Below are 115,343 nucleotides of genomic sequence, written 5' to 3' on the forward strand. Positions count from 1 at the left end.
CAGTGAGGTCTTGGCCTTCACGCAAGGCTTTGAGGGCGGCTTCTATATCGAAGGTTGGTTTGGTCATAGGTCATTCCTTTTGGTCTAATGATAAAGAAATGACACAGAATTCTGAACACTACCATACCAATCCTAAACCGGCTTTGGCAAATATATCAACACGATTATTCAATGGGTGAGCAAACTTTCCAATGCCGGTAAGCGCTCGATACTTATCGCTATAGATATACAAATACGTGCCTGGCAAAACGTTATGATTATAGACTCCCAAATCAGAATAATTCAGCTCTATACTGACTGTTGGAGTTAGCTGGTAACCTGCATATATTGACCACTGAGAATCTGATTTATCAACCAGGCCACCCGGATACAGACCATCATCGCTGAAATGCGTCCCGCCCCCGTTCACGCCAATATAAAATGGGCTTCCTGATCCAATAGACTCAGATTGCGCCTGACACAACGTAGTCACACCTAAAAAAACCAATAATAAAAACTTGTAATCCATCCTTACCTCTCATGCACACCCTGCTGTCTACAGGTATTGAGCAACTTGCCAGAGCAACCAAAAATCCATCGAGCACAAAGCCAGCCACCTGACCAATATTACTACATCAGATCGATTCCGCTCCATAAAAGGTGTATGACTGATCCTCATTAAGCCCTCCAACAGTCATGAAGCGATACTGCATATGAATTCAGTACTTAGTCGAACAAACCCGATGTCACAATTGGACGAAGATATTTCTGAATCCGGTGAGTTGGCTCAGTCGAGAAAAAAGCGATTACAAGATCACGATCGGGCGATACATAGAGACCTTGTGCGTTCAAGCCAGATTTGAAGAAATCTCCGTCCTCAAAAATTGCATCCCACTGCCGCGCAGCCGTTCTGACCGTCTTGTCACCTAGCCGAGTCATAAAGCGCTGCCCTGAACCCGCGTTTCCTCCCAGGTAAAACTCACGCGTGCGTGGGCTGTTCTGTATTCTGTTAAGCATTTCAGGTGATACGATTTGCTCAGTAGAAGCCTTACTCCAACTGGGTGTATAAAGCATTCCCACACGAGCGAGGTCGCGCAGGTTGGACGATGCCGGTCCATGAACGATGGCAATCCCGTCGGGTGAGAGGTGCATTTGGAGGGGGCCCTCTACACCCATCTTCGACCAAACTCGCGCGTCGAAGAAATCCGACCAGCTCTTTCCCGACACGGCCTCCACTAAAAACACCAACGATTGCGTGGTGGCAGATGAATAGATGTAGCTCTGGCCGGGCTTTTCGACCGACTTGGCATCCAACATTACGTTGAGCATGTATTCAACTTCACCATTGGTCTCTTCGCCAAGTTCTGCCCTGAACATGCGGGAAGTCACCGAGGTTGGGTCGGCGAATTGATCGGCAGAGTCACGAGCATCTAAGCCAGCAGCCATATCCATGGCATCGCCAACCTTAACGTGTTCCCAGGCAGACCCCTTGAACTCGGGAACATAAACGCCCAACGTTTTGGACTCATCGATTAAGCCATCATCTATCAACAGACCCACAGCCATAGAGGCAAGCACTTTCGTTGTGGAGGCCCAGAAATGCGCATCGAGCTCGTGCATCCCTGGATAGGATTCGTAGGCAATCTTGCCTTTGTGAACCACAATAAAGCCTTGAGCGAAACTCCGTGGGTGCGTTAGATAGGCATCAAGGGTCAAAACGCCAAGGTCCGTCTCAACCGGTATTTTTCCAATTTCTGGTACTCGTGCCGTTGGTAGTTGCATGATGGGCTGACGGCGTAGGAGTATCGCAGTCTTATTGGTCTGCGAGGCATGACTATGATACCAAAGTGCAGCTGGTTTAGCTGTGGTTAGGTCAGTCACGGTAAACGTACGGATGTAATTCAGCGTCTCCTTGGCCGACCATCCATCAAAAACTTTCTGAACAGGATCTGGCTGCTGTGCCTGGCAGAGAGAAGACGAAAAAATTAGTGTGACTGAAGTAAGTAGCGAAGTGATTGTTCTCATATGTTTTATCCTGAAACTAGTAAGCTCTCATAACCTTGGTATGAACTTGAGCATGTTAAAGCAATTAACAACCAAATAGATATGAATGTTCGTTCAGTCAATTGAGCTAGTATGCACTCCGTGAGCCGAGCGTGTTTGGCCAAATCAGTTGCATCACTTGCTAAGCATCACGATGGTACATAACATCCGTTCTAATAACATACTTTATACCAGAAAGTACTTCACAGCCTTCATGTGTAATATCGTGTTGGAACACAAGAACCGAACCAGATTTAGGACTGATTTTGATTTCGGGATCAACAAAGAATGCCGTCTCACCTCCCGCGTCTACCTCGTTCAAATATATCAACAACGTATAGTAGCTGCGCTCACTACCATTTCTTATATAGCACCCGTCTGAATGAGGAAGAAATTTCATACCAGGCTTATATCTATAACACCGGAATAACTCGTTCAGACCTATCAATGCTGATCCAAATATAGATCTTGGCAGCTTATCCTCAAGCCTTTCAAATAGGCTAAGTGCATATTCTGGCGAATTGATCATTACCCTTTCATTATTACGGTATTCTGATTTGAAGACCTCGCCTTTAACCGTGGAAATTGGAGCCAGTTTTGGGTTAAGTGAATCGATTTTCTCTATCCACTCGGTACATTCACCAGGGGAAATGACATTATCTAGGGTGAATATGTAAGGTGCTTCAGAATCGAGTTTCATACTTGCTTTTCTTGCATAACACTGAGTTAAGTGACGCCGTGAAGCGGAGCTGGTTAATATGATAATGCTTATTCAGGCCAAACTGCCAGATCTGGTTGTCACATCACTCAAGCGGGTGGTGAAGTTGTTTCGATAAGTCCGATCTGCAGTAAAGATGTGTTGCCCTGGGTATTTCTAATCTCACAAAAGAGAAGGAGAAGTCCAAACATTCAGGTCATACCCGTCAGCAACGGAGCTTCAGTCAAAGATGTAGGTTTCGAATAATGAGTTCACCCTCCCCGTCCTCCCTCAAAAAAGCAAAGCAAACCTACTTAGCCTAATTTTCCACCCGCCCTATATCCAAACCCCCACTTATACCGATAGAATCTATGAATTCCGAAACGCAAGCTGCCCATAACGTATACTTCAATAACAATAAAATTCGGGAAGAGGCCGGCCATGTTCGATCTGGAAGTTTTGCATCGAAGCAAGATTCTGCTGGTGGACGACGATGCCACTAACCTGCGGATTTTGCAGGCGATGCTGAAGAAAGATGGATACCACAACGTCATCACCCTGGATGACCCCACCCGGGTATCCCTGTTGTATAACCAGCAAGCCTATGACCTGATTGCGCTGGACATTCACATGCCGGTGATGAACGGGTTTGATGTGATGGCGGCGCTGGCCGATTCCTATCCCGGTGAATTCATTCCGATCATTGTGCTCACAGCGGATGAAGACAATTACACCCGCGATCTGGCCCTGGCCAGTGGGGCGCGGGATTTTATCCGCAAGCCGTTCAACAATCGCGAGGTGTTGTTGCGCTTTCGCAATCTGCTGGAAACGGTGCATCTGCAGAAGGCCCTCAAACAACAGAACGAGCTGCTGGAAGAGAAAGTCGAGGAGCGCACCCGGCAATTGCATTATTCCCAGGTGAAGTTGATCGAGTGCCTGGGGCGGGCGGCGGAGTTCAAGGATAACGAAACCGGCGCCCATGTTATGCGCATCAGCAAAATGACCGGGGTGGTGGCGCGGGCGCTGGGGTTGCGGCCCCAGGATGTGGAAATGATTGAACAGGCCAGCCCCATGCACGACATCGGCAAGATCGGCATTCCGGATCGGGTGTTGTTGAAGCCGGGCAAGTTGGAAGGGGATGAATGGACCACCATGCAGACCCACGTGTCCCTGGGGGCGCATATTCTGCAAGGGGACGACAACGACTCGGAGTTGCTGAAAGTGGCGGCGGAGATTGCCTTGAATCACCACGAGCGTTGGGACGGCACCGGCTACCCGCGGGGATTGAAAGGGGAGGAGATCCCCCTGTTCACCCGCATCACCAGCGTGTGTGATGTGTTTGACGCGCTGACGTCACGCCGCCCCTATAAAGAGCCCTGGTCGGTGGAGGAGGCGGTGCGCTTTATCGACGATCAGAGCGGGCGCGCTTTTGATCCGACCATTGTGGCCTGTTTCAAATCCCAGTTGCATAAACTGCTGGCAGTGAAGGAGGCCTATCCGGACCAGGAATTCACTGACTCTGCCCCCGTGCAACCCAAGCCGATGCCGGGGGCCTCCCGCAGTCGCAAACACCACTAGCGCTGGTTGATCCAGCTGCCCAGTTGCGCCCGTTCTGCATCCGTCATGGCGGTTTTGTTCATAAACGGCATGTCGTGACTGGTCACTGAGCGGGCCAGGATTCGCGGCGCCCATTGTTCCATTTGTGGCACTGAATCCAGCACGACGCCGCTGGGGGCCACCTTGAAAACGTCATCGCTGGGGGTGGCGCTGTGGCAGGTGCTGCAACGCTGTTGCACGATGGCGAATGCCTGTTCTGTGGTGACGTTGACCCCGCCTGCTGACCCGGCTGCCGGAGTGGCCAGCGGGGGAGCGATGGTCCAGGCCAGGGCGATGGTGGCCAATGCGGCGCTCACCAGAATGCCGGGCTTGATAACCCCTTTGTGTTTGAGATTGAAGAAGTGCCGGGTCCAGGCGCCGATGAGCAGGATGGCCATGAGCACGGCCCAGGACTGGGCGTGCCCGTAGGTCATGGGGTAGTGGTTGCTGATCATCAGGAACAGCACCGGCAGGGTCAGGTAGTTGTTGTGGACCGAACGGATCTTGCTGGCGATGGCGTATTTGGGGTCCGGCGCCTGCCCCTGTTCCACCGCAGATACCAGGGCCCGCTGCCCCGGCATGATGACGAAGAACACATTGGCGGCCATGCAGGTGCCGATCAGGGCCCCCACGTGCAGATAGGCGGCACGGGCACTGAAGATCTGGTTCAGGCCCCAGGCCACCGCCGCCACAAAGATCAACAGCAACACCGCGAGCGCCACGGGTTGCTTGGCCAAGGGGCTCTTGCACAGCAGATCATAGACAATCCAGCCACCGCCCAGGGTGCCCAGGCTGATGGCCACCGCCGCCCACGGACTCAATGCCAGTTTGGTGGGGTCGATCAGGTAGCTTTCCGCCCCCACGTAGAACATCAGCGATAGCAGCAGAAAACCGCTGATCCAGGTGCTGTAGGCCTCCCATTTGAACCAGTGCAGATGGGCGGGCATGAACGGGGGCGCCAATTTGTATTTGGCCACTTCATAAAATCCCCCCGCATGAATGGAGGAGAGTTGGCCGCCGAAGCCTTTCTGTTTGTTGTCGTCGCTGGGTTCCTCCAGGGAGTTATCCAGCCAGACAAAATAAAACGACGCGCCGATCCAGGCGATGCCGGTAATCAGGTGCACCCATCGTAATACCAGATTCAACCAATCGATGATGTACGCAGTCATGGGGTCTCCTTTTGATGGACACAGCGGCCCAGGGCGTAGGTGCGTTCCACGCAGCGGTCGTCACCCAGGGTGTTCAGCACGAACAGGGTTTCCTGCAGGGTACGGCAATGAGGCATGCGGAACGCCATCAGTGGGGTGGCGTGCAGATCCAGAATCGAAAAGTCCGCTTCAAAACCCGCCTGCAGGCTGCCGATGCTGTGGTCCAGATCCAGTGCCCGGGCGCCGCCCAGGGTGGCCAGGTACAGGGCCTGGAACGGGTCCAGGGTGTGCCCGCGCAGTTGTTGAATTTTGTAGGCCTCGTCCAGGGTGCGCAGCATGGAAAAACTGGTGCCGCCCCCCACGTCGGTGCCGAGGCCCACGGTCACCCCATGCTGTTGCAGCCGGTCCAGGGGGAACAGCCCGGAACCCAGAAATAGATTGGAGGTGGGGCAATGGGCGATGGCGGAGCCGGTGGCCGCCAGGCGGGCGCACTCGGCGTCACACAGGTGAATGCCGTGGGCGAAGACGCTGCGCCGACTGAGCAGACCGGCCCGGTCGTAGACGTCCAGGTAATTGGCCGCTTCGGGAAACAACGCCTGCACCCAGGCCACTTCATTGGTGTTTTCAGACAGGTGGGTATGCAGGTAGACGCCGGGATATTCCTGCAATAATTGCCCGGCTTTTTCCAGTTGCTGCGGTGTGCTGGTGGGCGCAAAGCGGGGAGTGACGGCGTACTGCAGGCGATCCACGCCGTGCCAGCGTTCGATCAGCACTTTGCTGTCGTGATAACTTTGTTCGGCGTTGTCGCACAGCGCGTCCGGTGCATGACGATCCATCATCACCTTGCCGGCGATCATGCGCAGGCCCCGCTGCTGCGCCGCCTGAAAAAACGCATCCACCGACTGCGGGTGCACCGTGCCGAACACCAGGGCGGTGGTGGTGCCGTTGCGCAGCAATTCATCCAGGAACACATTGGCCACTTTGCTGGCGTGGCTGGCGTCAGCGAACTGCAGTTCAGTGGGAAAGGTGTAGGTGTTGAGCCAGCTCAGCAGTTGCTCGCCGTAGGCCGCGATCATTTCCGTTTGCGGATAATGGATGTGGGTGTCGACAAAGCCGGGCAGAATCAGGTGATGGGCAAAGGTTTCCAATGGAATCCGCTGAGGCAGTTGGTTCAGTATTGTTTCCGCCGGACCGACAGCTTTGATGTACCCGTCTTCCACCCACAGGATGCCGTCTTCGTGGTAACAACAGGCCTGTGGTCCCATTTCATGGGGGTCGCCCACACAATACAGAATGGCGGCCCGATAGGCGCAGCCGTGACTGTGCACGTTCATCCCATGCTCCTGCTGTTCATGGCTTACTCCTTGGGGATGCTGGTTCATTCAGGTCAATGCGAAACGGTTGCTGCAGTCGTTGTTCGTCGCAGTTGCTCAGCACTTCCCCCTCCAGGCCGCCGCGGTCGATCACCAGAAAATCGCTGTCCGCATGCAACGCCAGGCTGAAGTGATGCCAGGTGCCGGCGTGATAGTTCACCCCCTGCCCCGGCTGCGCCAGAAACACCTGGATGGCGGCTTCGTCCAGGGGGCCCGGTGGCGCCACCACCACCAGGTAAGGCTGGTTGCCCAGGGGCATAAACGCCTGGCTGGAATGGGGGTGACGCTCCAGAATTTCGATGGTTATGGGGGTGGGCAGGGGGCGGCTGCGGAACAGGCTGACAATGGGCCGGCCCCCTTGGGCGCTGACATCAATCTGGGCCAGGTCATGGTAGCGCTCGGTCTGGCCATAGTTGATGGCAAAGTGCCGGGCCTCATCGTGGGCCTCGATCACATCGCCGAAGGCCATAAAGTCCTGCCGGCGTAAGGGTTGCGGCGCGCGCAGTGGAAGCGTCATCAACTGCCTCGATAGGTGGAATAGCCAAAGGGGCTGAGCAGCAGGGGAATGTGGTAGTGCTCTCCACGGCCATCAATACTGAACACCACATCGGCGTACGGGTAGAACACCGCCTGGCCGGTGGCATTCAGATAGGGTGCGATGGAAAAGCGCATGCGATAGGTGCCTGCCTCAAGTTGGTCCGGCCCGAATTCCGGCACCCGCCCATCTTCATTGGTGATGCCTTCTGCCACTTTATGCCATTGCTCCGGTTGCTCAGGGTTGACCTGGCTCAGCAGCACCGGCACCCCGGCGGCGGGTTTACCCAGGGCGGTGTCCAGAATGTGCGTGGTGATCTGACTCATGGTGTTACTCCTGGAAGGGGTTCACTGCGGAAACAATTTCTGCAGGCGCAGCGCGGTAATTTTGCGTTGTTCTTCGGCGGCGTTGACCAGTTCCTGCGGCCGTGAGTTGGGCAGGCGTGCCTGTAACAGGCTCAGCATTTCTGCCGCGGATTTGCCGGTGGCGCAGACGATAAAAATAAAGCCGAATGTGTCCAGGTATTGCTGATTACCCTGGGCCAGGGCCTGCAGGGTGGCCTCGTCGGCGGCGCTCACCGCGGACTGCTCGCCAGAGGCCAGGGCTTTGGTGCTGGCATACTTGGCGCGCAGGGTTGCCACATTGCCGATCTGCGGGTGGGCGCTGAACGCTTCCAGAAGATTGGCTTCATCCATGTTGGCCCAGTGTTGGTCAGCCTGGTGCAACAGGTGGTTCAGGTCGGTGTAAGGGCGGGAGGCCACCATCGCCTGAATCCAGTCCTGTGCCGCACAGCATTGTCGCAGTGCCTCGGCCGCGTCGGTGGCACTGGCCGCATTGAATTGTTCCAGGCTCAGTGGCGGGGTGGTGGTCGCGCTCATTCGGTCGTCTCCGTCTCGGCGGGATAGCCGAAGATGCGCAACCGGCTGACGCCGCCATCGGGAAATATATTCAATCGCACATGGGTGAAGTGGGTGTGCGTATCCAGCAGGTCATCCTGGTAGACATGCTCAGTGTGGGCCTGCAGTTTGGTTTGGGCGATGAGGGGTTGCCAGTGCAGGTCCTCTGCGGTGATGTCCTCCCGCTCGGTGTGGATGGCTTCCAGGGTGAAGCTGTCCGGGTAATTGCCTTTGAAATGGCAGGTGTCCACCAGCACGCGCTTGACCTGCCCGGCACAGGCCAGCTTCACGATCAGCCAGTCATAACCGGGGCCGCGGCGGCGTCGGGTTTCCCAGCCATCCCCCATGTTCACTCCGCGTCCGGGGGCGACAATGTTGTTCATGGGGCTGAAAAACATATCGGAGCAGGCCAGGGCACGACCCCCGTTGGTGCTGGCGGCCAGATCCACCAGCTCGTTGGGCAAGGTGCGGGACCAGTCCACTTTGGGTTCCCCGTACACCCGCAGGCGGGCCACGCCGCCATCGGGATAAATGTGCAGGCGCAGGTGGCTCCAACTGTGCGCGTTGTCCAGCTCGAACAGGTTGTGGCTGTGGGGGTTCACCGGCGTTTGTTCCAGCAACGGGGTCCAGGCCTGATCGTCGCTGGGATCGCCGGTGCAGGCGCAGGCTTCGATCATCACCGACTGCGGCGCGTTGCCACGGAAGAAGGTGGTGTTCACGTCAATGGCGCGGATGCGGCCTTGCAACCCCAAGCGCAACACACACCAGTCGTGTCCGGGGGTGCGCCGGCGGCGGGTTTCCCAGCCGTCCATCCATTTGCCGCGGTCGGTGTACTTGTCCTCGATGAAAACCGGTTCGGCCCGTTTCATCAGATTGCTGGCTTCTGCAAAAAATTCGTCGTTGCAGAGCAGCGCCTGTCCGCCGTAGCGTTCGCTCAGCAGGTCCACATGGGTGAGTGCCCAGGGGGAAGTGTTGGTGTCCAGTTGGCTCATAAAAATTCGTGTTCCTGTATTAATTCCCGTATTAACAAGCTAAAGGCTTGATTCGCGGCCCCGCAACAGACTGCGTCCGCGGGCTGATCCGATGTATTGATCCTGCTGAAAAACCGGGCGCCCCCGCAGCCAGGTTTCGGTTACCACACCGGTCAGGGTTTTGCCCAGGTATGGGCTGATTTTGTGTTTGTGTTTGATGGTGTCGGCGGTGACGGTTTGCTGGGCCTGGGTATCGAACACCAGAAAGTCGGCATCGTAGCCGGGGGCAATGCGGCCTTTGCACTGGCCCAGCCCGGCGATGTCCGCCGGCGTCTGCGCCATCAAGCGGGCCAGGTCCACCAGGGTGAAGCCGCGCTGCTGGCCTTCGGTCCAGATCAGTGACAGGCCGAACTGCAATGCGGAGATGCCACCCCAGGCGTCGCCGATGTCGCCGCTGTCCATGGCTTTCAGCTGCGGTGTGCAGGGGCTGTGGTCGGAGACGATAAAGTCGATGTGGCCGTCTTTTAATGCCTGCCATAACTGATCCCGATTGGCGTCTTCCCGGATCGGTGGGCAACATTTGTAGAGCGTGCCGCCGTCGGGAATAGCCTCGGCCCACAGGGTGAGATAGTGAGGGCAGGTTTCCACCGTCAAGTGCAAGCCCTCGGCGCGGGCGGCGATGATCATGGGCAGGGCATCGCTGGAGGACAGGTGCACAATGTGGGCCCGGGGTTGCAGGCCTTCCGCGGTCAGATCCCGCATCACCCGGATCACCATGGCGATGGCGTCGTTCTCCCAGGCGCGGGGGCGGGATGCCAGAAAGCGGGCGTAACTGCGCCCGATGGTGGTGGCTGCAGGGGTGGCAGGCGAAGTGCCGGGATCATGCTCGTGCCGATCCAGTTCTGCGTGCACCAGGTGGGGCAGTCCGGCCCGGGCCAGGTGGCCCATGGCGGCTTTCAGTTGGGCTTCATCCACCGACTGGAATTCCTCGATGCCGGAGTGGATGGTGAAGGATTTGACGCCCAGTACGCCGGCGTCCAACAGTTCCGGCAGGTCTTCCAGGTTGTCCGCGGTGGCGCCGCCCCAGTAGCCGGTGTCCACCCAGAGTTTGCCTTGTACGGAATCCAGTTTGGCCGCCAGGGCGGCGGCGGTGATGGTGACGGGGATGCAGTTCAACGGCATGTCCACCAGCGTGGCGATACCGCCGGCGGCCGCCGCATGGGTGGCGGTGTCGAAGCCTTCCCAGTCGGTGCGTCCAGGCTCGTTGACGTGCACGTGACTGTCCACCAGGGCCGGCATCAGCACCTGTTCGATATTGACCACCGTGCAGTGCGGGTGGGCATCAAACGGCAGCACGGCTTCGATCTTTTCACCGTTGACCACCACTGTGGCCGCTTGCTCACCGTCGGGTGTAATCACCTGGCGGGCGCGGAGGGCAAACCGTTCGGGCAAATCCAGTAACGTCATGGTTCTTCAGTGCTCCCGTGCTGGGCGATGGCTTGTTCTGCTCCTGGTGTTTCCATTCCGGGCATCTCAACTATAGGCTTGGCATTGAGGTCGGGCTGGATGCCCAGGGCCGCCCGTTGCTGGTACAGGCCGATCACTTCGGCGGCCACAGACACAGCCACTTCCATGGGTTGCTTGCCGGGCACGCTGCTCAGCCCCAGCGGGCAGCGCATATGTTCGATCACCTCTGCCGGAAACCCCCAGTATTGCAAGCGCATGCGAAAACGCGCGGCTTTGGTGTTGGAGCCGATGACCCCCACATACGCGGTATCATTGCGCTTCAGCGCAGCCTCTGCAATGGCGTAATCCAGGGGGTGGTTGTGGGTCATCACAATCACATAGGCCCCCGGGTTCAACTGTGCAATTTCCGCTTCCGGATCGTCGCTGACGATGCTCTGCACAGAGCTGGGCATTGTGGAGCTGTGTAATGGCGGGAAGGCCTCCGCGCGGCTGTCGATCCAGCGCAGGCGCACCGGCAACTGCGACAGGATACTCATCAGGGCCTGACCCACATGACCGGCGCCGAACAGGGCGATTTCCACTGCGCTGGGGGCAAAGCACTCGTACAGTAAATGCACCCGCCCGCCACAGCATTGTCCCAGTTTCGGCCCCAGGGGGTAATCCTCCAGGTGTTGTTGATCACGGCCTTGCAGCAATAAATTGCGCGCGGTTTGAATGGCATCGTATTCCAGCTGTCCGCCGCCGATGGTATTCACGATGCGGTCGGCACACACCAGCATTTTGGTGCCGGCGTCCCGCGGGGCCGAGCCTTTCACGGTGAGCACGGTCACCAGCACATAGCCCTCACCCTGTGCCCGCAGGGCAGCGGCGGCTTCGGTCCAGTGTTGTCTTCCAGGCGCCGAAGCAAACTGTGATCCCGGCGAGTACGAAAACGGGTTCATGGCGTATTGGCTCCGTTGCGGTGAGTGGCAGCGGCCTGCTGTGCCGCCTGAATCGCCCAGAACACCCGCTCCGGCGTGGCCGGGGTGTCCAGGGGCGGATTGATGTTGTAATCGGCTACGCTGCTGATGGCATCCCGCAGTGCCGACCATACGGAGATGGCCAGCATGAACGGCGGCTCCCCCACGGCTTTGGAGTGGTAGATGGTGGCTTCCTCGTTGGGCTGGTCTTCCATCAGTGCCACATTAAACACGGGGGGAATGTCTGCTGCTGTGGGAATTTTGTAGGTGGCGGCCCCGGTGGTCAGCAACCGGCCCTGTTCATCCCAACGCAGTTCTTCGGTGGTGAGCCAGCCCATGCCCTGAATGAAGCCCCCTTCCACCTGGCCTTTATCCAGTGCCGGGTTCAGGCTGCGTCCCACATCGTGCAGGATGTCCACCCGCAGCACCCGGTATTCGCCGGTCAGGGTGTCCACCAGCACTTCGGACACGGCGGCCCCGGTGGCGTAGTAAAAAAACGGGCGCCCGCTGGCGGTGTTGCGATCGTAGTGAATTTTGGGCGTGCGGTAGTAGCCGGTGGCCGAGAGCGACACCCGCGCCATGTAGGCCGCCTCTGCCAGCTTGGCAAAGCTCATGCAGTGGGCGCCACTGCTGTTCTCGAACTGCACCTGGTTATTGGCAAAGCGGATGCTGTCGCGGAGGGCTCCCTGCTGTTCCACCAGGTACTCGGCCAGCCGCAGGCGGATGGTGCGCGCGGCATCCCTGGCGGCCTGTCCATTTAAATCGGCGCCACTGGAGGCCGCAGTGGGGGAGGTGTTGGGTACTTTGTCGGTGCGGGTGGCGGTGATGTGAATGTGTTGCAGGTCCACCTGCAGTTCTTCGGCCACCACCTGGGCCACTTTGGTGTTCAGCCCCTGGCCCATCTCGGTGCCGCCGTGATTCAGGTGAATGCTGCCGTCGGTGTAGACGTGGATCAGCGCGCCGGCCTGGTTCAGGTGCTGCACGGTGAAGGAAATACCGAACTTTACCGGCGTCAGGGCCAGGCCTTTTTTCAACAGCGGACTGCCGGCGTTGTAGTCGCTGATCTGTTGGCGCCGCGCCCAGTAATCACTGCTGATTTCCAGCTCCTGAATCACCTTGGTCAGGGTTTCGCTGGAGACGGTCTGGTGATAGGGGGTCAGGTTGCGGTCCGGCCCTTGATACAGATTGCGCTTGCGGACTTCCAGTGGATCTTTGCCCAGGGCGCGGGCCATGTCATCCATGGCTTTCTCAATGATCAGCATGCCCTGGGGGCCGCCAAAGCCACGAAAGGCCGTGGCGGACACCATATTAGTAAAGGCGCGATGCCCGGTGATGGTGGCGGCCGGCAGAAAATAGGCGTTGTCCGCATGGAACATGGCGCGGTCCACAATGGCATCAGAAAGATCCGGTGAACAGCCGCAGTTGCCGATCACCGTAATATCGGCCCCCAGCAGCAGGCCGCTGTCATCGAATCCAACCCGGTACCGGTTTTCAAATGCATGGCGCTTGCCGGTCAGCATCATGTCCATCGCCCGGGGCAAGCGCATCTTCACCGGGCGCCGGGTTTTGTTGGCCAGCAATGCGGCCAGGCAGGCCCATTGTGCGGCGTGGGTTTCCTTGCCGCCGAATGCACCGCCCATGCGCCGGGTTTCCACTGTGACGGCGCCGATGGGCAGGTGCAGCACTTCTGCCACCAGCTTTTGTACCTCGCTGGGATGCTGGGTGGAACACCACACCTGCATGCCGCCGTCTTCGGTCGGTGCCACCATGGAGACCTGACCTTCCAGATAATAGTGTTCCTGGCCGCCCACGCTCAGGCTGGCTTCCAGTACGTGGGGAGCCTTGGCGATGGCCGCAGCGGCGTCACCCCGTTGCATGGTGTGCACCGGACGCACGGTCTGATTGCGGGCGATGGCCTCCTGCGGGTCCAGCAGCGGCGGAGCCTCCTCAATTTCCACGTGGGCCAGCAGGGCGGCGCGGCGGGCGTTATCCAGCGTGTCCGCCGCCACCGCAAACAATGGCTGCCCATGAAATTTCACGGCCCCGTCGGCCAGAATGGGATCACCGGGGAACACCGGGCCGATGTCGATGTGGCCGGGAATGTCCGCCAGCGTCAACACCGCCGCCACCCCGGGGGCAGCCAACACCGCCGACAGATCCAGTGTTCGAATGATGCCGCAGGCCACCGGGCTTTGGCCCACCGCGGCGTGCAACAGCTGGCGCGGCTCGGCCAGGTCGTCCACATACAGGGCTGCGCCGGTCACATGCTTGACGGCACTTTCGTGCTGCATGCTCTGGCCGGTGGCGCCTTTTAATGTGTCGGTCTTGAGAGCAGCGTCGGACTTGAACCGGGTATCAGTCATGAGCCACTGCCCCCACGGCGCTGAACAGGCTGAGCTTTTCCGGGGCCAGCGCCTGATCCAGTTCCAGTTGCGCTCGCGACAGCAGGTTGCCGGCCACCGCCAGGCGATAGGCGGCACTGGCACGCACATCATCAATGGGCTGGAAATCCTGCGACAGCGTTGCTTTGGCACGCTCCACGTCAGCCGTGGAAAACAGGGTGCCCTGCAGGACCTGCTCGGTGGCCCGGGCCCGCTTGGGAATCGCCGCCATGCCACCGCAAGCGATGCGAATCGCCTGCACTCGACGGCTTTCGGTGTCACTCCCACCAGCATCTGGTTCCCGCTGTATCCAAATGGCCAGGCACAGGGCGGAAATGTCGTCTTCAAAACGCTTGGAAATTTTGTAGACCTGGAGCGTGGTGTTGGCGCTTAACTTGGGAATGATGATGGACTCAATGCATTCCCCGGCCCGCAACGCGGTTTGCCGATAGCCGTTGAAAAAATCCTCGATGGCGATTTCCCGGCTGCCTTGCGTGCCGGTGAGTTTGAGTTTTGCAGCCAGCACCAGCAGCACCGGTGGCGTGTCGCCGATGGGGGAGGCGTTGGCCACGTTCCCGCCGAGGGTGCCCTGGTTGCGAATCTGCAGGGAGCCCAACCGATTCAATAAATCGGCAAAGGCGGGAAAGTATTTGCGCAGAAAGGGCTGTGCGTTGCTGTAAGTGACGGCGGCGCCGATGATCAACTGTTCCGGGGTGTCGATAACCTGGGTCAGCTCCTGCACCCGGCCGGTATAGATCAGGGTATCCGGTTGCGCCAGTTGTTGGGTGAACTCCAGACCGAGGTCCGTGGCACCGGCTACCAGTCGCGCCTGGGGGTGCGCTTCCAGTAGCCGGGCCAATGCGGACACCGATCCCGGCAGGAAGAATTGCACGTTCTGCTGCATGCCCTCACTGCCGGTGTCACCCTGGTCATCCATCGGGTCACTCTGTAATGCTTGCAACTGTTGCACCACATCAGCCTGCTGCTGCCGGAAATGATCGTCAGTGCTCGCCAGTGTCTGCTGCGCTGCCTCAATAATGGGTTGGTATCCGGTGCAGCGGCAAAGGTTGCCGGACAGGGCCAACTCAATGTCGTGGCGATCGGCGCTGGCGGTGCCCTGGCCCACACTCAACCACCAGGCCAGCAGCGACATCACGATACCTGGCGTGCAAAAGCCGCATTGGGAGCCGTGGCAGTCCACCATGGCCTGTTGTACCGGGTGCAGGCTGCCCCCTTGCTGCAGGTGCTCAATGGTGATCAGTTGTTTGCCGTGCAGGCTGGCCAGGGGCGTGATGCAGGCGTTCACGGCCTTGTAGTGCAGGGGGCTGGAATGCAGAGCACTTTGCTGGCCCTGGGGATGCAACTCATCCCACACCTCACCCAGCACCTCACCCAACACCACCGTGCAGGCGCCACAGTCCCCGGCGGCACAACCTTCTTTGGTCCCCACTTGCACGAGCACAGTGCGCAGGTACTGCAATACGCTCATTGATGGAGCCACCGCATGCAGCGTCACTGTCTGATCGTTAAGCAGAAATTGAATCACAGCTGCGTTCCCTCGGCAGAGTTCAGGCCCGGTTCAGGACGGTTGCGGCGCCAGTACAGCATAAAGAGTCACCCTTTAATATATTGATAGTAATGCAGTTTTTGGATTCGGCAAGGTTGCTGTCCGGATTCGCCCGTGGCCTGTTCAGGGTGGCCGGGGGATTCGGAAAAACCTGTCCAACTGGACAGGTTCTTGCATATTGTTTGCCAACGCTGGCCCTCTCGTCAATAAAAACCTAACCAAGTGGTCAGAATATTCAAACCCCAGATAAGCCTGTTCACGGGATGGAAAGAGCATGAATTCAGACTCAAAACTTGAAGATTTGCCGGTGGCGTCGGCGCAGGGCGGCCTGCCCATGCCCTCCCGCCTGGCATTGCGGGGCATCACCAAACAGTATCCCGGTTGCCTGGCCAACGATCGGGTGGACCTGGATATCAAACCGGGGCAGATCCATGCTCTGTTGGGGGAAAACGGTGCCGGCAAGAGCACGCTGATGAAGATCATCTATGGCCTGGTGAAACCGGATCGGGGGCAGCTGTACTGGCGCGGCAATCCCATGCAGATTGCCGACCCCAGCCACGCCCGCAGCCTGGGCATTGGCATGGTGTTCCAGCATTTCTCCCTGTTCGAAACCCTGAGCGTCACCGAAAACATCGCCCTGGCCCTGGGGACCCCGGCCCGGGAAATGAAAACGCTGAGCCGCAAAATTGCAGACGTGTCGAGGAAATACGGCATGACGCTGAATCCGGAACGTCTGGTGCACACCCTTTCCATCGGCGAGCGGCAGCGGGTGGAGATCGTGCGCTGCCTGGTGCAGGACATCAAGCTGCTGATTCTGGATGAGCCCACGTCGGTGTTGACCCCGCAGGAGGTGGACACCCTGTTTGTGACGTTACGGCAACTGGCGGAGGAAGGCTGCAGCATTCTGTTCATCAGTCACAAGCTCAATGAAGTGCAGGCCCTGTGCGATGGGGCCACAGTGCTGCGCGGAGGCCGGGTGTCCGGCAGCTGTAATCCACAGGCGGAAACCCCCAGCAGCATGGCCCGCATGATGGTGGGGGATGACACACCCATCGCCACGGAATACGTCAAAGTGGAAGGCGGGGCGCCGTTCCTGACCATCCATGGCCTGAACAAGTCCACCCACGATCCGTTCGGTACGCATCTGAAAAACCTGCAACTGCAGGTGCGCAGCGGTGAGATTGTGGGAGTGGCCGGGGTGGCCGGCAATGGCCAGGAGGAGTTGCTGGCGGCCCTGAGCGGTGAGGAACCGGTGCGGGAGGGGGATTGTATCCGTCTGGGGGATCAGGCCATCGGACACCTGCCGCCGGATCAACGACGGCGCCTGGGAGTGGCCTTTGTGCCGGAGGAACGCCTGGGCCGCGGCGCGGTGCCTACCATGAGCCTGCGGGATAACGGCCTGCTGACCGGCTTTCTGCAGGGCCTGGTGCAAAACGGCATGGTGCAGACCCAGAAGACCGAGGCCTTTGCCCGCAGCATCATTGATCGCTTCAAGGTGAAAGCCGGCGGCACCCACAGTCAGGCCAAAAGCCTGTCCGGTGGCAACCTGCAAAAATTCATCATCGGCCGGGAGATTCTGCAGAATCCGAAGTTGCTGATCGCCGCTCACCCCACCTGGGGAGTGGACATCGGCGCGGCGGTGGCCATTCATGAGGCGCTGATTCAGTTGCGGGATCAGGGTGCAGCGATCCTGGTGGTGTCCGAAGACATCGACGAGCTGTTCCAGATTTCCGACCGCATCTGTGCGATCTGTCATGGCGAGCTGTCGCCGTTACGGGCTACAGCGCACACCACCATTGAACAGGTGGGGCGCTGGATGGCCGGGGATTTTGTGGAGGACGCCGCATGATCAAGATGGAACCGCGGCAGGAATCCTCGCCCTGGATGCCCTATGTGTCGCCGTTGCTGGCCGGTGTGCTGACCCTGGTGACCGGCGCCATTCTGTTTGCCGCCCTGGGGCAGGACCCGCTGTTTGCGTTGAAGACGGTGTTGATCACGCCCATCTCCGATGCCTATGGCGTGGGTGAGTTGTTTGTGAAGGCCGGCCCGATTTTGCTGTGTGCGCTGGGGCTGTCGGTGGCCTATCGGGCCAACGTCTGGAACATCGGCGCCGAAGGTCAACTATTGATGGGAGGACTGGCCGGCAGTGCCCTGGCGGTGCAGTTTACCGACAGTGAGGGCTTATGGCTGCTGCCGGCGGTACTGCTGTGCGGCATGGTGGCGGGCATGTTGTGGGCAGCCCTGGCGGCCCTGTTGAAGACCCGCTTCAACACCAATGAAATCCTCACCACCATCATGCTCAACTACATTGCGTTCAACCTGTTGCAGTACTGCGTGCACGGCCCGTTAAAAGATCCCCACGGCTTTAACTTTCCCGAGTCGGCCATGTTTGCCGACGCCGCCCGCCTGCCGTTGTTGATGGAGGATGCGCGGGTGCATCTGGGCATCATTCTGGCGCTGGCCGCCGCGGCCGCGGTGTGGGTGCTGTTGGGGAAAAGTTTTCTGGGCTACCAGATCCAGGTGCTGGGCCGGGACAGTCGGGCCGCCAAGATGGCCGGTTTCAAAGAAAAACGGCTGGTGTGGCTGGTGTTGTTGCTCTCCGGCGGCCTGGCAGGCCTGGCCGGCGTGGGGGAGGTGGCCGGCCCCATCGGTCAGTTGGTGCCGCAGATTTCACCGGGTTATGGCTACGCCGCCATCATCGTGGCGTTCCTGGGGCGTTTGCATCCGGTGGGCGTGACCCTCGCCAGTATCCTGATGGCACTGTTGTTCATGGGGGGCGAAATGGTGCAGATCGAATTGAATCTGCCGCTGGCGCTGGTGGGGATGTTCCAGGGCATGCTGCTGTTTTATCTGCTGGCCTGTGACGTGTTGATTTTGTATCGCATTCGCTGGGTGAGTCCGCCCGCAACACAAACGCTGTGAGGTTGTGATGATGGATATTGAATTGGTGAACAATGTTTTGCAGGCAGCGGTGCGCACCGGTACGCCGTTGTTGTTGGTGGCGCTGGGGGAAACCGTGGCGGAAAAAAGCGGCGTGTTGAACCTGGGCCAGGAAGGCATGTTGCTGGTGGGGGCAGTGGTGGGTTTTATCACGACCCTCACCACCGGCAGCCTGTTCTTGGGATTTATGGCGGCCCTGGTGGCCGGGGTATTGATGTCCATGCTGTTCGGGGTGCTGGTGCTCAAACTCAATGCCAACCAGTATGCCACCGGCCTGGCGCTGACCATCTTCGGCACCGGCCTGTCCGCCTTTGTGGGGGCCGGTTATGTGGGACAGCCGGTGACCGGGCTGGAGCCCATCGCCATTCCCTGGCTCAGCGACATTCCCGTGATTGGTAATGCCCTGTTTAACCAGGATCTGATGGTGTATCTGTCGTTCCTGGCCACGGCGGCGTTGTTCTGGTTTTTCAAAAGCACCCGTGGTGGCTTGATTGTGAAAGCGGTGGGGGAAAGCCCGGATTCCGCCAATGCCATCGGCCTGCCGGTGTTGCCCACCCGCTACCTGGCGGTGGCCTTTGGTGGCGCCATGGCGGGGGTGGCCGGTGGTTATCTGTCACTGGCTTATACGCCCCTGTGGGCCGAGAACATGAGCGCCGGGCGGGGCTGGATTGCACTGGCGCTGGTGGTGTTTGCCAGCTGGCGCATTGAGCGGGTAATGCTTGGGGCTTATTTGTTCGGTCTGGCCAGCATACTGCACCTGGTGGCGCAGGGCCTGGGCTTTTCTTTTCCGCCCAACTTGCTGGCCATGCTGCCCTACGTGGCCACGATTCTGGTGTTGGTGATGTTGTCCAGCAACCCGGCCCGCAACAAACTGTACGCGCCGGTGTCCCTGGGGCAGCCGTTCTTCAAATCAACCTGATGGGTAATACGACGTTGGAACCAACATGAGCAGACTCTGGATCAAAAACCCGCTGGCGTTGCTGGCACCCGCAGAGGCCGCCGGTGGGCTGGTGGTCGAGCAGAACCGGATTGTGGAGTGGGTGCCCCGGGGGGCCGAGCCTGCCACCCCCTGTGAGCGCGTGTTTGACGCCCGCGAGCACGTGGTGACGCCGGGCCTGGTGAACTGCCACCATCATTTCTATCAGACCCTGACCCGTGCCCTGCCGGCGGCGCTGAACCAGGAACTGTTCCCCTGGTTGCAGAGCCTGTATCCGGTGTGGGCGGGGTTGACGCCAATGATGATTTCACTCTCCAGTCGTTTGGCCCTGGCGGAGTTGATGTTGTCCGGCTGCACCACCGCTTCGGATCATCACTATCTGTTCCCCCAGGGGCTGGAGCAGGCCATTGATCTGCAGGTGGAAGCAGCCACTGAGTTGGGTATCCGGGTGGTGCTGACGCGGGGTTCCATGAGCCTGGGCCAGGACGACGGTGGTTTGCCGCCACAATCGGTGGTGCAAAGCGAAGCAGAGATTCTGAACGACAGCGAACGCCTGATCAAAACCCATCACCAGAGCGGAGCCGGGGCCATGGTGCAGATTGCCCTGGCCCCCTGTTCACCGTTTTCCGTGACGCCGGACATCATGCGGGCCAGCGCGGAACTGGCCCGGCGCCATGGGGTGTGCCTGCATACCCATCTGGCGGAAACCCTGGATGAGGAAGACTTCTGCGAGCGCCAGTTTGGCCTGCGCACGGTGGACTATCTGGCGTCCGTGGGCTGGCTGCAGGCCGGCACCTGGCTGGCCCACGGCATTCATTTTAACGATGAGGAGATCCAGCGCCTGGGGGCGGCCGGTGTCGGCATCAGCCACTGCCCCTGTTCCAATATGGTGTTGGCGTCGGGCATCTGTCGCACCCTGGAACTGGAAGCCGCCGGTTGCCCCGTGGGCCTGGGGGTGGATGGCTCCGCCTCCAACGACGGCTCGAATATGATCGGCGAAGTGCGCCAGGCTATGCTGCTGCAGCGCTTGCGATATGGTGCTGCGCAGGTCAGTCACCTGGATGCCTGGCGCTGGGCCACGGTGGGGGGCGCTCGGGTGTTGGGCCGCACCGACATCGGTACGCTGGACATCGGGCAGCAGGCGGACCTGGCCCTGTTCAAGCTGGACGAACCGCGTTTTTCCGGCAGCCATGAACCCCTGGCGGCGCTGTTGCTGTGTGGTGCCCATAAAGCGGATCGGGTGATGGTGAACGGGCACTGGACCGTGGAGGACGGTTGCATCACCGGACTGGATCTGGCGCAGTTGATGGCGGATCATGGGCAGGCGGCGCGGCAGTTGGCTGCCCGCTGACAGGCCATCAACAAATACCTGCAATACGAGTAACCCCATGCCCCCACGTACACCCGATCCGTTTGCGTTTTTGACCCGTGATACCTTACTGCACATGGGGTTGAATCCGGTCACCGACCGGGATTGGGTGGCGCCGTTTTCGGCAGCGGAATTTGCACGCTTTCAGCAGCACAAACTGCGTCTGCTGGCCGCGCGCGAACAGGCACCGGATTCGGCCCAGCCCGTGTTGGTGGCGGCGCGGGCTGCGGCTGCCGTGGGGGAGTGTCGGCAGGCGTTGCAACAGCATCTGCAGCGGGATCATGGCGCAGTGATGGATGCCTGTGGCATTGCCTTCAAGCAGACGCCGGCATCGGACGCGATGGCGGATCTGCAGGACATGAGCCTGTGGCTGCCCGATGACCTTTGTATTTTGCAGCCCAATACAGCCGGGGATTACGTGCTCACCGCGGCGGCGGTGTTCTGCCCCAGTCTGTGGCTACCGGCTGATAAAATGAATAAAACCCTGGCGGACATTCATCATCCCATTCCGGAATTTGGCCAGCGTTTGTTGCCGTCAGTGAATCGGTTTTTTCATCATCTGAAAGTGGGGCGGCCGGTGGTGCGGTTTAATTGGGCCATTCAGGTGGGGGATGCACTGGCGCGTGTGCCGGGGCAGGTTGCCCGCAAGGAAGGCCCGTTATTCTATCGCAGTGAGCGGCAGTCGTTGTTGCGTTTGCCCGGCAGTGGTGCTGTGGTGTTTTTGATTCGTACGCAGCTGTGGCCGTTGGCGGAATTGGATGAGATCAGTGGAGAGGTGAATCTGTTGCAACGGTTGCTGCGGCATATTGACCGCCTGTCGCAACCCGAGCGTGATTACAAAGGAATATCAAACAGCCTTCTGACCACGCTCGAGCAATTCCGGACCGGATAAGTGTGCCGGAGTGAGAGCAGAGCGTTAGCCCGCTGCCAGTTGTTTCTGTTGCCATTGGGCACAGTAGTGCGCCCGTTCTACTCCAATTTGAACCAGCTCGTCCAACAGCCGACGATACTGTCTCATGTGGCGGGGAACCAGCCCCCGTTGTTCAATGTCACTGAGCTGCCGTTGCACGCGTGCATGCCTGTCTGAAAACACAGCCAGACCGGTTTGGAAGTTTAATGTGTCCATGTGCTTCACCCTTTATTGAACGGCCTATTGATCATTACTGTGGTGCCGCCGTACGTTGTACTCCTAACCCGGGTGCCAAACAATGCGACAGGTCAGGGTATTCCGGCCAAAATCCGTGATTGGATGTGTGGCGGTTTTACCAAAACGGATTTATCGGAAACAAGATGCAGGAAAAACAGGATGTTATTTGCCGCAGGCTAAAATGCGACCGGAGCGCACTCGGTTTATTACACTTTGTTGATGAAATGTTGCAAAAGGTAATGTGACATTTGTGTTTCGTTTGTGTGTCGGTTTGGTGGAATGCAGCTTTCAGTTTAAGGTCAGCTTGAAGTTAAGGTCAGCTTAAGGTCATCTGTTAATCAGGTAAGAGTTCACTCAATATCCAGCAGCCACTGGATCAGCAGTTTCGCCACGAACCCGATCATGCCCAGGGTCAGCACCAGAAACAGAACAAAGGTGCCAAAGCGACCGGCTTTGGATTCCCTGGCCAGTTGCGCCACGATGAACACCATGTACAGCATGAACGCCGCCAGGCCGATGGTGAGACCGAAGCTGGCGATCTCCTGTTCACTGAAACCCATTACCGTGTTCATGTCATGTCCTTGGCCCGGGGGGGCAGGTGGTCGGCATTGACCGCATCCCGGTAGGCGTGCCAACTGGCGTGACCCAGCACCGGAACCACAATGATGCTGCCCGCCATGGCCAGCAGCCCCAGCATGGAGCTGGCCATGATCAGTATCGCCCACAGGGCCATGGGCAGGGGGTTCTGCATCACCACCTTCCAGCTCACCAGCACCGCAGCCAGGATCGGAATTTTGCGATCCAGCAGCAGGGGCAGGGTCACCACGGTGGAAGCAAACACCGGAGCCGCCAGGGCGACGCCCATGATCCACCAGGCTTCAAACAGATGGCTGTCGGCGGCCAGCACCACATGGCGCAGAAAATCCTCCGGCCGGTTAACGGGGCGCTCGGCAAACAGGGTAATGAAGGCGGCGGAGGTGAGTACCCAGCCGGTACCGGACAGACACAGCAGTAAGCCGAATCGCACCAGGCGCCAATCGTGATGGGGCCGGCCGCGCCAGCTCCACCAGGTGCGGAACACCAGACCCAGGGTGGCCGGTCGCCCCTGCTCCAGGGCCTGGCTCACCGCGTACAGCCCCACCGCCACCACCGGTGCCACGGCAAGAAACCCGGTGAAGGCGCCTGCCAGCAACCAGAACTGGTCGTAGGCCAGCAACAACAGCAGGAAGCCGAAGGCGGCTACGCCGGCGCCGTGTAATACGCCGATCACGGGGGCCTGTTTGAAGTCCTGCCAGCCGGCCTGCAGCCAACGCCAGGGTGCCTCCAGCGTCAGTGTTTGTATTTTCACCTCAGAAACCGCAGTTGTTTTCATTGGAATGGTTCCGTTCCCCAGGTACTGGTCGTCATAGGCAGCGTTTAGTCTACTGCAATCCGTCAAATGCGCACCAAGTTAATGCCTGGCGCGGGTCCGTGCTCCGCTAACGCACGGTTTACATCATGACTCAGGGGCGCAAGTTGTTGCAAATCAAGCTCTTGTCCAATTGGTCAGATTCTTGCTTTGCTGAAACCTGTCCAAATAGACAGGTTTTCCGTCAACTCATACTACTGGAGCATTCTCAGCATGAATTTCAAGGGGATAACACGTCACTTCGTGGGGCTGCTGGCCATCCTGGCCGCGGTTGCAGGCATCAGCACTCAAGCCCACGGGGAGGAACCGTTCAAAGTGGGGTTCGTTTATGTGGGCCCTATTGGTGACCACGGCTGGAGTTATCAGCACGACCAAAGCCGCATCGCGCTGGAAAAACATTTCGGCGACAAAGTGAAAACCACCTATGTGGAAAACGTACCGGAAGGGGCCGACGCGGAGCGGGTGATTCGCAACCTGGCCAAGTCCGGCAATCAGGTGATCTTCACCACTTCGTTCGGTTTTATGAATCCCACGGCCAAAGTGGCCAAGCAGTTTCCCAAGGTCACCTTCCTGCATGCCACCGGTTACAAGCGCAGCAAGAACCTGGGAACCTATATTTCCAAAACCTACGAAGGCCGCTATGTGGCCGGTTATGTGGCGGCCAAGATGACCAAGAGCAACAAGGTGGGATACATTGCCTCGTTCCCGATACCGGAGGTGATCCGCGACATCAATGCCGTGCAGCTGGCGTTGAACAAGTACAACCCGGACGCCGAGCTGAAAGTGGTGTGGGTGAACACCTGGTTTGATCCGGGCAAAGAGGCGGACGCCGCCAATGCCATGATGGATCAGGGGGTGGACGTGATTCTGCAGCACACCGACAGTCCGGCCGCCATGCAGGCAGCCGAGCGCCGGGGCAAATACGCGGTGGGCCAGGCGTCCGATATGTCGCGCTTCGGTCCCAATGCCCACCTGATGTCTGTGGTGGACGACTGGGCCTGGTACACCATCCACACCGTGCAGTCGGTCATGGACGGCACCTTCAAGTCCGAGGATTTCTGGGGTGGCATGAAAGAGGACATGATTCAGGTTCCGGGATTTGGCCCGGCGGTACCGGATGACGTCAAACAGCACGCGCAAGGTCTGATTGCCGGCATCATCGACGGATCTTTCCACCCGTTCACCGGACCCATCAAGGATCAGTCCGGCAAGCTCACCGTACCGGAAGGCAAAGTGATGACTGACCAGGAGCTGGCAGGCATGAACTACTACGTGGAGGGAGTCGAAGGCTCCATTCCCAAATGACCCGTATTCCGGCTGATGGTATTCCCGTCATATCCCTGGCGGGATTGCGCAGCGGCGATGACGCAGAACGGCGGGCCGTGGCCGCTGCCCTGGGTCAGGCCTGCCGGGAGATCGGCTTTTTCTATGCGGTGGATCACGGGGTGGAGGCGGCGCTCTGTGATCGTGTCTTTGAGCAGTCACGGCGCTTTTTCCAGTTGCCGGTGGCGCGCAAAGAGATCCTGTCCATCCGCCAGTCGCGGCACAATCGTGGCTATATCGCCCTGGCGGATGAACGCCTGAATCCGGAGCAGGGCGCGGATCAGAAGGAAGCCTTTAACATCGGGGTGGACCTGCCACTGGATCACCCGGATGTGGTGTCCGGCAAGCCGTTTCGCGGGGTCAACTACTGGCCGGATCTGAGCCACTGGAAAGCCGATATGCTGGCCTATTTTGACGCCTGCCTGCAGGTGGGCCGGCTGCTGCATCGGGGCTTCAGTCTGGATCTGGGTTTGCCGGAGACGTATTTTGACCGCCACCTGGTGGAACCCATCGCCACCCTGCGCCTGTTGCGGTATCCCCCGCTGCCGCCGGGGGCCAGCGCCCCGCGTCTGGACGCCGGTGCCGGAACCCATACGGACTATGGCAACATCACCTTGCTGGCCACCGACACCGTGGCGGGGCTGCAGGTGGCCAATCGGCAGGGGCAGTGGATCGATGCCCCCTATGTGGAGGGGGCCCTGGTCTGCAACATCGGCGATTGCCTGATGCGCTGGACCAATGATCTCTACGTGTCCACGCCGCACCGGGTAAAGGCGCCTGCCCAGGAACGCTATTCCGTTGCCTTCTTCCTGGAAGTGGACCCGGATGCGGTGGTGGACAGCCGGGACCTGTTTCCGCAGCAGGCTCCCAAATACCCTCCCATCACCTGCGCCGACTATCTGGCCCAGCAACTGAACGCCACCTACGGCTACCGCAAACCTGCACCCTAATCACCCATGGAGCACCGCCGGGGCGCCAAATGTAGGCGCCCTTTTTCGTTCTGGTCTGTCCTGATCGCGGGTGGTTTTCCCCAATCCGCCAAACGGGTCTAGATTGTTAATAGGGGACAGGATCGTAAATGCTTAATTTTAAACTGGTTATGCAAACGAGGCAGGACGTCCCGGGTATTGAGAGGTAAAACCTGTCCAACTGGCCAACTTTTTGCTTTCAGCATTGCAACCTGACCATTTGGACAACTTTTAACTTTCATACAACTGACACATCAAGGGGATACTTAGCATGTTAAAGCAGTCTTTGGCCGCCGCTGGCGGAGCACTGGTTCTGGCTTCCGGTTTGATTTCCGCTAATGCACAGGCCGAAATGATTTGGAGCACCTTCAGTCTCAGCTACCTGAAAGGGGACCACTACAAAGTGGGTGATAATGAGCGCGAGGTACTCACCGTGGAGCACGCCAGTGGCCACGACTGGGGTGATAACTTCTTCTTCATCGATCACTCCACCTTTGCCGATGGTGTGGTCACCAACTACGGGGAGCTTTCCCCCCGTCTGAGCTTTTCCTACCTCACCCGCCAGGATCTCAGTTTCAGTTTCGTCAAGGATGTCTTCATCGCCTCCACCTGGGAGATGGGCGACGTCTTCAACAACTATCTCTACGGTATTGGCTTCGCTCTGGATGTGCCCGGGTTCCAGTATTTCGGGGTGAATTTCTACAAAGCCAACAACGATCTGTGGGATGACGATGAGCAGGTGACCTTAACCTGGGGGCTGCCCTTCAGCCTGGGTGGTGCTGAATTCCTCTACGACGGCTTCCTGGATTACTCCACAGAATCCGACACCAACGCCAAGGAAATGAACTTCACGTCGCAACTGAAATGGAACGTGGGCAAACTGGTGAACAGCAAGGCGCCGTTCTACCTTGGTATCGAATATGCTTACTGGAACAATAAATACGGTATCGATGGTGTCGACGAAAGGAATCCGAACCTGCTCGTGAAATGGCATTTCTAACCAGGAGGACAATCCCATGAGTTCGTCTCAATCGGATCTGATTTATCCGCTGGATGCGAGGCCTCCTGCCCTGGAGGCCACCTTCGCGGCCATACAGCATGTGCTGGCCAGTTTTGTGGGCATCATCACGCCCACCCTGATCATCGGCGGCGTGTTGGGGCTGGGGGAACACATTCCCTACCTGATCAGCATGGCCTTGATGGTGTCCGGGGTGGGCACGTTCATCCAGGCGCGGCGCCCCCTCAAGGTGGGGGCGGGCATGATCTGTGTGCAGGGCACCAGTTTTGCGTTCCTGGGCTCAATACTCGCGGCAGGGTTCATCGCCAAGGGCAAAGGGGGTGGGCCGGATGAAATTCTGTCGCTGATTTTCTGCATCTGTTTTCTCGGTGCGTTTATCGAGATTTTCCTGAGCCAGGTGATGCACAAACTGAAGCGGGTGATCACGCCGCTGGTCACCGGCATTGTCATCACCATCATCGGGGTGAGCCTGATCAAGGTGGGCATGACGGATCTGGCCGGGGGCTTTAAGGCCAAGGACTTTGGTTCGTTGGAAAATCTGGGGCTGGGGTTGTTCGTGCTTACCCTGATCATCATCCTCAATCGCTCCCGCAATCAGTGGTTACGCCTGACCTCCATCGTCATCGGCCTGGCCGCCGGGTTTGTGGTGGCCGGCTTAATGGGGAAACTGAATTTTTCCCACCTGGGGAACCTGCCACTGGTGAGCATTCCGGTGCCGTTTAAATACGGTTTCAGTTTTGATCTGTCGGCGTTTATTCCCATCGCCCTGATCTATGTGATCACCACCATTGAAACCACCGGTGACATCACCGCCAATTGCCTTATCTCCAAGCAGCCCATTGAAGGGGAAACCTACCTGCAGCGCATCAAGGGTGGCGTGTTGGGGGATGGCGTGAACTCGGCCCTGGCGGCCGTGTTCAACACCTTTCCCAACACCACCTTCAGCCAGAACAATGGCGTGATCCAGCTCACCGGCATTGCCAGCCGTTATGTGGGCATGTACATCGCTGCATTGCTGGTACTGCTGGGGGTGTTTCCCATCATCGGCGGTGTGCTGCAACAGATTCCCAAGCCGGTGTTGGGGGGCGCGACGCTGGTGATGTTCGGTACTGTGGCCGCCGCCGGCGTGAAGATTCTCGCCGGGGAGGAACTGGATCGGCGCAAAATGCTGATCATGGCGGTGTCATTCGGGGTGGGGCTGGGGGTTTCCATGGTGCCCAATCTGTTGGAGGTGACCCCCAAACTGGTACAGAACGTGTTTGGTTCCCCCATCACCACCGGTGGTTTGACCGCCATCGTGTTGAACCTGATCCTGCCGGAGGAAGCAGGGAAAGAGGAAGTGGGGAAAGCGGAAGCGCCGCTCGAGGTGAAAAAAGCTGAAACCGCGGAGGCCTAGAACGCCTCCAGCAAACAGAAGCGATCCACATCCACCAGTCCCTGGTCGGTGATCTTCAGGTGGGGAATCACCGGCAGAGGCAGGAACGCCAGCTGCAGAAACGGCTCCGGCAACACACAGCCCAGGTTGCGCACGGCATCCCGCAGCCTGGTCAATTGAGCGCGCACCTGTTCGTAGGGCTGCAGGCTCATCAAGCCCGCCAGGGGTAAGGGTAATTCGGCAACGATGTGGCCGTCGACGCAGATGGCGAATCCGCCACCGATGCCAATGAGGTGATTGACCGCCTGCGCCATATCCTCATCGTTAGTACCCAGTACACACAGGTTGTGGCTGTCGTGACCCACGGAGGAGGCCAGGGCGCCGCCCTTGAGGCCGAACCCCTGGACGAAACCACGGCCGATATCACCGCTGTGACCGTGGCGTTCCAGTACGCAGATTTTGAGGATATCTGCCGTCGGGTCCGCTTGATACTCCGATTGCCGCACCGGTACCGGCAGGGTGCGGTGTTCGGTGATGATACTGCCGGCACTGACACCGATTACCGGTACCGTCACCGTGCCGTCCCTGTGCTGTGCGGGTATCTTCAGATCCACAGCCTGGACCGGTGCCCGTTGCACGCTGTTCAGGCCCACCGCCGGTACCGGGGTGCGCTGTGCAAACAGTTCCTGGGTCACCGGGCGGCCGGCGCTGATGACGCTGTGCACCTGGCAGGTTTCGTAATCGGACAGCAACACCAGGTCGGCCCGTTTGCCCGGCGCCACCAGGCCCCGGTCGCGTAAACCGAAGGCGCGGGCTGCTGACCAGGTGGCGGCACGGTAGGCATCGTCCGGGGCAATGCCCAGTTCAATGGCGCGACGGATCAGAAAATCCAGATGGCCCTGCTCGGCAATGTCCAACGGGTTGCGGTCGTCAGTACAGAAGCCCATGGCGTTGGAGGTGTTGGCGTTCAACAGCGGGGCCAGGGCCTGCAGGTCTTTCGACACCGTGCCCTCGCGGATCAGCACATGCATGCCTTTGCGTAACTTTTCCCGGGCCTCGTCGGCGCTGGTGGTTTCGTGGCAGGTGCAGATACCGCAGGCCAGATAGGCGTTCAGATCTTTGCCCCGCACCAGGGGTGCGTGGCCGTCGATGTGCCAGCCCTGAAACGCCGCCAGTTTCTCCACTACTTCCGGTGCCTTGGCCAGCAGCCCGGGATAGTTCATGAATTCCGCCAGGCCGATCACACTGGGGTGATCCCGCAGGGCCACCAGATCATCCGCCTCCAGGCGGGCCCCGGCGGTTTCCAGATGCGTGGCCGGCACGCAGGAAGACAGTTGCACCCGCAGATCCAGGCAGGTCTGTTCGGCACAGCGCATGAAATAGCGAATGCCATCGGCCCCCAGCACGTTGGCAATTTCGTGCGGGTCGCAGATGGCGGTGGTGGTGCCCCGGGGCAACACGCAGCGATCGAATTCCAGTGGCGTTACCAGGCTGGATTCGCAATGCACATGGGTATCTATGAAACCCGGTACCACCACCAGGTTGCGGCCGTCGATTTCGGTTTGGCCCTGGTAGGATTCGCAGGTGCCGACGATGCGGTCGCCGCAGATGGCGATGTCACCGGAGATCAGCTCGCCGCTGATGACGTCCAGAAAGCGGGTGTTGCGAATCACCAGGTCGGCGGCAACGCGCCCCAGGGCCTGATCGATATAGCGCCCCACATCCTGGCGTTGACGGGCACGGTCATTGGCTTGGGACATGGGGCCACCTCATCACTATTCCGGCATCAGTTTATGTATAATGCCGTAAAGTATACCCAGTGCCAGTGGATCTGCCCACTGGCCGAGCGGCAACACCGCACAAGAAGCAGAAAGAACCAGCAAGGCAATGCACAGGAAGTTTGGACACAGATGATGTTGATGGAAATCGGGTCACACCGCGCCGACAAGCCCGGCGGCAGAATCCGCCAGAAGAATGAACAGATTATCATTGCTGCGGCGGAGGCAGAATTTGCGGCCAATGGTTTCAAGGGTGCCACCATGAACAACATTGCCTTGAAGGCCGGCCTGCCTAAATCCAATATCCACTACTATTTCAAGAACAAACTGCAGCTCTATATTGAAGTGTTGATTAACATCATCGACCTGTGGGACAACGCGCTGAATGAGCTGGATGCGGATTCAGAGCCGGCTGCAGCGTTGCGGGAATACATCGCGGCCAAGATGCGTTTCTCCCGCGAGTACCCGCTGGCATCCCGGGTCTTCGCCAAAGAGATCCTGTCCGGTGCCCCCCGCATCAAGCAATATTTCAGTAGTGAATACCGCGAATGGTTTTTGCGGAAAACAGACGTCTTCAGCAAGTGGGCGCAACAAGGCAAGATTGATCCCATCGACCCTGCCCACATTGTGTTTCTGTTGTGGAGTTCCACCCAGCATTATGCGGATTTTGAAGTGCAGATTGCTGCAGCCCTGGGCAAAAAGTCCCTCAGTAAAAAAGACTTTGATGAAGCCACCGATGCGTTGACCAAAATCATCATTCGCGGCATCGGCTACCAGGGCTGAAGCCGCCGGGTCAGCGTTTGCCTCCACTGTACAGGTAGTAACTGGCGTTCTCTTTGCCTTTGGCGGCGTACATGGCGATGTCCGCGGCGCGGGTCAGGTCCACTTCGTTGTCACCGTCCTGGGGGTACACGGCGATGCCGATGCTGCAACCAATGTGGACACTGTGATCCGCCACCACAAAAGGTTCCTGCATGCGTTTAGCCACTTGATCGGCAATGCTGACGGCATAATCGGCGTTGCTGAGTTCCTCCACTATCATGACAAACTCATCGCCACCCAGGCGCCCCACCGTGTCGTTTTTGCGGCGGGCTTCCAGCAGGCGTTGCGCCACCCGTTGCAGCAGTTCGTCCCCCACCGCGTGGCCGTACTGGTCGTTGACGGGCTTGAACTTGTCCAGGTCGATGAAGAGCAGTGCGCAATGGCTGTGGTGTCGTTGTGCCCGCAGAATGGCGGTATTGAGGCGGTCTGAAAACAGGCTGCGATTGGCCAGGCCGGTGAGGTTGTCGTAGTGGGCCATGCTCAGTAATTTCTGCTCCATGGCCTTGCGCGCACTGATGTCGGAAAACACCGAAACGTACTGGGCAATCTGGCCGGCATCGTTGGTGACGGTGCCGATGCTGGCCCGCACCGGGAGCAGGGTGCCGTCCTGGCAGGGCAGTTCTGTGTCCCCCTGCCAGTGATGCTGTTGGTTCAGCGCCTGTTCAATGAGGGTTTGTTCCGCCGGGTTGGTGGTGTGATAGAAGCAGGCTTCCTGTCCCAGCAGCTGCGCCTTGCTGAATCCGGTCATGGCCAGGTAGGAACCGTTGGCGGTGAGCACCCGACGTTGTGCATCGCAAATGATGATGCCGTCGCGACTGGCCTCCAGTACCGTGGCGGACAATCGTAATTGTGCTTCCATTTTCTTTTCGTTGGAACGGTCCACCACAAAAGCAATGCCCTGGTGGGTGCTGCCATCCATCATGGTACCCCCCACCAGAACCGGAATCGCATGGCCGTCGCGATGGAAAAATTCCTTGGCGAAAGGCAGGCAGTAACCCTGCTCATTGATCTGGGCCAGGGCTCGTTCGTCATCCGCCAGGTCGCCGGGGGTGAGCTGGCGCCAGTTCAGTTGGCCGTCGATCAGTTCCTGGCGGCTGTAGCCGAGGATGCTGAGGAAATAGTCGTTGCCATCGAAGATTTCACCATCCTGGCCCCAGATGATGATGCCGATGACGTTGGCCTCGTAGAGCGATTTGAACCGCAGCTGGCTGTCCCGCAGTTGGCTTTCGGTGTTGTCGATTTGTTGCAGCACGCGGCGGGAGACCAGCCCCACGAACAGCAGGATGATGCTGATGGAGCCCAGGTTCACCCACAGCAGTACCTGCCTGATCCAGCGGGCGCCACGGCTGAGTTCGCTGGAAAATTCAGTTTCGAACTGGTTCAGTGTGCGGTCCAGCGCGTTCAGTTGCCGCTCGTAAACGCCCAGGTCCGCCGCTGGATTTTGCCGATGCTGCGCGGCGATCTGGTTGGCCAGTTGCAGCAACTGATCAATCTGGGCGTCCGCCTGTCTCCAGATGTTGATCGCGTTGCGCATGTGTTCAACATTGCCGAAATAGAGGAACAGGTCGATCATGTTGCGCACGTCATTGGGGTGATTGCCGCCCGCCAGAAAGCCCTCCCGCGCCGCTTCCCGGTCTGGCTCTTCCTGCTGCAGCGCCAGTCTCGCCCTGCGGTCCGCCAGGTTGACCCTGAGGGCCTGGTGGAACTTGTGCATCAATTCATCCGATGGGTGTTCCAGGTAGCGGTAGAGGAGCAAAACGGCGTCTTTCTGGGATTTGGCCCACAGGCCTTCGCCGCGCACGTAGGCACGAATGCCGCTCATCAATTGGATCTGCAGGGTGCCCAGCGTGAACACAATCAGGCACACCACCAGCAGCATCCAGATGATGCGTTTGACGCGGCGTTTAATGGAGGGGAGGGCTGCCTGTCTGTCCCTGGTCTGCAAACCTCAGTACCTGTGTAACGCGTGGGTGTCCAACAGCAGTAACTATGACGCAATTTGCTCTGAAAGCAAGCGTCCATGTCATGCTGAGCTGCGATCAATGCCAGATGGACTGATAGATGGATATCATCTCACCAATGGTGGGGATGCGGGGGTTGTTGCCCGGCGAACCGGAGGCCATTGCCTGTTCTGCCATCAACTCCAGTTTGGCAAAGTAAGCGTCCTTTTTGATGCCGAATCCAGCCGGTGTGGGTACCTGGAGTTCGGTGTTCAGGTCCCGCAGTTCCTGCAGCAGTTTCCGGTTGGCAATCAGGACGTTCTCACCCGGGGCGGCGATGCCCATGGCGCGGGCGCACTCCGCATAGCGCTCTGCCGCGGAGGCAATGGAGAACTCGGTGACACTGGGCAGCAGCATGGCATTGGACAAGCCGTGGGGTACATGGAAGTGAGCACCGATGGGGCGACTCATGCCGTGCACCAGTGCCACTGACGCGGCGGAAAATGCAGCGCCGGCCAGGGTTGCGCCCATCATCATGGCCTCGCGCGCGGGCTCATCACGGCCGTCATGGAACACCCGGCGCAGGTTGGGGCCCAGTAATCTCATGGCCGCCAGGGCCTGACTGTCACTGTAAGCGTTGGCTTTGCGGCTGACATAGGCCTCGATGGCGTGGGTCAGGGCGTCGATGCCGGTATCGGCGGTGATGCGGGGCGGAGCGCTCAGGGACAGGGTGTAATCCACCAGCGCCGCCACCGGCAGGAATCCCATGCCCACACAGAGCATTTTCTCATCCACGGTGTCGTCGGTGATGATGGTGAAACGGGTCATTTCAGAGCCGGTGCCGGCGGTGGTGGGAATGGCAATCACCGGCAACCCGGCCTCGCCGACATTGCGGGGAAACTTGTAATCCCGCATGGCGCCACCGTGACGGGCCAGGATGGCGATGGCTTTGGCGCTGTCGATGGGGCTGCCGCCCCCCAGGGCCAGCAGGCAGTCAAAATCGTCTGCCCGGGCCGCCACCACCCCGGCATCGATGGAGCTTACCGTGGGCTCCGGCACGGTGTCGGCAAATACACTGCTGCGCAGACCGGCCTTCTCCAGTACCGCCTGCACCCGGGTCACATAGCCCAGTTGTACCATCATTGTGTCGGTGATGATCAGGGGCCGCGAACAGCCCAGTTGATTCATGACAGACGCAACTGCTTCACAGGCGTTGCGCCCCACCTGCAGGATGCGGGGCAGAATGATGGTGGCGGACATAGGGGCCGGCTCCTTGGTTGTTGTGCGTTCTTGTTATGAAGTCTGATCCATCTGTAATGCTCCCATTAAAATGGCGCCGTGGCCATGCAGAACAGCGCTGCCCATGATCAGGGAGGTAATCATTTTTTCCGCTTTGATGCAGATCTGCTCCTGGCGTTCCGGTTGTTCGATGTATTCCATGGACAACTGGAACATTTCCCGGGTAATGGTTTCCGAAATGTCGTAGAGGCTGTCCTGGCTCAGCTCCGGCATCAGCTTCAGTTCATTGATGTCGTCCGCCATATCCCGGGCAAAGTCGTCCATCACCTTGCGCAGGGCCCGTCGCAGAATGGGCGAGGCGCCGTGCAGTTCCCGAATCCCCAGAATAAACGCGTTGGGGTTTTCGGCCACATAATCAAAGAACAGTTTTACGGTTTCCCGGTTGACCTGGGTGGCCCGGGCCAGATTGAGGCGTGGGTTTTCCTGCCAGGAGGCGATGGGGGTGTGCGCCGGCACCACCGACTCGGCTGCCTTGCGTCGCAGTTCCCGCAGGGGCTGCCGGATCTGGCCGGTCATTTCTTCAATAATGGCCAGGCCCAGCTCGTCGAAGTCCTTGAAATGCCGATAAAAAGTGTTGGGGTTCAGGCCGGCCTCCCGGGCCAGCTCCCGCAGGCTTAACGCGTTCAGGCTGCGGGTGCTGGCGTTGAGCTTGAGGGCGGCCTCCATCAACAGGCGCTTGCCCTGGGCCAGAACAGATTTGGGAAGGCTCATGAGTTGTCTATTCTTTATCCAATTGTATACAGCAATATGAAGAATTGTACCGGCTATTGACCGCGAAGTATACGATTGTATACTCTTGGCTCTGAGGTAGACGCTTGTCTACCTGGATTGAGTTTATCCGGGATTTGGCCGGCGCCCCCAATGGCGTCGGCGGCAACCAAACCATCATCACCAGGACTACAGCATGAGCAAGCAGTCAAAACAACACTATAAAGTAGCGATCATCGGCACCGGTTTCTCTGGCCTCGGCATGGCCATTCGTCTCAAGCAACAGGGCGAAAACGATTTCATTGTGTTCGAAAAAGAAGCCGGAGTGGGCGGCACCTGGCGCGTCAATCACTACCCTGGCTGCGCCTGCGATGTGCCCTCCCATTTGTATTCGTTCTCGTTTGCGCCCAACCCCAACTGGAGCCGTATGTTTGCGCCCCAGCCGGAGATCAAGAAGTACCTGGAATACTGTGCCGATCACTATGGTGTGATGCCCCACGTCAAACTGAATAACGCCGTTGAGTCGGCCCGTTGGGATGAGAAACAGCAGTGCTGGCAGGTGACTGACCAGCAGGGCAAACACTACAGTGCCGATATACTGGTGGCCGGTGCCGGCGGCTTGTCGGTGCCGGCCTATCCGAAAATTCCCGGCCTCGACAAGTTCGAAGGCAAGGCCTTCCACTCCCAGGATTGGGATCATGGTTATGACCTGAAGGGCAAACGGGTGGCGGTGATCGGCACCGGCGCCTCCGCCATTCAGTTTGTACCGGAAGTGCAAAAGCAGGCGGCGCAACTGGATCTGTATCAACGCACGCCACCCTGGATTCTGAGCAAGCCGGACCGGGCCATGAACTTTGCTGAAAAAGCCCTGTTCAAACGTTTCCCCAAAGCCCAACAGGCCTTGCGCGAAAAAATTTACTGGACCCTGGAAAGCCGGGTGTTGGGCATGCTGGTCAACCCGCGCCTGATGGCCATCGCCAAACGCTGGGCGCTGAATCACATCCGCAACCAGATCCGCGATCCGGAGCTGCGCAAAAAAGTCACGCCGGATTACACCATCGGCTGCAAGCGCATCCTCATGTCCGATAACTATTACCCGGCCCTGGATCAGCCCAATGTGGACGTGATCACCACCGGCATTCGCGAAGTCACCGCCAACAGCATCATCACTGTGGACGGGGCAGAGCGCACAGTGGATGCCATCATTTACGGCACCGGTTTCAGGGCCACTGATCCCATTCCGGCGGGCCTGTTCTTTGGTCGTGACGGGGTGGATATTGTGGACACCTGGCCACAGGGGCCGGAGGCGTACAAGGGCACCACCGTGTCCGGCTTCCCCAACTTTTTTATGCTGATGGGGCCTAACACCGGGCTGGGTCATAACTCGATGGTGTATATGATCGAATCCCAGGTGAACTACGTGATGAGCGCGATGCAGTACATGGATAAAAAACGCATTCGCCAGATCGATGTGGCACCCTCGGCCCAGGCGGCGTACAACCACCGTATCCAGAATAAACTGCAGGGCTCGGTTTGGAACAGTGGGGGTTGCCAAAGCTGGTACCTGCATCCGGTCAGCGGTAAAAACGTCACCCTGTGGCCCGGGTTCACCTGGCAGTTCCGCCAGCAAACGCGACGCTTCGATGCCGGGGCCTATCTGTTCAATGGCGCCCGGGAAGCATCCGCTGCATCCGTACCCAGCGCCGGCACCGCAACCGCTCAATAGGGCACGCTAATTAAGCACTTATAAAAAAGGGCATCAACATGAAAACATTCAAGAACAAAGTAGCGGCCATCACCGGAGCCGCTTCCGGCATCGGGCAGGCATTGGCCCTGGAACTGGCCAGGGCGCAATGTGATTTGGCCCTGAGCGACGTGGATGACAAGGGATTGGCAGAAACAGCCAAGCAAGCCTCCGCGCTGGGTGTTAAAGTGACGACTGCCAAGGTGAATGTGGCGGATCGTGCGGCGGTTCACGCCTGGGCGGACCAGGTGGTGCAGGATCACGGCAAAGTGAATATGGTATTCAACAATGCCGGCGTGGCCCTGGGTGGCACCGTGGAAGACACCGATTATGCGGACTATGAGTGGATTGTCGGCATCAACATGTGGGGCGTGGTCTACGGCACCAAAGCCTTTTTGCCGTATATCAAGCAGGCGGGCGAAGAAGGGCATATCATTAACATTTCCAGCGTCTTCGGCCTGTTTGCCCAGCCCACCCAGAGCGGGTATAACATGTCCAAGTTCGCGGTGCGGGGCTTTACTGAATCCCTGCGCCAGGAGCTGGATATCGAAGGTGGCAAGGTGTCCTGCACCTGTGTTCATCCCGGCGGCATCAAAACCAACATTGCCCGCAACGCCCGTATGAGCAACAGTATGGAAAAGCTCACCGGTGGCGCCAGTGCAGAGAACATGCGGGATCAGTTCGAGGCCCTGTTCATGACCACTTCCCAGAAAGCCGCCGCCGTGATTCTGGCGGGGGTCAAGGCGAACAAACGCCGGGTGCTGATCGGGCCGGATGCCCGGGTGCTGGACCTGATGCAACGGACGTTGCCGGTGGTGTACCAGCGTCTGGTGACCACTTCCTTCAAGTGGGCCGGACGTTAACCCCATACCGCCAAAACGCCCGGGCTCAGCCCGGGTTTTTTACATTGGCTAAAGCCGTTACAAAAAAGCAAGAAAAGCACGTTAACCACTGACTGGAAACCCAAACGCGAGGAGAACACCATGCACGGATTGATGATGGATTCACAACTTTCCATTTCATCCATTCTGCGTCACGCAGAAAAAGTGCATCAGCACTGTGAGATCGTCAGCCGTAAACCGGAGGGCGGAATTTTCCGATACACCTACAAAGACGCCGGCAAACGGGCCCGGCGAGCTGCCAATGCCCTGGTCACGCTGGGCGTGCAACAACAGGATCGGGTGGCCACCCTGGCCTGGAACAGCCATCGCCATTACGAGTTGTATTTTGCCGTGTCCGGCAGCGGTGCCGTACTGCATACGGTGAACCCGCGCCTGTTTCCGGAACAGATTATCTATATTCTCAACCATGCGGAAGACGAGGTGTTGTTCCTGGACATCCAGTTTGTACCGCTGATTGAAGCCATCCGCGATCAGTTGCCGCGGCTGAAGCACATCGTGTTGATGGTGGACAAGGATAAAATGCCCGAGTCCAAGCTGGATCTGTTGTGCTACGAGGAGCTGCTGGAGGCCGCCAGTGAAGACTATGAGTGGCCTGCGTTCGATGAGAACATGGCCGCGACCCTGTGTTACACCTCCGGTACCACGGGCAATCCCAAGGGTGTGCTCTACAGTCACCGCTCCACCGTGATCCATGCGCTGGCGTCGGTGAGCAACGATGCCCTGGGCGTCTGTAATCAGTCCGCGGTGTTGCCGGTGGTGCCCATGTTCCATGTGAACGCCTGGGGTGTGCCCTATGGTGCCACTGCCGGCGGTGCCAAACTGGTATTGCCCGGTGCCGGCATGGATGGCGCGTCACTGTATGAGTTGATTCACGGTGAAGACGTGTCGCTGCTGTTGGGTGTGCCCACCGTATGGCTGGGCTTGCTGCAATACTGTGATCAGCAACAGCTGACGTTAGCGTCGGTGCAGGAAGTGGTGATTGGCGGTTCTGCCGCGCCTATGTCCATGATCAAGGCGTTCCAGGAAAAACACGACGCCTTTGTGATTCACGCCTGGGGAATGACGGAGCTGTCACCAATGGGCACCGTGAACAGCATGAATCGATACATGGCCAGCCTGTCCCAGGAAGAACGCTACCAGCTGCAGACCAAGCAGGGGCGCCCCATTTTCGGCATTGAAATCCGCATCGTGGATGCCGATGGCAACGAACTGCCCCAGGACGGCAAAGCCTTTGGCCGGTTGCAGGTGCGCGGCCCCTGGGTCGCCAGCAGCTACTACAAGCATGAGGACCAGTCCGACTGGGAAGACGGCTGGTTCGATACCGGCGACGTCGCCACCATTGACGAACAGGGTTACATGAACATCGTGGACCGGGCCAAGGATGTGATCAAGTCCGGCGGCGAGTGGATCAGCTCCATCGACGTGGAAAACATTGCCATCGGCCACGCGGCGGTGGCGGAGTGTGCGGTGGTGGGCGTGCCTCACCCCAAGTGGGATGAGCGACCCTTATTGCTGGTGGTGCTGAATCCGGGCGCCACCTTAACCAAGGAGGCCATGCTGGAATACCTGGCCGACAAGATCGTGAAATGGTGGATGCCGGATGAAGTGTTGTTCGTGGATGAGCTGCCCCATACCCCCACCGGCAAGCTGCTGAAACGGGAGTTACGCAGTCAGTACCAGGATCTGTATACCCGGTAATATCAACTCCGCAAAACCAGGCCCGCAGCGCATAACAGCGGGTCTGGGCCTTCAACATGGCGCCCCGCCACAGAACAACGTCATGCTTTCACCTAACCGGAGTGGCTTCAGTGAACTAATCTTAAGGTGAGCTATCACCTGAATTATGGCCTGAACAATAACAAGAGGCAGCATAACCATGTTAGGCAGTAAGCGTCGTGCACAGACTCCGTCATCTTTGAAACTGCTGGCCCGCAGTGTTCGTTTCGACTATCTGGAGGCCATGCAGAAGCACCGCTATTGGCACGATAACGATCCGGTCAAAACGCATTTTTTCAACGCATTGCAGGCCTTGTTCCCGGAAGGGGAACGGTTTTTCATGGACTCCGCCCGGGATGTGCGGGATGAACTGGGGAAAGGCAATATCCCGCCGGCGTTGCTGGAACAGATCCAGCTCTTTATCCGCCAGGAAGCCATGCACGGGCGCGAACACGATAACTGGTCCGCTGCCTTGATCGAGCTGGGCTACCCTGCCATGAAGATGTTTGATGAAAAACTCAAACGGGATAACGCCTGGTCCCGCAAGAACCTGGCACCCATTACCCGACTGGCCATGACCGCGGCCTCGGAGCATTTCACTGCTTCCCTGGCCCATTTGTTCATTTATCACCGCCCGGATCTGGTGGAGAAGGCCCAGTCCCCGTTTCGGGAGTTGTTGATCTATCACGCCCTGGAAGAGGTGGAACACAAGGCCGTGTGCTATGACCTGTATGAGCAGGCCCAGGGCGGCTATTGGAAGCGCGCTTCCGCCATGGTGTTTGTGACCGTGGATCTGCTGTTACGTCTGCGTAATCGCATGCAATACCTGTTGCAACAGGATGGTCTGTGGGATGCCAAGCACCGGCGTGCCATGCGGGCATTGATCTGGGGTAAGGACGGTATCATGCGGGCGCTGGCCCCGTTCCTGCTGCAATATTTCCGGCCCGACTTTCACCCTTGGGAGACCGATGAGCGGCGCGATTTGAAAGAGCGCTTCCGGGAGGAAATGAACCACATTGAAGCGTTGCAGGAACCCTCGGCAGACGCGGCATGACCACTACCAAATTGCGCGCATAAAATAAAAAAGGGATGCAGTGCATCCCTTTTTCTATGGGTGATGATTCAGTTTTATCGGTAGGTATCCAGCAGCTTCGCCTGGGCCTGGATGGCGTGGGTGAACTCCCCATGCATGCGCTCGATCATCTCTGCCACTGGCAGTACATCGTTGATTCCAGCACAGCCCTGCCCGGCGGACCAGACCGTTTTCCAGGCCTTGGCTTCGTCACTCACCGGCTTTAATTTGGTGCCGTAATCCACGTCACCGGGTTGGCCCAGTTTATCCATGTCATAGCCGTTGGCTTCCATGCTGGGGCGCATGAAGCTGGCGGGAATGCCGGATACGGCGGGGGTGTGGATGATGTCCTTGCTGCCGCAATCCACAATCATCTGCTTGTAGTCCGGCACCGCCTCGCTTTCGGTGGTATTGATGAAGCGGGTGCCCATGTACGCCAGGTCAGCGCCCATCTGCAGCGCGGCGGCCACGTCCGAGCCACTGTTGATGCAACCGGCCAGCAGCAGTGTCTTATCGAAAAAACTGCGGATTTCCTGCACCAGGGCGAAGGGGTTGGTGGTGCCCGCATGGCCGCCGGCGCCGCCACAGACCGCGATCAGCCCGTCCACACCGGCCTTGGCCGCACTTTCCGCATGGCGGCGATTGGTGACGTCATGGAACACCACACCACCGTAGCCGTGGACGGCGTCCACCAGATCCTTCACGGCGCCCAGGGAGGTGATGATAAGGGGCACTTCGTGCTTCACGCAGAGTTCCAGGTCCGCCTGCACCCGGGGATTGGTGTGGTGAACGATCAGGTTCACACCGAAGGGGGCGGCTTTTTTACCGGTCTCCGCTTCAAAGGCTGCCAGTTCCTGTTTGATCTGAATGAGCCACTCCTCGAAGCCTTCGCTGGTACGCTGATTAAGGGCTGGCAGGGTGCCCACCACCCCGTTCTTGCAGTTCTCAATCAACATTTTGGGGCCGGACACCAGGAACATGGGGGCGGCAACCACCGGTAACTTCAATCTGCCTTCAAAACTGCTTGGAATCGGCATGGGGATACACCTTACTCTCTGTAGATCAACGGGTAAAAAGAATGGCAAGAATAGCATGTAAATCTTCTGTGCGGAAAAGCAGGAAACGCTACAATGGCGGTTTTGACCCCTTATTCACCTGTATCCGGACCGCAGTTTTCATGGCCATTGAATTTGAACGCAAACACCAGGGGCGTCACTACCAGGTGCGCAGTGCCGGGCGTACCCGACGTCTCTATACCGACGGCGTGTTCCACAGTCAGTACAACCCGCGGCACCCGGTCACCGGCAGTGTCTGGGATCTGCTGTTCCTGCCCAGTCAATTCTATGCCCCGGCGGACATCCAGCGGGTGCTGGTGCTGGGGGTGGGCGGTGGTGCCGTGATTCACATGTTGAACCGTTTTGTGCAGCCCGACCAGGTGGTGGGGGTGGAGTTGAGCCCTTTGCATATCCAACTGGCCCAACGTTACTTCGACCTGAACTACCCCAACCTGGAACTGGTGCAGGCCAACGCCGTTGACTGGCTGATCGAGTATCAGGGGGAGCCCTTCGACCTGATCATCGACGACCTGTATTTTGAGGCGCAGGGGGAACCGCAGCGGGCCATTGCCGCCGACGCCAGTTGGTTTGATGTGTTGATGGAACACTTGAGTGAGGAGGGCGCGCTGGTGATGAATTTCGTCAACTACCGGGAGTGGCGCAATAGTGCTTATTTCTCGGCAGAGTTCGTGCGGGAAGGATTCCAGTCGGTGTATCAGTTTGCCACACCCACCTGTCACAACGCGGTGGTGGGCTTTTTACGCAAACCTACGGAAACCCGCATGCTGCGCCAGGCACTGGTCCAAACCCCGGGCCTGAATCCGGAGCGCGCCGGGTGTCGCCTGCGTTATGCCGTCAAGAAGATAGCTTGAAGACTTTGAAGCTTTTGTCCCGGTGCAGGTTCTCGACGCTTTTAAAATAGGCCGGAGCAATGGTTTCCACGGCAATAAACTGATTCACCACCACAAAGGCCACGCCATCGTTTTTCAGATGGTGGCGGGCGCTGCGGATGAATTTTTCCGTCAGGTCCCGTTCCGTGTCGAAGCCTTTGTGAAAAGGCGGGTTGCACAGCACCACATCGTACTGATGATGAATGCCGGCGGCGCAGTCGTCGGCAATGACCTCTCCGTTGATGCCGTGACGGGTGAAGTTGTCCTGGCAACTCTGAATGGCCGCGGCGTTGTTGTCGGTGGCCACCACCTGTTTGGCGCCCAGTGCCCAGGCCATGATACCCAGGTAGCCGTATCCGCAGCCCAGGTCCAGCACGGAGCCCGGCGCTTGGGTTTGCTGCACGTGTTCGGCAAAGGCGTCGATCAGCAGTTCGCTGCCCTTGTCGATTTTATTCCAGCCGAACTGGCCGGGCTTGCTGAACAGCTCCAGGTTGCGGCGTTCACCGATGCTCACAGTTGCCAGGTAATTGCGATCATCCAGGGCCTCCCCCAGGGTCTGGCAGGATAATTCCGCCAGTTTCAGCTGACGTTCTCCCTTGCTGACCTCGGCCTTACTGCCCAGGTAATGCTCGGCCTTGCTGATGTAGGTTTTGATGCCCTCGTTTTTGTAGCCGCAGAGCAGGAACCTGCCGTTCGCATTCAGGTGTTCTGGTACCTGATTGATAATGTGGTGAACGATGGCCTTTTCCTTCGAAACCCGATAGGCAATCAGGTCAAAGCGACCGCCCAGCTGGCGCAGGTCCATATCGTTGTACTGGCAGGACAGGTTACTGTCCATCGCCGCCTGGTACACGTCATAGCGGTTGGTGAGCAGGCTCAGGTTTTCGATGGTTTTGAGGGACAGCAGCAGCTTGCTGTCCAGATGCTCATCGGCCACCAGCAGGAGGCGGCCGGAATAGTCCGGCAGAGCGTCACACAGTCGTTCCAGGGCGGGGTCCATCATGACAAACGTTCGATCTCTTCCTGATGCAGGGGGCGGTATTCCCCCGGTTGCAGTTGCGGGTCCAACACCACGGGGCCGATGGCGGCCCGATGCAGGGCCACCACATGATTGCCGATGGCAGCGAACATGCGCTTCACTTGATGATACTTGCCTTCATAGATGGTCAGTTCAACCTGCTGCGGTGCGTTCACCTGCAGGCTGGCGGGGCGGGTGCGCTTGTGTTCGTTGCGCAGCAGTATGCCCTCTGCAAAACGGGCTGCGGCGTCGTCGGCAATGGGGTCCTGCAGGGTGACCTGATACCGTTTCGGCATTTTATGTTTGGGTGACGTCACGCGGTGGCTCCAGTGTCCGTCGTCGGTCACCAGTACCAGACCGGTGGTATCCAGATCCAGCCGTCCCGCCACATGCAGCTCGGAAACATCTTCTTCCTCTGCGAACAGCGCGATCACGGTTGGGTGTTGCGGATCGCTGTTGGCACAGACACAACCGACCGGCTTGTTCAGCATAAAATAACGTGGCCCACGGGGCGCGATGCGCATGCCCCCCAGGCGAATATCCTGGTGTTCACTCACCGTTTGCTCTGGGCCTGCCGCCGGCACCTGATCCACCAGCACGTCACCGAGCTTTATGGCCTGCTTGGCCTCCTTGCGGGACAAACCGGAATAATTGCTTAGATATTTGTCAAGTCTCATGAATATTTGATGACAGAAAGCAGCGACTGATTGCGCCTTAGTGTGTCAGGAAACCCGCTACTTCGTCTAGGCTGGCTGGGTACAAGAGCGTTTATTGTACGTCATTTAGACTGATTCGTTACATGATCTTTCAGATTCCTGAATATGGGGAATTTGGGTGCCGGGAAAAACCCCCGTGGGATCATGGGGCTTGCGCGATAAAGGTAAAGTTCACATCAGCTTTTGTGGAAAACTGCCACGCGGCTTTTCGTTTGCAGGTTCACAATCCCTCATTACACTGATCAGTATCAATTCACACACTGATTGGGAAGTCGGGGTGCAAAGACTAGGAGGGTGTTATGAACAACGTAAGATTTCTGGATTGGTTGGGTTCCGCCGCGTTCACCATCGCGTTGTTGTCTGTTTTACTTCTGTTTGTGCCCGGGCTGGTGCGTGCTGACGGTGTAATGCCCGCAGACGCTGACGATTTTATCGGTCGTGCCGACCTTTAAAAGACCGGGGAACGCCACAGGTTTCAGCAAGCAGTCTGAAACACTGTGGCACCTGCAAACCTTACTTGCTGCTTTTCCGCCAGCGTCCCGCCAGCAATAATAATCCCAACATCAGCAGAAAGAACAGGCCGACGCTGCCGCCGCTGGCCGTAGCATAATATTCTTCCTCCACCACAACGCGGTAGGCATCGTTGTCCCAATCCTGACTTTCCATATGCAGTGGTGTGGCAAGCGGTGATGTGGTGGTGATCAGCAGGTTGCCGCTGTCGGCGTCGTACAGTTGCACCGCCAATTGGTAGCGGGCCGGATCGAAACCGTAGTCCAGGGACAGGCGGCTCATGTAACGATCCTGGCTGCTGTAATCCTGCAGTCGGAAGTCCTGGCTGGTATGGATTTCACGCCAATAATCATGGGGATCAATCAAACTGATGCGGGCATACACCCATCGACTCTGCCCCGGTGCGTCGGCATCCACTTCTACCGTTATGTCGGTGAAATAGCCGTCCCGATCCTGATCACCGCTCAAGTCAAACGCCAGTTCATAAATGCTGATACTGTGCAGGGCGGCGCTTTCCCGGCTGCTGTCTTCCAGGTACAGGTCCGCCAGTTGCGGGTTGTCGGCGCTGCTGTAATGCAGCAGTTCGGCACCGGTGTCTGCGTCGTGAATGCTCAGGCTCAATGCGTATTGATCACTGGGATAGCCGTCTGTAAGCAGCACCCGTGCCTGGTAGGTATCGTTCCCGCTGGTGCCGTAAATCGTGTACACCTCGGTCTGGAACAGGGTCTGCTGGTGCTCCCCATGCAGTTCCCCTTGCAGTTCACCCACCACAAAAATCCGTTGGCTGCTGCGCAGCGTGTCGATATCAAAGTTCACATCAAACTGATGATAATAACCGTCACCATCGTGATCGCCCTGCAGGTCGAACCAGACGTCGTACACCGAGACGCTGGCGGTTGTGGTGGCGGAGTTGAGCGCGGTGGGTGCTGCCAACGCGTGGGCCGTGAAATCGGCGGCGGGTTTGGCGGGGTTGCTGATGATCTTGCCGCGGAACTTGCTGTTCGGGTCCGGGGGGGTGGCAGCCTGGGGCATGGCCTGTGCCTGGGGCGCGCTGGCCAGTACCACCAGCAGGAATGTGACGATGATCAAGGCAATTTTATACATGACGGGGCTCCTCCATTTGCTCCTCATTACAGCCCGCCGCAGCTGAATTCATCCTGAATAGGGCGACGTGTACGGTTCAGGTCTGATTCAGTTTCTGGGGCCTAGGATGGTGGGACATTCAACAAAAGGAGATTTCCTTATGTGGTACAAAAAGAGCATTCTCCCGGCGGCTGCGGTGTTGGTGGCGGCCACCACGTTCAGCGCCAATCAGGCTTACGCTTTGAATGATGATGAAGCGGCGGTGCTGGTGGGGCTGGCTGTGGGTACGGTGGCCGCGGTGGCGGTGAAGCATCATCGTGAACACGACCGTCGGGATTGGGAATACCGGGAACGGTCCCGCTATGACGATCATCACCATGGCTATCGGCGGGAACCGCAACGGGTGGAGCATTACGTGATCCACAATCCCCCCAGCTACCGGGGTGATCGACATCGCCATGACCGTTGCGATCATCCGGGTAAGCGCCACGGTCACAAACGCAAGGACCATGACCGCGGCTACAGCCGCAGCGGCTATGAATACGAATACGAGTATAAAAAACGGGTTCGGTTCTAGCACCGGGTGCCCACCGGAAAGGAAGCCAAAGGCTTCCTTTTTTTGTGGATATGGATGCGGCTTTTATGGGGATCGCGTCAGCCGGTAGGGTGTGGGTTGCAGGACCTGCGGTTAGAAAATGAGCTCGCAGTCACCTATACTGCAGCAAACCCTATCCAGCAAATCCGATTAAAAGTGATTTCGAACTGATGTTGTTGCAAGACCACTCGCAGCGGCGGCCTACTGCTTCCCTCTCGGCGGCCCGTCACTGGGTGAATCAGCTCTATGCCGGTCTGCACGACCGGGCCCGGCTCGAGCAATCCATAACGGGATTAGGAGAGCTGCTGGCCGGCGTGGTGGAGCTGATTCGCATCACCTGTAAGGAGACGGACGCGGTATCCGAGTGGTGTCGTTCCGATTCCGCGTTGCCCGCAGGCGGACTCTGGCCGTCTGCTGTGGACCGGCAGGCACCCTATCAGCATTTTCACAAGGACGGTTGCCTGTCGCTGTATACGTTAAGCGGTGCCCCGGCCCGGCTTTTGCTGGCCCATGCCAGCACCCGTTGTGAGGTGGTGCTACTGCTGCGGCAATATCAGGAACCACTGTGCCCCCGCGACTATGGCCCCCGCTTCTCCGAAGTTATGCTGTACACGTTGCCACAGCTGGCCCAGGTCAATGCCTTGCTGGGCAAGCTGAGGCAGCCCTTGCACCGGCTTGAGGTCACCCATCGTTTACTGCAACTGGTGCCGTTGCCCCTGGTGGTACTGAACCAGCGCAACCAGGTGGAACGCGCCAACGTCACCACCTGCCGCCTGCTGCAGCGCTTGCAGGCCGAGGCCGCCCCGGCGCAGGCCGACACCTGGCTGGCAGCGGCCGATTGGTCCGGGTTGAAATTCGATTCCAGCCGCCAGCGGTTGAGCTGTGACGGGGTGGAGCTGGCGGCCCGCTTCCTGTTTGAAGAGCCGTGGGGTGCCCACCCGGTGCGCATCTACAGTCTGCAGGACAGCCGTCGCCATCCCCAGTTGAATGCAACGATCCTGGATTCAATCTTTGGCCTCAGTGCGGCGGAGACGGCAGTATGCCAATGGGTGCTGGCGGGGCAGGAACCCTCCGACATCGCCCGCCTGCAAAACCGCTCCATCAACACCATCAAGTCCCAGCTACGCTCCATCTATCGCAAAACCGGGGTGCAGACCACCGCCCAGTTGGCCCGCCGTCTGTTTTTCAATCCCGCGTACTGGGTTGGGCGGCGCTGACATGGCGGCCTTGGCCGAGCGCCTCAAACGGTTCGATGCGGAGGAGGGCGACTTGATCACCCGGTTCTATGCCGGGGTGGGTACGGCCCAGTTCTTTCAGGACTTTATGGCTCAGCTGGCGGACGTAATGGCGCTGCGCTCCGGCAGCATCGGGATCAGCAACCTGCAGACCCGGGAAATCAAGGGCGGGTGGCCGTGGAATATCGAGCCCCTGTATCTGGCGGTGTATGTGGCCGGCGATCTGGCCCATAAGGATCGCCTGTTACAACATGTGATGCAGTCCCCGGCGGGGCGCTTCTACAGCATCGAAGCCCATCTGCCGGATGCCGCGGACTATCAGGCCCGGAGTGAGGTCTACCAGACCTGGGCCAATCCGCAGGGCATTCGCGATGTGGCCATGGGCCTGCTCTTGAGAGACGGAGATTGGGTGGGCTTTGTGGTGCTGCATCGGCGCGACGAGCAGGGACCGTTTCTGGAACCGGAACTGGCGGTGCTGGAGCGCCTGCTGCCGCACCTGCAGCGGGGCCTGGAACTGCATCGGGGGTTGGTGGACGCCCGTGACCAGCAGCACAGCATCGACCGCTGGCTGTCGTTGTTGCGGCCTGCGGCCCTGCTGTTCGATGAGAAGTTCGAGATGACGCACCTGAATCCTGCCGCCAGGCAGTTTCTGCAGCAGCAGGGTGGCATCCGGATCCAGGATGGCCGCTTCGATCTGGGGGACCCCCAGGAGAACAGCCGGGTGGGGTTCCAGGTGATGGCGGCGGTCAAGCTGGCCCTGGGCCAATACGAGCTGGAGCCCGAGATCCTGCGCATCGAGCGCCCCCCGCACCCACCGTTCACCCTGGTGTTCCTGCCCCTGCGGGACCGCGGTAACCAGGCGGTGACTTCCGCTGCGGCCCTGGTGTTCATTTATGCCGAGGATGAGCCGATGGGGATGGACCTGTCACCCCTGCGACCGATCTTCGGCCTGACGGCAGCGGAGCAGGGCCTGTGTGATGCCCTCGTGCAGGGGCAGACCCTGGCGGAACTGGCCCAGTTGCACAACAAGTCCAAGGAAACTTTGCGCACCCAGTTGCGGCGTATTTTCCGCAAAGTCGGGGTCCGCACCCAGACCGAGCTGGTGGTGACCCTGATGACCCACCCGGCGCTGCTGGTGCCACTGGGCACGGATACTCAGCCCGATCCTGCCCCCGATCCAGACCCCCGATTTTGAACCGGTCAGTCATTTTCACCCGATTGGGTGATTCTGAAATGCCCCTCCACTGCTAGCTTTAGTTCAGCACACCGCTGCGGGTGCCCATTTGTCGATCCACTTGGTTTTTCTTAGGAGTGTTTGAATGAAGCTGAAACCGCTGTGTCTGGCCGTCGCTGTGGCGATGACCGGATGTGGTGGCGGTGGTGGGGGAGGTTCCAGTTCCTCCTCCTCACCGACGCCCACCCCCACAACTTCTGTTTCCGGCAGTGCCGTCAAGGGGCCGCTGGTGAATGCCACGGTCCGGGCCTATGCCCTGGATACCAGCGCCGCCGACCTCAAAGGCAGCCTGCTGGATTCCGGTTCCACCAACGAGCAGGCGGCCATAACCGGCCTGGCCATTGCATCCAGTACCACCGGCCCGGTGCTGCTGGAGATTGTGGCGGATGCCGACACGGTGGACCTCACCACCGGCGTGGCGCCGGTGATCACCCGCATGGTGACCGTGCGGGACGCGGCGGACCTGATGAGCGGGAATGCTTATGCGACACCCCTTACTACTCTGGTGGTGGATCTGGCCCGTAAGAACGGCGACAAGGATACCCTGGGTTACAGCGGCGATGACGACGGCAGCCTCGGCGAAGCCGAGTTCCTGGCGGCACTGCCGGTCGCCCAGTCCCAGGTGAAATCCAGCCTGGGTTTTGGCCTGGTGGATACACTGGACCTGCTGAGCCAGTCGCCCCTGATCACCGACGCAACCACCGACGCCGCCAGTCAGAGTGCGGTGTTGAACTATCGCACCGCCCTGGAAGGGGTGGCCGCCATTGCCCAGAAGCTGAAAGACGATGCGGTGGCGGCCAACGCCTCCAGCACCGCCACCACCGATGAGATGTTCGCGGCCCTGGCGTCAGACCTGTCCGACGGCACCCTGGATGGCCAGGATGACGATGGCGCCCTGGCGGCCATGGCGGATGTACCCGATGTGGGCGCATCGGTCACGGTGGACCCGGCCACCCTCACCATCCCCGGTACCAGCACCCCCCTGACGGAGGTCAGCGACGTGCTGATCGCCGAGAAGCAAAGCACCGGCGTAACCACCAGCACCACGGACATTGAAGACGCCGAAACCACCCCGGCGGCGGTGGACCCCACTCCGGATTCCGACGGCGATGGCGTGGATGACCTGAATGACGCCTTCCCCATGGACGATTCCGAAACCACCGACAGTGACGGTGACAACGTGGGTGACAACGCTGACGTGTTCCCCAACGATCCTGAAGAGTGGGCGGACTCGGACGGTGACCAGGTGGGCGATAACGCCGATGCCTTCCCCACTGACCCCACTGAAACCACCGACAGCGACGGTGACAACGTGGGTGATAACGCCGATGTGTTCCCCAACGATCCCAGCGAATGGTTGGACTCGGACGGTGACCAGGTGGGCGATAACGCCGATGCCTTCCCCACCGATCCTGATGAAACCACCGACAGCGACGGCGATAACGTGGGTGATAACGGCGACGTGTTCCCCAACGATCCCACTGAGTGGGCGGACTCTGATGGTGACCAGATTGGCGACAACGCCGACGCCTTCCCCGATGACCCGGGCGAAACCGCGGACAGTGACGGGGACCAGATTGGTGACAATGCCGATAACTGCCCCACCGTGAGCAATCCGGAACAGACCGATACCGATGACGATGGTGTGGGTGACGCCTGCGAAGAGGATGAAACCCCCACTGGCGCCGTCTGGGACCAGTTTAACTGGGACGACGGCAGCACCTGGCAATGACCGCCAGCCATTGAATGAATACGAACAGAATTGAATTTTTGAGGATAGAATCCATGAAACTGAAAACCGTGTTTAGCGCATCTCTTTTAAGTCTGGCCATTGCCGGAGCCTCTTCTGCCATGGCGGAAGTCAGTGTGACCTCGTTCAGTGCCGGACAGGCGGCCACCGCCGCCAGTGTGAACGCCAATTTCACCGCGGTGGCCAATGGCGTCAACACCAACGAAGCCGCCATTGCCGCACTGCTGGCGCGCATTGAAGCATTGGAGGCGGAGCATGAATCCACCACCTATCAGGAGCGCATCGCCGGCTCCACCTACAAACTGAGCTGGACCTACCATGCCTATTTCGGCGCGGATAAAGGCGATGGCAGCATGACCAACTACATTCGCTTCCTCATGGGGGGCGGCGGCTCCACCATCATCTTTAATGGCGATGGCACCATCACGGAACTGGCGGCTGCGGAATCCGAGGCTGAGGGCTCCACCTTCCTCTATGATGAAGATCCCATGAATGATCCCGGTGGTGTGCAAACCAATAACATGGATACCAACTCGGACAGCTGGGAGGATACCTCCGGCACCACCACCTGGTCAGTGAACGAAAGCACCGGTATCGTGACCATTGTGTGGGAAGGTGAAGAGGAAGACAGTTTCCAATCCTCGGAAGACGGCAGCCTGTTCGTACGCCTGGGCTCGGTCAACGAAGTGAACGATGACAACCAGCGGGTGGTGGAGAACCACAGCGTGCATTTCGTGCGGGTACCGTCCCTGCCCTAAGCGCAGCGCGGTTGCGGAATCGGGAAGAGGCCTCTGCGGAGGCCTTTTTTCTGCCTGTTACTACTCAAAGTCCAGCAGTTCATCCAGTACCGAACCGCCGCCGTGCCCCTGGTGGTAGCCAAAATGCTGATATTCCACCAGGTTCGAGGGCAGGTACTCCAGAAAATAACTGCTGCTGGCTCCGTGCACAAACGAGCCGCCGTGGAACACGGTCTGGCTGCTGTCACCGGCCCGGGTAATCACCAACTCATTTTGGGCCCGGGTCAGGGCCACATAGAGAATGCGGCGCTCCTCTTCTTCCGCCTCCCTGTCCCCCAGGCTGCGCAGGTGGGGATACATGCCCGGCTGCACCCCCAGGCAGTAGCATACCGGCGCTTCGGTACCCTTGGCGCTGTGTACGGTGATGAGGGTCACGCAGTCTTCCTGGTCCGCTTTCTCCGCTTCGGTATTGGATACCGGGTCCAGGGTGTAGGCCTCCACGAACCCCAGCAGGTCCTTGTAGCGCAGGGCCAGCTCCGATAACAGACGCAGATCCCCCAGGCGGCTTTCCCAGCGGTCGTAGCGCTGGGAAAGGGTGTTGCCCAGGTGTTCTGCGCCCAGTTTGAGGGCGGTGCTGGGTTCCGAGCGATACTGCTGGATCAGGGCAATGCCCTGGCGGATGTCGGTGCGCTTGGCGAGGGCAGTTTCCAGCACCTGCAGGGGGTTGTCCGCCGGGTCCAGCGCAATCAGCTGCTGCACAATTTTGGCGGCCGTGGCATCGCCGATTTTGGGCCAGCACTTCAGGTAACGAATCCAGGCCAGCTCATCGTAGGCGCTGATGGCGGCCCGACACAGGGACAGCAGATCCTTCACATGGGCCGCTTCCAGCAGGCTGGTGCCGCCCACAAAGCGGTAGGGGATATTGCGCTCGATCAGTGCCCCTTCCAGGGTTTTGGCCGACCAGGCCGAGCGCACCAGCACCATGTGCTCACCCCAGGAGGTGCCGGCTTCATGGCGTTCCTGCAGGTCGCTGGCGATCCAGGCGGCTTCATCGAACTTGCTTTCAAAATCCAGCAGGATTGGCCCCAGGCCACGGCCGCGGTGGGCGTGCAGATCCTTGTCGTAATGGATGCTGGACTGGGCCAGCAGCCAGTTGGCCAGGTCCAGGATCTCCTGGGTGCTGCGATAGTTTTCCCGCAGTTTGAGGATGGCGGCTGATGACAGCCGGCTGTCGAATTCATGCACATTGCGGAAATCTGCACCGCGGAATGCGTAGATGGACTGGGCATCGTCCCCCACACAGAACAGGCTGGCCTGGTCGGACAAGGCCTGCAGAATCCGCCATTGCAGGGGGTTGGTGTCCTGCATTTCGTCCACCAGCACATGTTGGTAGAGGCCGGCGATCCGTGCCCGCAGCTTGGGGTTGCCTTCCAGACCCTGCACAAATAAATGCAGGATATCGTCGTAATCCAGATAGCGGCGTTCAGTCTTGCGGCGCTCGTACTCCGCGGCAATCTCCACCAGGCGGCCCATGGTGTGATCGTCCAGCTCCGTGAACTGGGTCAGGTATTGCTCCAGCTCCAGACAGCAGTTCTTGGCGTAGGACACATAGTTGAGGATGCTGGCGGCCTTGGGAAAATCGCGCTTTTCCCCTTTTTTCAGCCGTTCCCCCCGGATCATCTGCAGCAGGCTCTGGGCATCATCCCGGTCGATGACGGTGCGCTCCTCCACCCCGAACGCCTTGGGCACCCGACGCATCACCTGCAGGCAAAAATGGTGGAAGGTGCCGGCGGTGACGCTGTCGGCCACCTTGCCCACCTCATTGTGCAGGCGCAGCAGCATCTCCTTGGCCGCCCGGCGGGTGAAGGTCAGCATCAACAGGCGTTCTGCCGGAACCCCCTGTTGAATCAGAAACAGGATACGGGCAATGATGGTGCGGGTCTTGCCGGTGCCGGCCCCGGCCAGCACCAACAGGTGCCGGGCCTGGCCTTGATAGTGGGCCGCCGCAGTTTGTTCGGGATTCAGTTTCATCGTCGGCATCATACCGGGTTGGGCCCTGACCGCCTAGGCTTGCCACTCCCTTGCTACGCCCTTTGTTAACCCTGGTGTGGGGACTGGCAGAGGGGCGTTGGGGTTGTATAATGCGGTCACCACATGCCGTTTGGAACGCCGCATGGGGTACGGGGGTTTACCATTCAATGTTGTGAAAGACTATACTTTGTGTATTGACGTCAAGCACTTACCTTGCCGAGCAGCAATAACGAGCACCAATAAAAAGAAGGATGAAGTCGCGTGATCGCAGATAAACGGGCAGAAAACAGAGCGGATACCCGCGAAAAACTGATCCTGGTGGCCATCAAGATGTTTGCTGAACAGGGTTTCAGCGGCGTTTCCATGCGCAATATCAACACGGCGGCGGGCACCCGCAATTCCTCGGCGGTGCATTATCACTTTGGCAGCAAAATGGGCATCATCGAAGCGGTGATGGATAAGCTCAACGCCCAGCTGCGCCCGATCTTCGACCAGGTGACGGAGGCGTTGGAAGAGCGCGCTGCGGAAGGCAACCTGACGGCAGAAGACGTGGCCATGGCCATTCAGTTGCCGTTCTGGGTGTTGAACTGCACCCCGGAATACGGGCGTTACGCGGTCAAGCTCAGTGCCCGCTTAATGCTGGAAGCCAATGCTGAACTCAAGGTGCTTTATAATCGTTACCTGGAGGAACCGGTGGGGCGCATCCTGCAGTTGATGGTGCAGCTGCAGCCCAATAAGAATCCTCACCACCTGCGTTTCCAGATCGTGCATTGTTTTATGGCCACCATTTCCGGCATCTCCACCATCGACCTGATGGACAACACCCCCCTGGGGGATGTGCGTTTTGAGCACAATGCCGAGATGATGATGGTGTATGTCTTTCACGTGGCCCGGGGGCTGGGCTGTGAGCAGCCGGACTTCGGCCGTTTTGATATGACGTTCTGGTCCCGCTTTGCCACGTTCATGCAGATGAGCCCGGAACCCGCACCGCCGGCTCCGGATGCCGTGCCCACACCGGACTAGTCCGCCAGCGCGCTGCCTTGATCTTAATTAAAGCGTTCCTTCCTCTTCCTCCTGATCCCCATGCTGGGAATCCGGTGTCCAGCCCAGGCTGTTACCATGGGTGGCCAGGATAAAACTGCTTAATTTCTCGATGGTGGGCAGTTCATACAGCACCGAAATCGGAATATCCAGTTTCAGCTGCTGCTTGATGCGGAATTTCATCTCGGTGACCTGCAGGCTGTGCCCGCCCAGTTCAAAAAAACTGGCCGCCGGGGGAATCTCCGTCACCTGCAGCAGGTCCCGCCAGATATGGCGGAGCTGGTCTGGCAGGCTGGGGCGGTTACCCGGGTCGTTGTGCTGGTCCTGTTTCAGCAATGCCAGCAGGTCTTTCACCAGAAACTGAATCTGATCACTGCCCAGTTTGTCCGGGTCATAGTGAATGCTGAGGTCCACCTGGCTGGCCTGCTCAATCACATGGATCTCAAAGGGCGCCAGCATCACGCCGCTGTTGAGCTGGGTGACCCCCTGCAGGTTGATCTGATCGCTGTTGTCCACGTCGAACCAATGGTAGTGCACCATGGGCACCGGGCTGCCGGCGTGGCACAGGTGATGGGCCAGTTGTTCTGAAACCGGTGAAAAACGGGTGTGCAGTTTCGCCAGTTCTGTACTGGCATTAAAGGCCAGGCCTTCCCGCTTCTGGGCCTGCATGGGAACGTAATAGGGGAAATAGCCCAGCAGGTTTTCGAACTCGCTGTCTTTCAGGTTGGGATCGCTGAACCAGTAGGTGATGCCCTGATGGGAGAGCCAGGAGTACAGGCACTGGTTGATGGCGTCACACAACCATTGTTTGGCGCTTTGCCCGGCCGGCAGGTGCTGGTGGATGAACTCGGCATCCAGTTGTTCCAGATGCAGCTGGCTGCTGGCACACAAGGCCGTGGTACTGGATTCCGTCAGGGACTTGGGGGCCAGGCGGGCCCATTCTTTGGTCAGAAAGGGTTTGTTCAACACCTCGCTGGACCAATGGGCAAACGCGCTTTGGTTGCACTGGGTGGGCAGCTCCATGGCGTCCACTTCGGTGAACACGGCGGCCAGCAGGTGATGGCCCAGTCGCAACAGGGAGTAACTGTCCAACAGCAAAGGGTGGCAGCTCAGCAGCAGGTGGGATGGGGCCTGTTCCTGTTGTACCAGGGTCAGAGCCAGTGCCTGCTGTTCGCAGTGGCGGCGTTGCTGCTGATTGCGGATCTCTTCCAGCTGGGCCCGGGCGTCGGCTGGATTCAGTTGGTTGAGCTGGATCGATTCCACCAGTGGGCCATCCCCCGGCTTGAACTGATTTTCGTTGCTGTCGAGGCGGGCGGCCAGGATGGGGTACAGTTGTTGCAGCTCAAGCAGTACCGGCTGCAGTGCACTCAAGCACAGAGCGCCGTTAAAGCGGATTTCAATGACCCGGTTAGAGGGCGTGGCGTGAAGTCGTCGGAACAGCTCGGTCTGGTGGGGAGACAACTGCAGCGGATTGTGCCGTGCGGTGTCGTCCTGAGTGATGGGACGCCGGGCGCTGTTCAGCTTTTTCTGGCGAATCTTTTCAAATAACAGCTGCCGTTGTTCCGGACTGAGGTCGGCAAATTGAGACAGCGCGTTGTCGGACGTCATGCTCGCACCCTATTCTTTCTTGTCGTTATTGTCGTCGAGTTGTCGTTATTGTCGTCGAGTTGTAGTTATTGTTGTAACGATCATACAGCCGCCGGCCCAAGGTGTTTGGCCGTGAATCAATGCGGGATGTCTTGACTGGAAGAATTCATTATACGCCATGCTACAGTGGTCCTTAATTGTAATATGTGGCCCATTGTGCGCAGAAAGCTGTTAAATCGAATTATTGGAACCCAGTTACAAGCGGTTGTGTGACTGCGTTGGAGTTTGGTCGCAAAATTATTTAAATCGCACCAGAAGAGTGTAGAGGATTTGCGCGGTTTGCTGCGCAGGGTGGTTACAAAAATTAACACAAATGGATAAAAAAAGGCCCTCCGTGGGGAGGGCCATAGGTAACCCAGTGCGAGGTGGGTTGAAAATCAATCCAGGAAAGAGAAATTCTCCTCTTTCATTTTCATCAGGGACTTGGGCGACGCCATCATGCACTCGGCATGAGCCTTGGCCCGCGGCAACAATCGCTCGAAATAGAATTCCGCCGTCTGGATTTTGGCTTTATAAAACTCGGGGTTATCGGTACCGGCCGCCAGTTTTTCGTAAGCGGCCTGGGCCATCATCGCCCACATGAACGCCATGCTGACGTAGCCGGAATACATCAGGTAATCCACCGAGGCGGCGCCCACGGCATCGAAATTCTTGCGCGCACGCATGGCCAGCCGCACGCTGTACTGCTGCCAGTTGGTGGTGTACTTGAACAGGGGCCAGATGAACCGATTCATCTCTTTCTTGTGCGGATTGTTGGAGATGAGCCCGTTATCCTTGCAGAATTTCAACACTTCCAGAGTGAAGGTCTTCAGGGTTTTCATTTTTCCCAACAGCACTTTGCGACCCAGTAAGTCAAGTGCCTGAATTCCGGTGGTACCTTCGTACAAGGTGGCAATGCGGGTATCCCGGACAATCTGCTCCATGCCCCATTCCTTGATGTAACCGTGGCCGCCGTATACCTGCATACCCAGGTTGGCCGCTTCACAGCCGGTCTCCGTGAGGAAGGCTTTGAGGATGGGTGTCAGAAAGCCCAATTGATCGTCGGCTTCGGCACGGGCTTCTTCGGTTTCGCCAAACAACATGAAGTCGGCGTATTTGGCGGCGTAGTACACCATGGCGCGACCACCTTCGGCGAAGGCTTTCTGGGTCAGCAGCATGCGGCGTACATCGGCGTGGCAGATGATCGGGTCGGCCACTTTGTCCGGATGTTTTTTGCCGCTCAGGGCGCGCATGGAGAGGCGGTCCTTGGCATAGGGCAGGGCGCCCTGGTAGGACAGCTCCGCCGCGCCGAGACCCTGCAGGGAGGTGCCCACCCGGGCCGAGTTCATGAAGGTGAACATGCACTCCAGGCCTTTGTTGGCAGGGCCGATCAGATAGCCTTCTGCGCCTTCGAAGTTGAGCACGCAGGTGGCAGAGGCGCGAATCCCCATTTTATGCTCGATGGAACCACACACCACGTTGTTGAACTCACCCAGGTTGCCGGCCGGGTCGCATTTCATTTTGGGCACGATGAAAAGCGAGATGCCCTTGGTGCCTTCCGGAGCGTCTGGCAGGCGCGCCAGCACGATATGGATGATGTTCTCCGCCATGTCGTGATCGCCGGAGGAAATAAAGATCTTGGTGCCGGTGATGGCGTAGCTGCCGTCGGCGTTGGGCGCGGCTTTGGTTTTCAGCTGGCCCAGGTCGGTACCGCAGTGCGGTTCGGTCAGGCACATGGTGCCGGTCCAGGTGCCCTCACACATCTTGGGCAGGAAATGGTGTTTCTGTTCTTCCGTGCCGTGCAGGTAGATGGTGTTCATGGCACCCAGGCTCAGGCCGGGGTACATGCCCCAGGACCAGTTGCTGGTGCCGATCATTTCGGACTTCATAATGCTGAGGGACAGGGGCATGCCCTGGCCGCCAAACTCTTCCGGGTGGGACAGGCCCTGCCAACCGCCCTGGCAATACTGCTCATAGGCTTCCTTGAAGCCTTTGGGGGTGGTGACTTTACCGTCCTCGAAGTGGCAGCCTTCCTCATCGCCGCTTTGGTTAAGGGGGGACAACACCTGCTCACAGAATTTGGCGCATTCGTTCAGAATGGCGTCCACCATGTCCGGAGTGGCGTTTTCGGCGCAGGGCAGTTTGCTGTAATGCTTTGGGTAATTCAGAACATCGTTCATCACGAAGTTCATATCACGTAAGGGCGCTTTATACTGAGGCATCGCACTGTATCCTGTGTGGGTTCCTAACCAAAGGTGGTGTCAGGTGCGCAAGTGTGCACCAAGGGCCGGGTGCCGCCATTGGCAGCTTTTAAGACTGTCTATGTCAGAATGGCCAACAGCCGTTTTAATGGGTTCATAATCAGTATAGATGGCCGCTGGGCCCGGTAAGCATGTGTTCGATCAGGTGAGGAAATGTTATGGATTTGAAAACCGAAGTCTGTGAGGCCTGCGGGCCAGGGGCGCGCCCGGCGACGGCGGCAGAGGCCAGGGAGTGGATGGCGCAGCTGCCCCAGTGGCAGCAGGTGGTGGAAAACGGGATGCCGAAACTGCAGCGGGTGTTCCGCTTTGCGGATTTTGCCCAGGCGTTGGCATTCACCAACCGGGTAGGGGCGCTGGCTGAACAATTCGACCACCATCCGGCCCTGCTGACGGAATGGGGTCAGGTGACGGTAAGCTGGTGGACCCACAGCCTGGGTGGCCTGCACCGCAACGATTTCATCCTGGCCGCCCGCACCGACGACCTGGTGTGATCACAGCCCCTTGATGTTGAGCGCCGGTTTGGGCTCCGTCTGATAGTTGGCCAGCCAGGTGAAGAAATCCGCTGCCGGCATGGGACGTGCGATGTGGTAACCCTGGGCCAGGTCGCATCCCATCTCTTTCAGTTTGTCCAGGGTGGCGGCATCTTCAATGCCCTCGGCCACCACGTCCAGGCTCAGGTTGTGGCCCATGGTAAGGGTGGTGTGCACAATGACCTGGTCGTCGTTGTTCTTGGCCATCTCCATCACAAAGCTGCGGTCGATTTTGATCTCGTTCACCGGCAGCTTTTTCAGGTACGACAGTGAGGAGTAACCGGTCCCGAAATCATCAATGGAGAGGCGAATTCCTGCGGCGCTCAGTTCACCCATTACCCGCAGTGCATCGTCCGGGTTGTGCATCACCGCGGTCTCGGTGAGTTCCATGATGACTTTTTCCAGGCTGATGTTGGTCTCTTGAGCAATCTGGCAGACCTGATCCTTGAAGTGTGGGTCCTGCAGGTTACGTGCGGAGATGTTGATGGACAGGCTGATGTCGAAGCCCTGGGCAGACAGTGCCTGTTTGAACTCAAAGGCTTTGCGGCAGATCCAGTAGGTGAGGGGTTGGATCACGCCGGTGCGCTCTGCCAGGGGAATGAATTCATCTGGCGGAATAAAGCCGTATTCCGGATGAATCCAGCGGATCAGCACCTCTGCGCCGGAAACCTGCAGCGTATCCAAGGCAATCTGGGGTTGGAAATACAGTTGCAGACCATCCTGCTCAATGGCGTTGCGCAGTTCACCCAAGAGGGAAATACGCCGCTGGTTATAGGGGTCGATCTCCGGCGAATAGACCGCAAATTTTTCATTGGTGCTGCCGGCGGCTTCCAGGGCAATGTGGGCGTTACGCAGCAGGTTTTCACTGCTGTTGCCGTGGGCCGGGTGAAAGGCAATGCCGGCGGTGGCATCCACATCCAGGGTCAGGCCCTGATACTCGAACGGTTTTTCCATGTCGCGCAGCAGGTTCCACACCACCTTGTGCATCAGGTTGGGGTCCAGCTCCCGCACCAGCAGCGCGAAGCTGACGCCCTCCACATTGGCCACGTAATGCAGGCGGGTCTCGCTGTCCTCAATGGGGACGATGTGGTTGATGTGTTGGCTCAGGGAATTCAGGCGTTCGGTAAGGATGGCCAGAATGGCATCGCCGTTGCTGTGTCCCAGGGTTTTGTTGAATTCGTGGAAGTTGTTGATGCTCAGCAATACCACCGAGAAGCCGGGCTTGCTCTCCTCCTGCAGCAACAGATCCAGGGTACTGCGCAACAGGGTGCGGTTAGGGAGCCCGGTGGTGCGACTGTGCAGGGCCCGGTGAATCAGGCGATCTTCGGCCTCTTTCAGGCGCACCACCGCTTTGTGCTGCTCCTGCAGTGCGGAGTACTTGGCTTTGCGTTCGTAATTGATGCGGTCTGCCAAACCCAGTGACAGCAGCAGCATCTCGGCAGCCGATCCCGCCAGCACGGCGTTGTTGGTGAAGGCATTGGAAGGCAGCAGACCCAACAACACCAGGGTGAACATGACAATACCCACAATCAGCAGGGCCCAGGCAATGAGGAAAAAGGCCGCCGGGCGGGAGCCCTTCCACCAGCAGTAAAACACCAGTCCGGGCACGATGATGCTGATCACCGTGATGTAGGTGGAGACCTGGGCACTGAGAAAATAATCGGTGCCGAGACGCAGCAGGGCCAGGCCCAGCCCAATCAAGGCGAGCAGGTTCAGGCCACTGTTGATGGCGCGACCGTACTGCTCGGTTTTAATGAAGTGTTTGACGAACATCAGTCCACTGACGGCGGCCATGCAGGCAGCAATCTGGGTAATGTATTCGTTGACGCCCGGCGCGTTGTACCACACCAGCAAAAAGCCGAAGCCGGTAAAGGTCTGGAACGTGAGGAAAGAAAACCCGATGTAGGTGATGTAATAAAAATAGGCCCGATTACCCACCGAGAAAAACAGGAACAGGTTGTAGGCCATCATCGCGATCAGTACGCCGAAGAACAAACCGAAAACATGGTTGTGGACCAGTTCGCGATAGACAAATCGTAAAGGCTGGGACAACTTCAATGGCAACTGGACGTTGCCACCGGCCCGCTTGGTATTGATGAATACATCATACACCTGCCCGGGTTCGAAGGTGAGCGGCTGGGCAAAGAACCGGTGTGGCAAGCGACGCTCCGACATGGGAATGGAATAGCCGATGCCGTATTGTTGGAGCAGTTCTCCACCATGGGTCACAAAAATATCAAAGCGTTGCAGCAGCGGGAATTCGGACTCCAGAATCCAGGTTTGATCACTGTCGATACCCGCTTCCAATGCGACCTGGAAGTGTACCCAGATGGAGCTGTCGGTGTGGCCGAGATTGATCACGTCCTGATTTGAGGGCGAGAACAACAGCGTGCTGCGATTTGTTGTAATTTCGTTAATGGTCAGCCGATCGCCCTGGTCTTCGAACATTTCGATATGCTGACGGGTCAGATGGATTTCTTCCGTCTGTTGCCCGAGGGTGATGGTCTCCAAAGCCAACGCGACACTGCTGCAGCAGACCAGGCAGAGAACGAGCAGCGTCCTAATCAGGTTATGGCTTTGAATTGCAAACAAAATTCTTTATCCGCAGTGCTAGGTGATGGTACGTGGTCTGTGTGTGTGGCAACCGCGTGGCCAGCATGCCGGGAATTAAAGCCTGTGCCGAAACGGAGCCCAAGCTTCAGTATAGTTCAAACTTGGCAGCTGACAGGGGGCAGAAAAGACGGGAAATCGGGGTGGGCGGTGAGAGCGTCAGGTTCCTGACGCTCTCACTAAGTTTAAGAAAACCTTGTCAAAATTCCAGGGTTTACTCCCCGGGGTCCATGATACTGTTGAGCAACGCCTGGTTACGCTTCACCGCCTTTTTATCGGCCTCCGGCGCTGCGGATGCGGCTTGCATGGCTTTGCCGCTTTCCGCCAGCATTTGCTCCATCATGGCCTTCTGTTCCGGCGGTACCATGCCACTGTTCATCATGGCCTGCATTTGTTGCAGTTGCTGTTTCATTTCCGCTTCCTGGCCGTCCATTTCGTTGGCGACGTAAGCCAGCATGATGCGATCGCCGGTGTCAGACCATTTCGTGGGGTCGGAATAGCCGTTGTCGTCCAGCACATCCACCAGCGTGTCATAGTACTTGCTCTTTTTGGAGTGCTCCATCATCTGGCTGAAAATACGGGAGTACTCATTGGGCTCGGCTTTGTTGTCCAGCTCTTCTTCAATGTTGGCGCTTTCCGCCCAGTTGATGATGGCCTGATAGGCTTTCACCCATTTCTGGATTTCAGCATCGGTGAGATCCTGGGCCTGGGCCAGGCTGGCAATAAACAGAAAAACGATGGCGCTCAGTGTTTGACGCATGGAATGTATCCTTACCGTGAGGGGGGTAATGGTTGGCAATGCAGTCAGGATTATGAGGCCGGTGGCGGGCTCAGAAAAGTAATTCTTTCACGAAAACGATAGGGCATTCACGAAAACGATAGGGCGCTGTGAGGGTGCGCTGCTATGCTCGGGCCTGGGCGGCCGCCCGTATTTTTCCGACCATGGATTTCAGACCGTTGCCTCGGGTCGGGCTCAAATGCTGGATCAGCTGGGTCTTGCCGAAGTAATCGTCCACATCGAATGCCAGGATGGCCTGGGGCGTCCGCTGATTGAATGCCGCCATCACCATGGCCGCCAGCCCCCGTACGATGTGGGCGTCGCTGTCTACCAGAAAGCTGAGCGTGTTGTCCTCCGCATTGTGGTGGGCGCTGATCCAGACCTGGCTCTGGCAACCATGGACAAAGTTGGCGTCGGTTTTCTGTTCCTCCGGCATGGCTGGCAACTTTTTGCCTAAGTCAATAATGTAACGGTAGCGGTCTTCCCAATCATCGAAGAACGCCAGATCCTCCAGAATATCGTCACTGGTGATGGTCTTGCCGAAAGGGTTGTCGCTCATGCCGTTGCCTTGAAATCGTTGCCTTGGAAATTAAAAAATGCCCAGCTCCAGCTGCGCTTCTTCGGATATTTTATCCCGCGACCAGGGTGGATCGAACACAATGGCCACATCCACTTCGTCCACATTGGGCACTTTCTTCAGCCGGTAGCGCACGTCATCCGCGAGCACCTGGCCCATACCGCAGGTGGGGGAGGTCAGGGTCATGGTGACGGTCACCACATCGTGATCGGGGGAACGCTCGCTGATCTGCACGTCGTAGACCAGGCCCAGGTCCACAATGTTCACCGGTATTTCCGGGTCGTAAATGGTGCGCAGAGTGGCCCACACATGCTCCGACAGCGGGGCGCCGTCGTCCACCTCACCAAAGTCCAGTTCTTCCACTTCCAGTCCCAGGGCATCGGCGTCGGTGCCGTCCACCCGGGCCAGGTTGCCTTTGAAACTGATGGTGTAGTTGCCGCCGCGGGCCTGGGTGATGGTGACAAAGGCATTTTTCGGCAGCGTGATGGGGGTGCCGGAAGGCACTGCCCGTGCCGGGCAATCCCGCAACACCGGCACCATCCGTTGTTCGGCGCTGGACTGCATCATCATTTGGTCACCGAGAAGCTTTCGCCGCAACCGCACTCCGAGGTGGCATTAGGGTTGCGGAACTGCAGGATGGCATTCAATCCCTGTTTGACGTAGTCCAGCTCGGTGCCTTTGAGCACCGGCAGGCTGTCCTGATCCACATACAGGGTCAACTGGTCCGACGCCTGAATGGTGATGTCGTTGGGCTCGGGCGCTGCTACCAGTTCCATTTCATACATGTAACCGGAACAGCCGCTGGGTTTCACCGAGATGCGCACGGCATTGACGCCGTCTTTCCTGGCCACTTCAGCTGCCATATGTTGAATGGCAGACGGTGTCAGGGTGATGGATTGTTCGGGAATAAATGTTTGAACGCTCATGTTGCTCTCACTCTATTCCTGCAGGGCCTGCATAGGTTCCTGTAAAGGTGTTCATAACAAAAAAGTTTTCGATTTTTCCAGCGCGGCAAAAAAGCGATCCACCTCATCCAGAGTGTTGTAGAACGCAAAGGATGCCCGCACGGTGCCCGGAATGGCGAACTGATCCATGATGGGCATGGCACAATGGTGACCGGTGCGCACGGCTACGCCCTGTTGATCCAGCAGGGTGCCCAGGTCGTGCGGGTGGGCGCCTTCCAGCAGGAACGAAAACACCCCGGCTTTATGGGTGGCGCGACCGATCAGGTTGATAGCGGGGTCCGCGGCTGCCCGTTCCAGGGTGGCGTCCAGCAGGGCCTGTTCGTGGTTTGCCAGTTGTTGTCGATCGAACTGGTTCAGGTAGTCGATGGCCGCCGCCAGCCCGATGGCGCCACCGATGTTGGGGGTGCCGGCTTCAAACTTATAGGGCAGGGCGTTGAAGGTGGTGCCGTCGAAAGACACCTTTTCGATCATCTCGCCGCCTGCCTGGTAAGGCTGCATTTTCTCCAGCAGTTCGGCCTTGCCCCAGAGTACACCGATGCCGGTTGGTCCATACACCTTATGGCCGGAGAATGCGTAAAAATCACAACCCAGCTCCTGCACATCCACACTCCAGTGGGGCGTGGCCTGGGCACCGTCCAGCAGCACCAGCGCGCCGACGTTGTGGGCTTTTTCCACAATGGTCTGCACCGGGTTGATGGTGCCCAGCGCATTGGAAACATGGACCACAGACACCAGCTTGGTGTTTGCCGACAGCAGGGCGTCAAAGGCGTCCATATCCAGCTCGGCGTTCGCTGTGACGGGAATCACTTTCAGGTTGGCGCCGGTCTGCTGGGCCACCAGCTGCCAGGGCACAATGTTGGAATGGTGTTCCATGGCGGAAATCAGGATGTCATCGCCGGGCTTCAGGAACGCGCGGCCGTAGCTGTGGGCCACCAGGTTAATGCTCTCGGTGGTGCCTCGGGTCCAGATGATTTCGTTGCTGGATGGCGCATTGATAAAGCGCTGCACCGTTTCGCGGGCAGCTTCGAATTCCCGTGTGGCCAGATCGCTCAGGGTGTGTGCGCCGCGATGCACGTTGGAGTTGATAGTACTGTAATAACGCTGCAACGCATCCATCACTGCCTGGGGTTTTTGGGTGGTGGCGGCATTGTCCAGATACACTAACGGCTTACCCTTTACCTGCTGTTGCAGGATGGGAAAGTCGGCGCGAATGGCTTCAATGTCAAACGGGCGCATAGCGCTTACTCCAGGGTCCACAGATGGTTCAACTGGTCCACATCGTTGAAGAACTCCGCCAATCGCTGGCGGGCCAGTTCAATCACCGCCGTGTTGGGGAATTGCTCCACCATTTCGTTGACAAAGCCCAGGCACAGCATGGCTTCCGCCGTGGCGCGATCAATGCCGCGGGACTGAAAATAAAACAGGGATTTGTCATCCAGTTTACCGATGCTGGCGCCGTGGGAACACTTCACGTCGTCGGCGTAGATCTCCAGTTCCGGTTTGGTATCCAGCTCTGCCTGTTTCGACAACAGCAGGTTTTTGTTGTTGAGGTGTGCTTCGGTTTTCTGCGCATGCTTGTGAATATGGATGCGACCATTAAACACGGCGCGGCTGCTGTCGGTTATGAAACCTTTGTACACCGTGTCGCTGTTGCAATGGGGGACCCCATGCTCCAGGTTCAAGTGATTGTCGATGTGTTGTTTGTGTTTGCTGAGGAATACGCCATTCAGACGGCAGTAGGCGTTGCTGCCGTTGAAATTTATATTGATGTCGTTGCGCTTCAGGGCACTGCCGAAGGCCAACGCATGCTGCTCGTAATGACTGCCAGCGGCCAGTTTAACGTGCAGACCGTTCACCTGGCTCAGGCTTTCGTGTTCCACCTGCAGGCGCAGATGGGTCAGGCGTGCATTCGGTTGCAGGCTGATTTCGGTCATCTGGTTGTGGAAGACGTTGGTTTCACCCAGGCTGTCGTACTGTTCGATCAGTTCCAGGCTGGAGCCGGCCGCGCCGTACACCAGGACCCGGCTTTGGGCCAGGGCGGGTTGCGCTTCGCCGCTGCTCAGGTACACCAGCTGAATGGGCTGCTGCACTTTGAAATCGGTAGGTGCCTGGATCAGTACGCCGTCTTCAATGCAGCTGTAGTTGAGCGTGGCGAAGACATGCTGTTGCGGCTCAAACGCGGTACCCAGCTCGGCATTGATCAATTCCCGTTGCGCGTCGTTGGCGTTGCTGAACAGGGTCACAATGCCTTGATTTTCCAGATCGCTGTAACTGGACAGCCCCGGGTGCAGGTGGCCATTCACAAACACCAGGCGGCTGACGTCCCCCAGTTGCCCCAGGCGATCGGCCGCCGCTGATTCGTCCACCTGGCCGGCGGCGGTATGGGCGAAGTAGGGGGTGTTCAGGAGCGCGGTCAGCGGGGTGTACTTCCAGGCTTCCGTCTTGCGGGTGGGCATGTCCAGTGCGGCGAACGTGGCCTGCGCTTTCTGCGGCAGGCTGAGCCAGTCCAGCGAGGCCTGTTGTGCCAGCTGCTGTTGCGCCTGTTGTTTCAAATCGTGGGGTGTCATCATCATCAACTGCCGTTATTGAATCCAGCTATACCCTTTTTCTTCCAGCTCCAATGCCAGTTCGCGACCACCGGATTTGACGATCTTGCCCCCGGCCAGCACGTGCACATAGTCCGGCACGATATAGTTCAAAAGGCGCTGGTAGTGGGTCACTACAATGAAGCTGCGCTCCGGGTTGCGCAGGGCGTTGACCCCTTCGGCTGCCACTTGCAGGGCGTCGATGTCCAGCCCGGAATCGGTTTCGTCCAGCAGGGCCAGACTCGGCTCCAACAGGGCCATCTGCAGAATCTCGTTACGTTTCTTTTCGCCACCGGAGAAGCCTTCATTCACGCCGCGCTTCAAAAATTCCGGTTTCAGCTTCAATTCCTTGCAGTGTTCCCGTGCCAGTTTCATGAAGGAGGGCGCATCCAGCTCCTCCTGGCCGCGATGTTTACGCACGGCGTCCACCGAGGCTTTCAAAAACTGCATGTTGCTGACGCCGGGAATCTCCACCGGATACTGAAAGGCCAGAAACACTCCTTCCCGGGCCCGTTCTTCCGGTTCCAGTTCAAACAGGTCCTGGCCTTTGAAGCGGACGCTGCCGCTCACCACTTCGTAGTCGTCACGCCCCGCCAACACGTTGGCCAGGGTGCTTTTACCGGAACCGTTGGGGCCCATGATGGCGTGCACTTCGCCGGGATTCACCGTCAGGGAAATACCGTTGAGGATGGTCTTGCCATCCACTTCCGCCACCAGGTCTTTGACTTCCAACAAGGGTGTTTTACTCATGATTAACCTACTGCCCCTTCCAAACTCACTTCCAACAGCTTGCCGGCTTCCACCGCAAATTCCATTGGCAACTCTTTGAATACTTCTTTACAGAAACCGTTCACGATCATGGACACGGCTTTCTCTTCGTCGATGCCGCGCTGGCGGCAGAGGAACAACTGGTCGTCGCTCACCTTGGAGGTGGTGGCCTCGTGCTCCAGAATGGCATCGGGGTTTTTGTTCTCAATATAGGGGAAGGTGTGGGCGCCACACTGATCCCCGATCAGTAACGAATCGCATTGGGTGTAGTTACGTGCCCCTTCCGCCCGTGGGGAGATGCGCACCAGGCCGCGGTAGGCATTCTGGCTGCGACCGGCAGAAATACCTTTCGACACAATGGTGCTCTTGGTGTTCTTGCCCAGGTGAATCATCTTGGTGCCGGTGTCCGCCTGCTGGTAACCGTTGGTGAGCGCCACCGAATAGAATTCACCGATGCTGTTGTCGCCGCGCAGAATCACACTGGGGTATTTCCAGGTGATGGCGGAACCGGTTTCCACCTGGGTCCAGGAGATTTTACTGTTGGCGCCATCGCACACGCCGCGCTTGGTGACAAAGTTATAGATGCCACCTTTGCCGTTTTCGTCCCCGGGGTACCAGTTCTGCACCGTGGAGTATTTGATTTCGGCGTCGCCCAGGGCCACCAGCTCCACCACAGCGGCGTGCAACTGGTTTTCATCCCGCATGGGGGCGGTGCAGCCTTCCAGGTAGGAGACATAGCTGCCTTCATCCGCCACAATCAAGGTACGCTCGAACTGCCCGGTGTTCAGCTCGTTGATGCGGAAGTAAGTGGACAGCTCCATGGGGCAGCGGGTGTTCTTGGGGATGTAGACAAAGGAGCCATCACTGAACACCGCAGAGTTCAGCGCCGCGTAAAAGTTGTCTTGTTGCGGCACCACGCTGCCCAGGTATTTCTGGATCAGGTCCGGATAATCTTTGATTGCCTCAGAGATGGAGCAGAAAATGACGCCCGCTTTGGCCAGCTCATCTTTATAGGTGGTGCCGATGGACACACTGTCGAATACGGCGTCCACGGCCACGCCAGCCAGCTTGGCCCGCTCGTGCAGGGGGATGCCCAGTTTCTCGAAGGTTTCCAGGATTTCCGGGTCCACTTCGTCCAGACTTTTCGGCGCATCGTCCTTGGACTTGGGGGAGGAATAGTAGCTGATGGCGTTGAAGTCCACCGGTGGGTGCTGCAGGTGAGCCCATTGAGGAGCCTCCATGTCACACCATTTGCGGTAGGCTTCCAGGCGCCACTGCAGCATCCACTCCGGTTCATTCTTTTTGGCGGAAATAATGCGGATCACGTCCTCATTGAGGCCGGGGGGCAGGGTTTCGGATTCGATGTTGGTGACGAATCCGGCTTCGTACTCACGACGGATTAACGATTCGATTTCGTCGCTCATGGCGTGTCTCCGCTTGTAACTGGGTGTACCGGGCACAGCATGCTGCGTGGGCAGGTGGGCCACGAGGTACAGATGCTTCCGGGCAGGTCACGATGGTCCGACCCGAACGGGCAGTCGGTGATTTCAAGTCTGTCTAAATGGATCTCTCTACGGGAAAGCAGACTAAAATACTCGGCCTTGAAAATCAATACCAATTTGGTATTCTTTCGTGAAGCCTCACTGCCGGAGCCCCCGTCGGGCGCGCATTGTATGTTACGCATCAGCAAAATGACAGATTACGCCTTGGTGATCATGAACCGGCTGGCCAAGTCGCCGGCCCAGCAATTGCGTATGGAGGAGTTGGCGGAAGCCACTCGCCTGGGTCTGCCCACCGTGCGTAAACTGATGCGCCAATTGGTGGCGGCCGGGTTGGTGCGTTCCGAGCGGGGTGCCAAAGGCGGCTACCAGCTGGCGCGTCTGCCCCAGATGATCAGCATTGCCCAGGTGGTGTCTGCGGTGGAAGGCCCCCTGGCCATCACCGAGTGCTGTGACGATGATGGCGGTTGCGAGCTGTCATCCGGTTGCGAAGTGGCCTATCACATGCCCACCATCAATGAGCTGATCGCCCAGATCCTCAACAATATCTCGCTTACGGATATGGTGGGGCTGGGTGCCGGCGTGCATCATAACGTTCAGACCATCCTCTCCCGCCTGACCGCACGGGACACGCACTCTCCCCTGTGAGCGTTTGCACTGGGTAAGAGTTTGCATTGGGTAAGTGCTTGCATTGTATGGACTTCTTCTTAGACTATCTGCTTTCCTCCGAACTCTGACAGAGAACCCCTATGAAACGAATCACCCCTATTGTGACCCTGGCGGCCCTGTTGACGGTGGCCGGTTGTACCACCGAAGGCGGCTTCGACACCAACAAGGCCATGGCGGTGGGCATGGGTGTTGCCCAGGCGGTCACCCTGAATGAAGAGAGCGTCAAGCACACTGCCAGCCTGGCGGCCAAGGAAATGGATGGCAAGAATCAGGTGGCGCCTGCCAGCAGTGCCTATGCCCAGCGCCTGGCCGGAATCACCTCCGGGTTGCAGAACTACAAGGGGCTGAAGTTCGACTTCAAGGTGTATCTGGCCCCGGAGGTCAACGCGTTTGCCATGGCCGACGGCACCGTGCGGGTTTATTCCGGGTTGATGGACGCCATGCCGGATGACCAGGTGCTGGCCGTCATTGGCCATGAAATCGGCCATGTTTATCACAAGCACAGCTATGCCCAGATGCAGCAGAAGATCCTGACGGATTCCGCCATGCAGGCGGCCGTGTCGGTGGGTGGCATGGTGGGGGAACTCACCCAGGGGCAACTGGGGCAGTTGGCTTATGTGGCAGTGAATGCCCAGTTCTCCCAGCAGGATGAGCTGGAGTCCGATGAGTTTGCCGTGAAGATGCTGCACAGCCTGGGCAAAGACCCCTATGCGATGAAGCGGGCGATCGCCACCTTGCAGGCCAAATACGGTTCAGACAGCAGCTTCCTGAGCTCCCACCCTTCCAACAAGGAGCGTATTCAGCGCATTCAAAAGGCCATTGACCGGCTCTGATTGAGCGGCACAGGTACGCGCACCGAACCCGGCACAAACCCCGGCACAACCCACTGAGCCATCTATACTTTTTGAAGATTGTTCAGATATCAGGGTCGCGAGGAGTGTGCTATGTCATCTGCCTATCAAACGGTTTCCCGGGTGGCCAACGAAACTTACGGCCATTCGCGGAGGATCATGCCCGAGCAGCCCTGGTGGGATAACCTGGAGTCCAGCTTTCACAAGTTCCCGGATGACTTTGAGCTGGATTTACCCACCCAATTGGTGGTGGATGGTACGGCGGGCATGGACCTGGCGGTGCGCACGGCGGTGGCCTCCCTGGTGTCGGTGCTGGCGCTGCCGTTATCCTCCAATCCCCTGCGCCTGCTGCGGGACATTGAAGACGGAGCGTTTTATCGTGAACTGGCCTCCAGCCACCGGGCTGAACGGTTTTTCCACCGACCGCAACAGCAGGTGGCGGTGCGGGAGCGCAAACCCGGCTGGGTGCATTTTCGACCGCCGGATGGCCAATGCCGGGAGTTGGTGTTCCAGAGCCCCTTTGAGCCGCTGAACCCCCGCCTGCGGCAGCGTTACCTGAAAAACCGGCGCAATCGGCAGGCAGTGGCACAGTACTGGACTCACAATCGGGGGCCCCGCCCCACCATCTGCGTGGTGCATGGCTTTATGGCGGACCCTTACTGGGTCAACAGCCTGTTCCTGGGCTTGCCCTGGTTTTACAAGCTGGGCTACGACATCCTGCTCTATACCCTGCCGTTTCATGGGGATCGCCAGGGCCTGTGGTCCCCGTTCAGTGGTCACGGCTATTTCGCCCACGGTCTGTCGCACATCAATGAGACCATTGCCCATTCGATTTATGACTTCCGCCTGTTCCTGGACCACCTGGAGTCCCTGGGCGTACCACGCTTCGGCGTGACCGGTATCAGTCTGGGGGGGTATACCAGCGCGTTGCTGGCGGCAGTGGAGGACCGGCTCCAGTTCAGTATTCCCAATGTGCCGGTGGTGTCATTGTTTGACCTGATGCTGCAATGGTTCCCCGCCAGTGCGGTGATCAAGACCGGGTTGCGGCTGAGCGGTGTGTCGATCAAGGATGCCCGCCACATCATGGCGGTGCATTGTCCTCTCACCTATGAGCCGGTGATCCCCCGGGAGCGCCTCATGATCATCGGTGGCGCCGGTGATCGCTTTGCGCCACCGAAGCACGCCCGCTTGTTATGGGATCACTGGGATCGGCCTGATATCCACTGGTTTCCGGGAAACCACATTCTGCATCTGGACCAGGGCAAATACCTGAAAGACGTAGCGCGCTTTCTGCAGCGGATCGGGTTTGCGGAGTGATAACGAACAAGGCCACCTTGCTTCAGGGTGGCCTTGTCGAAAGGGAGTTTGTCAAACAGGTGGGTTGTTAGAAGGGTAGCACCGTCAGTGGGCTTTGGATTTGCCCTGGCGCTTCATCTTCAGGTCGTGCTGCCAGTAATAAATGACATAGCCGCCCACCGCTATGGTGCCTGCCACGGTGAGCAGGGCCGCGATCACAACATCATCGATATACATACAATAGTCCCTCATCGGTTTTATAGTTATTGGACTTAACAATCTAAACCAACGAGGCATGCAGTACACGCCTATGTGACGATAAAGTCTTTAGGGTTGCCCGATTAGATCAGGCGGTTGTAACAGCGGCTGTATTGGCGCTTAAATATACGAATTTACTTTGTTTTTTGCGACATACAAACGCTCAGCCACGGCCTTGGGCGTGCGGGCAATAAGTTCGTCCAGCTGACCGTCCAGCTCTTTGCGCAACTGCTCCAGGCGGCGTTTCTGCATTTTGTAGCGCAGCTCAAAGCGAGACACTTCCCCCAGCAGTCTTTCCTTTTCCGTCATGGCAATGGCGATCAGGTTATGCCGATTCACCTGGTCGGTGATGCCGTAGCGGCTCAGATAGTAGCCAGCGGTGTCCAGTTGCTTCAGGCCGAAGTTGGCAAGGGGTTCTAGATTCATGTTCGGATTGCCTCATTTACGCGGGAATGGCAGGAATTGGGTGCTAACCTTAACCGTGAAAATTAGAACCCTCCACCTAACTGTTTGAACGGCTGCTCAAAAGTGTTGTGGCTGTAAAAAAAAGCAAAGCGATTCATGCGCTTGCACACTATACTCTGAATATCCGAACAAGGAATCGAATAAGGGATGGTACTTGAAGGGGATTGTAAGCCCTGTTAAGGCAGGTCGAAGGCTGCTTTGGGGGGTCGTGCTAGGGATAGGGTTGATGAGCTCCATCCCGGGTTTTGCAGAGGAGGAGGCACGACTCAAGGCGGCATTCATCTACAACTTCACCAAATATGTCACCTGGCCTCAATATATTGAACAGGCCGGGGGAGCCCTGCATGTGTGCGTGTTGGGGGCCGATGCCTATTTTGATGAGCTGAACCAGTTGGCCGGCCGCGATGTGCGCAGTTTCAAACTGGAGATCAAGCAGCTCAAACTCTCCGATCCCGTCGACAGCTGTCAGGTGGTCTATACCTCCGGCGCCAGTGTCCGCAAATTCCTGCCCCAGACCGGGACTCTACCGATTCTGACCATCAGCGATGAACCCGGCTTTGTGGATGCCGGAGGCATGATCGGACTGGTGACGGAAGGCCGCCGGATTCGGTTTGACATCAACCTGGGCCGCGCCCGGGATGTGCAACTGCAGATCAGCTCCCGTCTGCTGCAGCTGGCGAGAAGGGTGGAGTAATCGTGTCGAGTATTCTGAGAGCCTTCTCCATCAAACAAAAACTGACCATGGTGATGCTGCTGACCATCTTTGCCGGTGTGGTGCTGATGGGTGTGTTCTTCATGGGATATGAGCGCATGCAGAGTCGGGAACAGCTGGTGCATGAGATCACGGTGATTACCAAGGTGTCCTATTCCCAGGTGGCGGCGGCGCTGGAATTTGAGGATCTGAATACCCTGCAGGAAAGTGCCAACAGCCTGGATTTTGATTACACCATCGATGTGGTGTGCATTTACGATGGCAACCTGAGCCTGCAGGCGCGTTCCTTCCCGGGCTCGGTCAGGGCGACCCCCTGCCCGGATAATCCCCATGCGGACGCCAGCGGTTTTGTCCAGGGCAAGTATCATCACATCGAAGATGTGTTTTCCGAGTCCGAGCGCATCGGTACCATCTTCATCAGCGCCAACATGGATTATGTGAACAGCCAGATCCAGCGCTATTTCTACATGATGCTGACCGCGCTGGGCATCATTTCCGCAGTGTCCCTGCTGGTGGCCATGGTGCTGCAGAAGGCGGTGACCACGCCGATATCCGAGCTGGCGAAGACCGCCACCAGTATCGCCAACGACCGGGATTTCAGTCTGCGGGCTACCAAAACCAGCGATGATGAAATCGGCCAGATGGTGGATGCCTTCAATGAAATGCTGGAGGCGATCCAGCAGCGGGATCAGGAGCTGCGGTCCCATAAGGTTGAACTGGAATCCAAGGTGGAGGAGCGCACTGCCGAACTGAAGGCGGCCAATCAGGAGCTGGAGGCGTTCAGTTACTCTGTATCCCATGATCTGCGCTCTCCGCTGCGGGCCATCGACGGCTTCAGCCAGGCCTTGCTGGAAGACTACGCCGATCAGCTGGACAGCCCGGCCCTGGGCTACCTGGAGCGGGTGCGGATGGCAAGCCAGCGCATGGGCACGCTGATCGACAGCATGCTCTGGCTATCCCGTGTAACCCGCCAGGAAATCGTGACCCGCACCGTGGACTTCAGCCTCATGTGCGAGGAGGTGGTGCAGGATATCCAGGACCGCGAACCGTCCCACCAGGTCAGGGTGACGGTACAGCCGGGCATGAGCATGCGTTGCGATTCGCGCCTGATGCGCATCGTGGTCACTAACCTGGTGGATAACGCCTTCAAATACACCCAGCATGTGCCGGCACCGGAGGTCAGTATCGGTTGCAAGGAGGGGATCTATTTCATCCGGGATAATGGGGCCGGGTTTGACATGCGCTATGCGGACAAATTGTTCGGTGTATTCCAGCGTCTGCACAGCAAGGATGAGTTCGAAGGCACCGGCGTGGGGTTGGCCACGGTGGCCCGCGTGATTCAGCGTCATGGGGGGGATATCTGGGCTGAAAGTGAAGTCAATCGGGGGGCAATCTTCTATTTTACAGTGTCCTCGTGACCGTTGCCGCAGACGGCTGATCCAATCTCGGATAGCCTCGGGATAAAAGTAAAAACATTGACTTAAATACCCACAGTCTTTATGTTGAAGTGGTCTGTCAGCCTTCTGATAGGATCTTTCGGAATAGACCAAGATGAGTGATATGACTATATTGCTAGTAGAAGACAACCCTGATGATGAGTTGTTGGCGTTGCGTGCGCTTAAAAAGAGCAATGTGCCCAATACGGTGGTTGTCACCCGTGATGGTCAGGAAGCACTGGATTACATCTTTGGTGAAGGCAAGTTCCAGGGGCGTGACGTCCGGGTCTTGCCGAAGGTGGTATTTCTGGATCTGAAACTGCCCAAACTCGATGGTCTGGAAGTGTTGCGTAAAATCAGGGAAGACAAACGCACCAAAGGCTTGCCGGTGGTTCTGCTGACGTCCTCCGATGAAGTGCAGGATATGCAGGCCGGCTACGATATTGGTGTGAACAGTTACATTAACAAACCAGTGGATTTCGACGAATTTGTGTCGCAGGTTAAGTTATTAGGCCAGTACTGGTTGGGTGTAAACTGCGTTCCCGCTCTATACTAATAAGAAAATATCATCCAGGGGGATGGGCTTGGAACGCTTCCTCAAAGTTTTAATCGTAGATGATTCCGAAGACGATGCGCTGCTGCTGGTGCGTGAGTTACGCAAAGGTGGCCTGCGGTGTGAGTTTGAACGGGTCGAAAGCGCCGTTGGATTAAAATCCTCGCTCAATCGTCAGTTATGGGATCTGGTGGTCACCGACCACAACATGCCTGCCTTCGGTTCCTCCGAGGCGTTGAAAATCACCAAAGCCATGCAGCCGGAAACACCGGTGATTGTGGTGTCCGGTGCCATCAGTGATGACGTGGCGGTGGATTCCATGAAGTCGGGGGCGCAGGATTACATCATGAAAGATAATCTGGCGCGCCTGGTCCCTGTGGTGGAGCGTGAATTGCGGGAATCGGAGCAGCGCTCTGCCCATCGGGCCGTGGAGCGCAAGGCCGCTTATCTGGCCAATCACGATGTATTGACTGACCTGATCAACCGGGAACAATTCAAGGTGCACCTGGGCCATGCCCTGGAAAGCGCCTTCGAGCAGGGGGTGGAACACGCCCTCATCTATGTGGACCTGGACCAGTTCAAGATCATCAACGACACCTGCGGCCATGTGGCCGGTGATGAATTGCTGAAACAGATCGGCAATGTGGTTAAGGTGATTCTGGGGGAGAAAGACTACATCTCCCGCATGGGCGGTGATGAATTCGGGATCCTGTTGCTGGATTGCACCCTGAATGAAGCCACGGCCATGGCCGGTCGCATTCACGAAGCCATCAAGCAACACCGTTTCCTTTGGGATGGCCAGGAGTTCCGGGTGTCCTCCTGTATTGGTCTGGTGCAGATCAACCGTGCCAGCTCTACCATTGAGGAGCTGCTGGCCAGTGCGGACATGGCCTGTTATGCGGCGAAGGATAAAGGCCGCAGTTATATCCAGATCTATGACCTGAATGACCAGGACCTGACTCAGCGCCGGGATCAGATGCATTGGGCCTCCCGTATTCGTCAGGCACTGGATCGGGATGAGTTTGTGCTCTATAAACAGGCGATCGTGGGGCTGTCCGAATCCGCCAGCCACTGTGAGTTTCTGGTGCGGATGAAAGATGGCGAGCGCATCGTCCCCCCCGGGCTTTTTATTCCGGCGGCGGAACGTTTCAACCTGATGACCCTGATCGATCGCTGGGTGGTGAATCATGCCTTTGCCTATGTGAAGCGCTGCGTCAGCAAAGGCACCTCCCTGCCGGGTGGCCTGTATTTTATTAACCTTTCCGGCTCGTCGCTGAATGATGAAACCTTCTTTGACTTTGTGCGGGAGCGCAAGGATTTCTACGGCATTCCGCCCCACAGCATTTGCTTTGAGATCACCGAGACCACGGCGATTTCCAATATTGAGACGGTATCAGTGTTCATCGCCGAAATTCGTGATCTGGGGTTCCTGTTTGCGCTGGACGATTTCGGTGTGGGCATGAGTTCGTTTGCCTACCTGAAGGCGATCCCCATTGACGTGCTCAAAATTGACGGAGGGTTTGTTCGTAATATCGTAAACGATGCCATGGACCTGGCCATCGTCAGTGCCTGCAACTCCATTGCCCACTCCGCCGGTTTGAAAACCGTGGCCGAGTTTGTGGAGGACCAGGCGATCGTGGAATGCTTACGGAAGCTGGGTGTGGATTATGCGCAGGGATACGGAATAGAGAAGCCCAGACCGTTGGATGATTGATATGTGCTTGCGTTCCACGGCAGTGAACCCGGTGGCTGGGTTGCAATAAGTCTGTGCGCATACCGAGGGTTACCCTGTTGGGGATAGTGGCTTTGGCCTGCGCCGGCGTGGCCCGGGCCGCTGAAGAATCCCGCCCCGGGTTGTTGCTCCCCGACCCCACACTGCCTGCCATCGCCCTCGCGCCTTCCCCTTCCCCGCCCCCGGGATTGCCCCGTCTGGACGCAGAACCGCCTCAGCATGTGCCAGCCAGGCTGCCGGACCTGCAGAGCAGCCGAACCCCGGCCGAAGGCGCGGACCCGTTTCTCAGTTACCCGCGGTTGGAGGATATTTATGTGCCTCGGGCTCGCCCCGGCTACGTGGATCAGGGGGTGACCTACCTGTTGGATTCCCGCCGCACGATTTCCTCTGCTGTCTCCCTGATGGGGGAGCGGATGGATGCGTATTTTGCCGGTGACCACTCCTGGGATACGGAAAACGATACCTATCTGCGCTTGCGCCTGTCGCAGAAATGGATTGAAGGTGGTCACCTGGAGCCGGAGTTGGACTACAAATTCCGGTTGGATCTGCCCGGCACCAAACAACGCTACCGGCTGGTACTGGCTTATCAGGAGGATAACGAGCAAACGCTGGAAGAGCGGGAGCGTTCCAGTGAAACCGCACGCCCACCGGAGGAGCGGTCGCTGTTTGCCGGCCTGTTGCGTACCTTAGGCGATGAAAGTGGCAACTGGGAAACCAAACTCAGCGCCGGGGTGAAGGTCAAGCTGCCCCCGGACCCGTTTGTGCGAAGTTCGGGTAAGCGGTTGTTTTCCATCGGAGATTTCTGGGAGTTCAGGTTCCAGAGCATTCTCGAATGGTTTAACTCAAGTGGGGTGCATGCGGGCACGGATTTCATTTTTGAGCGCATCGTGGCGCAACAGTTCCTGTTTCGCGCGGGCACCTATCTGGATTGGCGGGATGAAAAGGACACCCTGGAATTCGGGCAAAAATTCAGCTTGTTCCAGGATCTGGGGCCCCGCGACGCCATCGGCTACCACCTGGGTATTTTCGGCAACAGCTACAGCCACTCCCAAATTGATACTTATTACATCAGCGCCGATTACCGCCGGGACCTCTATAAAGACTGGTTATATATGAACGTGGTGCCGGAGCTGGCGTTTCCCCGCGAGGAGGATTTCACCGGCGTCGCCTCCCTCACCGTATCCTTCGAAATCTTCTTTCGCTAAACCAACGACGTTAGTCTGCCAACTATCCTGCAGGGTAAAAGCTTCATTGCTATAGTGAAATAACGAAAAACGCGCGGGAAATACCCTGAATCCATGAAGTTGCTGAAACTGATCGTCACCTCGCTGTTGCTGGTGCTGGCCCCAGGCTGCACCCTGGACGACGGACGCCCGCTGAAAGTGGCTACCAACCTGTGGCCAGGCTATGAGCCACTCTATCTGGCCCAGTATCTGGGGGCATTCGATGGGGAAGTGGAGGTGATTCAACTGTCTTCTGCGACAGAAGTGATGCGGGCTCTGGCCCACGGCAATCTGGACGCCGCGGCTCTGACCCTGGATGAGGCCATCAGTCTGATGGCAAAAGGCATGGACCTGGAGCCTATCCTGGTGCTGGACTACTCCCGTGGCGGGGACGCCATCGTGACCCTGGCGTCCGACGTGACCTCCCTCTCCGGTATGTCAGTGGGGGTGGAAAATACCGCGTTGGGGGCCATCGTGTTGACCGAGGCCCTGCACCAGCAGGGGATCGATTTCAGTGCCATTGAGGTGGTGAACGTCAGTGCGGACGAGCATGAGAGAGTGCTGCGGGAACGGCACGTGGATGCGGTGGTCACCTTTGAGCCCCGGTTGACCCGACTTCTGGCGCTGGGGGGCAAGGTACTGTTTGATACCCGGCAGGCCCCGGAGCTGGTGGTGGACGTGCTGGTGGCCCGTCGCCCTGTGGTGGAACGCCGTGAGCGCCAGTTCAAAAAGCTGGTGACCGGCTATCTGGAGGCCCGCCGCTATATGGACAGTCACCACAGTGAATCGGAGGCATTTTTCAGCAAACGCCTGCGCCTGGACAAGGCCCAGCTGCGGCATGCATTTCGCGGCTTGTATCTGCCCACCCTGGAGGATAACCGCGCCTGGTTTTCCGGCCAACCCAGCCCCTATCAGAAGACCTTCGGCCGGGTGTTGGAGGTGATGCACCTCCACGATCTGGTGGAAGGGGAGCCGGAAGCGCAGAATCCGCCGGCCTGGCTGCTGGAGGTTTCAGGTTGAAGCCCGCGAAGCTTTCTCTTACTTCCCTGGTTGTGCTGGTGATTGCAGTCAGCTTTGCGCTGCTGTCGGCGCTGTTTGCGTACAACCAGTATCTGGTGCTGAAGCGACATGCCTTCAACGAAGCCAGAATCAATATGAAGACCATCCTGATGGTGTCCCAGGCGCGCTTTGAGAAGGAGTTTCGGCATCGGGATCCGGCCAGCGTGGAACGCGAAGTGATGGCGTTGAATCTGCTGGACGACGTGCGCTTGTCGGCGGTGGTCGATCAGAGTGGCGTGGTGAAATTCTCCAGTAGCTTTGTGGTGTTGGAACAACCGGCGGCCACCCAGTTGCCGCAGTTCGATCAGGCCTTGTTCCAGCGGGTGGTGGAGAACCGCAACCCGGTGCTCATCAGTAACGCCCCGCGGGATCTGCTGATCGCCTATTACCCCCTGGTGATGGATGCCAACGGAGCGGGCAGGCGACCGGAGAACATCGGTGTGCTGTACGTGGAGTGGAGCCTGAGTCGCCCTTACACCCTGATCCGCCAATCGGTGTGGCAGAACCTGGCAATCCTGTGGGGCATCATGGCGGTGGTGCTGGCGGCGTTGCTGATTGTGTTGCGTAAAATCGTGTTGCGCCCGTTGCAGAGTCTTACCCGCAAAGCCGACCGGGTGGCTTCTGGCGAGGAGATGGAAGTGTTCCGGCACAAGGGCTTTCAAGAGTTGGGGGAACTGGCCTCGGCGTTGAATCGCATGAACAGCAATCTGCACAACAGCTTGCAGAAGGTGAAGAGCAGTGAGCAGCGTTGGGTGTTCGCTCTGGAAGGCGCAGGGGATGGTGTACAGGACTGGAATCTGCTCACCGGCAGAACGTATTTTTCACCGCAGTTCAAAAAAATGATGGGCTTGAGCCAGGGGCGGGACGTTACCTGGGACGACTGGAAACAATTGGTGGACCCGGACGACTGGCCTTTTGTGGAGCGGAAAATTCAACGCCACATCCAGGGGCTGTCGGACCTGTGTCGCATTGAGTATTGCGTACAACACCCGATGGGCGATCCACGTTTCATTCTGATGCGGGGCAAGGTGGTGGAATATGATGCCAGCGGCAAGGCGTTGCGCTTCATCGCCACCCACAGTGATATTACCGTGCAGCGTCGCACCGAAGACGCGTTGCGCGGCAGCGAAGAAAAATACCGCATGCTGTTTGATATGGCTCAGGAAGGCATCTGGGTGCTGGATGCGGATGGGTTCACCACGCTAGTCAACGATTCCATGGCCGCCATACTGGGCTTCGACAAGGAGTACATCATCGGCCGCAACATCCTGGAGTTTGCGGAGCCGGGTACCCGCCCCCGGCTGGAGGAGGCGCTGCGCAGTCGCTCTCCCATATCAGAAATGTATCAGGATTATGATTTCGTTTCCCGCACCGGACGCCGCATTCACGTCACCATGAAGACGGCGATCATTTTTGACAGCCGGGGTGAATATGCCGGCCGTATTGCCGGCATCATGGATATCACCGAGCGCAAACGGGCGGAGCAACGGATTCGGCAGCAGGTGCTCTATGACGAGCTCACCAGCCTGCCCAATCGGCGCATGCTCAATGACAAGCTGGCCCAGGAGCAGGCCAGGGCGCTGCGGCACAATCATTGTGGTGCCTTGCTGTTTGTGGATCTGGATCATTTTAAAAACGTCAACGACTCCCTGGGGCATCCCATTGGGGACGGCCTGCTGATTGCCATCGCCGACCGGCTGCGGCAGGTGATACGGGAGGAGGACACCCTGGCCCGCCTGGGTGGGGATGAATTTGTGGTGCTGCTGCCGGAACTCAGCGACGACGCCACCATGGCGGCCTCCCTGGCGCGCAATGTGGCCTTGAAGATCCAGTCGGTATTGGCGGATGCCTTTGATGTATCCGGCAATAAACTCAATATCGGTTGCAGCATCGGGATTGCGCTGTACCCCCTGGATCAGGAAACCATTCATGACATCATGAAGCAGGCGGATGCCGCCATGTACCGGGCCAAAGAGGAAGGCCGCAACACAGTGCGCCTGTTCAGCAAGGAAATGCACCAGCAGATTGAGCAGAACCTGAAGTTGCAGATGCTGTTGCCGGGTGCCCTGGAGGAAGAACAGTTCATCCTCTATTTTCAGCCCCAGTTTAACGATCGCAGCGAGTTGATCGGTGCCGAAGTGTTGTTGCGCTGGGAGGAGCCGCACCTGGGCTTTGTGCGCCCGGATCTGTTTATCCGTGCGGCGGAGGAATCCGGGCAGATTATTCCCCTGGGGGACTGGGTGCTGCGTAAGGCCTGTCAGCAGATGCGGGAGTGGCGGGAACGGGGGTTACCGGACAGTTTTGATCGCCTGGCCATCAACATCAGCGCCCGCCAGTTTTCCCAGGATGACTTTGCCATGAAGGTGGAAGCCTTTGCCCGGGAGGCCGACATCAGCCCTTCGGAACTGGAGCTGGAGATCACCGAGAGCATGCTGTTGCATCACCTGGACCAGGTGGTGGAAAAAATGCGCCTGCTCCACAAAATGGGCTTCCACATTGCGCTGGATGACTTTGGCACCGGTTATTCCTCGCTGTCGTACTTGCGGGAGCTGCCCCTGCACAAACTGAAGATCGACCAGGCCTTTGTGCGGGACATCCGCAGTGACCAGAACGACCGGGTCATCGTTGAGACCATCATCGCCATGGCGCGATTGATGGAACTGGATGTCATTGCCGAGGGGGTGGAGGAGGAGTATCAGCTCAACTTCCTCAAGGAAAAAGGCTGCTACCAGTACCAGGGGTATTATTTTGACCGGCCGATCCCGGCGGACCAGTTCTATGACACCTGGGTGGCCCGGGGGGATCAGTCCCGACGACGTTCCTGATCTGGCTAGGCGTTGCCCTGGTTACGTTGTGTCAACAGCAGGGCTTTCTCCGTTTCGAATTCCTCCTGGGTCAGTGCGCCCTGGTCCAGTAGCTGTTTCAGTTGTGCCAGGCGGCTCAGATAGTGCTGCTGGGGTTCGCCGGGGGCGTCTTTCTCCACCAGGCCCAGCCACTGGCCGATTTTGCGGAACATCAAGCGCAGGGCGCGGAAAATCTTCGGTAACAGCCAGATCACCAGGGCAATGAACACCAGCAGGAAAATCAGGAACGCTATGGGGTGATTGAGGGCGGCCCACAATCCGGCCAGCACCAGAAAGTCCTCGCTGAAGGAGGCGATCCAGTTGGTGACGGGTTCCGGGGAGGTGTTGATCAACAGCCGGGTGCCGGCTTTGGTGGCATGGGAGGTGGCAGCCATACCGCCGCCGAGGATGCCGGCGGCGATTTCCAGGGTGGGGGTGACGTCCCCCACTGCTCCGGCTGCCAGCATGGCCCCGGCAGGAATCCGCACAAAGGTGTGCAGGGTATCCCAGCCGGAATCCACCCCGGGCGTTTTATCGGCAAAGAACTCCACTGCATACATGGCACCCGCCGCCATGATCACCAGCGGGTCCTGCAGGGATTGCAGGTCCGGTGGCAGATCAATGTTGCCGGTGGCGCCACCGATGCCCAGCACCAGGAGCGCGGCGTAGAGGTTGACGCCGCTGGCCCAGGAAACCCCCATGGTGAGGGCGAGAGTGCTGATAAGTGCCTGATATTCTTCCACGAGTGCCTCTTGTACAATTGAATTCCGGCCGGCGTTTGCCTGCATACCAGAACAGGATGCCGGGGCTAACCTTAACTCAGCCTGAACAGGATTCGAAGCGGATTATATGTCGATCTGGATGAGCTTATTATCGTTCGTGGCAGGCCTGGGGCTGTTCCTCTATGGCATGAGCCAGTTGGAAGAGGCGCTTGGGGTGTTAAGCAGTGGCTCGTTCCGGCGTTTTCTGCGGCGCTCCACCGGCAACCCGGTGACTTCGGTGCTGGGGGGTACCCTGACCACCATGCTGGTGCAGAGCAGCTCCATGGTGGGGCTGTTGATGATGGCCCTGGTGGGGGCCGGTATCATCCCGCTTGCCAATGCGGTGGGCGTGGTGTTGGGCGCCAACCTGGGCACCACTTTCACCGGCTGGATTGTGGCCACCCTGGGCTTCAAGCTGAACCTGGCCGCCCTGGCCCTGCCGGCCATGGGGGGCGGGGCCCTCTGGTGTGTGCTGTTGGCGCGGCGGGAGCATTGGCTGGCCTGGGGGCGGATGCTGTTCGGCCTCGGCCTGTTGCTGTTCGGGCTGGATGCCATGAAAAGCAGCATGGAGCAGGTGGCGACCCGTTTCGATGTGTCGGTATTGCAGGGCTATCCGGCCATCGTCTATCTGCTGGTGGGGGTGGCGTTCACCGCCCTGATCCAGTCCAGCTCGGCCACCATGATGATCACCCTGAGTGCCCTGCATACCGGTATCGTGGACCTGCCGTCGGCGGCGGCATTGGTGATTGGTGCCGATCTGGGGACCACCAGCACCCTGGCCCTGGGGGGCATCAAGGCCTCGGCAGTGAAAAAACAACTGGCCCTGGCCCATGTGCTCATCAATGTGGTCACGGCCACACTGGCGTTCCTCGGCCTGCCACTGTTGCTGTCCCTGGTGGATGCCAGCGGTGTAGAGGATCCGCTCTATCAGCTGGTGGCTTTCCACAGTGGCTTTAACCTGGTGGGCATTGTGCTGCTGTTGCCATGGGTGAAACCGTTCTCCCGTTTTCTGGAGCGGCGTTTTCTGAGCTCGGATGACGACGTGCGAACCTATATCCAGAACGTGGCGCCTACCCTGGTGCAGGAATCCCTGGAGGCGGTGGCACGGGAGGTGGAGTGCCTGCTGGTGAAAGTGATGGCACTGACCTTGCGCAACCTGAAGCTGGAACCGGAGAGCCTGCGGCTGACCCTGGCCATGCAGCAGCGGCTGCAGCAGGCGTTTCCCTCCGGGCAGCGTTTTGAGGAGAGTTACGATGAGATCAAGCGCCTGGAGGGGGAAATACTGGAGTTCTGCGGTGCAGTACAGACCGGTGTGGTGGCGCCGGACCAGGTGAAGCAGGTGCACCGTTACCTGAACGCCGCCCGTCACGGGGTGTATGCGGCCAAGTCCGGCAAGGATATTCGTCAGAATCTGGCCTTCCTGCGGCATTCTGAAAAGCACACCCTGACGGCGTTTTATCAGGCTCAAGTGGGGCTGCAGAAGCAGCGCCTGACGGAATTGGGCACCCTGTTGGAGGCTCACTACCAGCCCGCACATCTGCGCACGGAGTTGGGCCGGTTGCAGGAGCAGGTTCGGCAAAGCCATCGTGACACCGAGCAGACCCTGTTCGTACAGGGTCTGCATGACGGTGCCGACGAGCAGGAGACCTCCACGCTGTTGAACGTGAACCGGGAGCTGAAAGCGGCCCTGGATAATTTTGCCCTGGCCCTGGGTTGTTTGCGGTTGGAGGACGCGGAGCTGGTTGATTAATAATCAAGTGGAAACATGGGGGTGGGTGGCGTATACCAAGTTGGGGTGAGCGGCCTGCGGGACCCCGCGTTTTCGTTATCCCAGCCACCGTTTCTTATCAAAGTTGGAAGCAGTACACAGTTTCCTGACGCGTTTCTTTTTAGCATTTTGCCCATTGAGACCAGTGATCATTTCGGGGGAAATGCGGTGTCGGCGCCAAAGTTCAAAGTTTCCATACAGGGTGTGCTGAAAGGCTTCAGCGATACCAGTGTGCGTGATGCACTGGCCAGTCAATTGAAGATGGAGCCGCAACAGGTGGACAAACTGTTGCTGAATCAGGGGGCCCTGTCGAAAAAGCTGCTGCCCCACAAAGATGCCTTCAGTCTGCAGTCCATTCTGCGGGAATTGGGGGTTGATTGCGTGATCCGGCCGGTGCCCCTGGAGGGGCTGGCGGAGCGTGCCGGCACCCTGCAGATGAACGTGGACGCCCGGCCCAAGCCGGTGAGCCGGACTCCGGTGGTGCGCTCCCAACGGCCGTCCCCGGTGCGCAGTGGGCGGGCTTCCCTCAAGCCAGTGGTGCCCAAGGGGGCGGTGAGTGTCTGGCCGGTGGCCGCGGTGGTGGTGTTGGTGCTGTTGGCCAGCTGGCTGTTCAAGGCTCCGTCTGCCGGATTGGATGCACCGCCGGCACCGCAGATGGCCTCGATCCTGGACCGGCCCCTCGATTAGTCAATACAGCCGACCTCCTAGGCCAGGTGGCTGCCGTTGTCGGTGACGGCGTAAAACAGGCAGTCGCTTTTGGCGATGGTGGCGTTGGTGGTGATCATAAACAGCTTCAACGCCTGGGCCGGATAGAGCCGGTTGCCCTCCAGTTTCAGCACTTTGTCTTTCACGTCCACTCCGGCCGGGGTATGGACGATCAACTTATCCCAGCTTTCCGGTTTGACCCAGCCCAGGGCCACATCGGGGTTGATGCGGCCGAAGTTGTGGTGCTCCACATCCGGCGGCAGGGTGATGTCGGCATAGACGTCTTCCGCCTCGCTGTAGGTAATGCTGGCATCCTCCCGTAATTCCAGACGCACCGGCTCCCGCAGGATTTCCAGATCCCAGTCCGCGTCCACCGGGGTCAGCACGTCTTCCCGGGTGGCGTAGCGCAGGATGCCTTCATACGCGATCTGGTCGGCGCGGGGGTCCTGGGCCCCGCCGCATTCGATGGTGACCGTGGGTACATTGCGTTCACTGTATTCAAACAGAGCTCCCAGCTTCAGCCCGGTCACCAGCATGCGCTCGGTGAACAGGCTGGTGAGGGCGTCGTGGGCCGGGTCCTGTTTCATGGACACCGCAAAGCAGGGCCCCATGCCGGAGGTGTTGTGGATGTCGATCAGGGCTTCCGGGTTCAGCTCCTGCAGAATGTCCAGGATGGCTTTGGCCAGGCGCCCCTGGGGATCGTCAAAGGGTTCCCTGAAGCAGCGATTGAGGTCCCGCTCCTGGGGCAGGTGGCGGTAAAAGAACAGGGGTTCCTGCAGGGCGGTTTGCACTGAGCCAAAAAAGCACAGCAGATCCACCGCCGGTTCAATGCCCTCTTGCAGGAAACGGAACAGGGCGCGGGTGCCGGAGGGCTCGTTGCCGTGCAGCAGGGTGCAGATGGCCCGCGCGCGGCTGCGGTCCCGCCCCGGTATGTGAATCAAAGTGGGGCCGGCCATTTCCCGCAGAAACGCTTCCACGGATTCCCCCACCATCTGCGGTGACGGATGATACCAGTAGCGGATCAGGGGACTGCCCAAACTCATAGTGCTTCACTCCATTGGCTGACGGGTTGTTGAGAATAGAAATTCTGGCGGTAGCGTTGCAACATCTGCTGGCGTGCGCTTGCTGCGTCCAGTCCGCTGGCCTGCAACCGGTGCAGCATGTTGAGTTGCCATTGGGCGCCGTTGGTGCGGGCCTGGAGGCGGTCACGGATATTGTCCATCAGGCGTTTGGCCTCGCCATGCTCCATGCCTGCCATCTGCAGGGCATCTTCCGCCATGGGCACCAGGCGACGGGCCAGTTCCAGAACCTCGTATTCCACCACTTTAATCTGGCTGGATGAGGGCCACAACAATACAGCGTCCAGACCGTGCTGGGCGGCCCGGTAGAAATTGTGCTCGGCGAATTTAAAGGGTAACAGACTGGTGCGGTCGGCCATGGAATCCCGCAGGGCCAGGGCGCTGCCCAGCAGGAAGGCGCCACTGGCACTCATATCCTGCAGGCTGGGGCCGGCGGGCAGGGCGCGCATTTCCATGCGCACGTGACCGCCGTCGTGATGGTCATAGATAGCCCGGTTCCAGGGCCAGGTGCTGCCCTGATGCAGTTTCAGCTCATGCAGTTGCGGGCGTTTTCCCTGGGCCAGGGCCTGCAGCGGATCTTCGGCATGCAGCACGGGCATGATGGGCGGAAACAGGGCCACGGTGGAGGCGAACAGCTCCAGCGCACCCTGCCGCAGCCAGCCATTGCCGAAGTACACCCGGGGGGGATACTTGCGTTGGGCGTGGTTTTCATCCCGGCAGTCGATGGATTGCTTGAACAGGGCAATGCGGGTTTCCTGCCACAGTTCATGGCCGAACAGTAGCGGGGAATTGGCGGCCAGGGCCAGGGCAATGGGGGTGACCAGCTGCACCGCGTTGAAACTGTCGGCGAATTGCTCCGGATTCAGCCGCCAGTGCAGTTGGAATGAGGTGTTGGCCCCTTCCAGGGTGACGTCATCCCAGGTCAGGTCCAGCGGCGGCGTGCCATCAATATGCACTTCAAACGGCGCACCCCGCAAGCGGCGCAGGGCATTGTCCATGGCGCGGTAGCGAGGTTGATCCGTCATCATGTGGGAACCGAACTGGCTCAGTTGTGCTGTAGGCAGAATGCCGATGGGAAGTAGCTCAGCGCCATAGCGGGCGGCACAGGTGTTGGTGTCGCGGATGGCCTGCTGCAACTCCTGTTCGAAGGCCGCGAAGGGGGCGCCGGCGAAGCTGTGGGGGCGCAGGTTGTATTCCAGGTTAAAACGGTTCAGCTCCGGGGTCAGCTGTGGATTGGCGGCGGCCTTCAGAATGGCTTCGTTGCAGGGCACAGGCTGGCCATCCTGTGCCACCAGATAGAATTCCAGCTCGGCTCCCAGGCTATCGGCCCCCACCCCAAACCCCGGTTGTTCCAGCAGTTGTTGCAGGGCGTGCAGGTTATCGCGGATTTTCTCGTTAAAACGGTCATAATCTTCCGCAGTAAACTGATCTTGCCGGATCTCGATGCCCATGTGCTCTCTTCCAGTCTGCTTTCCCTTAAAGATGAATCAGTTAGCATGATTAGTCCATGTCCCCGGTCAGAGTTGTGGCGGATTTGCTAAATTTGGTACGATCGTGCATGTTTTGCTCCGTGGGAGTTGCCGTCACTCTGTCGGTGAAGCAAGGTGGGTTAAAGTGATTTTAGGATTGAGGACTGATTAGGAAACGGAATGAAAAAAACAATAAAGCGAATCCTGTGGGGGGTGTTGCTGCTGGTACTGCTGGCCATGGGCGGCGCCCTGCACGCGGTGTGGCCTTTTTTGACCTACCCGGTGGAGGCGATTCAGGTCCAGCGCAAAACGCCGCTGCTTTCGGAGTCCAATGAACAGTTGCTGGCAGGGGTGGGGGTGCGCGACATTACCACGCCCATCGGCATTCCCAAAATGGGCTATTCCGCCTGGGCGCGGGATGCGGACGGGTTTCGGAACCGGCTCAAGGCACGGGCTTTTTATCTGAAACCCCCCGGTGGTGAACCCCTTTTGGTGCTGCAGGCGGATCTGCCGGCCAGCTCCCTGGTTCTGCAGCGCAAAGTGGCGGAGCGGGTGGCGGAACGCACCGATGTGGCCGTGCACAACCTGAGCCTGCACGTTACCCATACCCACAGTGGCCCAGGCCAGTATTTTTCCAGTGATTTTTACAATGCCTTTGGCTCCAACCGGCCGGGCTTTGATCCGGACGTGTTCGGGTTTCTGGTGCAGCAGTTGTCAGAGGCGGTGGTGGAAGCCTATGAGCAGCGGCGCCCGGCCAAACTGGCCATCGGGCAGACGGAGTTATACGGCGTCACCCGCAACCGTGCCATGGGGGCCTACGTACGCAATGAGAACGTCAGCGACAAACAGCAAACCGAGGCGGCGGCGCTGCGGGCGGTTAATCCCCGCATCACCCTGGTGCGCCTGGACGGGCTCACGGAGCAGGGCAATTACCGGCCCCTGGGGGCGTTTTCCACCTTTGCCATTCACGGCACCGCCATTCCCCCATTTACGCACCCCTATCACGGCGATGTCTGGGCTTTCTTTGAGCGCCAGCTGGAAGACCATATCCGGCACCACTATCAGCCGCCCTGGCCGGTGGCCCACGGGCCGTTCGAGGCCAATCACGGCGACAACAACCCGAACTATCGGCTGGGCCTGCGGGGGGATATTGAAACCCGCCGCATTGGTCTTGAGCTGGCGCAGCAGGCCTGGCAGTTGTTTCAGTCTTTGGACGATCAGCTCACGGACCAGGTGATCATCAGCTCCGCCCAGCGCGAACTGGATGTGTTGAACCTGGCGGCGGAGGATCGCGGGCTGCTGTGTGAGCGGGCCATTGCCGGCACCGCCGTGGTGGGGGCCGCGAAGGATGACGAGGTCTTCCCCATCAGTTACCTGCCGCCGTTCCAGCGGGGCTGGCCGGACGACGGTGCCGGTGATTGCCATGGTGCCAAGCGCTGGATGCTGTCCCGGTTACAGGCCTGGGGCCTGGCACCCTGGCGCTACCCCCACCGGATTTCCATCAGCAGTTTTCGCATCAATGAGCTGATCCTGGTGGGGCTACCGTTCGAAGTGACTTTCGAGGCCGGCAACCGCATGGCGGACGCCGTGCAGCAGGCGGTAAGCCAGTATGGCAGCGGTATCCGCCAGGTGGTGATCAGCAGCCACACCAACGGCTTTTTTGGTTACAGCACCACGCCAGAGGAATACAGCGCACAATGGTATGAGGGGGGGCACACCATCTACGGCCCCAACACCACACCGTTTCTGGCGCGGGAATCCCGCGAGCTGGTGGCCATGATGTTGCAGCAACCGGGGTACGCGGATCTGCCGGAGCAGTGGCAATTCAATCTGGCCAGCGCCCGTTATTTTCCCGAGTCGGTCACCCCTACCGGCAAGCGGGTGCAACTGCAGCCAGCGGTGTTTGTGGCGGCGACCAGGAACCAGGAACCCTATTGGGAGTGGCAGGTGCTGGACGTGAATCCCGGCCAGCTGCAGTTGCACCAGCCCCTGCTGGCGGTGGAGGTGAGTGACGACGGCGAACACTTCAGCACCTTGCTGGATGATCAGGGGCTGGATCTGCAGGTGATTCACAACGGCGCCTCCGATGCGGGCATGTCCCGTTATACCCTGCGCTGGTACAACCCGGAAATCGCGGTGCCGGGTCGCTGGTTCCGCTTTCGCCTGGAGCCCCGGGTCAATCAGGCGCTGTTCCACTCCAGTCCCTTTCGGTGAGATCGCCCTATGCAGATTGTGTATCGCTCCCGGGATATTGCTGAAGCTCACATTGTGGCGGGGATGCTGCAGGCGGATGGTATTGAGGCCTTTGTGGGCGGGCACTATCTGCAGGGGGGAATCGGGGAACTGGGCATGGCGGATTTTGCGGTGGTGCGGGTGAATGATGCTGACGTCGCCGCCGCCCGGCAACGGGTTTCGCAATACGATGCCAGTGTTCAGCAGGGCAATTCTGCCACCGAATCCCGGCCTCTGAGTTTCCACACCGCGTCGATGATCATGCTGGGGTTTTTATTGCTGGTGATCCTGTTGGTGAGTCTGGTGGCATAGCGAGCGTTGGGTGTTATCCCTTGCGGCCAACGGTACTGCCCACTGACACTTTGCATCCCGCAGTAGCCTAAATCTGTCTTAGAAATAAGACTCTCCCCATCAACACAGGCCGAAGGGGAGAGCCTCACATGCAAAATCAAAAACGAATCTGGAGGAGAATCTTGTGCACGGGAATGTTGAGTGTACTGCTGTTGGCAGGCGGTTGTGCTGGCCAACAGGTCAGGACCAACAGCAGCGTGGTGGATTACCTGTACCCGTCCGACGGCGCAGGCGGCGCGCGGCGATCGAATACGGTGCCATCACTCACTCTGCCACTGCGCGTGGGCGTCGCGTTTGTTCCCGAGCAGTCCAGCGTCCACCGCGGACGCAGCCTGTGGGGCGGGGATTTTGGCTTTGGTGTGCTGACCGCTGCCTATAAAGCGCAATTGTTGGAGCGGGTAGCCGAGCATTTCAGGCAGTATGCTTTCGTCCGTGACATCGAGGTGATTCCGTCCGAATATCTCACCCCGGGTGGCAGCTTTACCAACCTGGATCAGATCCAGGCCATCTACGACCTTGATGTGGTGGCGCTGGTATCCTACGACCAGGTGCAATTTACCGACAGCGGCCGGCTCTCTTTCAGTTATCTGACGTTGGTGGGTGCCTATGTGGTGGCCGGCGAAAAAAACGCTACCAGCACCATGATGGATACAGTGGTGTACGACATAGCCAGCCGCAAAATGCTGTTCCGTGCGCCGGGTACCAGCCAGGTTCAGGGCCGGGCGACCCCGGTGGATTTAAGCGCGGAATTGCGTCACGACAGTCTGCAGGGATTCGATGAGGCCGCCGCCAACATGATTGCCCAACTGGATACGCAGCTGAGTCAGTTCAAGGACAGGGTCAAACGCGACCCGCAACAGGTGAAAGTGGTGTATGGTGAGGGCTATGGTGGGGCGGCGGCTGGGCCCTGGGAGATGCTGACCTGGTTACTGGTGGGTATCGTGCTGGCCATGCGCTCCCGGATCCGTTGTCTCAGGGTCAGCGGTTCCAGGAGCATCGGTTCCAGGAGCATTGCAACATGACGATCCAATCACAGCGGCTGAATCAGGCCGGGGAATCTTTCTTTGATGAACTCGAAAAACATTCTGATCTTTGGCAACTCCGGTTCCGGCAAGTCCACCCTGGCGCAGAAGCTGTGCGCGCAGTATGACTTGGCGCACCTGGATCTGGATGTGATCGCCTGGAAGCCGGGGCTGCCGCCCGCGCGCATGCCCCTGGCGGAATCCGGTGCCTTGATCGAGCGCTTTGTGGCGGAGCATGCTGGCTGGGTGATCGAGGGGTGTTACGCGGACTTGCTGGAGATGTTGTTGGGCCGATGCAATGAGCTGATCTTTCTGGATCTACCGGTGGCAATGTGTATCGAGAATGCCAGAAAGCGACCCTGGGAGCCGCACAAGTATGAGTCCAAGGCGGCCCAGGATGCCAATCTGGAGATGCTGATTCAGTGGATTGCCCAGTACCCTGAGCGCAGCGATACGTTTTCGCGAGCTGCCCACAGGGCACTGTTCGAGCGGTTCGACGGCAACAAAACCCTGCTGGAACTCAACCATCCGACCTAGGGGGAACCTGACTCCATCTGCGACTGCAGATAGTTTTCCATACCCACTTTCTGGATCAGGCCCAACTGGATTTCCAGCCAGTAGGCGTGATCCTCTTCAGTGTCCTTCAACAGCGCCTGCAGCATGTCCCGGGTCACGTAATCCTGCTCTTTTTCACACAGGGCGATAACGGTTTTCAATTCGTTGTCCACTTCGTATTCCACCCGCAAGTCGCTTTCCAGCATGGACACCACGTCTGCACCCACCATGAAGCCCTTGCGCTGGGTCATGTCCGGTGTGCCGCCCAGAAACAGCATGCGTTCAATCAGCGCCGCTGCGTGCCGCTTTTCATCATCGAACTCATGGTCAATACGCTCATAAAGCTTGTGCAGCCCCCAGTCCTGATACATGCGGGAGTGGATGAAATACTGGTCCATGGCGGCCAGCTCGCTGGCCAGGAGTCCATTGAGTGCGTCGATGACGGTTTGCTTGCCTTTCATGGTGGAGTTCCTTAGGGGAGGGGAGTTATGTGCCACCACAGTATAACCCTAATACCCGTAGGGTAAAAAGATCCGGTCGCAGCCCCCCGTGCTTCGGTGGAATGGGTTGCCCGGCCGGAACGTCTGGTATGAGCGTGTCTGGTATTGATATTTGATACCAATGGGTCAGGTTGTCGCTACAAATTACAGGGAGGTTGTCTGTTTTGAGCCCGGGGGCCACACTGACCCTGCTGCTTTCAACCACGGAGATGACCCCAATGATCGACAATATCAGTGACAACTCAAAGGGCTGGCTGTTCTTTGTAAAAGCGTCTTTTTGTGTGGCCCTGGCCGCCACCGCGGCGGGCATTCTGTTCATTCCCACGGACTTTCTGGTGAAAGGATACATGGGGTTGTGCGCCCTGTTCCTGGTGAGCACCAGCATCACCCTGTCCAAAACCCTGCGGGACGAACATGAGAACCAACGGCTGATCAACAAGATTTCCGAAGCCAAAACCAAACAACTGATCAAAGAGTACGCGGAGTAATCATCATGAGTGTCTGGACCAAACTGAATACCCTGTTTCGTGCCTCCGCCGAGGAGCCCCTGCATCACCTGGTGGACGCCAACAGCATCCGCATTTTTGAGCAGGAGATTCGCGACGCGGAAAAAGCCATCCAGCAGGCCAAGTTGCAACTGGCCACGGTGATGGCAGAGCAAAAACAACTGCAACGCCACAATCAGGCCCTGGAGGAAAACATCAGCAACAAAGAGCGCCAGACCTGTGAAGCCCTGGACAAGCAGGAGGAAGCATTGGCCCGCGACCTGGCGGAACTGATTGCGGAAGATGAACAATTGCTGCAACAGCAACGCAAGCAGGTGGCCTATCTGGAGAAGCAGGCGCTCCATCTGAAACGACAACTGCGCATTGCCGCCAACGGTATCCAGAAATACCAGCGCGAGCTGACCCTGGCCAAGGCCAACCGCACCGCCCACAAAGCGTTGGGGAATCTGAACGGTTACTCCAGTGGTCTGTCGGCGTCCCTGCAGGAGATGTCGTCCTCCCTGGACAAGATCAAACGGCAACAGACCCGGGCCTCGGAAATGGATGACGCCCTGCGGGAAATCGACGCGGAGCTGAACGGAGAACAACTGGGTGATCGGCTCAGGCAGGCGGGTATCGCCAGCGGTGAGCACGACGCCGACAAAGTGTTGGAGCGGCTCCGAAAGCAGCGGGCAGCCTGACGGGTCGGCAACGGATGCGTCCGTGCCGATGCCAGAGGGGCGGCGTGAGTCGCCCCTTTTTTCACGCCAGTTAAACCTTCACGTTTTCTACAAGGACACGTTATGTTACTGCAGCTGATGGCGGTTTTTTTGTTCTGTTTTATCCTGGAGCGATTGATTCCGGGTTGGCCATTGCCCCGGGTAAAATCCTGGCCGTGGCGGGTGTTGCTGATCAACCTGATACAGATCGGGGTGGTCTTGCTGGCGGGCATCACCTGGGAGCAGTGGCTGTCCGCACAATCGCTGTTACACCTCAGTGAGTTTCTGTCGCCGGTGGCGGGTGGCCTGGTGGCGTACTTTATTACCACCTTTGTCTTTTACTGGTGGCATCGCTGGCGCCACGAATCGGACTTTCTATGGCGCGCCTTTCATCAGATCCATCACAGTCCGCAACGGCTGGAAGTGATCACCTCGTTCTATAAACACCCCGGCGAGATGATCGTGAATTCGGTGATCGGCAGTCTGCTGGTGTATACGCTGTTGGGGTTATCCTTGGAGGCCGGTTTGGTGTACACCGCCTGCACAGCGTTGGGCGAGTTCTTTTACCACACCAACGTTCGCACCCCACGCTGGATCGGGTATGTATTCCAGCGGCCGGAAATGCACCGCATTCATCACCAGGCCGGGCGCCACAAGCACAACTACGGCGATATCGTGTGGTGGGATATGCTGTTTGGAACCTACGAAAACCCGCAACACTGGAACGGTCACTGCGGTTTCACAGGATCCCGGGAGGAACGACTGCTGGACATGCTGTGTTACCGGGATGTGCACCAGCAAGGCCACCAGCAGGTTCACAAGCCTGGCGGGGAATAATCGAATTCGGTAAGGTATTGTGGCACAGTAACGGCAATCTTTACTCTTTATGATCATCGTCGCTCAACGGGGTTTCTGCTTGAGCGTGTTACTTAACTTTTCCCGGATACAGGAAGCCTGTCATGGAATGGATCAAACGATTGTCGTTGTTATTTTTTGTGAGTCTGATGGTGGCCTGTGCTGCTACCCCGCCGGCGGCGGACCACACGCAGCACATCACACCCACCACCTACACCCAGGACAGCTGGCACACCATGATTCCCGCCACGTGCACCCACTTCTTTGACGGCTGCAATAAGTGCACCCGGGCAGCGGGGGCCGAGGTGGCCGCCTGCACCCGCATGGCCTGCATGGAGTACAAGAAGCCGGAATGCCTGGATGTGGCAGCACAGTCCAGTGGCGGTGAGCAATTCCGCTGCGTGGGCGACAAACGCTTTACGGTCTATCGCTCGACCTACAGCAGCGGCGGTCAACAACAGACGCTGGGGCAGGGTGAGATCATGTTGGTGGATGCCCAATCACAGCGGGCCACCCTGTTGAAACGGGTGCCTACCGGTTCCGGCGAGCGCTACGAAGGGGAGCAGGACCTGATCTTCTGGTCCAAGGGCCCGGACGCCATGGTGTTGCAAAAGAACGAGCCCCTGTACCGGGATTGTTCACGGATCTGACAATATTTAAGCCACTGAATCAATTCTGGTTTTTTCGGTCTCTTCTATTAGAATGAAGGCAATCTGTCTTCGATCGACCAGCCCCAGAAACGAAAAAACCAGAATACTATGACCCAGCCAATGGATTTTGAAGGCGTTGAACGCCTTCCTCTCAAAGAATACACCGAACGCGCTTACCTCGATTATTCCATGTACGTCATTCTGGACCGGGCCCTGCCCAGCCTGGGGGACGGCCTCAAGCCGGTGCAGCGGCGCATCATTTACGCCATGTCGGAGCTGGGTCTGAAGGCCAGTTCCAAACACAAAAAGTCCGCCCGTACGGTGGGGGATGTGCTGGGTAAATACCATCCCCATGGGGACAGCGCCTGCTATGAAGCCATGGTACTGATGGCGCAGCCGTTCTCCTACCGCTACCCGTTGGTGGACGGGCAGGGCAACTGGGGGTCGCCGGATGACCCGAAATCCTTCGCCGCCATGCGCTATACCGAATCCCGCCTGGCGCCCTATGCGGATGTGTTGCTGGGTGAGCTGGGCCAGGGCACGGTAGAGTGGCAGCCCAACTTTGATGGCTCCCTGGACGAGCCGGTGGTGTTGCCCGCCCGCTTGCCCAATGTCCTGCTGAACGGTGCCATGGGCATCGCGGTGGGGATGTCCACCGACATCCCGCCCCATAACCTGCGGGAAGTGGGTGAGGCCTGCATCAAGCTGCTGGAAGACCCGGGCTGTTCCGTGGACGACCTGTGCGACATTGTGCAGGGGCCGGATTTTCCCACCAACGCCGAAATCATCACGCCCCGTAACGACATCATCAAGATGTATGTGACCGGTCGCGGCTCCCTGCGCATGCGGGCCCGCTACCAGATGGAAGACGGTGATGTGATCGTGACCGCGTTGCCGCACCAGGTATCCGGCAACAAAATCCTGGAACAGATCGCCGACCAGATGAACAAGAAAAAGCTGCCCATGGTGAGCGATCTGCGGGACGAGTCCGACCATGAGAATCCCACCCGCCTGGTGATCACGCCCCGTTCCAACCGGATCGATGTGGAGCAGTTGATGAATCACCTGTTCGCCACCACCGATCTGGAGCGCACTTACCGGGTCAATATGAATGTGATCGGCAACGATGGTCGCCCCGGGGTGAAAGGGCTGCATGACTTGTTGTCGGAGTGGCTGGAGTTTCGGATCACCACGGTGCGCCGCCGCCTGCAGTATCGCCTGGACAAAGTGCTGGAGCGTCTGCACATTTTGGAAGGCTTGTTGATTGCCTACCTGAACATTGATGAGGTGATCCACATCATCCGTACTGAGGATGAACCCAAGCCGGTGATGATGGAACGGTTCGGCATTTCTGATATTCAGGCCGAAGCCATCCTCAACATCCGCCTGCGTAACCTGGCCAAACTGGAAGAATTCAAAATCCGCGGCGAGCAGGAAGAGCTGGAGAAAGAGCGTGAAACGCTGGAATCCATCCTCAACTCCAACGCTAAGCTGAAGAAACTCATCGTTAAGGAAATCCGGGAAGACATGGATAAATACGGCGATGAGCGGCGCTCCCCTATTGTGATGCGGGGTGAGGCCAAAGCCATGGATGAGACCGAGCTGGTCTCCGCCGATCCGGTGACGGTGGTGCTGTCCAAGAAAGGCTGGGTGCGGGCGGCCAAGGGCCACGAGGTGGATGCAGAGGGGCTCAGTTACAAGGCTGGGGATGAGTACAAGGCCTCGGCCCTGGGCAAGTCCAACCAAAACGCGATTTTTATCGACAGCACCGGGCGCAGTTACGCCTTGCCCGCTCATACCCTGCCATCGGCCCGGGGCCAGGGTGAGCCGCTTTCTGCCCGCCTGTCGCCACCGTCAGGGGCCACTATTGATGCGGTTCTGATGGGGCCGGATAGCCAGAAAGTGCTGGTGGCCAGTGACGCCGGGTATGGCTTTATCGGCAAACTGGAAGACGCCCAGACCCGCAATAAAAACGGGAAGGCCTTCATCAATCTGCCCAAGGGCAGTCGGGTGCTGCAACCCAAACCGGTCACTGATCCGGATCATCAATACGTGGTGGCCGTCACCAGCGAAGGTCGCATGCTGATGTTCCCGGTGGCGGAATTGCCGGAGCTGGCCAAGGGTAAGGGCAACAAAATCATCAGTATTCCCGGCGCCCGGGTGGAAAACCGGGAGGAATTTGTGGTGGATATGGTGGTGTTGGGTGCCGATAACCAGCTTAAGATTTTTGCCGGCAAACGTCATATCGGACTCAAATTCGCGGATCTGGAGCACTACCTGGGTGAACGGGGCCGTCGCGGCAACAAACTGCCCCGAGGATTCCAGAAAGTGGATGCCATTGAGGTGGTTTGAGCTGCTGCCTTAGTCTGCTAGGCAGATAAGGTAGCATTACCCGACTGTTTTACTAGACTAACTCATATTGCTGGCTGTTGTTTTATACCGATATGAGTTCTCTGCTCTCCTTTTTTTCCTATCCGGACGATTCGCTCCTGATCTATGGCCGTTTTGATCCTGGCCTGGTGGTGCTGTCCGTTCTCATCGCCGCCTTTACCTCGGCCATGGCGCTGCACATGGCCAGTCAGGCTCGCCAATCCAAACTGGCCCGCTCCCGCGGCATTACCCTGTTCACCGGCAGTGTGGCCATGGGAGGCGGGGTGTGGGCCATGCACTTCATTGGCATGCTGGCCTTCGACCTTTGTACCCCGGTGGAATACGAGCTTAGCCTGACCCTGGTGTCTGTGGTGCCTAGCATTGCTGCCTCCGGAGTGGCCTTGAAACTCAACAGCAAGCCCAATATCAGTTTGCGGGAACTGCTGGGGGGCGGGGTGCTGATGGGTTCCGGTATCGGCACCATGCATTACACGGGCATGGCGGGCATGGTGATGGCACCGGCGCTGCGCTACGACATGGGCATGTTTGCCCTCTCCATCGTGGTGGCGGTGGCCTTATCCGTGCTGGCGTTGTGGTTGCGTACCGGCATCGGCCGCCTGCCCCGGTTTCGGGATTCCCGTTTCCTCGGCGACGTGGTGGGCGGTATCGGCATGGGAGTCGCCATCTCGGCCATGCACTATGTGGGTATGGCGGCGGCCCGCTTTGTGCCACCCCCCGGTTTTGAGCTGGACCCGGATACCTCGCCCGTTTCCCTGTTGTTGGCCACCGGCGTATCGGTGACCACCGTGGTGATCGCCTGCCTGGTGGTGGCGGTGGATCTGCTGCTCAGTTACAAGCGCTTGTCATTGGAAGCGCGGGCCAATGAAAAACGCATCCGGGGCATCCTGCAAACGGCGGTGGACGGCATCATCACCATCAATCACCGTGGCATCATCCTGGCGGTGAACGATGCCACGGAACGCATCCTGGGTTGGCGCAGTGATGAATTGCTTGGCCAGAACATCAAGATGTTGATGCCGGAGCCCATTCGCAGCGCCCACGACGGCTATCTGCAGCAATATATGGAAACCCGGATTGCCCGCATCATCGGCCAGGGCCGGCAGGTGGAAGCGCAGCACAAAGGCGGTGAGCTGATTCCGGTGCGTTTGGCCATCGGGCATGTGCAGACTGCCAACGAAAATCTGTTTGTGGGGTTTCTCACGGATCTGCGGGAGCAGGTGAAAATGGAATCGGAGTTGAAGGCCAATGAAGCCCGCTTCCGTTCCCTGATTGGCAATATTCCCGGCGCCGCCTATCGCTGCCAGTGCAACAACCGTTGGGATATGGTGTTCATCAGCGATGCGGTGGAATCCATTACCGGCTACCCCGCAACGGATTTTATGCTGCCGCATCCCAAGCGTAATTTTGCCGATCTGATTCTGGAGCAGGACCGGGTCTATGCCCATGACCTGCAGAAAAACCCGCGCGCGTTCGAAACCGAATACCGGATCACTCATCGGGATGGCAGCGTACGCTGGCTGCAGGACAATGGCGAATGTGTGCTGGACGAGCAGGGCAACGTGCAGTTTGTGGATGGCTTCATCATGGATGTGACCAAACGCAAGCAACTCGATATGGAGTTGGTGAGCGCCAAGGTCAACGCGGAGCAGGCTGCCATGAGCCGCAGTGCCTTCCTGGCCAATATGAGCCATGAGATTCGCACCCCCATGAATGCGATCATCGGTTTCAGCGACATTCTGTTGTCCACGCAGTTGACCCGCGAACAGACGGAGTATTTGTCCACGCTCAGCAATTCCGCCCGCTCCCTGTTGCATCTGCTGAACGATATCCTGGACGTGGCCAAACTGGAAAAAGGCAAGGTGACCCTGGAGTTGCTGGACTTCTCCCTGCGTGACCTGGTGGACTCGGTGACCTCCACCTTGTGGATTCAGGCCCGCAAAAAAGGCCTGCAACTGGAGGTGAACCTGAGCCCCGAGCTGGAACCCTATTACAGCGGCGCCAGTGACCGCATCCGTCAGGTGCTCACCAATCTGGTGGGCAACGCCATCAAATTTACCGAACAGGGCCGCGTGACTCTGGATGTGGAGCCGGCGGCGAAAGGCGCGGTTCGATTCCGCATTTCGGATACCGGTATCGGGATCGAGGCGGACCGTCTGCAATCCATTTTTGAGCCTTTCACCCAGGCGGACTCATCCATGAACCGGCGCTTCGGTGGCACCGGACTGGGCACCACCATCAGTCGCCAGTTGGTGGAATTGATGGGTGGCAAACTGGAAGCGGAAAGCCGCATCGGCGAAGGCAGTTGTTTCCAGTTTGAATTGCCGCTGGCGGTGGCCAGTGCGCCGCCGGAACAGCAAAAGGGACAGGTACTGGAACTGCCGCCGCTGAGTGTGCTGGTGGCGGACGATATGGAACAGAACCGGGATTTGATGCGGATACTGCTGGAGCGGGAGGGGCACCGGGTAACCTGTGTGGCCGATGGCAGTGAAGCGGTGCGAGCCGCCAAATACAATGAGTTCGATGTGATCCTGATGGATGTGCAGATGCCCAACCTGGATGGTCTGACGGCCAGCAAGTACATCCGGGAATGGCGCGAGACTCACAAACTAAACCGGATTCCGGTGATCGCCATGACCGCCAGCGTTATGGAGTCCGATCGCAAGGCGGCGGTGTCAGCGGGGATGGATGGCTTCTGCACCAAGCCGGTGGAATTCAACAAACTGTGTGAAGAAATGGTCAGGGTATTGCAGATTCCCGTGTCCTGGCGTGAGCTGGAAGAAGAGCCTGCCGAGTCTGAAAGTTCCATGCTGGATGTCGACAAAGGTATCGCGCTCTGGGGCAGCCGCGCGGCCTATCTGGATGAACTGGCCAAGTTCTGTCGCCGCCTGGAGCAGGATGCCGTGGATCTGCATCACACTCTGGACCGAGCGGATTATGCCACTCTCGCCCAGGCGGCCCACGGATTATTGGGGGTGAGTGGCAATCTGGCCATTGCCACCCTGGCGCCGGTGTTCTCGCAACTGGAGAAGGCAGCCAAGGGCAAGCGCTTCCAGGAATGTTGTAACAGCCTGTCCTCGATCTCAACATTGTCGCGGCAACTGCGGGCGGAGCTGGAACGTCTGCAACATAACCGGCCGGCCAGTGCGGCCACCGCCGAGCGCGAAGTCAATATGGCGGAGCTGCAGGTGGCCGTGGACAAGCTTATACAGGCCTCTGAACGCAATGCCTGTGATGACGCGGCGCTGTCCCTGTTGCTGGGGCAGGCGCCGCTGCTGGGCGTGGATACGCTGCAGCAACTGGAGGATGCGTTCAACAACTTCGAGTTCGCAGCGGCGCTCGCAACGCTGCAACAACTTCATCAACGGGTTAATCAGGGTATTCCATCATCATGATTACTGGCGCCGATACCAAACAGAAGCTGCTTATTGTTGACGATGAGCCTACCAATCTTCGAATCCTCAAATTGATGTTGCAGGAGGACTATGACCTGGTGTTCGCCAAGTGTGGCGAAGAAGCCATTGCCCTGGTGCAGGCGGAACGGCCGAACCTGGTTCTGATGGACGTGATGATGCCCGGGATGACCGGGTTCGAAGCCTGCAGTGCAATTCGGGCGCTGCCGAATCAGGGCGGCGTGCCTGTCATCTTTGTCACCGCCCTCAAGGACGAGGTGGATGAAGCCACCGGCTTTGATTGTGGTGGCGTGGATTACATCACCAAGCCCCTGAGCCCGGCCATCGTCAAGGCCCGGGTGCGAACCCACCTGTCCCTGGTGCAAGCGGAGGAGTTGAAAACCACCCGGCTGCAGATCATTCAGAAGCTGGGGCGGGCTGCGGAGTACAAAGACAATGAGACCGGCTTGCATGTGATGCGCATGAGCCACTATTCCCGCATTCTGGCGCTGGCATCCGGTTATTCCGAAGCCGCAGCGGAGGACCTGCTGAACGCTGCCCCCATGCACGACATCGGTAAGATCGGCATCGCCGACAGCATTATGTTGAAACCGGGCAAGCTCACGGAAGAGGAGTTTGCCGTCATGAAGCAGCACCCTGAAATCGGTGCTGAAATATTGGGGGAATCGGATGTGCCGCTGTTGCAGCTGGCGCGAAGTGTGGCGCTGCATCATCATGAAAAGTGGGATGGCTCCGGCTATCCCTTTGGCCTGCAAGGGGAGGCGATTCCCATCGAAGCCAGGATCGTGGCGCTGGCGGATGTGTTCGATGCCCTCACCAGTGAGCGCCCCTACAAAAAAGCCTGGACCGTAGAGGCGGCACTGGAATACGTAGAAGAGCAAAGCGGCCGGCACTTCGATCCCGATCTTGTGAAAATCTTCCGCGCCAGCCTGCCGGACATTCTGGTGATCAAAGAGCGCTTCGCTGAGCGCTGAGACGTTCAGTCTGCGGTTGTTTGATCCGGCACAGGCAGATTCAGTAACCGCTCCAACCGGGGCTCATCAAAGTGACGTTTACCGACGAAGGCTACCGCGTGATGGCCCTGCTGGCGCATGGCCCCGGCACTTTCCACGCCCAGGGGCCACAGGAAAAACCGTTCGCGCCGGGCAGACGCATCAATCCGGCCGTGGGGGTCGAACCAGCTCCGATGGCGGGGGCCGTCGCCGGGCACCGGCAGCGAACGCAGTTCCTCATAGTCGACCAACTGATAGAGGCGGCTTTGCTCCTGTGGCTGCCCGTTCCAGTGACTGACCCGGGTCAGGTAGTGGGTGCCGGCCTCCAGGGTCAGTTCAACCGCAGGCTCGGTGGCGGGGAGCGGATTCACAAAGAACAGGATCGGTTCCAGGCTGTGGGATTGATCCAGGCCATCAATGGTGGCGGCCAGTGGAGAGTCCGCCGGCACGTGCACCGAGTGATAGCAGCCGCAGGGATGGATGCTGTCGTACATCAATACCTTGCCATCCGGCAGCAGGGTCACCCGCCACACCAGTCCGTCCAGCTTACCGCCATACCAGTCGTCGGTGGTGGGCTTGGGGCGCTCACTGAACCAGAGGGTGTAGTTCAGTTGCAGCAGGATGTCTGAGCCATAACGCACATAGCTGGGGTAGGTGTACAGAGTGGGCTGGCCAGGGTCGATGTGGCGGGATAGGCCCCCGTGGTCACCGCTCCAGGTGGCAGCCCCGGGCAAATCCGCTGATGTTTCAACCTCAATGCGATAGCGGGGAGCGAAGTACTCCAGCACCTGTTGTATCTGCTCCGCCGGTAATTGCGGAACATGCAATGCATTGGCCTCATAGGCCCTGGCCAGCCATTGGCGCACTGGAATGCTGGCGGGCTCCGGGGCAGCATAGATATTGGCAGGACGTGTGTCATCCACCGGTGCCAGGATGCGTGCCTGCATTTCCTGCTGGTACTCGGCGATGGAGCCGGCCGCCGCCTGCTTGATCAGGGCGTAAAAGCCGAAGAACCGCAACACGTCGTTGTAGCTGTCCGGCACCTGCAGGGCCTGTTCGGTGAGCGGCTTCTGCAGGCTGCTCTCAAACAATACCCGATCGCAGTCCGTCTCAAACTCGGTAAACGCCATCTGGGATGATGGTGTCTCCCGCGGCAGGTTGCGCCACTCCAGAGCCAGGCTGGACATCCCCAGTTGATGCAGTGTCCGGCGCCACTCTGTCTGTTGTTCCGTGGTCAGCTCTGCTGCCTGGAAACTGGACCAGAAGCGATTGCTGCGATAGGTGGGAAACCCCGACACCGGGTGATACTGGGCATCCCCAACCCCGTGGCGCTGAATGCTGCGCTGCAACTGCGCCAGTTGAGCCTGACATTGCTGCAGTGGCTGTTGAGCGCCTGCTGCTTCACTCTCTGCGGCTGTACCCTCTGGGCCTGGTGTCAGGCTGCAACCGAACAGCAGCAACTGGCTAACGACAATGGCGATGTGCGGTAATTTGCGGATAAAGATCATTGTTTCCCTCGTATTCCCGATGATGGTGTTGCGCCCACTGGCTCAGGTTCAGTAAGGCTTCCACCGCCAGATCCCGGTTGCTGTTGTTCACCAGCCATTGGGGGATTACACCGCCCCAGCGACTGCCGGACTGGTAGCGTACCCGGGTTCGGCAGTGGTCCAGGGCGCTTAGCAGCCAGTGGCCTTCCGCCTGGCGGATGCGCAGGTAGCCAGGCTCTTCCGGCAGGGCGTCCGGCTGGTTCTCCATTTCTATACGCAGCTCGGCGGCGGAAAGTTGCATCACATCGAACAGGGTAATGGCATCCCGGGGCCGGAAGGGCCAGCGGGTAACGGTGCGGAACTGCACCAGCGTCTGGTGCGGGGCGGGCTGCGCCACTACCCGCACGTCCTGGGTGAAGGGCAACCACTCCCGTTGTCGACCGGCATCCTGCAGTAACGCCAGCAGCGGCAATATGGGGGCGTTGATTTCGGTTTCTGCGCGCACAATGTCGTAGGGGCTTGGGTCATGGGGGCGTGGGTCATGGGGTGGAGTCTGCGTTGCCACCTCCTTTGTCACGCTTTTCATTACCCATAATCGCACCGCCGGATCGGGGCTGGTCAGCGCTTGCCAGGGCTCGGCTGCGGCGAAATCAGTGCAGAGGCTGAGGAGCAGCAGGATGGCCCTGGGCCAGGCAGCGGTCATAGCGTTGTTTCATCTCGGTGGCGGCCTGCTGCAGATCCATCTCTGCAGGGATGTGGCCCGGTTCCAGTACGCTAACATAAACCGGTCCTGGCCGCAGGCGGGTACTGCGGGGTGGGAGGCGGCTGCCACTGTTATGGATGACAATGGGAATCACGGGCAGACCGCAGTGACGGGCGATGGCGAAGGCCCCCAGGCGGAAGTGCCCCGTCTGCTCCTGGCGTGAGCGGGTGCCTTCCGGGGCGATGACAATGGAGAACCCCTGCTTCACCGCCTGTTGTGCCTGGGGCAGCAATTGTTCCTTCCAGCCTTCACCCCGTTTGATGAACAGGTTTCCACTCAATCGCAGCAGAGGTCCCAACAGCGGATTGCGTCCCAGTTCCTCTTTGGCGATCCCGACCACGGGGTGTTGCAGCAACGATGCCACGATCACCGGGTCCAGCCCGCTTTGGTGATTGAACAGGATGACGGCGGGGCTGAGCCCCAGGCGTTCACGCTGGTGGCAGACCACCGGGGTGCCGGCCAGGGTGGGGCCCAGTTGACCCACAGTGCGGGCCATGGTGAGCACAACCTGTTGCTGGGGGCGCCCCAGCAGGCGCAGCAGGGTGCCCCGCAGAATGGCGCACAGGGCCGGCAGCAGTACCGCGATCAGCAGTTGCAGTGAGCGCAGCAGCCCCATTGGCAGGCCGGATTACTGCGCGCCGTGTTTTTTCAGGACTTCCACATAGCCCGGTTGCTGGCTGTGCTGGGCGGCAATCTGCGCCAGGGTGCGCCCCTGCCGGTCAGTGGCATTCACATCCCGGCCCTGGGCCACAAACATCGCCAGGAACTGGTCAAAGTACTCCACCGGCAAACCGCGATAGGCTTTGGTCAGAACGTGAAAGTCGGCGTTCTCGTCGCCAACGGGCTGCATTTCCAGAAAACGGGCCACCTTGTTGGCGTCCAGTTCTTCTCCGATTACCTTCTGTTTGTCTTTGCTTGACATGACATTACTCTCTTCAAATGCCCGGCCGCGCATAGTACCACTACTTATTGCCCAGCAACACCGCCAGCCAGTGGCTCTCCTCGTTGGATTCCAGGGCCAGTTTCACGATCATGGTGAGGGGGATGGAGAGCAGCATGCCCACCGGCCCCAACACCCAGCCCCAGAACAGCAGGGAGAGGAACACCACCAGAGTGGACAGCCCCAGCCCCTGGCCCATGTAGCGGGGCTCCACGATATTGCCCATCACCACGTTCACAATCAGAAAACCCAGCGCGCTGATGCCCGCGGCCCCCAGCCCCAACTGAACGAAGGACAGCAGCACCGCCGGAACCGCAGCGATGATGGAGCCGATATTGGGTATGAAATTCAGCAGGAACGCCAGCAGCGCCCACAGCACCACATAATCCACTCCCTGCACCCCGAGCCAGACGCCGATGAAGAGGCCGGTACCCAGGCTGACCAGGGTCTTGATGATCAGGTAACCCTTTACCGACTGGTTGAATTGCTCGAATGCCGTCAGTGACCGGTGTTGGTCCCCCATGGCCCGCCGAAACTTGGCGGGAAAACTGGAGACCTCAAACAGGATGAACAACACCGTCAGGAAAATCAGGAAAAAGTCGGTCAGCACGTTGCCGAAGCCGGTCACCACCGTGCGCACCATCTCCATGACCTTGCCGGGGTTGATCTGTTCCTTCGCCATCTTCTGGGACAGTTCAATGCCGTGCCCGGCCAGCCACTGGGTCACCGCGGTGGTCTCCTCCCTCAGGCTGGCCTGGTAGGCGGGAATCTGGCGGGCAAAATCATTGATGGAGGTGGCCACTAACATGGAGAATCCGCCGATGGTCAGCACCACCAGCAGCACCACCGCAATCACCGCCAGGCTGGTGGGAATGCGTCGTGATTCCAGCCACATCACCAGCGGGGCGCAGAGAATGGCGATGAAGGCGGACAGTAAGAACGGTACCAGAATCTCGGAGGCGGCTTTCATGCCGGCCACCACCACCACAAAGCAGGCGAACCCGAGCAGGACTTTCAGGGTGGGGCTCAGGGCTTGGTAATCCATAAAGGCTCCGGTGCGATTCAGCTGGAAGGGGGAGTGTTGGGTTCCGGGGTAGGGATGAGCTGGCTCTGGCTGTCATCCACGGCGATTTCGTTCGCTTCTTCATGTGCCTGTGTGGCCGCTTCGTCCCCGGGTGCGGTATCGGCTTTTTCGTCTGCCACCATGACCGGGGTGCAGTAGCCATGGGGGTCCGGCTCCAGCTTGTTCACGCGGATCAGCTGTTTGATGGTTTCCACATACTGCTGGCCTTTCTCGGAGTAGCTCACCAGGCCCCGGGCCAGATAACAGCCCTTGAGCGCCTCGGCCTGTTGGCGCTGCTCCGCCCGCGCCTGGCGCAGATGGCGATAGGCGCGGTGACTGTTGAGGTTGTGCATGTAACTGTTCACCGAAGCCTGGGGTGAAGTGAACAGGCGGACCTCGTGATCCTTGTCTTCGCCGCGGGATTCCGGCACCAGCCCACACCCTTCCCGGAAGCACCACTGGCCGAAGTAATTATTGCCTTCCACCGCAAAACGAGAGGTGCCCCAGGCGCTTTCCATGGCCGCCTGGGCTTTCACCAGGGAGGGCGGCAGGGTATCCACCTTCAGCAGCAGCTGGGTGCGGATTTCCTCGGGGTCGTCGCTGCGCACCCGATAGCGCTTGGCCAGCTGTTGCCATTCTTCCGCTTCAAGCGTGCGTTTTTCGATGCGCTCGCGCAGTGCCAGAATCTCCTGGTTGCGGGCGTGGATGTAGTCGTCAAGAAACGCGAAGAACGCTTTCTTGCGCTTGCTCACCGGTTTGATGGCGGCGAAGTCCGGTTTGTCATCCGCTGTGACCTCCATGCCGTCGCCCAACAGGCCGGCAGGCGCCTGCATCAGCTGGGGGGTAATGGCCAGATGCAGGGCCACAAAACCCAGGCAAAATATGGCAGTGATGATGAGTGGTAGATGCCTTGACATAACCTGATCCGAATCAATTCCTTGAAGGGGGGATTACGCCACGAACGTTACTTTTTTGCAACGCAACCCGTTTTTTCTAATGTTCATGGTTACGTGTAGAATAGGCGCCAATCTGCGACCATGAAACGGAAAGGATTGGGAGTGCGCGAAATACTGTTGATCAATATCTCCGGGCCGGACAAGCCCGGGGTCACCTCTACCATAACGGACCTGCTGGCCCGCTACGACGTGAATGTACTGGACATCGGCCAGGCGGTGATCCACGACACCCTGACCCTGGGCATGGTGGCGGAAGTGCCGGCCGGCTCGGAGTCTTCCCCGGTGCTGAAGGACGTGCTGTTCGCCTGTCATTCCATGGGCATGGGGGTACGCTTTGAGCCCATTGCCGAAGCGGACTACGAAGGCTGGGTGCAGGGGCAGGGTAAGGATCGCTTTATCGTGACCATCCTGGCCCGCAAGATCACCGCCAAACACATTGCTGCCGTCACCAGTATTGTGGCCGGGCATGGCCTGAACATCGATCACATCAATCGCCTGTCTGGCCGCATCTCCCTGGGGCCACAAAGCCCGGACCAGAAAGCCTGTGTTGAGCTGTCGGTGCGGGGTGCCCCCAGTGACATCGGCCAGATGCGGGCCCAGTTCCTGGCCGCGGCCGGGGATCTGGGCGTGGACATCGCCTTCCAGAAGGACAATGCCTACCGCCGTAACCGGCGTCTGGTGTGCTTCGACATGGATTCCACCCTGATCGAAGCGGAAGTCATTGACGAGCTGGCGAAGGCTGCTGGCGTGGGGGAGGCGGTGTCCGCCATCACCGAGCAGGCCATGCGGGGGGAGCTGGATTTCACCCAAAGCTTCCAGCGCCGGGTGGGCTTGTTGAAAGGGCTGGATGAGTCGGTGCTGGAAGGCATCGCCCACAACCTGCCCATCACCGAAGGGGCTGAAGACCTGATCCGGGCCCTGAAGGCCCTGGGTTATAAAACCGCGATTCTGTCGGGTGGCTTTACCTACTTCGGTCAATTCCTCAAGCAAAAGCTGGGAATCGACTACGTCTATGCCAATGAGCTGGAGATCAAGGATGGCAAGGTGACCGGTGAAGTGAAAGGCCGGGTGGTGGATGGCCAGCGCAAAGCCGAGTTGTTGCGGCAGCTTGCCGCCCAGGAGAACCTGAACCTGCAACAGGTCATCGCCGTAGGGGATGGCGCCAACGACCTGCCCATGCTGAGCGTGGCCGGCCTGGGCATTGCATTCCGCGCCAAACCCGTGGTGAAGGAGAGTGCGGAACACGCTATTTCCGAGCTGGGCCTGGACGGTATTCTTTATCTGTTAGGGGTTCGGGATCGGGACAGTGAAGAGCTGCTGAAGCGCAGTTGATGTGTCCCGGTTTGCACCCTGGTGCCGCCAGCGGGCAGGGTGCAAACCGATCACGGTCAGTTGAGAGTGATGGGGATCGGTGCTGACATGGCGCTTTCCAGCCCCATAGAGTCCACGGTTGTGATCCTGATGTAGTAGGTGTCCACGGCCAGGTTGGTAATCTCCGCGCTGGTCTTGTTGGTGTGTTTCACCTGGTCATAACCACCATCCACCTCGGTGGCCATATAGATGCTGTAGCCTTGAATTTCACCCGCCTCCAGTCGGCTCCCGTCCGCACGCTTTTGCGGTGGGTTCCAGCTCAGCATGATCGATCCTTTCTCGTCTGTCAGAATCGTGACTTCTGCTGTTGTGGAGGTGGCCGCAGAGCCGGCGTTGCTCAGTTGGCAGTGATACTGGCCGGAGTCGCTTGCCGTGCTGCCCGGGATGATGAGGTCTGCCGGATTTTGTGTGGTAACCAGCAAGGCACCGTTTTTAAAGCAGCGGTAGGTAATGGGCAGGGCGCCGGTAGCCTGGATATCCAGCAGGATATCTTTGCCGGCGGGCAGAATCTGGTTGGAGAGTTGCTTGGTGATTCTCACTTTCTCCATCACCGCGACGGTGACAGTGTTGCAGCTGACCGAGTTCACGGCATTCTGCACCACGCATCGGTAGTCACCGGCCATGTTCATTCGCAACGGGGCCAGGGTCAGCGTTTTCCCTGAGGTGGGCAACAAGGCTCCGTTGTGGAACCACTGCACCTGTGTATCGGCGGAACCGGAATGCTCTACGCTGAGGGTGAGGCCGTCATCCTCATAACCGGACGCAGCCACCGGCTGGCGAGTAATCGTGACTTTACCGTTGATGGAAACCGAGAAATCTGAACAACGGGCTCTGCTGTGGTCGTTCCACACCCGACAGGTATAGGTGCCGGCGTCTTGCGGAGTGAGGCGGGTGAGGTTCAGGGTGGCACTGTTGGTGCTGAGGCTGGAACCGTCTTTCCACCAGCCGTAGGTCAGGTTTGACCCGGTTGCCTCAACCTTGAGGGTGAGGCTGCTGCCTTCATCGGCTGCGGTGCTGGAGGGCTGGGCGGTGATGGCGACGGACTGGTTGACAGTGATGGTGGCCGTATTGCAGTACACGGCGCCGCTGCTGTTCTTGACCAGGCAACGGTAATCACCCGCCTGCTCGGGTGTAATGTAGTTCAGGGTCAGGGTGTTGCCCCTGCCTACCAGGGTGCTGTTGCGGTACCACTCCACGGTGGGTTCAGGGTCTCCACTGGCAACAACGCTGAGGGAGGCGCTACCACCTTCGTAGGTGGTTACCGACACGGGCTGGGTGACAATTTTCACCGCAGACAACACATCCAGATTAAAGCTGGCACAGTTGGCGCTGCTGCCATCATTGAATACCCGGCAGCTGTAACTGGCTTCATCCAGCTCACGCACGGACGCAAAGCTCAAGGTGGGGCTGCTGCCAGGAATGACCTGGCCGTTTTTGCGCCACTCGTAGCGTAACCCGTCGCCACTGGCCTGTACGGTGAAGGCGACGCTCTCACCTGCCGGGACGCTCTTGCTGGCAGGGGAGCGGGTAATGGCCACGCTTTGCAATACTTTGACGGTGGCGCTCGCACTGATATCGCTGGCGGCAGAATTGCTAACCCGGCAGCGGTACTGTCCTGCCACGGAGGTGCTGACGGCATCAAATTTTAATTGTGAGGCGGTGGCGCCAGCGATGTTCTGCCAGCTGCTGCCGTTGAGTTTTTGCCACTGATAGGCAATGGGTTTGTCGCCACTGGCAGCCACCCGTAGCGCGCCCGACTGACCGGTATAGAGGGTGGTATCGCTGGGGTTCAGGGTTATGGTTGCGGGTCCAACGATGGACAGTTCCGCTGCGTTGGAGCGGGTGCTCAGGCCATCACTGTTGCGCACGATTACGTGGTAGAGGCTGGCGTCACTGCTGCTGACGTTGGTGATGGTGAGGTTGGCTGAGGTGACGCCCTGGTATTTGCTGCTGGCGTTGAGGGGGACACCGGCTTTGTGCCACTGATAGGTCAGGCTGCCATAGCCGGTGGCGGCTACCGAGAATCCCGCATTGGCGCCCCCCGCCACTTGAACGTCAACAGGATGGGAGGTGATGCTGGGGGCATTCTTCAGATTGATGCGGGTGGTGCGTGAGGTTTTCTGGCCGCCGTGATTGCCCACTTTGACCCGATACTGCTTTTTGGTGCTGGAGCCCACGTTTTCCACCACCAGTGTGTTGCTGGTTTCTTCCAGGGTGGACCAGCCGGCAAAGCCACGGGCCTGCCACTCGTAGACCAGTTCATCGCCACTGGCCTGGACGCTGAAAACGGCGGTTTCCCCCGGGTAAATATCCACATCACGAGGCTCCCGGGTGATCTCGGGAAGATTCTGGATGGTCAACAGTGCCGACGCTTTGGCTGCGGTGCTGCTGTTGCTCACGACGACCTCATAACGGCCGGCGTCTTCCGCTCCGGCAATGATGAAGCTCAGGGTTGCCTGGGTCGCACCGTCGATTGGAGTGCCGTTGTGAGACCATTGATAGGTCAGGGTGGCTTCGCTACTGGCCGTCACAGTGAAAGTGGCGGACTGGCCCTCATATCCGGTGAGGCCGATGGGGGCGGAGTTAATCTGGATGGGGTAGAAGGTTGGCTCCTTCTCGCCGGAATCCGTTGCCGGCACGGGGTCCCGCCCATCGTCACTGGCACTCTGCTCGCCCAGGTCTTTACAGCCCCCCAGCAGCAGCAAGGTGGTCGCAAGTGAAAACGCCAGTATCACCTTTCTGGAAAAAGTCATCATCGCTCTTAATCGGTCTATAAAGCAGGCAAAGGATTCTTGAATTCTTATTAGCCGGGCAATGTTCCCAGAAAGGAACGGGCCAAATGTTGAAAGTGATCACAAACTTTGAGAGAAAGTGACGGTTTTTTTGTGTAAAATCAGCGAGCTGAGTGCTTTGTGATCAAGGACGATTTGATCTGACGCGGTCGGGTTAAAAAATGAACGATTGAGGTTTTTGCAGTTTGCGTATGCGGGGGTGACGTTCAAGGCGATAAATTGCGGGGGTTGCATCAAGTCTTCTTGTGTTTGCTGATTATGTTTGCTGGGCGATAGCTGATCAATCAATGGTTGGAAGCGTGCCTCTTAGACTTAATTTGTGTGACATTCTGCGCAGTTTTATGGATTGCCTTGGGGGTGATTTTCCTGTTGTGAACTGGCCCACACGGTTTATCAGGGCGTTGAACTAGTCTAACCCTTGTAAGTTCATTAGCCCCGTTTCACAACATAGGTAGTGTATTCATGTCAGCTTTTACTTTTTCCAATAATCTGTCTGGGAGCAAGGTACTGGCCAGTTTGCTGATGGCACTGACCCTGGTTCTGGCGGGCTGTGGGGCTGGTAGTGACACATCCCAAACCAATGCCCAGGCTTCCAATGATGTGGAAGGCGGTAATAACGATGAAACTGAGACCGGTAACGGTGGCCAGGATGATCCGGTTGATGAACCTGAAACGTCCATTCTGAATCTGATTTCACAGCCCGGCGATGCCAGCATCGCAGAGGGCGAGTCCCATACCTTTGTGGTGATGGTGGAGCACGAAAACCCGATCACAGTGACCTGGTCACGCAACGGGCAGATTGTGCAGAGCTCTTCCAGCACCAGTCTGACCGCGTCCACTGCCGGCAAGTACCTCTGCTATATTTCCGACGGCGTCAGCAGCGCCCAGTGCCGATCGTTCACCCTGACGGTGACTGCGAGCCAGAGCTTGAGCATCAATTCCCAGCCCAGTAACCAGATGGTAAACGAAGGGGTTGACGTGACGCTCTCTGTAGCGGCTTCCGGCAGCGGTTCACTGAGCTACCAGTGGTATTTCGACGGCAGCGCCATTTCCGGGGCCACCGCAGCGACCTTACTGCTGGATGCTGTCACGGTTGCGGACGCCGGTGAGTACTATGTGGTGGTGAGCAATGGCAGCGGCTCAGCCACTTCGAATGCGGCCACTCTGAGCGTCTCCGCCAGCTTGGGTCAGGCCCTGATTACCTGGAATCCCCCCCAGTCACGTGAAGACAACAGTCGTTTGGCGGCATCCGAAATCCAGTCCTATGAGATCTACTACTCCGACAGTGCTACCGGCACCATGTACTTCATCGACTCTGTGGACGGTGACAATCTGGATTACACTGCCACCGGCCTGGCTCAGGGCACGTATTACTTCAGTCTGGCAACCGTGGACACTTATGGCCTGAAAAGCGCACTGTCCAGCCCGGTCAGCGTGACCATCAACTAAGCTGGAATCCCATCAGAACTGAAAAGCGGGCTGCGGCCCGCTTTTTTTATGACACCAGTCCGGTGACGTGCTCCGCAATCGCCAGCGATGCCGTCAGGCCCGGTGACTCTATGCCGAATAAATGGATCAGCCCCTGGGGCCCATGCTGGATATGGAAGTCTGCGGGCGGCTGCCCTGGCCCCTGCAGTTTGGGGCGAATGCCGCAATAGGCAGGCGTCAGCCGCCCCGGGTCCAACCCGGGAAAATAGCGCTGAATGGCGTTCACAAAGTGGCTCCGTTTGGTCTCATCCACCCGGTAATCCTCTTCGGACAGATACTCAACGTCTGGACCAAAGCGCACCTGCCCTGACAGGTCGAGGGTCGCGTGGATGCCCAGGCCGCTGCCGTCAGCTTCCGGCAGGGGGTAAATCAGGTGGGAAAACGGAGCCCGGCCCGGGTAGGCGAAGTAGTTGCCGCGACAGAGGTGCAGTTGGGGAAGGGGCTGGGGCGAGCCGTCCTCAATGCGGGTGGCCACCGTCTGGGCGCTGAGCCCGGCGGCGTTGATCAGTACATCGCAGCGGCAGCGGTAGCGCTCCCCGACGCTGTTCAGCTCGAGTTGGTAGCCGTTGCCGTGGCGGGTGGCGGCCAGTAATTCGGTCTGCAGGCTCAACAGGCCGGGTCCGGCTTCCAGATCCTGGGTCAGGGCCTGCATCAGGCCGTGGCTGTCAATGATCCCGGTGGAAGGTGACATCAGGGCGTGTTTGGCGCGCAGGTTGGGTTCCAGAACGCGTAGGCGTTTGGCGCTTATCCAGGCCAGGTCGGTCACGCCATTGGTTTCTGCCCTGGCCTGCAGGTCGGATAGGGCATCCTCCTGTCGGGTACTGGTGGCGACCACCAGTTTGCCCAGTCGGCGGTGGGCGATCCCTCGTTGGGCACAGTACGCGTACAATTGGGCCTTCCCCTGGACGCAGAGGCGGGCTTTCAGGCTGTCGCGGGGATAATACAGGCCGGCGTGGATGACTTCGCTGTTACGGCTGCTGATGCCAGAGCCGACGCAGGTGGCCTGCTCCAGCACCAGGGTGGATTTTCCCGCCTGGGTCAGGGCGCGGCCAATGGCCAGCCCCACCACTCCGGCACCAATGACACAGCAATCAAAGTGGTCCATCTCGGGCTACCGCTTCTGTCACAATCGTATCCGCCACCATTCAGGCACGATCAATGGGAAAACCCAGAATATCCTGAATCTGTTCACAGTTCAGCAACACCATCAACAGTCGGTCCAGTCCCAGTGCCACCCCGGCGCTTTCCGGAAAGCCGTGCTGGAGGGCAGACACCAGGTGGGACGGGTAGGGTACCGGGGCCAGCTGCAGCGTCTGCCGGGTCTGGATGTCCGCCTTGAAACGCAGGGATTGCTCGGCGGCATCCACCAGCTCCTGGTAGCCGTTGGCGATTTCCAATCCGCCCAGGTAGAGCTCCGTGCGCAGGGCCACCGGGGTGCCGTCAGCGGCGCTGCCGGTTTGGGCCAGGCTGGCTTTGCTGGCGGGAAACTCGGTGAGGAACACCCCGCTTTTGGGCAGCGCGGGTTCCACCAGGTGGCTGGTCAGCAAATCCAGCAGGCCGTCCCGGTCCAACCCGGAGAAATCCCCGTTTATGCGATGATTGGCCAGTTGCAGCAAGGTGGCAGCACTGGCCTGGTGGGGGTTCAGACCCAGGCAGTCTTCGAACGCCTGCTGATAGGTCAGGCGGGGGAACGGTGACCAGTTCTGGCCGAAGGCCGAGGCGGCGTTCAGCACCAGGGCTTCCACCTCGGCCATCAGTTCATTGAGCTGCCAGTCCGGTCGGTACCATTCCAGCATGGTGAATTCCGGATTATGCCAGCGGCTGTGTTCCTCCCGCCGGAAGGCTTTGCCGATCTGGTAGATGGGCCCACAGCCGGCGGCCAGCAGGCGTTTCATGCAGAACTCGGGCGAGGTCTGCAGGTAATAGGTGCGGCCATCCGCCTCCGCGGTCCAGCTCTGCAGGTGCGGGTCGGTGGCCGTGCTGGAACACAGCAGCGGGGTTTCCACTTCCATGACGTCGCGGCGGGCAAAAAAATCCCGGATCAGGCGGTTCAGTTTGGCGCGGGCGGTCAGGTGGGGGATGGGGGCGCTGGGTTGCCAGGTCATGATTCAACTGCTTGGGAAATGGTGCTGCCCGGGTGATGCCGGGCAGCGTGATGGATCAGGCGCGGGAAACGTACTCGCCGGTGCGGGTATCCACTTTGATGACGTCGCCCTGATTCACAAACAGGGGCACACGCACCACGGCGCCGGTGGTCAGGGTTGCGGGCTTGGAGCCACCGTTGGCGGTGTCCCCTTTCAGGCCAGGATCTGTCTCAATGATCTCCAATTCAACGAAGTTCGGCGCAGTTACGGCCAAAGGAGCCCCATTCCACAGGGTGACAATGCACACGTCCTCTTCCTTCAGCCACTTGGCGGCGTCGCCCACAGCATTGGCGTCGGCAGCCTGCTGCTCAAAGGTCTGCTGGTCCATGAAGTGCCAGAATTCGCCATCGTTGTAGAGGTATTGCAGGTCCACGTCCATAATGTCGGCGCCTTCTACCGAGTCGCCGGATTTGAAGGTGCGCTCCCAGGTTTTGCCGGTTTTGAGGTTGCGCAGTTTGACGCGGTTGAAGGCCTGGCCCTTGCCGGGTTTTACCACTTCGTTTTCGACGATGGAGCACGGGTCCCCATCCAACATCACTTTAAGACCCAAGCGGAATTCGTTGGTAGAATAGTTGGCCATTGATCAATACCTGTTTTCTTGAAAATTGCAGTACCCGTAACGGGAAAGGCGCTAATGATAACTCGAACTGCCCCAACTTGGCATACTGAAGACTGGCAAATTCTGCTATCCGGCAGTATTCGCAGCCCCGAAGCCCTCTGGAAGCGCCTGGAACTGCCCCTGGAGACCCTCCCGGCGGGATTGCGCGGGCACCAGGCGTTCCCGGTGCGGGTGCCGGAGCCCTATCTGGATAAAATCCAGCCGGGTCGCCTGGACGACCCGTTGCTGTTGCAGGTGCTGCCGGTGGCGGCGGAGTCGGAGACGGTGCCCGGTTTTGTGGCCGATCCTTTGGGCGAACGCCAGGCCAATCCCCAGATCGGCCTGCTGCACAAATACCAGAGCCGGGTGCTGCTGGTGCTGAGCGGCGCCTGCGCGGTGAATTGCCGATATTGCTTTCGCCGCCATTTTCCTTACGCAGACAACCGCCTTTCCAGCCACGAGTTTGACCCGGTGGGGGCCTACCTGCAGGCCCACCCGGAGGTGAATGAGGTCATCCTCAGCGGTGGC

At 58.7% G+C, this 115,343-nt stretch carries 101 protein-coding genes and 1 pseudogene (1 of these 102 running past the window's edge); 51 read left to right on the forward strand and 51 right to left on the reverse strand.

From position 1 onward, the window contains the following. Positions 1–118 precede the first annotated feature (118 nt). The 3 genes from D9N14_RS21375 to D9N14_RS21385 form a co-directional block, all read right to left on the reverse strand. Positions 119–508, reverse strand: a complete 390-nt coding sequence (locus tag D9N14_RS21375) for an outer membrane beta-barrel protein (protein ID WP_290583651.1) — start codon at positions 506–508, stop codon at positions 119–121. Between the two features lie 197 nt (positions 509–705). Beyond that, positions 706–2,004 carry a serine hydrolase domain-containing protein gene (locus D9N14_RS21380; RefSeq protein WP_290583653.1) on the reverse strand — a complete coding sequence of 433 codons (1,299 nt, stop codon included), beginning with the start codon at positions 2,002–2,004 and terminating at the stop codon, positions 706–708. Between the two features lie 160 nt (positions 2,005–2,164). Beyond that, the gene (locus tag D9N14_RS21385) at positions 2,165–2,722 is read right to left on the reverse strand and encodes a prolyl hydroxylase family protein (RefSeq protein WP_290583655.1); all 558 of its coding nucleotides are present in this window, start codon (positions 2,720–2,722) and stop codon (positions 2,165–2,167) included. Positions 2,723–3,160: 438 nt separating this feature from the next. Between D9N14_RS21385 and D9N14_RS21390 the strand changes: the two genes are divergently transcribed. Further along, the gene (locus tag D9N14_RS21390; protein ID WP_290583657.1) at positions 3,161–4,297 is read left to right on the forward strand and encodes an HD domain-containing phosphohydrolase; all 1,137 of its coding nucleotides are present in this window, start codon (positions 3,161–3,163) and stop codon (positions 4,295–4,297) included. On the opposite strand, the gene D9N14_RS21395 is transcribed toward D9N14_RS21390, so the two are convergent. Genes D9N14_RS21395 through xdhA form a run of 10 tightly spaced genes read right to left on the reverse strand, consistent with a single transcriptional unit; the run spans position 4,294 to position 15,591 of the window. Then, complete coding sequence (locus D9N14_RS21395; protein ID WP_290583659.1) at positions 4,294–5,484, reverse strand: urate hydroxylase PuuD; 1,191 nt, start codon at positions 5,482–5,484, stop codon at positions 4,294–4,296. The two genes, D9N14_RS21390 and D9N14_RS21395, sit on opposite strands and share 4 nt — an antisense overlap. Continuing rightward, on the reverse strand, positions 5,481–6,797 hold the full coding sequence (guaD, locus tag D9N14_RS21400) for a guanine deaminase (RefSeq protein ID WP_290583661.1): 1,317 nt from the start codon (positions 6,795–6,797) through the stop codon (positions 5,481–5,483). The genes D9N14_RS21395 and guaD overlap by 4 nt, the downstream gene beginning before the upstream one ends. 16 nt (positions 6,798–6,813) lie before the next feature. Further along, complete coding sequence (locus D9N14_RS21405; protein WP_290583663.1) at positions 6,814–7,353, reverse strand: ureidoglycolate lyase; 540 nt, start codon at positions 7,351–7,353, stop codon at positions 6,814–6,816. After that, entirely contained in the window at positions 7,353–7,697 is a 345-nt protein-coding gene (uraH, locus tag D9N14_RS21410) for a hydroxyisourate hydrolase (RefSeq protein WP_290583665.1), read from the reverse strand. The genes D9N14_RS21405 and uraH overlap by 1 nt, the downstream gene beginning before the upstream one ends. 21 nt (positions 7,698–7,718) lie before the next feature. Further along, positions 7,719–8,249, reverse strand: coding sequence for a 2-oxo-4-hydroxy-4-carboxy-5-ureidoimidazoline decarboxylase (gene uraD, locus D9N14_RS21415; RefSeq protein WP_290583667.1), 531 nt, complete (start codon positions 8,247–8,249; stop codon positions 7,719–7,721). Further along, complete coding sequence (alc, locus tag D9N14_RS21420; RefSeq protein ID WP_290583669.1) at positions 8,246–9,259, reverse strand: allantoicase; 1,014 nt, start codon at positions 9,257–9,259, stop codon at positions 8,246–8,248. Before alc ends, uraD begins: the two co-directional genes overlap by 4 nt. Before the next feature lie 39 nt (positions 9,260–9,298). Further along, complete coding sequence (gene allB, locus D9N14_RS21425; RefSeq protein WP_290583671.1) at positions 9,299–10,705, reverse strand: allantoinase AllB; 1,407 nt, start codon at positions 10,703–10,705, stop codon at positions 9,299–9,301. Further along, a complete protein-coding gene (xdhC, locus tag D9N14_RS21430; RefSeq protein ID WP_290583673.1) occupies positions 10,702–11,646 on the reverse strand; it encodes a xanthine dehydrogenase accessory protein XdhC in 945 nt (314 codons plus the stop codon). The genes allB and xdhC overlap by 4 nt, the downstream gene beginning before the upstream one ends. After that, the gene (xdhB, locus tag D9N14_RS21435) at positions 11,643–14,027 is read right to left on the reverse strand and encodes a xanthine dehydrogenase molybdopterin binding subunit (RefSeq protein WP_290583675.1); all 2,385 of its coding nucleotides are present in this window, start codon (positions 14,025–14,027) and stop codon (positions 11,643–11,645) included. Before xdhB ends, xdhC begins: the two co-directional genes overlap by 4 nt. Continuing rightward, positions 14,020–15,591 carry a xanthine dehydrogenase small subunit gene (gene xdhA / locus D9N14_RS21440; RefSeq protein WP_290583677.1) on the reverse strand — a complete coding sequence of 524 codons (1,572 nt, stop codon included), beginning with the start codon at positions 15,589–15,591 and terminating at the stop codon, positions 14,020–14,022. Before xdhA ends, xdhB begins: the two co-directional genes overlap by 8 nt. A gap of 355 nt (positions 15,592–15,946) precedes the next feature. Here xdhA and D9N14_RS21445 point away from each other — a divergent pair, with 355 nt between their 5' ends. The 5 genes from D9N14_RS21445 to D9N14_RS21465 are packed head-to-tail and all read left to right on the forward strand — an operon-like array spanning position 15,947 to position 21,750. Beyond that, a complete protein-coding gene (locus D9N14_RS21445) occupies positions 15,947–17,461 on the forward strand; it encodes an ABC transporter ATP-binding protein (RefSeq protein ID WP_290584165.1) in 1,515 nt (504 codons plus the stop codon). Next, complete coding sequence (locus tag D9N14_RS21450) at positions 17,458–18,534, forward strand: ABC transporter permease (RefSeq protein WP_290583679.1); 1,077 nt, start codon at positions 17,458–17,460, stop codon at positions 18,532–18,534. The genes D9N14_RS21445 and D9N14_RS21450 overlap by 4 nt, the downstream gene beginning before the upstream one ends. 10 nt (positions 18,535–18,544) lie before the next feature. After that, positions 18,545–19,471 carry an ABC transporter permease gene (locus D9N14_RS21455; protein WP_290583681.1) on the forward strand — a complete coding sequence of 309 codons (927 nt, stop codon included), beginning with the start codon at positions 18,545–18,547 and terminating at the stop codon, positions 19,469–19,471. 25 nt (positions 19,472–19,496) lie between these two features. Then, complete coding sequence (locus tag D9N14_RS21460; RefSeq protein ID WP_290583683.1) at positions 19,497–20,840, forward strand: 8-oxoguanine deaminase; 1,344 nt, start codon at positions 19,497–19,499, stop codon at positions 20,838–20,840. A gap of 37 nt (positions 20,841–20,877) precedes the next feature. Then, complete coding sequence (locus tag D9N14_RS21465; protein WP_290583685.1) at positions 20,878–21,750, forward strand: heme-dependent oxidative N-demethylase family protein; 873 nt, start codon at positions 20,878–20,880, stop codon at positions 21,748–21,750. Positions 21,751–22,355: 605 nt separating this feature from the next. On the opposite strand, the gene D9N14_RS21470 is transcribed toward D9N14_RS21465, so the two are convergent. Both D9N14_RS21470 and D9N14_RS21475 read right to left on the reverse strand, forming a co-directional pair. Then, positions 22,356–22,577, reverse strand: a complete 222-nt coding sequence (locus D9N14_RS21470; RefSeq protein WP_290583687.1) for a DUF2788 domain-containing protein — start codon at positions 22,575–22,577, stop codon at positions 22,356–22,358. Further along, on the reverse strand, positions 22,574–23,377 hold the full coding sequence (locus tag D9N14_RS21475) for a DUF2189 domain-containing protein (protein WP_290583689.1): 804 nt from the start codon (positions 23,375–23,377) through the stop codon (positions 22,574–22,576). The genes D9N14_RS21470 and D9N14_RS21475 overlap by 4 nt, the downstream gene beginning before the upstream one ends. A 249-nt stretch (positions 23,378–23,626) precedes the next feature. Between D9N14_RS21475 and D9N14_RS21480 the strand changes: the two genes are divergently transcribed. From D9N14_RS21480 to D9N14_RS21495, 4 genes are all read left to right on the forward strand, one after another. Further along, positions 23,627–24,718 carry a BMP family ABC transporter substrate-binding protein gene (locus tag D9N14_RS21480; protein ID WP_290583691.1) on the forward strand — a complete coding sequence of 364 codons (1,092 nt, stop codon included), beginning with the start codon at positions 23,627–23,629 and terminating at the stop codon, positions 24,716–24,718. Further along, on the forward strand, positions 24,715–25,686 hold the full coding sequence (locus tag D9N14_RS21485) for an isopenicillin N synthase family dioxygenase (protein WP_290583693.1): 972 nt from the start codon (positions 24,715–24,717) through the stop codon (positions 25,684–25,686). The genes D9N14_RS21480 and D9N14_RS21485 overlap by 4 nt, the downstream gene beginning before the upstream one ends. Before the next feature lie 289 nt (positions 25,687–25,975). After that, on the forward strand, positions 25,976–26,704 hold the full coding sequence (locus D9N14_RS21490) for a DUF5020 family protein (protein WP_290583695.1): 729 nt from the start codon (positions 25,976–25,978) through the stop codon (positions 26,702–26,704). Positions 26,705–26,720: 16 nt separating this feature from the next. Beyond that, a complete protein-coding gene (locus D9N14_RS21495) occupies positions 26,721–28,118 on the forward strand; it encodes a uracil-xanthine permease family protein (protein ID WP_290583697.1) in 1,398 nt (465 codons plus the stop codon). On the opposite strand, the gene ade is transcribed toward D9N14_RS21495, so the two are convergent. Beyond that, positions 28,115–29,857 (reverse strand): adenine deaminase, encoded by a 1,743-nt coding sequence (gene ade, locus D9N14_RS21500; protein ID WP_290583699.1) that lies wholly within the window; start codon positions 29,855–29,857, stop codon positions 28,115–28,117. The genes D9N14_RS21495 and ade overlap by 4 nt on opposite strands. Positions 29,858–30,010: 153 nt before the next feature. Between ade and D9N14_RS21505 the strand changes: the two genes are divergently transcribed. Continuing rightward, on the forward strand, positions 30,011–30,658 hold the full coding sequence (locus tag D9N14_RS21505) for a TetR/AcrR family transcriptional regulator (RefSeq protein ID WP_317622661.1): 648 nt from the start codon (positions 30,011–30,013) through the stop codon (positions 30,656–30,658). Positions 30,659–30,668: 10 nt separating this feature from the next. On the opposite strand, the gene D9N14_RS21510 is transcribed toward D9N14_RS21505, so the two are convergent. From D9N14_RS21510 to D9N14_RS21520, 3 genes are all read right to left on the reverse strand, one after another. Further along, positions 30,669–32,642 carry a sensor domain-containing diguanylate cyclase gene (locus D9N14_RS21510; RefSeq protein ID WP_290583703.1) on the reverse strand — a complete coding sequence of 658 codons (1,974 nt, stop codon included), beginning with the start codon at positions 32,640–32,642 and terminating at the stop codon, positions 30,669–30,671. Positions 32,643–32,736: 94 nt separating this feature from the next. Beyond that, positions 32,737–33,897: an iron-containing alcohol dehydrogenase gene (locus D9N14_RS21515; RefSeq protein ID WP_290583705.1), complete on the reverse strand. Its 1,161-nt coding sequence runs from the start codon at positions 33,895–33,897 to the stop codon at positions 32,737–32,739. A 33-nt stretch (positions 33,898–33,930) separates the two neighbouring features. Further along, the gene (locus tag D9N14_RS21520) at positions 33,931–34,647 is read right to left on the reverse strand and encodes a TetR family transcriptional regulator (protein WP_290583707.1); all 717 of its coding nucleotides are present in this window, start codon (positions 34,645–34,647) and stop codon (positions 33,931–33,933) included. A 193-nt stretch (positions 34,648–34,840) separates the two neighbouring features. Here D9N14_RS21520 and D9N14_RS21525 point away from each other — a divergent pair, with 193 nt between their 5' ends. From D9N14_RS21525 to D9N14_RS21540, 4 genes are all read left to right on the forward strand, one after another. Further along, complete coding sequence (locus D9N14_RS21525) at positions 34,841–36,370, forward strand: flavin-containing monooxygenase (protein ID WP_290583709.1); 1,530 nt, start codon at positions 34,841–34,843, stop codon at positions 36,368–36,370. Between the two features lie 38 nt (positions 36,371–36,408). Beyond that, entirely contained in the window at positions 36,409–37,251 is an 843-nt protein-coding gene (locus tag D9N14_RS21530) for an SDR family NAD(P)-dependent oxidoreductase (RefSeq protein ID WP_290583711.1), read from the forward strand. Between the two features lie 120 nt (positions 37,252–37,371). Continuing rightward, positions 37,372–38,988 (forward strand): long-chain-fatty-acid--CoA ligase, encoded by a 1,617-nt coding sequence (locus tag D9N14_RS21535; protein WP_290583713.1) that lies wholly within the window; start codon positions 37,372–37,374, stop codon positions 38,986–38,988. A 178-nt stretch (positions 38,989–39,166) separates the two neighbouring features. Beyond that, positions 39,167–40,060, forward strand: a complete 894-nt coding sequence (locus tag D9N14_RS21540; protein WP_290583715.1) for a metal-dependent hydrolase — start codon at positions 39,167–39,169, stop codon at positions 40,058–40,060. Between the two features lie 74 nt (positions 40,061–40,134). On the opposite strand, the gene D9N14_RS21545 is transcribed toward D9N14_RS21540, so the two are convergent. Further along, a complete protein-coding gene (locus tag D9N14_RS21545) occupies positions 40,135–41,115 on the reverse strand; it encodes an NAD(P)H-dependent flavin oxidoreductase (protein ID WP_290583717.1) in 981 nt (326 codons plus the stop codon). 140 nt (positions 41,116–41,255) lie between these two features. On the opposite strand from D9N14_RS21545, the gene D9N14_RS21550 reads away from it, so the two are divergent. Continuing rightward, the gene (locus D9N14_RS21550; RefSeq protein ID WP_290583718.1) at positions 41,256–42,005 is read left to right on the forward strand and encodes a spermidine synthase; all 750 of its coding nucleotides are present in this window, start codon (positions 41,256–41,258) and stop codon (positions 42,003–42,005) included. Here D9N14_RS21550 and D9N14_RS21555 read toward each other — a convergent pair. Together D9N14_RS21555 and rsuA are read right to left on the reverse strand one after the other, a co-directional pair. Continuing rightward, positions 41,989–43,026, reverse strand: a complete 1,038-nt coding sequence (locus D9N14_RS21555; protein ID WP_290583720.1) for a class I SAM-dependent methyltransferase — start codon at positions 43,024–43,026, stop codon at positions 41,989–41,991. The two genes, D9N14_RS21550 and D9N14_RS21555, sit on opposite strands and share 17 nt — an antisense overlap. Further along, positions 43,023–43,718 carry a 16S rRNA pseudouridine(516) synthase RsuA gene (rsuA, locus tag D9N14_RS21560; protein WP_290583722.1) on the reverse strand — a complete coding sequence of 232 codons (696 nt, stop codon included), beginning with the start codon at positions 43,716–43,718 and terminating at the stop codon, positions 43,023–43,025. Before rsuA ends, D9N14_RS21555 begins: the two co-directional genes overlap by 4 nt. Before the next feature lie 338 nt (positions 43,719–44,056). Here rsuA and D9N14_RS21565 point away from each other — a divergent pair, with 338 nt between their 5' ends. Next, a complete protein-coding gene (locus D9N14_RS21565; protein WP_290583724.1) occupies positions 44,057–44,209 on the forward strand; it encodes a hypothetical protein in 153 nt (50 codons plus the stop codon). A gap of 61 nt (positions 44,210–44,270) precedes the next feature. Here the strand turns inward: D9N14_RS21565 and D9N14_RS21570 are convergent, their stop codons facing one another. Further along, on the reverse strand, positions 44,271–45,371 hold the full coding sequence (locus D9N14_RS21570; protein ID WP_290583726.1) for a choice-of-anchor H family protein: 1,101 nt from the start codon (positions 45,369–45,371) through the stop codon (positions 44,271–44,273). 139 nt (positions 45,372–45,510) lie between these two features. Between D9N14_RS21570 and D9N14_RS21575 the strand changes: the two genes are divergently transcribed. The 5 genes from D9N14_RS21575 (at position 45,511) to D9N14_RS21595 (ending at position 50,922) form a co-directional block, all read left to right on the forward strand. Continuing rightward, on the forward strand, positions 45,511–45,927 hold the full coding sequence (locus D9N14_RS21575; protein WP_290583728.1) for a hypothetical protein: 417 nt from the start codon (positions 45,511–45,513) through the stop codon (positions 45,925–45,927). 188 nt (positions 45,928–46,115) lie between these two features. Next, positions 46,116–47,162, forward strand: coding sequence for a helix-turn-helix transcriptional regulator (locus D9N14_RS21580; RefSeq protein ID WP_290583730.1), 1,047 nt, complete (start codon positions 46,116–46,118; stop codon positions 47,160–47,162). Position 47,163: 1 nt separating this feature from the next. Next, positions 47,164–48,375, forward strand: coding sequence for a helix-turn-helix transcriptional regulator (locus tag D9N14_RS21585; protein ID WP_290583732.1), 1,212 nt, complete (start codon positions 47,164–47,166; stop codon positions 48,373–48,375). 124 nt (positions 48,376–48,499) lie between these two features. Next, entirely contained in the window at positions 48,500–50,146 is a 1,647-nt protein-coding gene (locus D9N14_RS21590) for a thrombospondin type 3 repeat-containing protein (protein ID WP_290583734.1), read from the forward strand. A 53-nt stretch (positions 50,147–50,199) separates the two neighbouring features. Beyond that, positions 50,200–50,922: a hypothetical protein gene (locus tag D9N14_RS21595; protein WP_290583736.1), complete on the forward strand. Its 723-nt coding sequence runs from the start codon at positions 50,200–50,202 to the stop codon at positions 50,920–50,922. 60 nt (positions 50,923–50,982) lie between these two features. Here D9N14_RS21595 and D9N14_RS21600 read toward each other — a convergent pair whose 3' ends face one another. Next, positions 50,983–52,932 (reverse strand): ATP-dependent helicase, encoded by a 1,950-nt coding sequence (locus D9N14_RS21600; protein ID WP_290583738.1) that lies wholly within the window; start codon positions 52,930–52,932, stop codon positions 50,983–50,985. Positions 52,933–53,193: 261 nt separating this feature from the next. Between D9N14_RS21600 and D9N14_RS21605 the strand changes: the two genes are divergently transcribed. Then, positions 53,194–53,955, forward strand: a complete 762-nt coding sequence (locus tag D9N14_RS21605; RefSeq protein WP_290583740.1) for a TetR/AcrR family transcriptional regulator — start codon at positions 53,194–53,196, stop codon at positions 53,953–53,955. A 27-nt stretch (positions 53,956–53,982) separates the two neighbouring features. Here D9N14_RS21605 and D9N14_RS21610 read toward each other — a convergent pair whose 3' ends face one another. Both D9N14_RS21610 and D9N14_RS21615 read right to left on the reverse strand, forming a co-directional pair. Then, on the reverse strand, positions 53,983–55,581 hold the full coding sequence (locus D9N14_RS21610) for an acyl carrier protein (RefSeq protein ID WP_290583742.1): 1,599 nt from the start codon (positions 55,579–55,581) through the stop codon (positions 53,983–53,985). A gap of 416 nt (positions 55,582–55,997) precedes the next feature. Continuing rightward, positions 55,998–57,821, reverse strand: coding sequence for an acyl-CoA dehydrogenase C-terminal domain-containing protein (locus D9N14_RS21615; protein ID WP_290583744.1), 1,824 nt, complete (start codon positions 57,819–57,821; stop codon positions 55,998–56,000). A 197-nt stretch (positions 57,822–58,018) separates the two neighbouring features. Between D9N14_RS21615 and D9N14_RS21620 the strand changes: the two genes are divergently transcribed. After that, complete coding sequence (locus D9N14_RS21620; RefSeq protein WP_290583746.1) at positions 58,019–58,351, forward strand: 4a-hydroxytetrahydrobiopterin dehydratase; 333 nt, start codon at positions 58,019–58,021, stop codon at positions 58,349–58,351. Here D9N14_RS21620 and D9N14_RS21625 read toward each other — a convergent pair whose 3' ends face one another. The 9 genes from D9N14_RS21625 to sufB form a co-directional block, all read right to left on the reverse strand. Continuing rightward, positions 58,352–60,907 (reverse strand): EAL domain-containing protein, encoded by a 2,556-nt coding sequence (locus D9N14_RS21625; RefSeq protein WP_290583748.1) that lies wholly within the window; start codon positions 60,905–60,907, stop codon positions 58,352–58,354. A gap of 307 nt (positions 60,908–61,214) precedes the next feature. After that, a complete protein-coding gene (locus D9N14_RS21630) occupies positions 61,215–61,760 on the reverse strand; it encodes a hypothetical protein (RefSeq protein WP_290583750.1) in 546 nt (181 codons plus the stop codon). A gap of 142 nt (positions 61,761–61,902) precedes the next feature. Continuing rightward, the gene (locus tag D9N14_RS21635; RefSeq protein ID WP_290583752.1) at positions 61,903–62,337 is read right to left on the reverse strand and encodes a SufE family protein; all 435 of its coding nucleotides are present in this window, start codon (positions 62,335–62,337) and stop codon (positions 61,903–61,905) included. Between the two features lie 30 nt (positions 62,338–62,367). Further along, on the reverse strand, positions 62,368–62,925 hold the full coding sequence (sufT, locus tag D9N14_RS21640) for a putative Fe-S cluster assembly protein SufT (RefSeq protein ID WP_317622660.1): 558 nt from the start codon (positions 62,923–62,925) through the stop codon (positions 62,368–62,370). Then, on the reverse strand, positions 62,922–63,281 hold the full coding sequence (locus D9N14_RS21645; protein WP_290583754.1) for a HesB/IscA family protein: 360 nt from the start codon (positions 63,279–63,281) through the stop codon (positions 62,922–62,924). Before D9N14_RS21645 ends, sufT begins: the two co-directional genes overlap by 4 nt. Before the next feature lie 51 nt (positions 63,282–63,332). Next, positions 63,333–64,556 carry an aminotransferase class V-fold PLP-dependent enzyme gene (locus D9N14_RS21650; RefSeq protein ID WP_290583756.1) on the reverse strand — a complete coding sequence of 408 codons (1,224 nt, stop codon included), beginning with the start codon at positions 64,554–64,556 and terminating at the stop codon, positions 63,333–63,335. A 5-nt stretch (positions 64,557–64,561) separates the two neighbouring features. Continuing rightward, positions 64,562–65,890 carry a Fe-S cluster assembly protein SufD gene (gene sufD / locus D9N14_RS21655; protein ID WP_290583758.1) on the reverse strand — a complete coding sequence of 443 codons (1,329 nt, stop codon included), beginning with the start codon at positions 65,888–65,890 and terminating at the stop codon, positions 64,562–64,564. A 12-nt stretch (positions 65,891–65,902) separates the two neighbouring features. Further along, the gene (sufC, locus tag D9N14_RS21660) at positions 65,903–66,640 is read right to left on the reverse strand and encodes a Fe-S cluster assembly ATPase SufC (protein ID WP_290584169.1); all 738 of its coding nucleotides are present in this window, start codon (positions 66,638–66,640) and stop codon (positions 65,903–65,905) included. Between the two features lie 17 nt (positions 66,641–66,657). Further along, on the reverse strand, positions 66,658–68,097 hold the full coding sequence (gene sufB / locus D9N14_RS21665; protein WP_290583760.1) for a Fe-S cluster assembly protein SufB: 1,440 nt from the start codon (positions 68,095–68,097) through the stop codon (positions 66,658–66,660). A gap of 249 nt (positions 68,098–68,346) precedes the next feature. On the opposite strand from sufB, the gene D9N14_RS21670 reads away from it, so the two are divergent. From D9N14_RS21670 to D9N14_RS21680, 3 genes are all read left to right on the forward strand, one after another. Continuing rightward, positions 68,347–68,820, forward strand: coding sequence for an SUF system Fe-S cluster assembly regulator (locus D9N14_RS21670; RefSeq protein ID WP_290583762.1), 474 nt, complete (start codon positions 68,347–68,349; stop codon positions 68,818–68,820). A 101-nt stretch (positions 68,821–68,921) separates the two neighbouring features. Further along, positions 68,922–69,674 carry a M48 family metallopeptidase gene (locus D9N14_RS21675; RefSeq protein ID WP_290583763.1) on the forward strand — a complete coding sequence of 251 codons (753 nt, stop codon included), beginning with the start codon at positions 68,922–68,924 and terminating at the stop codon, positions 69,672–69,674. A 111-nt stretch (positions 69,675–69,785) separates the two neighbouring features. Then, the gene (locus D9N14_RS21680) at positions 69,786–71,009 is read left to right on the forward strand and encodes an alpha/beta hydrolase family protein (protein ID WP_290583765.1); all 1,224 of its coding nucleotides are present in this window, start codon (positions 69,786–69,788) and stop codon (positions 71,007–71,009) included. 84 nt (positions 71,010–71,093) lie between these two features. Here D9N14_RS21680 and D9N14_RS21685 read toward each other — a convergent pair whose 3' ends face one another. Then, positions 71,094–71,225, reverse strand: coding sequence for a hypothetical protein (locus tag D9N14_RS21685; RefSeq protein ID WP_290583767.1), 132 nt, complete (start codon positions 71,223–71,225; stop codon positions 71,094–71,096). A gap of 141 nt (positions 71,226–71,366) precedes the next feature. Beyond that, positions 71,367–71,672, reverse strand: coding sequence for a hypothetical protein (locus D9N14_RS21690; RefSeq protein WP_290583769.1), 306 nt, complete (start codon positions 71,670–71,672; stop codon positions 71,367–71,369). Between the two features lie 265 nt (positions 71,673–71,937). On the opposite strand from D9N14_RS21690, the gene D9N14_RS21695 reads away from it, so the two are divergent. The 8 genes and pseudogenes from D9N14_RS21695 (at position 71,938) to D9N14_RS21725 (ending at position 81,251) form a co-directional block, all read left to right on the forward strand. Next, positions 71,938–72,405 (forward strand): YfiR family protein, encoded by a 468-nt coding sequence (locus D9N14_RS21695; protein WP_290583771.1) that lies wholly within the window; start codon positions 71,938–71,940, stop codon positions 72,403–72,405. A gap of 536 nt (positions 72,406–72,941) precedes the next feature. Then, positions 72,942–73,094 (forward strand): annotated as a pseudogene (locus D9N14_RS22745) (HAMP domain-containing protein); the annotation flags it as partial. 153 nt (positions 73,095–73,247) lie between these two features. Continuing rightward, a complete protein-coding gene (locus D9N14_RS22750; protein WP_411267970.1) occupies positions 73,248–73,841 on the forward strand; it encodes a sensor histidine kinase in 594 nt (197 codons plus the stop codon). Positions 73,842–73,983: 142 nt separating this feature from the next. Then, a complete protein-coding gene (locus D9N14_RS21705) occupies positions 73,984–74,415 on the forward strand; it encodes a response regulator (protein ID WP_290583775.1) in 432 nt (143 codons plus the stop codon). Positions 74,416–74,443: 28 nt separating this feature from the next. Further along, positions 74,444–76,126 carry an EAL domain-containing protein gene (locus D9N14_RS21710; RefSeq protein WP_290583777.1) on the forward strand — a complete coding sequence of 561 codons (1,683 nt, stop codon included), beginning with the start codon at positions 74,444–74,446 and terminating at the stop codon, positions 76,124–76,126. Positions 76,127–76,203: 77 nt separating this feature from the next. After that, positions 76,204–77,349 (forward strand): hypothetical protein, encoded by a 1,146-nt coding sequence (locus tag D9N14_RS21715; RefSeq protein ID WP_290583779.1) that lies wholly within the window; start codon positions 76,204–76,206, stop codon positions 77,347–77,349. 93 nt (positions 77,350–77,442) lie between these two features. Further along, the gene (locus D9N14_RS21720; RefSeq protein WP_290583781.1) at positions 77,443–78,387 is read left to right on the forward strand and encodes an ABC transporter substrate-binding protein; all 945 of its coding nucleotides are present in this window, start codon (positions 77,443–77,445) and stop codon (positions 78,385–78,387) included. Beyond that, positions 78,384–81,251 carry an EAL domain-containing protein gene (locus D9N14_RS21725; RefSeq protein WP_290583783.1) on the forward strand — a complete coding sequence of 956 codons (2,868 nt, stop codon included), beginning with the start codon at positions 78,384–78,386 and terminating at the stop codon, positions 81,249–81,251. Before D9N14_RS21720 ends, D9N14_RS21725 begins: the two co-directional genes overlap by 4 nt. Positions 81,252–81,256: 5 nt before the next feature. Here the strand turns inward: D9N14_RS21725 and D9N14_RS21730 are convergent, their stop codons facing one another. Beyond that, positions 81,257–82,012, reverse strand: coding sequence for a DUF4126 family protein (locus D9N14_RS21730; protein WP_290583785.1), 756 nt, complete (start codon positions 82,010–82,012; stop codon positions 81,257–81,259). Positions 82,013–82,130: 118 nt separating this feature from the next. Between D9N14_RS21730 and D9N14_RS21735 the strand changes: the two genes are divergently transcribed. Both D9N14_RS21735 and D9N14_RS21740 read left to right on the forward strand, forming a co-directional pair. After that, complete coding sequence (locus tag D9N14_RS21735; RefSeq protein ID WP_290583787.1) at positions 82,131–83,780, forward strand: Na/Pi cotransporter family protein; 1,650 nt, start codon at positions 82,131–82,133, stop codon at positions 83,778–83,780. 186 nt (positions 83,781–83,966) lie between these two features. Next, entirely contained in the window at positions 83,967–84,485 is a 519-nt protein-coding gene (locus D9N14_RS21740; RefSeq protein ID WP_290583789.1) for a hypothetical protein, read from the forward strand. A 17-nt stretch (positions 84,486–84,502) separates the two neighbouring features. Here D9N14_RS21740 and D9N14_RS21745 read toward each other — a convergent pair whose 3' ends face one another. Continuing rightward, on the reverse strand, positions 84,503–85,546 hold the full coding sequence (locus D9N14_RS21745; RefSeq protein ID WP_290583791.1) for a succinylglutamate desuccinylase/aspartoacylase family protein: 1,044 nt from the start codon (positions 85,544–85,546) through the stop codon (positions 84,503–84,505). Beyond that, the gene (locus D9N14_RS21750; RefSeq protein WP_290583793.1) at positions 85,543–87,033 is read right to left on the reverse strand and encodes a glutamate--cysteine ligase; all 1,491 of its coding nucleotides are present in this window, start codon (positions 87,031–87,033) and stop codon (positions 85,543–85,545) included. The genes D9N14_RS21745 and D9N14_RS21750 overlap by 4 nt, the downstream gene beginning before the upstream one ends. Before the next feature lie 198 nt (positions 87,034–87,231). On the opposite strand from D9N14_RS21750, the gene D9N14_RS21755 reads away from it, so the two are divergent. The 4 genes from D9N14_RS21755 to D9N14_RS21770 all read left to right on the forward strand — a co-directional run bounded on the left by D9N14_RS21755 (position 87,232) and on the right by D9N14_RS21770 (position 91,193). Further along, positions 87,232–89,265 carry a neutral/alkaline non-lysosomal ceramidase N-terminal domain-containing protein gene (locus D9N14_RS21755; RefSeq protein WP_290583795.1) on the forward strand — a complete coding sequence of 678 codons (2,034 nt, stop codon included), beginning with the start codon at positions 87,232–87,234 and terminating at the stop codon, positions 89,263–89,265. A 9-nt stretch (positions 89,266–89,274) separates the two neighbouring features. Continuing rightward, positions 89,275–89,595 carry a DUF2007 domain-containing protein gene (locus D9N14_RS21760; protein WP_290583797.1) on the forward strand — a complete coding sequence of 107 codons (321 nt, stop codon included), beginning with the start codon at positions 89,275–89,277 and terminating at the stop codon, positions 89,593–89,595. Positions 89,596–89,768: 173 nt separating this feature from the next. Then, positions 89,769–90,656, forward strand: coding sequence for a rhombotarget lipoprotein (rhlP, locus tag D9N14_RS21765; protein ID WP_290583799.1), 888 nt, complete (start codon positions 89,769–89,771; stop codon positions 90,654–90,656). A 45-nt stretch (positions 90,657–90,701) separates the two neighbouring features. Continuing rightward, the gene (locus tag D9N14_RS21770) at positions 90,702–91,193 is read left to right on the forward strand and encodes an AAA family ATPase (protein ID WP_290583801.1); all 492 of its coding nucleotides are present in this window, start codon (positions 90,702–90,704) and stop codon (positions 91,191–91,193) included. On the opposite strand, the gene bfr is transcribed toward D9N14_RS21770, so the two are convergent. Then, positions 91,190–91,672: a bacterioferritin gene (bfr, locus tag D9N14_RS21775; RefSeq protein ID WP_290583803.1), complete on the reverse strand. Its 483-nt coding sequence runs from the start codon at positions 91,670–91,672 to the stop codon at positions 91,190–91,192. The two genes, D9N14_RS21770 and bfr, sit on opposite strands and share 4 nt — an antisense overlap. Positions 91,673–91,929: 257 nt before the next feature. Here bfr and D9N14_RS21780 point away from each other — a divergent pair, with 257 nt between their 5' ends. The 7 genes from D9N14_RS21780 (at position 91,930) to D9N14_RS21810 (ending at position 101,195) form a co-directional block, all read left to right on the forward strand. Next, on the forward strand, positions 91,930–92,199 hold the full coding sequence (locus tag D9N14_RS21780) for a YiaA/YiaB family inner membrane protein (protein ID WP_290583805.1): 270 nt from the start codon (positions 91,930–91,932) through the stop codon (positions 92,197–92,199). A 5-nt stretch (positions 92,200–92,204) separates the two neighbouring features. Then, positions 92,205–92,897 carry a PspA/IM30 family protein gene (locus D9N14_RS21785; RefSeq protein ID WP_290583807.1) on the forward strand — a complete coding sequence of 231 codons (693 nt, stop codon included), beginning with the start codon at positions 92,205–92,207 and terminating at the stop codon, positions 92,895–92,897. Positions 92,898–92,999: 102 nt separating this feature from the next. Beyond that, positions 93,000–93,752 carry a sterol desaturase family protein gene (locus tag D9N14_RS21790; protein ID WP_290583809.1) on the forward strand — a complete coding sequence of 251 codons (753 nt, stop codon included), beginning with the start codon at positions 93,000–93,002 and terminating at the stop codon, positions 93,750–93,752. A gap of 122 nt (positions 93,753–93,874) precedes the next feature. Next, positions 93,875–94,420, forward strand: a complete 546-nt coding sequence (locus tag D9N14_RS21795; RefSeq protein ID WP_290583811.1) for an MliC family protein — start codon at positions 93,875–93,877, stop codon at positions 94,418–94,420. A gap of 108 nt (positions 94,421–94,528) precedes the next feature. Beyond that, the gene (parC, locus tag D9N14_RS21800) at positions 94,529–96,772 is read left to right on the forward strand and encodes a DNA topoisomerase IV subunit A (protein WP_290583813.1); all 2,244 of its coding nucleotides are present in this window, start codon (positions 94,529–94,531) and stop codon (positions 96,770–96,772) included. 92 nt (positions 96,773–96,864) lie between these two features. After that, the gene (locus D9N14_RS21805) at positions 96,865–100,203 is read left to right on the forward strand and encodes an MHYT domain-containing protein (protein WP_290583815.1); all 3,339 of its coding nucleotides are present in this window, start codon (positions 96,865–96,867) and stop codon (positions 100,201–100,203) included. Then, entirely contained in the window at positions 100,200–101,195 is a 996-nt protein-coding gene (locus D9N14_RS21810; protein WP_290583816.1) for an HD domain-containing phosphohydrolase, read from the forward strand. Before D9N14_RS21805 ends, D9N14_RS21810 begins: the two co-directional genes overlap by 4 nt. Positions 101,196–101,200: 5 nt before the next feature. Here the strand turns inward: D9N14_RS21810 and D9N14_RS21815 are convergent, their stop codons facing one another. The 6 genes from D9N14_RS21815 to D9N14_RS21840 are packed head-to-tail and all read right to left on the reverse strand — an operon-like array spanning position 101,201 to position 106,383. Next, positions 101,201–102,721, reverse strand: a complete 1,521-nt coding sequence (locus D9N14_RS21815; protein WP_290583818.1) for a hypothetical protein — start codon at positions 102,719–102,721, stop codon at positions 101,201–101,203. After that, positions 102,678–103,403, reverse strand: a complete 726-nt coding sequence (locus D9N14_RS21820; protein ID WP_290583820.1) for a hypothetical protein — start codon at positions 103,401–103,403, stop codon at positions 102,678–102,680. The genes D9N14_RS21815 and D9N14_RS21820 overlap by 44 nt, the downstream gene beginning before the upstream one ends. Continuing rightward, positions 103,351–104,079 carry a lysophospholipid acyltransferase family protein gene (locus D9N14_RS21825; protein ID WP_290583822.1) on the reverse strand — a complete coding sequence of 243 codons (729 nt, stop codon included), beginning with the start codon at positions 104,077–104,079 and terminating at the stop codon, positions 103,351–103,353. Before D9N14_RS21825 ends, D9N14_RS21820 begins: the two co-directional genes overlap by 53 nt. A gap of 12 nt (positions 104,080–104,091) precedes the next feature. Next, positions 104,092–104,385, reverse strand: a complete 294-nt coding sequence (locus tag D9N14_RS21830; RefSeq protein WP_290583824.1) for a PA4642 family protein — start codon at positions 104,383–104,385, stop codon at positions 104,092–104,094. Between the two features lie 40 nt (positions 104,386–104,425). Next, positions 104,426–105,448, reverse strand: coding sequence for an AI-2E family transporter (locus D9N14_RS21835; RefSeq protein WP_290583826.1), 1,023 nt, complete (start codon positions 105,446–105,448; stop codon positions 104,426–104,428). A gap of 17 nt (positions 105,449–105,465) precedes the next feature. Further along, on the reverse strand, positions 105,466–106,383 hold the full coding sequence (locus D9N14_RS21840) for a glucosaminidase domain-containing protein (RefSeq protein WP_290583828.1): 918 nt from the start codon (positions 106,381–106,383) through the stop codon (positions 105,466–105,468). Positions 106,384–106,524: 141 nt separating this feature from the next. Between D9N14_RS21840 and serB the strand changes: the two genes are divergently transcribed. After that, positions 106,525–107,754, forward strand: a complete 1,230-nt coding sequence (gene serB, locus D9N14_RS21845; RefSeq protein WP_290583840.1) for a phosphoserine phosphatase SerB — start codon at positions 106,525–106,527, stop codon at positions 107,752–107,754. 56 nt (positions 107,755–107,810) lie between these two features. Here serB and D9N14_RS21850 read toward each other — a convergent pair whose 3' ends face one another. Continuing rightward, positions 107,811–110,546, reverse strand: a complete 2,736-nt coding sequence (locus D9N14_RS21850) for an immunoglobulin domain-containing protein (RefSeq protein ID WP_290583842.1) — start codon at positions 110,544–110,546, stop codon at positions 107,811–107,813. Between the two features lie 501 nt (positions 110,547–111,047). Between D9N14_RS21850 and D9N14_RS21855 the strand changes: the two genes are divergently transcribed. After that, complete coding sequence (locus D9N14_RS21855; RefSeq protein ID WP_290583844.1) at positions 111,048–112,034, forward strand: immunoglobulin domain-containing protein; 987 nt, start codon at positions 111,048–111,050, stop codon at positions 112,032–112,034. Between the two features lie 46 nt (positions 112,035–112,080). Here D9N14_RS21855 and D9N14_RS21860 read toward each other — a convergent pair whose 3' ends face one another. Genes D9N14_RS21860 through efp form a run of 3 tightly spaced genes read right to left on the reverse strand, consistent with a single transcriptional unit; the run spans position 112,081 to position 114,797 of the window. Continuing rightward, positions 112,081–113,178 carry an NAD(P)/FAD-dependent oxidoreductase gene (locus tag D9N14_RS21860; RefSeq protein ID WP_290583846.1) on the reverse strand — a complete coding sequence of 366 codons (1,098 nt, stop codon included), beginning with the start codon at positions 113,176–113,178 and terminating at the stop codon, positions 112,081–112,083. Positions 113,179–113,218: 40 nt separating this feature from the next. Then, positions 113,219–114,178: an EF-P lysine aminoacylase EpmA gene (gene epmA, locus D9N14_RS21865; protein ID WP_290583848.1), complete on the reverse strand. Its 960-nt coding sequence runs from the start codon at positions 114,176–114,178 to the stop codon at positions 113,219–113,221. 55 nt (positions 114,179–114,233) lie between these two features. After that, positions 114,234–114,797 carry an elongation factor P gene (efp, locus tag D9N14_RS21870; protein ID WP_290583850.1) on the reverse strand — a complete coding sequence of 188 codons (564 nt, stop codon included), beginning with the start codon at positions 114,795–114,797 and terminating at the stop codon, positions 114,234–114,236. A 54-nt stretch (positions 114,798–114,851) separates the two neighbouring features. Between efp and epmB the strand changes: the two genes are divergently transcribed. Then, a protein-coding gene (gene epmB / locus D9N14_RS21875) for an EF-P beta-lysylation protein EpmB (protein ID WP_290583852.1) crosses the window boundary here: on the forward strand, positions 114,852–115,343 show its 5' portion. It continues 528 nt past the right edge of the window; 492 of the gene's 1,020 nt are visible here — the first part of the coding sequence; the start codon lies at positions 114,852–114,854; its stop codon lies beyond the right edge, outside the window.

Source organism: Ketobacter sp. (assembly GCF_003671495.1).
Lineage (GTDB): Bacteria > Pseudomonadota > Gammaproteobacteria > Pseudomonadales > Ketobacteraceae > Ketobacter.

What these genes read in the sequence shown, in the direction of transcription:
- D9N14_RS21375 (WP_290583651.1), bottom strand. Translation starts at nt 508, where the DNA reads ATGGATTACAAGTTTTTATTATTGGTTTTTTTAGGTGTGACTACGTTG.
- D9N14_RS21390 (WP_290583657.1), top strand. Translation starts at nt 3,161, where the DNA reads ATGTTCGATCTGGAAGTTTTGCATCGAAGCAAGATTCTGCTGGTGGAC.
- D9N14_RS21490 (WP_290583695.1), top strand. Translation starts at nt 25,976, where the DNA reads ATGTTAAAGCAGTCTTTGGCCGCCGCTGGCGGAGCACTGGTTCTGGCT.
- D9N14_RS21465 (WP_290583685.1), top strand. Translation starts at nt 20,878, where the DNA reads ATGCCCCCACGTACACCCGATCCGTTTGCGTTTTTGACCCGTGATACC.
- D9N14_RS21770 (WP_290583801.1), top strand. Translation starts at nt 90,702, where the DNA reads ATGAACTCGAAAAACATTCTGATCTTTGGCAACTCCGGTTCCGGCAAG.
- D9N14_RS21735 (WP_290583787.1), top strand. Translation starts at nt 82,131, where the DNA reads ATGAGCTTATTATCGTTCGTGGCAGGCCTGGGGCTGTTCCTCTATGGC.
- D9N14_RS21820 (WP_290583820.1), bottom strand. Translation starts at nt 103,403, where the DNA reads ATGACCGCTGCCTGGCCCAGGGCCATCCTGCTGCTCCTCAGCCTCTGC.
- D9N14_RS21750 (WP_290583793.1), bottom strand. Translation starts at nt 87,033, where the DNA reads ATGGGCATCGAGATCCGGCAAGATCAGTTTACTGCGGAAGATTATGAC.
- D9N14_RS21475 (WP_290583689.1), bottom strand. Translation starts at nt 23,377, where the DNA reads ATGAAAACAACTGCGGTTTCTGAGGTGAAAATACAAACACTGACGCTG.
- D9N14_RS21675 (WP_290583763.1), top strand. Translation starts at nt 68,922, where the DNA reads ATGAAACGAATCACCCCTATTGTGACCCTGGCGGCCCTGTTGACGGTG.
- xdhC (WP_290583673.1), bottom strand. Translation starts at nt 11,646, where the DNA reads ATGAACCCGTTTTCGTACTCGCCGGGATCACAGTTTGCTTCGGCGCCT.
- D9N14_RS21690 (WP_290583769.1), bottom strand. Translation starts at nt 71,672, where the DNA reads ATGAATCTAGAACCCCTTGCCAACTTCGGCCTGAAGCAACTGGACACC.
- D9N14_RS21720 (WP_290583781.1), top strand. Translation starts at nt 77,443, where the DNA reads ATGAAGTTGCTGAAACTGATCGTCACCTCGCTGTTGCTGGTGCTGGCC.
- D9N14_RS21565 (WP_290583724.1), top strand. Translation starts at nt 44,057, where the DNA reads ATGAACAACGTAAGATTTCTGGATTGGTTGGGTTCCGCCGCGTTCACC.
- D9N14_RS21480 (WP_290583691.1), top strand. Translation starts at nt 23,627, where the DNA reads ATGAATTTCAAGGGGATAACACGTCACTTCGTGGGGCTGCTGGCCATC.
- D9N14_RS21650 (WP_290583756.1), bottom strand. Translation starts at nt 64,556, where the DNA reads ATGCGCCCGTTTGACATTGAAGCCATTCGCGCCGACTTTCCCATCCTG.
- D9N14_RS21805 (WP_290583815.1), top strand. Translation starts at nt 96,865, where the DNA reads ATGAGTTCTCTGCTCTCCTTTTTTTCCTATCCGGACGATTCGCTCCTG.
- bfr (WP_290583803.1), bottom strand. Translation starts at nt 91,672, where the DNA reads ATGAAAGGCAAGCAAACCGTCATCGACGCACTCAATGGACTCCTGGCC.
- D9N14_RS21570 (WP_290583726.1), bottom strand. Translation starts at nt 45,371, where the DNA reads ATGTATAAAATTGCCTTGATCATCGTCACATTCCTGCTGGTGGTACTG.
- D9N14_RS21670 (WP_290583762.1), top strand. Translation starts at nt 68,347, where the DNA reads ATGTTACGCATCAGCAAAATGACAGATTACGCCTTGGTGATCATGAAC.
- D9N14_RS21785 (WP_290583807.1), top strand. Translation starts at nt 92,205, where the DNA reads ATGAGTGTCTGGACCAAACTGAATACCCTGTTTCGTGCCTCCGCCGAG.
- D9N14_RS21520 (WP_290583707.1), bottom strand. Translation starts at nt 34,647, where the DNA reads ATGAGCCTTCCCAAATCTGTTCTGGCCCAGGGCAAGCGCCTGTTGATG.
- D9N14_RS21595 (WP_290583736.1), top strand. Translation starts at nt 50,200, where the DNA reads ATGAAACTGAAAACCGTGTTTAGCGCATCTCTTTTAAGTCTGGCCATT.
- D9N14_RS21580 (WP_290583730.1), top strand. Translation starts at nt 46,116, where the DNA reads ATGTTGTTGCAAGACCACTCGCAGCGGCGGCCTACTGCTTCCCTCTCG.
- epmA (WP_290583848.1), bottom strand. Translation starts at nt 114,178, where the DNA reads ATGACCTGGCAACCCAGCGCCCCCATCCCCCACCTGACCGCCCGCGCC.
- D9N14_RS21645 (WP_290583754.1), bottom strand. Translation starts at nt 63,281, where the DNA reads ATGAGCGTTCAAACATTTATTCCCGAACAATCCATCACCCTGACACCG.
- efp (WP_290583850.1), bottom strand. Translation starts at nt 114,797, where the DNA reads ATGGCCAACTATTCTACCAACGAATTCCGCTTGGGTCTTAAAGTGATG.
- D9N14_RS21620 (WP_290583746.1), top strand. Translation starts at nt 58,019, where the DNA reads ATGGATTTGAAAACCGAAGTCTGTGAGGCCTGCGGGCCAGGGGCGCGC.
- rsuA (WP_290583722.1), bottom strand. Translation starts at nt 43,718, where the DNA reads ATGAGACTTGACAAATATCTAAGCAATTATTCCGGTTTGTCCCGCAAG.
- D9N14_RS21860 (WP_290583846.1), bottom strand. Translation starts at nt 113,178, where the DNA reads ATGGACCACTTTGATTGCTGTGTCATTGGTGCCGGAGTGGTGGGGCTG.
- D9N14_RS21685 (WP_290583767.1), bottom strand. Translation starts at nt 71,225, where the DNA reads ATGTATATCGATGATGTTGTGATCGCGGCCCTGCTCACCGTGGCAGGC.
- D9N14_RS21545 (WP_290583717.1), bottom strand. Translation starts at nt 41,115, where the DNA reads ATGCCGATTCCAAGCAGTTTTGAAGGCAGATTGAAGTTACCGGTGGTT.
- D9N14_RS21405 (WP_290583663.1), bottom strand. Translation starts at nt 7,353, where the DNA reads ATGACGCTTCCACTGCGCGCGCCGCAACCCTTACGCCGGCAGGACTTT.
- D9N14_RS21575 (WP_290583728.1), top strand. Translation starts at nt 45,511, where the DNA reads ATGTGGTACAAAAAGAGCATTCTCCCGGCGGCTGCGGTGTTGGTGGCG.
- D9N14_RS21445 (WP_290584165.1), top strand. Translation starts at nt 15,947, where the DNA reads ATGCCCTCCCGCCTGGCATTGCGGGGCATCACCAAACAGTATCCCGGT.
- D9N14_RS21530 (WP_290583711.1), top strand. Translation starts at nt 36,409, where the DNA reads ATGAAAACATTCAAGAACAAAGTAGCGGCCATCACCGGAGCCGCTTCC.
- D9N14_RS21450 (WP_290583679.1), top strand. Translation starts at nt 17,458, where the DNA reads ATGATCAAGATGGAACCGCGGCAGGAATCCTCGCCCTGGATGCCCTAT.
- D9N14_RS21470 (WP_290583687.1), bottom strand. Translation starts at nt 22,577, where the DNA reads ATGAACACGGTAATGGGTTTCAGTGAACAGGAGATCGCCAGCTTCGGT.
- ade (WP_290583699.1), bottom strand. Translation starts at nt 29,857, where the DNA reads ATGTCCCAAGCCAATGACCGTGCCCGTCAACGCCAGGATGTGGGGCGC.
- parC (WP_290583813.1), top strand. Translation starts at nt 94,529, where the DNA reads ATGACCCAGCCAATGGATTTTGAAGGCGTTGAACGCCTTCCTCTCAAA.
- D9N14_RS21525 (WP_290583709.1), top strand. Translation starts at nt 34,841, where the DNA reads ATGAGCAAGCAGTCAAAACAACACTATAAAGTAGCGATCATCGGCACC.
- D9N14_RS21810 (WP_290583816.1), top strand. Translation starts at nt 100,200, where the DNA reads ATGATTACTGGCGCCGATACCAAACAGAAGCTGCTTATTGTTGACGAT.
- xdhB (WP_290583675.1), bottom strand. Translation starts at nt 14,027, where the DNA reads ATGACTGATACCCGGTTCAAGTCCGACGCTGCTCTCAAGACCGACACA.
- D9N14_RS21705 (WP_290583775.1), top strand. Translation starts at nt 73,984, where the DNA reads ATGACTATATTGCTAGTAGAAGACAACCCTGATGATGAGTTGTTGGCG.
- D9N14_RS21780 (WP_290583805.1), top strand. Translation starts at nt 91,930, where the DNA reads ATGATCGACAATATCAGTGACAACTCAAAGGGCTGGCTGTTCTTTGTA.
- allB (WP_290583671.1), bottom strand. Translation starts at nt 10,705, where the DNA reads ATGACGTTACTGGATTTGCCCGAACGGTTTGCCCTCCGCGCCCGCCAG.
- D9N14_RS21460 (WP_290583683.1), top strand. Translation starts at nt 19,497, where the DNA reads ATGAGCAGACTCTGGATCAAAAACCCGCTGGCGTTGCTGGCACCCGCA.
- sufT (WP_317622660.1), bottom strand. Translation starts at nt 62,925, where the DNA reads ATGATGATGCAGTCCAGCGCCGAACAACGGATGGTGCCGGTGTTGCGG.
- sufB (WP_290583760.1), bottom strand. Translation starts at nt 68,097, where the DNA reads ATGAGCGACGAAATCGAATCGTTAATCCGTCGTGAGTACGAAGCCGGA.
- D9N14_RS21535 (WP_290583713.1), top strand. Translation starts at nt 37,372, where the DNA reads ATGCACGGATTGATGATGGATTCACAACTTTCCATTTCATCCATTCTG.
- D9N14_RS21835 (WP_290583826.1), bottom strand. Translation starts at nt 105,448, where the DNA reads ATGGATTACCAAGCCCTGAGCCCCACCCTGAAAGTCCTGCTCGGGTTC.
- D9N14_RS21630 (WP_290583750.1), bottom strand. Translation starts at nt 61,760, where the DNA reads ATGCGTCAAACACTGAGCGCCATCGTTTTTCTGTTTATTGCCAGCCTG.
- D9N14_RS21635 (WP_290583752.1), bottom strand. Translation starts at nt 62,337, where the DNA reads ATGAGCGACAACCCTTTCGGCAAGACCATCACCAGTGACGATATTCTG.
- D9N14_RS21855 (WP_290583844.1), top strand. Translation starts at nt 111,048, where the DNA reads ATGTCAGCTTTTACTTTTTCCAATAATCTGTCTGGGAGCAAGGTACTG.
- D9N14_RS21615 (WP_290583744.1), bottom strand. Translation starts at nt 57,821, where the DNA reads ATGCCTCAGTATAAAGCGCCCTTACGTGATATGAACTTCGTGATGAAC.
- D9N14_RS21815 (WP_290583818.1), bottom strand. Translation starts at nt 102,721, where the DNA reads ATGATCTTTATCCGCAAATTACCGCACATCGCCATTGTCGTTAGCCAG.
- D9N14_RS21825 (WP_290583822.1), bottom strand. Translation starts at nt 104,079, where the DNA reads ATGGGGCTGCTGCGCTCACTGCAACTGCTGATCGCGGTACTGCTGCCG.
- D9N14_RS21695 (WP_290583771.1), top strand. Translation starts at nt 71,938, where the DNA reads ATGAGCTCCATCCCGGGTTTTGCAGAGGAGGAGGCACGACTCAAGGCG.
- D9N14_RS21540 (WP_290583715.1), top strand. Translation starts at nt 39,167, where the DNA reads ATGTTAGGCAGTAAGCGTCGTGCACAGACTCCGTCATCTTTGAAACTG.
- D9N14_RS21385 (WP_290583655.1), bottom strand. Translation starts at nt 2,722, where the DNA reads ATGAAACTCGATTCTGAAGCACCTTACATATTCACCCTAGATAATGTC.
- D9N14_RS21760 (WP_290583797.1), top strand. Translation starts at nt 89,275, where the DNA reads ATGCAGATTGTGTATCGCTCCCGGGATATTGCTGAAGCTCACATTGTG.
- D9N14_RS21495 (WP_290583697.1), top strand. Translation starts at nt 26,721, where the DNA reads ATGAGTTCGTCTCAATCGGATCTGATTTATCCGCTGGATGCGAGGCCT.
- D9N14_RS21555 (WP_290583720.1), bottom strand. Translation starts at nt 43,026, where the DNA reads ATGATGGACCCCGCCCTGGAACGACTGTGTGACGCTCTGCCGGACTAT.
- D9N14_RS21795 (WP_290583811.1), top strand. Translation starts at nt 93,875, where the DNA reads ATGGAATGGATCAAACGATTGTCGTTGTTATTTTTTGTGAGTCTGATG.
- D9N14_RS21485 (WP_290583693.1), top strand. Translation starts at nt 24,715, where the DNA reads ATGACCCGTATTCCGGCTGATGGTATTCCCGTCATATCCCTGGCGGGA.
- sufD (WP_290583758.1), bottom strand. Translation starts at nt 65,890, where the DNA reads ATGATGACACCCCACGATTTGAAACAACAGGCGCAACAGCAGCTGGCA.
- alc (WP_290583669.1), bottom strand. Translation starts at nt 9,259, where the DNA reads ATGAGCCAACTGGACACCAACACTTCCCCCTGGGCACTCACCCATGTG.
- D9N14_RS21585 (WP_290583732.1), top strand. Translation starts at nt 47,164, where the DNA reads ATGGCGGCCTTGGCCGAGCGCCTCAAACGGTTCGATGCGGAGGAGGGC.
- D9N14_RS21755 (WP_290583795.1), top strand. Translation starts at nt 87,232, where the DNA reads ATGAAAAAAACAATAAAGCGAATCCTGTGGGGGGTGTTGCTGCTGGTA.
- D9N14_RS21830 (WP_290583824.1), bottom strand. Translation starts at nt 104,385, where the DNA reads ATGTCAAGCAAAGACAAACAGAAGGTAATCGGAGAAGAACTGGACGCC.
- D9N14_RS21515 (WP_290583705.1), bottom strand. Translation starts at nt 33,897, where the DNA reads ATGTCCGCCACCATCATTCTGCCCCGCATCCTGCAGGTGGGGCGCAAC.
- D9N14_RS21850 (WP_290583842.1), bottom strand. Translation starts at nt 110,546, where the DNA reads ATGACTTTTTCCAGAAAGGTGATACTGGCGTTTTCACTTGCGACCACC.
- D9N14_RS21395 (WP_290583659.1), bottom strand. Translation starts at nt 5,484, where the DNA reads ATGACTGCGTACATCATCGATTGGTTGAATCTGGTATTACGATGGGTG.
- uraD (WP_290583667.1), bottom strand. Translation starts at nt 8,249, where the DNA reads ATGAGCGCGACCACCACCCCGCCACTGAGCCTGGAACAATTCAATGCG.
- D9N14_RS21840 (WP_290583828.1), bottom strand. Translation starts at nt 106,383, where the DNA reads ATGTCAAGGCATCTACCACTCATCATCACTGCCATATTTTGCCTGGGT.
- D9N14_RS21380 (WP_290583653.1), bottom strand. Translation starts at nt 2,004, where the DNA reads ATGAGAACAATCACTTCGCTACTTACTTCAGTCACACTAATTTTTTCG.
- D9N14_RS21680 (WP_290583765.1), top strand. Translation starts at nt 69,786, where the DNA reads ATGTCATCTGCCTATCAAACGGTTTCCCGGGTGGCCAACGAAACTTAC.
- D9N14_RS21550 (WP_290583718.1), top strand. Translation starts at nt 41,256, where the DNA reads ATGGCCATTGAATTTGAACGCAAACACCAGGGGCGTCACTACCAGGTG.
- uraH (WP_290583665.1), bottom strand. Translation starts at nt 7,697, where the DNA reads ATGAGTCAGATCACCACGCACATTCTGGACACCGCCCTGGGTAAACCC.
- D9N14_RS21600 (WP_290583738.1), bottom strand. Translation starts at nt 52,932, where the DNA reads ATGAAACTGAATCCCGAACAAACTGCGGCGGCCCACTATCAAGGCCAG.
- D9N14_RS21590 (WP_290583734.1), top strand. Translation starts at nt 48,500, where the DNA reads ATGAAGCTGAAACCGCTGTGTCTGGCCGTCGCTGTGGCGATGACCGGA.
- D9N14_RS21455 (WP_290583681.1), top strand. Translation starts at nt 18,545, where the DNA reads ATGGATATTGAATTGGTGAACAATGTTTTGCAGGCAGCGGTGCGCACC.
- D9N14_RS21505 (WP_317622661.1), top strand. Translation starts at nt 30,011, where the DNA reads ATGTTGATGGAAATCGGGTCACACCGCGCCGACAAGCCCGGCGGCAGA.
- D9N14_RS21610 (WP_290583742.1), bottom strand. Translation starts at nt 55,581, where the DNA reads ATGACGTCCGACAACGCGCTGTCTCAATTTGCCGACCTCAGTCCGGAA.
- guaD (WP_290583661.1), bottom strand. Translation starts at nt 6,797, where the DNA reads ATGAACGTGCACAGTCACGGCTGCGCCTATCGGGCCGCCATTCTGTAT.
- D9N14_RS21745 (WP_290583791.1), bottom strand. Translation starts at nt 85,546, where the DNA reads ATGAGTTTGGGCAGTCCCCTGATCCGCTACTGGTATCATCCGTCACCG.
- rhlP (WP_290583799.1), top strand. Translation starts at nt 89,769, where the DNA reads ATGTTGAGTGTACTGCTGTTGGCAGGCGGTTGTGCTGGCCAACAGGTC.
- D9N14_RS21790 (WP_290583809.1), top strand. Translation starts at nt 93,000, where the DNA reads ATGTTACTGCAGCTGATGGCGGTTTTTTTGTTCTGTTTTATCCTGGAG.